Origin of the sequence: Rathayibacter sp. Leaf248 (genome assembly GCF_920939495.1) — a bacterium.
Taxonomy (GTDB): Bacteria; Actinomycetota; Actinomycetes; order Actinomycetales; family Microbacteriaceae; genus Rathayibacter; species Rathayibacter caricis.
Map to the genome: position 1 here is coordinate 733,691 of NZ_CAKLAV010000002.1, position 112,408 is coordinate 846,098.

Here is a 112,408-nt window from a genome sequence, read left to right on the forward strand (position 1 = left end):
ATCTCCTGGATGCGGCCGAGAGCGCCGAGCGCCGAGTTGACCGAGGTGATCGCGCCGATGAAGTTGCCCAGCGGCATCACCATCATGAAGAGGAACAGGATGAACGAGACCAGCTGCGCGATGTCGATCGATCCGGAGGCGACGCGGTAGCCGCCGACGCCGAGGACCGCGAGGAACGCGACCTGCATGGCGATCCCGGCGACGGGCACCACCAGAGCGGAGACGTGGGCGACGCGGATGCCGAGGCGGTAGGCCTCGGTCGCGTGGCCCTCGACCACGGCGATCTCGCGCTCGGTCGCACCGGCCGCGCGGATGGTCCGGACGGCGCTGATCGCGCGCTCGACGGCCGCGGCGAGGTCGCCCACCTTCTCCTGCGCCTTGCGGCTCGCGACGCGGATGCCGCGGCCGAGGGTCAGTGCGAGGCCGAGGGCGGCGGCGACGACCACCACGATGATGACGAGCAGCACCCAGTCGATGATCGCCATCGCGATGATCGCGCCGACGAAGACGAGCGAGCCCGCGATCGAGTCGACGAGGCCCTGGGTGAGCACGGCGCGCAGCAGGGTGGAGTCGGAGCCGACGCGTGAGACGAGGTCGCCGGTGCGGCGCGCGTCGAACTCGCGGATGGGGAGGCGCAGGAGGCGTGCGACCAGGCGGCGGCGGCTCGAGAGCACGATGCCCTCTCCGGTGCGCTGGAGCAGGTAGTGGGCGAAGCCCGAGATGAGTCCGGACGCGACCACGAGGGCGACGAGAGCCCACACGAGCGGGCCGAGGTCGAGTCCCTCCTGCACACGGGTGATGACCTGGCCGACGACGAGAGGCTGCGCGAGGCTGGCGGCCGCGCCGAACAGGCTCAGCACGACGACGACCGAGAGGATCCCGCGGTGCTCGAGGAGGTAGGGGACGAGCTGCGAGAAGGAGGCGCGGGGCCCGTCGTCAGCTGCGCGACCGCCGCGTCGTCCTCGTGCGCTCCGGGTGCTGCTGCTCATCGATCGTCCGTTCCCGCTCATGCCCTGCCGTACTTCTTGTGGACCGCCTGACGGCTCACCTCCAGGCACAGCGCGATCAGCTGCCACGACGCACCTGCGTTGCGCGCCCGCCGGACGGCGATCGCCTCGGTCCGGTCGAGCTCACCGCGGAGGCGGTGGATCGCCCGGAGTGCCGTGAGCGGATCGTCCGCGGCCGCGTCGCCCGCGAGGGTCGCGATCGTGCCGTCGTCCATTGTGCCTCCTCGTCGCTGCGAGCCCGCCGTCGGTCCGGAGAGCGGTGCGTCAACCTCGATTGACGACGCTACGCGCGAGGCGGCGGTGGTGTCAACATCCGTTGACGAGGGGAAGTGCCGGAAACACCTTCGGCCCGCCGGAGAACCGACGGGCCGAAGGTGTGTGCGCTGCCGCCGACTACGAGACGTTGTCGGTGTACGAGAGGTGCTGGGTCTCCTTGGACAGGATCAGCGCGATGAGCGTCAGGACGCCCGCGGCGCTGAGGTAGAGGCCCACGAGCACCGGGCTGCCGCCGGCCGCCTGCCAGAGCGCGACCGCGATGATCGGCGCCACGGCCGCTCCGAGGATCGACGCGAGGTTGTACGACATCGCCGAGCCGGTGTAGCGGACGTTGGTCGGGAACAGCTCGGGCAGGACCGCGCCCATCGGACCGAAGGTCAGACCCATCAGGGTGAAGCCGAGGATCAGGACGGCCATCACGCCGACGAAGCCGCCGCCGAAGAGGGGCACGAAGAGCAGGCCGAACACGATGATCGCCGAGGTGACCGTGATGAGCAGCTTCCGGCGGCCGAACTTCTCGGCCAGCGGGCCGGAGACGAGCGTGAAGATCCCGAAGAAGACGACGCCGACGATCAGCATGATCAGGAAGTCGTTGCGGGTGTAGCCGAGGCCGGCGACCGGTCCGTCGGTCGCGGCGGTGCCGTAGGTCAGCGTGAACGTGGTCATCAGGTAGAAGAGCACGTAGGTCGCGAGCATGATGAACGTGCCCAGGATCAGCGGACGCCAGCTGGTCACGAAGACGCGCGCGAGGGGGAGCTTCGCGACCTCGCCCTTCTCGACGACCTTCTGGAACGCGGGGGTCTCGACGAGCTTGAAGCGCACGTAGAGGCCGATGATCACGAGGACCGCGCTCGCCAGGAACGGCACGCGCCAGCCCCAGGCGGCGAACGTCTCGTCGTCCATGGACGTGGCGAGCACGAGGAACAGGACGTTCGCGACGATGAAGCCGATCGGGGCGCCGAGCTGCGGGAAGGTGCCGTAGATGGCGCGCTTGTTCGCGGGGGCGTTCTCGGTCGCGAGCAGAGCCGCTCCGGACCACTCGCCGCCGAGGCCGAGGCCCTGGCAGAAGCGCATCACGACGAGCAGGAACGGCGCGAGGAACTCCCAGCCGGGCGTGAGCGCGGTGGGGAGGCAGCCGATCAGGAAGGTCGCGATGCCCATGGTGAGCAGGGAGGCGACGAGGGTGCCCTTGCGGCCGACGCGGTCGCCGAAGTGGCCGAAGATGATCGAGCCGATCGGGCGCGCGATGAACGCGACCCCGAAGACGGCGAAGGAGGCGAGCAGCGCGGTCGCCGGGTCCTCGTTCACGAAGAAGAGCGTGGGGAAGACCAGGACGGCGGCGGTCGCGTAGGCGTAGAAGTCGTAGAACTCGATCGACGTGCCGATGAGGCTCGCGAGGATGACGCGGCCGCGGGAGTTCTGCGGGGCGGAGGGAGCGTCGGCGGTGGCGGGTGCGTGAGACATGGGAGGGGAGTTGCTCCGGTAGGCGGGGTTCCCCGTGCCGGCGGGCGAGGCGTCGATCGGGCGTCGCGGACCTGGGGGCGGTGGGGGTGGAGGAGTCGGGCCGCTCGTGACGGCCCGACCACTTTACTCCGTGTTCACCCAGCTTCGTGCTGTAGCGCCCCGCAGACGGGGGACCAGCTGGAGGTCGTGGCTGGGCTCAGCCGCGCAGCTCGCGCAGCAGCAGCGCGGTCGCGACCGCCGCCTCCGCCGCCTCGCGGCCCTTGTCCTCCTTCGAGCCGGGCAGGCCGGCGCGGTCGATGCCCTGCTGCTCGGTGTCGAGGGTGAGCACGCCGAAGCCGACGGGCTTGCCGGTCTGGATGCTGACGGTCGTCAGGCCCGAGGTGGCGGCGTCCGAGACGTACTCGAAGTGCGGGGTGCCGCCGCGGATGATCACGCCGAGCGCGACGACGGCGTCGGCTCCCGCGTCGAGCGCGACCTTGGCGGCGACGGGCAGCTCGAACGAGCCGGGGACGCGCACGAGCGACCACGAGGCGCCGGACTCGTCGAGGGCGGCGCGCGCTCCGGCGATGAGGCCGTCCGAGATCTGCGTGTGCCACGTCCCGGCGACGACGACGACGCGCAGTCCCGATCCGTCGAGCGGGGTGGAGGTGGTGGGGGCGCCGGAACCGGCCATGCTGTTACTCCTTCGTCGTCGCGCCGGCGATCCCGGCGTCGAGGTGTCCGAGATCGGCGAGGTCGCCGAGGTTCTCGATGTCGTGGCCCATGCGGTCGCGCTTGGTCTCGAGGTAGCCCTCGTTGAACGCGCCGACGCCGACCACGAGCGGCACGCGCTCCGAGACGGTGATGCCGCGGTCGGTCAGCTGGCGGACCTTCTCGGGGTTGTTGGTCAGCAGGCGCACGTCGCGGACGCCGAGGTCCTCGAGGATCCCGACGGCGGCGCCGTAGTCGCGGGCGTCGGCGGGCAGGCCGAGCGCGAGGTTCGCGTCGAGCGTGTCGAGGCCGTCCTCCTGCAGGCGGTAGGCGCGCAGCTTGTTGATCAGGCCGATGCCGCGGCCCTCGTGCCCGCGGAGGTAGACGACCACTCCGCCGTCGCGCTGGATCGTGTCGAGCGCCGCGTCGAGCTGCGGGCCGCACTCGCACTTCAGCGAGCCGAAGGCCTCACCGGTCAGGCACTCCGAGTGCACGCGGACCAGCGGCGGCCGTGACGTGGACCCACCGATCGTGCCGGCGACGATCGCGACGTGGTCGGCTCCCGTCTGGCGGTCGCGGTAGGCGCGGACCCGGAACGGGCCGTGGGTGGTGGGGACCGTGGTCTCGACCTCGAAGCTGACCCGGGAGCTCTCGGGAACCGGGACCGACTGGGGCACCTCGGCGTCGCAGTGGAACTCCTGCAGGTACTCGATCAGCGCGGCGACGGTGGTGACGGGGACGCCGTCGCGCTCGCCGAGCGCGATCAGGCCGGGCAGGCGCATCATCTCGCCGTCCTCCGCAACGATCTCGGAGATCGCGGCGACGGGGTAGAGACCGGCGAGCTTCATCAGGTCGACCGCCGCCTCGGTGTGGCCGTCGCGCTCGCGCACGCCGCCCTCCACCGCGCGCAGCGGCAGGATGTGGCCCGGGCGGTGCAGCCGCGACGGAGTCGCCTCGGGATCGGCGAGGACGCGGAGGGTGTGCGCGCGGTCGGAGGCGCTGATGCCGGTGGAGAGACGGTCGGCCGCGTCGACCGAGAGCGTGTAGGCCGTGCCGCGCGGGTCCTCGTTGTCGACGACCATGAGCGGGAGCTCGAGCCGGTCGGCGATCTCGTTCGTCATCGGTGCGCAGATGAAGCCGGAGGAGTTGCGCACCAGCCAGGCGATCGTCTCCTGGGTGGCGAGCTGAGCGGCGACGATGACGTCGCCCTCGTTCTCGCGGCCCTCGTCGTCGGCGACGATGATCGGGCGGCCCTCGCGCAGTGCGGCGACGACCTCGGGGATGCTGGAGAGGCTCATGCCCCACCTCCGGGAAGGGTGACGTGAAGGGCGTGCGCGGGGGTCGCGACGGCCTGCAGGGCGAGCATCCGCTCGACGTGACGGGCGAGGATGTCGGTCTCGATGTTGACCCGCTCGCCGACGGCGCGGGCGCCGAGCGTGGTGGCGGCGAGGGTCTCGGGGATGAGCGAGACCTCGAACCACTGCTCCGGCTCGGCGGCGGGGCTGATGGCCGAGACGGTCAGCGAGACTCCGTCGACCGCGATCGAGCCCTTGTCGGTCACCAGCGGAGCGGCCTGGGGCGGGAGGGAGAAGCGCAGCACGCGCCACGCGTCGCCCGGCGTGATCGACAGCAGCGTCGCCGTGCCGTCGATGTGGCCCTGCACGATGTGGCCGCCGAGCCGGTCGCCCACGAGGGCGGCGCGCTCGAGGTTCACCGGATCGCCGACCGCGACGCCGTCGAGGGTCGACATGCGGAGCGTCTGCGCCATCACGTCGGCGGTGAAGCCGTCGGCCGTCTGGTCGACGACGGTCAGGCACACACCGGAGACCGCGATGGAGTCGCCGTGGCGGGCCCCCTCGACCGCGAGCGGACCGCGCACCGTGAGGCGGATCGCATCCGCGCCCGTCTCGATCGCCGTGACGACGCCGATCTCCTCGATGATTCCGGTGAACATCAGTGGGTCTCCATCTGCAGGGCGTGGGGGAGGCGGGCCGGTTCGCCGGCGCCGCCCGCGGGGTGCGCGACGGGGCGCGCGGTCACGAGGAGGTCGTCGCCGAGGACCTCGACGGAGTGGAGGCGGAGGCGGCGTGCGTCGGCGATGCCCGCGACTCCGATGTCGCCGAGCGCCAGGCGGGGGCCGCCGAGCAGCGCGGGCGCGAGGTAGACCAGGTACTCGTCGACCAGGCCGGCGGCGACCAGGGCGGAGGCGAGGGTCGGCCCGCCCTCGACGTAGACGTGCCGGATCTCGGCGCGGTAGAGGCGGTCGAGCACGGCCTCGAGGTCGTGGTGGCGCTCGAGGACGGCCGGATGCGGGTGGTGGAGCACGTGCGCGTCCTCCGGGACGGGACGCTCGCCGACGACCACGGGGATCGGCTGGTGCTCGAGGAGCTCGCCCCCGTCGCCGCGGGCGGTGAGGCTCGGATCGTCGGCGAGGACGGTGCCGGTGCCGACCAGGATCGCGTCGCTGTCGGCGCGCTGCTCGTGGACGCGCTGCCGGGCGGCGGCTCCGGTGATCCAGCGGCTGCTGCCGTCGGCGGCGGCGGTGCGGCCGTCGAGGGTCGAGGCCCATTTGAGGGTGACGAACGGACGGTGGAGGCGGGCGGCGGTGAGCCACACGTGCAGGAACTCCTCGCCCTCGTCGGCGAGGACGCCCTCGATCACCTCGATGCCGGCGGCTCGGAGGGTGTCGCCACCGCCTCCCGAGCGGGATCCCGGGTCGTTGACCGCGTAGACCACGCGCGCGACGCCGGCCCGGATGAGGGCCTGGCTGCAGGGACCGGTGCGGCCGGTGTGATCGCACGGCTCGAGGCTGACGATCGCCGTTGCGCCGGTGGCGGCGCCCGGGGCGAGCTTCGAGAGCGCATCGACCTCGGCGTGCGCGGTTCCTGCTCCGTGGTGCCAGCCCTCGGAGAGGACGGTGCCGTCGGGCGCCAGCAGGAGGCAGCCCACGCGCGGATTCACTCCGCGGGCGGGACCGCGCTCCGCGATCGCGAGCGCTCTGCGCATCGCGTGCTCGAAATCGATCGTCATTCCCGGTCTTCCGTTCGTCGCCGAACTCCGGGGTCTCGATCGCCGGTGCGAGGGCACCGTCGTTCGACGCCGCGCTTGCGCGCGACGCTCGTGCGCCTCCCATCCGGACTTTCACCGTCGGTCCCGGAATTCCACCGGATCAACAGCTCCCCACCGAAGTGGTCGGCCGCTCGCGGACTGTCACCGCCGGTTCGGACTCTCACCGACCCCGGAGCACGTGCTATCTCGTTCAGCCTAGGACAACGCGGGTGGGGGTGCGGTATTCCCACGTCACACTCGGAGGCGGGGGGGCGTCGGTGGGATCTGGCCGGCCGTGCTGTGGCTCCGCAACGTCAGGAGTGGGAGTCGTCTCGGTCGCCGTCGAGCCGATGTGCATCCTCAAGGTCTCGCGCGCGAGTCGCTGCATGGTCGCCCGTTGTGCACGCGGCCGGTGCTCGGCACCGCGGGCGTTGGCGAACCCGGTTTCCCGCAGTGCCCGCGCGGGTGGCAGTCGTGCGACGCGAGCGGCGGGCGGAGAGGCGTCACAAGCGCGGGCTGTTTGACGCGCCCATGTGTGCTCAATCTTCTCGCTATGAAGGCGCTGTCAGCAGATGGGATTTAATACCTTAGTGGAACGCCCGACATCAGTAAGTCGGTGTGGTGTCCATATCCCCTCGACTTGAGATACAGCGCAATTGATTCCATTGCGAGTTGCGGATGCGCACTCGGACCGACTCTGACGCTGGTGATCGGTAAACGTCCATGAAATACTCCAGCGCGATCTGGAATGACCATATTGACGTAGGGAATAAGCCCAAGCGCAGATCGCCGAAAGCTGATCTCCACACCTTCCGTTCTGAAAGGTGGAGTTACTGAAGGCAGGCCGGGAAACTCGATTCCATACTGCCCGAGCACGACGCCGATCTCGGCGATACTTGCGTTCGTTCTTTGGGCTTCAAGCCGACTCACTTCCGCGACGGTGTCTATCGACTTGATGAGGCGCCATTCATTTTCCTCTCGAAATGTTGGGTGTTTGAATGAAAGGCGGCTTGTTCTCAGGGCGGACTGAAGCGCTATAACTGCAGGATTACTGAAGAGCGCGGCTAACTCGGCGCCTTCGTCGAGCAAGGCCATCGTGGTCTGTAACCACGTGCTTACGATTGACTCTAGCTCTGCGCGCTGTTGACCCTCGTCGTAAACTACTTTTCGAAGCACGGTGTTCGGAGGTAGATCGCCTAACAGGGCGGTCATTTGGAAGTTAAAACCGAGCGAAACGCCTACGTCCTGCGAGCTGTAGCCTCGCCATTGTGACAGGAGATCGTCCGTCTCGCAGAAGCAAGTGATGTACGGCTTGGATTCGTAGGAGAAATCTGTGGCGAAGTCTTCATACTTCTCAAGTATCTGAGCTAGGTCATTGTTTTCGACTGCCGAGAACTTGGAGTGAACTACTTCTTGGATCAATTCGTGAGCATAAACCAGTTCCGACGAGTCGTTCATGTAGCGAACATCCGAAGCCCATAAGCCACCGGTCTCAACGATGCCTTGAAGTCCAGCGAGCGTCGTGTAATGGTATAGATGATTTGGAACTGCAACTGACTCGGTTTCCCGATCGGAGCGCCGCCGCCTCTCGTCGTCTTGGTATCTGGCTCTCATGACCCACTTCTTTTCCTCGGCCTGCTGGTGCGCGTCGTCGTTCATGTGGCGAGTCTGCCGTATGTAGTGAGTCATCGGGAACCCTGCCATTGAACAGGTCATCGGCAGCCCGAATCGATGCGGAGTTCATGGCCGGGGTCTTCGAGCACGAGGTCGCTCGCGCCATCAGTCGGCCGCTAACCCAGGTCTCGCGCAGGATCACTCCGTTGGGGCGGTCGCCTGGTGAATAATGCTGTCGCGGCGAAGTGACTCAATGACTTAATTGCCCCCTTTGAGGATCGAAAGCGGGTCTGAAATATGGGCCTGCTTGCCAAGGACGTACCGATGCGCCTTAGCCCGCCGAGCAACTACTAAAACGGCGGTGGATCCTCACTAGGGGCGCGCAAGCACGCATCGAGTTGCGACGAGAAGTAGTCCCGCGGTGCTGGCGTAGTGGTGTGGTGTCGTCCGGTGGGGCTGGTCCAGTCGAGGACGCCGCCTGGTCTGTGTCGGACCTGCCAGGTGGTGGTGTGGCGGAGTCGGTGGTGGTGGCGGCAGAGGTGGGCGAGGTTGTCGGCGTCGGTGGGTCCGTCGTGCTGCCATTCGACCGTGTGGTCGACGTCGCTGTCGCGGGCGGACCGGGTGCAGCCGGGGAACCGGCATGTGATGTCGCGGTGTGCGAGGGCGCGGCGGAGGTCGGCGGGGACGCGGTAGGTGGTGCGCCCGACGGAGAGGATCGCTCCGGTCTCGGGTTGGGTGAGGATGCGGGTGAAGGACGGCGCGTCGGCGGCCAGGCGCCGGGCGGTGGCGGGGTCGATGGGGCCGTAGCCGTCGAGGATGCCGGGTTCGTCGGAGTGTCCGAGGAGGGTGAGGACGGGAACGGTGACGGAGACCTGCGGGCGGATGCCGTGCGGGACTGCGGTGGCCGACCGCGGGCTATCGGGGCGGTCGATGGTCTCGCCGTCGAGGAGGAGGGAGGCGGCGACGTCGGCGCGCAGCTGTCCGAGAGGCCGAACCTCCTCCGGAAGATCCTGCAGGCTGCGCGCGGCGTGGTCGATCCGGTCGAACGCTCCGTGTGCTTCGGAGGCGGGTAGGTGCAGGTGGAGGGTGGCCATGCCGTCGAGGTCGCCGTCGAGCCACACGCCGCGGCGGGCAGCGCACCGCGGGTGGCGGTCAGTGAGGGACTCCGGATGCATCCGCTCGCGCAGCGACCGCAGGCGACGTCGGAGCTGGGGAGGGGTGCACTCGCGGGCGATGACCGCTGCGGCCTCGTCGAATCGGCCGCGCACCTCCGCTGGGAGGTCCAGTGCGGCCCGGATGATCACCCGGGCGTGCTCGGGTGCGATCGCGGCCTCCCGCAGAGCCGTCAGCGTCCCGGGCAGCTCATTGACGAGCATCCGGCTCTCCTCGACGAGGACGCCGGCGAGGGACTCGGAGACTCGCATGCCCGTGGCGAGCTCGGCGATCAGGGCGCGCATCGCGGCCTCTTCGCGTTCGACGTGCGCTTGCACGCTCGGATCGACGAGCGCGTTCGGGAGTGTCATCGCGGTGCGGCGGGCGAGCTCGATCAGCTCCGCCCGCTCGGCTTCGGCTCGGGCCCGGAACGCGTCGACCGCGCAGGCGGCTCCGACGGCGGCGACGAGCGCGTCGTCGAAGCACTCGCGCACGCTCGGACCACCGCCCGCGGGCCTCGCCTCGACATCCAGAAGAACCATACGAGGATGACACCAACGACCACCGACATCTCAGTCGCGATCGCGCCACGAGGCGGCGGAACGCGCCAGGGAAGGGTCGGAGGTGGGGCTGCTGGTGGACGTGGATCTCGATACGCCCGCTGCGCGGGCTACTCGATCAGCAAGAAGTGGGGGCTGCGCGGGCTACTCGATCAGCAGAGACGGGGGCTGCGCGGGCTGCCCGATCAGCGTGAGGTCAGTAGACCCCGTCCTCCTGCTGGTCGAGTAGCCCCGAAGGGGCGTATCGAGACCGACGTCCCCCAGAAGACCGGCACGAGGCGTTCGGCTCTGGGGTGGTGCTCCGCCGTCGCTGCTCCGGCCCGGCGCGGCGGCGCGCGCGGGAGGCGGCAGGTACCCTCGGTCGGATGGACGACAGGTACGGGCAGGACGTGCTCGCCGGGGACTGGCGGGCGAAGCACAAGGTCGAGGTGGCGGTCGTCGAGGCCGTGCGCGACCTCGTGGTCGAGGAGGTCGCCTCCGGGTTCGTGGGCGCGGTGCTCGGCGTCGAGATGCGGATGGTGCGGCTCGAGGACCGGTTCGGGAAGGTGCGCGTGTTCCCGATCGGACCCGGGTTCCTGATCGACGGCAAGCCGGTGTCGCTGAAGGCGCCCGGTCTCAAGCGCGACGCGAACGTCGGCCGGGCGCGCTCCGCCTCCGGGTCCTTCCACGTCGCCGATGCGAAGGCGCGCGTCGCGCTGCCCAGCCGCATCTACGTCGAGGGGCGGCACGACGCCGAGCTCGTCGAGAAGGTGTGGGGGCACGATCTGCGGATCGAGGGCGTCGTCGTCGAGTACATCGAGGGCGTGGACCACCTCGACGAGCTGGTCCGCGCGTTCCGTCCGGGCCCGGGACGCCGCATCGGGGTGCTCGTCGACCACCTCGTCCGCGGGTCGAAGGAGTCGCGCATCGCCGACACCGTCGCCGCCGGCCCGCACGGCGAGCACGTCCTGGTCGTCGGCCACCCCTACATCGACATCTGGCAGGCGGTGAAGCCGGACCGCGTCGGGCTCGAGCGCTGGCCCGAGATCCCGCGCTCGATCGAGTGGAAGCACGGAATCTGCGAGGCGCTCGGCTGGCCGCACGAGGAGCAGGCCGACATCGCCCGCGCGTGGCAGCGGATCCTGGCGAAGGTGACGACGTTCCGCGACCTGGAGCCGGCGCTGCTGGGACGGGTGGAGCAGCTGATCGACTTCGTGACGGAACCCGCGTGAGAGCCGCGGTCGCCCTCGCGTTCGACGTCGTCCTCGTCGCGGTGTTCGTCCTGATCGGACGTCGCAGCCACGAGGAGGGAGGCGAGCTGCTCGGGCTCCTGACCACGTTCTGGCCGTTCCTCGCGGGACTGCTCGCCGGCTGGGCGCTCGCGCGCTCGTGGCGTGCTCCCGACCGGATCGTGCCGACCGGGCTGATCGTCTGGGCGGGCACGGTCGTCGTGGGGCTGCTGCTCCGGATCGTCTCGCAGCAGGGCGTGCAGTGGAGCTTCGTGATCGTCACCGCGCTCGTGCTGGGCGCGTTCCTCCTCGGGCGGAGGGCCCTCACGAGGCTCGCGCGGCGCTGACCCTCAGCCCAGCACCTGCACGCCGAAGTGCTGCGCGAACAGCGGCAGCATCAGGCTCAGCTGCAGCTCCGTCAGCGCCGCTCCGCGCAGGCCGTCGAGCCCGCCGAGCACGTGCAGCTCGGCGCCGCGCAGATCGAGGTGCTCGAGGCGGGCGCCGCCGAGCTCGAGGGAGCGGACGTCGCAGTCGACGAGGCGGACCCGGGCTCCGGTGGCGCCGCCCAGGTCGAGTTCGTCGATCGTGCAGCGCTCGAGCAGGACGTCGCGGAGCGCGGCCCCGCGCAGGTTCACGTAGCCGAGCTTGCAGTCGGCGATCCGCACCTGCTCGAGGGTGCTCTCGTAGAGCTCCGCCGAACCCAGCCGGGAGCCGAGGAGCTCGACCGACCGCCATCGGCTGCGGGCCGCGGAGAGGCCGGGCACGTCGATCCGCTCGACGCGCGACTCGACGACGGAGGCGGCGCGCAGCTGAGCCCCGGAGAGGACGACGGCGGAGAGCAGGCACTCGCTGATCGAGACGGCGGTGAGGTCGGCCCCTGTGAGGTCGACCCCGTCGAAGCGCAGGCCCTCGGCGTGCTCGCGGGCACCGAGATCACCGGCGAACCCCTCGGCGAGGGAGTCGAGGCGGAGGGGATCGAGTCGGGGAGCGGGGATCGCGGCGCGCATCCGGGGAGCCTAGCCCGCACCGCCGACGCGGATCCCGCTCCGGCACCCCTCTCACCCCCGGCGTCGGTGCGGCCTGGGAGGATGGACGGATGAACCCGACGCTGCTCGAACGGATGCCGACGCCCGACGCCGACGGGCGCGTGGACGACGACGCCGTCTACCTGGCGTTCACGGAGTGGGCCGAGGCGCGCGGACTGCCGCTCTACCCGGCGCAGGACGAGTCGATGCTCGAGATCGCCTCCGGAGCGAACCTGATCCTCTCGACGCCGACCGGCACCGGCAAGTCGCTCGTCGCGATCGGCGCGCATGCCGCTGCCCTCGCCGCCGGGAAGCGCAGCTACTACACGGCGCCGATCAAGGCGCTCGTGTCCGAGAAGTTCTTCGCCCTCGTCGACGTGTTCGGGGCGGCGAACGTCGGGATGGTGACGGGCGACTCCTCCGTCAACGCCGACGCCCCGATCATCTGCTGCACGGCCGAGATCCTGGCGAACCTGGCGCTGCGCCACGGGGCCGGGACCGCCGTCGACCAGGTGGTGATGGACGAGTTCCACTTCTACGCGGACCCCTCGCGCGGCTGGGCCTGGCAGGTGCCGCTGCTGACGCTGCCCCACGTGCAGTTCGTCCTGATGTCGGCGACGCTGGGCGACGTGACGGCGCTCGCCGCCGACCTCACCCGCCGCACGGGACGCGAGACGGCCCGCGTGACGGGCGTGGAGCGTCCGGTGCCGCTGCACTACTTCTACGAGATCGCGCCGATCCACGACTCGATCGAGGAACTGCTCGCGACGAACCAGTCGCCCGTCTACGTCGTGCACTTCTCGCAGGCTGCGGCTCTCGAGCGCGCGCAGGCGCTCACGAGCGCCAACATCGCCAGCCGCGAGCACCGCGACCGCATCGCCGAGGTGATCGGCGGTTTCCGCTTCACCACGGCCTTCGGCAAGACCCTCTCGCGGCTGCTGCGGCTGGGCATCGGCGTGCACCACGCCGGCATGCTGCCGAAGTACCGACGGCTCGTCGAGCAGCTCGCCCAGCAGGGAATGCTGCGGGTCATCTGCGGCACCGACACCCTGGGCGTCGGGATCAACGTGCCCATCCGCACGGTGCTGCTCACGGCGCTGACGAAGTACGACGGCACGAAGATGCGCCAGCTCTCGGCGCGCGAGTTCCACCAGATCGCCGGCCGCGCCGGTCGCGCCGGCTACGACACCGCGGGCACCGTGGTCGTACAGGCGCCCGAGCACGAGTCCGAGAACCGCAAGGCGCTCGACAAGATGGGCGACGATCCGAAGAAGCGGAGGAAGTGGGTCGCCAAGCGCGCGCCGCAGGGCTTCGTCAGCTGGGGCGAGCCGAGCTTCCGCAAACTCGTCGACGCGGAGCCCGAGACGCTCACCTCGCACATGACCATCACCTCGGCGATGCTCCTCAACGTGATCGCGCGCGGCGGCGACGCCTTCGCGAACGTGCACGCGCTGATCTTCGACAACCACGAGCCGTGGAAGCGGCAGCTGCAGCTCGCCCGTCGGGCGCTGGGCATCTACCGGACGCTGCGCGAGGCGGGCGTGGTCGAGCAGAGCGTCGGCGCCGACGGCGTGGTGCGCATCCGCCTGACCGTCGACCTGCAGCCCAACTTCGCGCTCAACCAGCCGCTCTCGCCGTTCGCGCTCGCGGTGTTCGACGTGCTCGACCCCGAGTCGCCGACCTTCGCGCTCGACGTGATCTCGGTGCTCGAGTCGACGCTGGACGACCCGCGGCAGATCCTCGGCGCCCAGCAGTTCCAGGCGCGCGGCGACGCGGTGGCGGCGATGAAGGCCGACGGGATCGAGTACGAGGAGCGGATGGAGCTGCTCGAGTCGGTCACCCACCCCAAGCCGCTCGAGGAGCTGCTCGAGGCGACGTTCGCGACCTACACGGCCGCCCAGCCGTGGGTGCGCGACTTCGAGCTGTCGCCGAAGTCGGTCGTGCGCGACATGTACGAGCGGGCGATGTCGTTCGGCGAGTACACCGCGTTCTACAAGCTGTCGCGGTCGGAGGGACTCGTCCTGCGCTACCTGTCCGACGCGTTCCGCGCGGCCCGGCAGACGATCCCCGACGAGATCAAGAACGAGGAGCTGCACGACCTGATCGAGTGGCTCGGCGAGCTCGTGCGCCAGGTCGACTCGTCGCTCGTCGACGAGTGGGAGGAGCTGGTCAACCCGGCCCTGCACGACGCCGACCAGGCGATCGTGCCGCCCGCTCCGCGCCGGCTCACGGCGAACCAGCGGGCGTTCCGCGTGCTCGTGCGCAACGAGATGTTCCGCCGGGTGTCGCTGGCGGCGCTCGACGACCACGAGGCGCTGGGCGAGCTCGACGCAGCGGCCGGCTTCGACGCGGACGCGTGGGGGGAGGCGCTGGACGACTACTACGACGAGCACGACACGATCGGCACGGGCCCCGACGCCCGCGGGCCGGCGATGCTGCTCGTCGAGCAGACGCCGACGCAGTGGCGGGTGCGGCAGATCCTCGACGACCCGGCCGGCGACCACGACTGGGGCATCTCGGCGACCGTCGATCTCGCCGAATCGGACGAGGCGGGAGCCGCCGTGGTGCGGGTCACGGGCGTGGGGCGGCTCGACGGCGGGAACTGAGTCGGAGGGTCGTTCCCGCCCCGCCGCGCCGTCCGTCAGCGTCGGCGCTGCTCGCGCTTGCGCATCTCGGCGGCGATGTCGTCCTCGGTGATCTCCTTCTTCACCGGGCCCCAGATCGAGGCGGCCTGGCCGATGACGCCGATCCCGATGCCGAGCATCGGCCAGATCGGCCAGAAGTAGCCGTCGCCGCCCGAGGCGAACCAGACGGTCGTGGTGATCGCGGAGACGCTCGCCCAGCCGCCGACGGAGCCGAAGAAGTCGCGCTTGCGCTTGAGCTCGCGGACCGCGATCGCCCGGTCGGCGTCCTCGACCCGCTCGAGCGCCGACGGCTCGGCTCCCGTCGCGGGCTCGACGGCCTTCGCGTCCCGTCGTGCTGCGGGATCCGGGGACCCCCACTGGTCGCTCATCCGGCCCCCTCCGTGTCGCTCGCTCCAGACTACGCAGGGGTCGCGGCGACCGCACCGCCGTCAGGACCGGGCGTGCACGTGGGTGCGCTCCATGATGGCGCTGGTCAGCGCCTCGACCGGCTCACGGGCGGCGGTGCTGCTCTCGAGCAGGCGGAAGTCGATGTCCTCGAGCTCGGGCAGGCCGGCGCGGTCGCCGACGGTGACGAGATCCTCCGGGATCAGGGAGCGCGGGAAGACGGCGACGCCGATGCCGGCGCGGACCGCCGCGAGCACGCCGTTCACCTCGCGGGTGTTGCAGGTGATCCGCCAGGTGCGTCCGGCCGCCTCGAGGGCGTCGATCGCGATCTGCCGCGAGACGCTGGGGCCGCGGTAGGCGATCAGCGGCACCGTCTCGTCGCGCTCGACGACCGTCTTCTCGTGCGCGACCCAGACCATCGTGTCGCGCCGCACGAGCCGCCCGTCCGTGGATCCGGGAGCGGTCTTGACGAAGATGAGGTCGAGCTGGCCGGCCTCGAGTCGTCGCCGCAGCGGCGCGCTCTGGTCGACGGTCAGCTCGAGCTTGATCTGCGGATGCAGCTGCCGGAAGTGCCGGAGGATGCGGGGGAGCTGCGTGATCGCGAGGTCGTCGGCCGAGCCGAAGCGGAGCCGGCCCTTCATCGCGGTGCCGCTGAAGTAGTCCTCGGCGGCGGCGTGCGCGGCGAGGATCGTCCGGGCGAAGCCGGCCATGGCGACTCCGTTGTCGGTGATCTCGACCTCGCGGGTGTCGCGGACGACGAGGATGCGGTCGGCCGCCTGCTCGAGTCTGCGGACGTGCTGGCTGACGGTCGGCTGGCTGATGCCGAGCTGCGCCGCCGCCCGGGTGAAGCCGCGCGTCTCGGCGACCGCGAGGAAGGTCCGGAGGAGGACGGGGTCGTACACGGAGGCCTCCCGGAGGTCGCGGTCATTGCGAGGGGTGATGCGGGCTCCCTCCCGAATTTACGGGCTCGATGCGCGGAAGGGGGAGTCCCTGGGCCTCAGGACGGCTCGGGCTGGCAGTGCGGGCACCACCACGTGCGGCGCCGCTCGGGGTCGTCGGGGACCTCGGCCCGCACGAGCACGACGGTGCCGCAGCGGCGGCACGGACGACCGGCCCGGCCGACCACCCAGTGGCGCTCGCCGGCGCGGGTGTCGCCGGTGGTGGTCTGGAACATGCCGGGGATCGTGACCGAGGCGCGCAGGGCCCTCGCCGAGGTGGCGACGAGTGCGCGGACGTCGAGGGAGCCGACGGGGCGCCAGGGGAACGCCCCGCGGAGGAAGCAGACCTCGTTCGCCCAGAGGTTGCCGAGCCCCGCGAGCATCCGCTGGTCGAGCAGCGCCGCGATCACCGGCCGCTCCGGCGCGCGGAGGAGGCGGGCGACGGCCTCGTCGGCGCTCCAGTCGTCGCGGAGCGGGTCGGGACCGAGGTGCCCGATCGCGGTGGGGAGGTCCCGCTCGTGCAGCAGCTCGACGACCGGGAGCTCGAGGCCCCACAGCGTCGTGCCGTCGTCGAGGCGGAGTCGGACGCGCACGTCGGGGAGGACCCGGCGCGGGACCGCGCGGCCCGGCGCGGTGACGGTCCACGAGCCCTGCATCCGCAGGTGCGTGTGCAGGACCAGCTGCTGGTCGAAGTGCGTCAGCAGGTGCTTGCCGTGCGTCTCGTGGCGGAGGACCTGCAGGCCGGTGAGCGCGGTGCCCGCGGCGTTCCCGGAGCGGAGCTCGCCCTCCACGACGAACCGCCCGTCGGCCGCGGAGCGGAGACGGGCGGCGAGTCGGTGGACGCTGTCTCCCTCGGGCACGGGCCGCACTCTAGAGTGCGCGGCCCGTGCCTTCCTGGGGAGTCGGCCCGCCTCAGCGGGCGGGGTACGCCTCCTGGACGGTGCGCTCGGAACCGTCGGGCGCGGTGACCACGATGGTCGCGACGCCCGCGGTGAGTGCGCGCTCGTGCGTGTTGAAGGTCACGCTGAACTCGCGGCCCGGCTTGAGCTTCTTGGTCGACTTGGTCCCGTAGTCGGTCGAGACGACGACCGAGACGGGCTCCGGTCCGTTGTTCACGGCCGTGACCGTGATCGTCGTGAACGGGCCGCGGGCTCCGGTCTCGGCGCTCGTGGCGACGTCGATGGAGGTGACGGGCGCCTCGGGCAGGTCGAGACCGACGACCACGGGGTCGTGGTCGCTGGAGCGGAACGCGGAGGTGTCGTAGAAGATCGTCGCGTTGTAGTCGTAGCGGCTGTACTCCAGCGCCACGGACTCGCCGCTGTTGATGTTCCAGGTGTCGACTCCGGTGACGATCGCATCGGCGGCGGGGGAGGCGAAGACGTGGTCGAGCGAGCCGACCGCGCCGTCGAACGAGTAGGAGTACTCGCCGCCGTCCTTCGCGCCCTGGTCGAGGTAGCCCGCGTCGGTGATGACCTTCACCGGGTCCTCCTGCGAGTAGGCGTTGAAGTCGCCGAGCAGGTAGACGAGCTCGGTCGCCTTCTCGGTCTTCAGGCGGTCGGCGAAGGCGACGAGCGCGGTGGCCTGGGCGACGCGCGAGGCGTTGGAGGCGCCCTGACCGTCTCCCTGGTCGGCGTCGGCGCCGGATCCGGAGCCCTTCGACTTGAAGTGGTTGACGATCGCGACGAACTCGCTCTCGGCGACGCCGATCAGGCGGAACTCCTGGGCGAGCGGCTTGCGTGCGTTCGAGAACGCGGTGGTGTCGTTCAGGATGACCGACTCGCCGACGGGCTCGATCACGGCCTTCTTGTAGATGAAGGCGGTGCGGATGACGTCCTCGTCGGCCAGCGCGGGGAGCGCGGCGGGCGAGGCGACGTACGCCCACACCTCCGAACCGGCGGCGGCGTTGAGGGCGGCGGTCAGCGTGGCGAGGGCCTCGTCGCGCGGCTTGCCGAACTTGGCGGAGTTCTCGATCTCCTCCAGCGACACGACGCCGGCACCGAGGGCGTTGATCGCGGTGACGATCTTGGCCTGCTGGCGCTCGAGGTCGTCGGCGTTCGCGGCGCCTCGGGCGTCGCAGCCGCTGTTGACGGTGACGGGGTCGCCGTCGCGGTCGGTGTAGAACGTGCAGCCGGCCACCGAGTCGCCGGTGGTCGAGAAGTAGTTGAGCACGTTGAAGGACGCGATCGCCACGTCGCCGCCGACGGCCTCGGGAGCCGCGGTGCGGGTGTCGGCGAACTCGGCCGGCTGCACCGTCTCGGCGTTCTCGACGGTCAGCTGCGTGACGGGCTGGAAGGCCCAGCCGTTGTTGCGGTAGTCGAGCACGACCGGCCCGGTGAAGGTCGTCGGGGCTCCGACGCGGATCGGCTCGGTCGGCGTGAGGTAGGGCAGCGGGATCGCCTTGTTGGCGGCCGACCCGAGGAAGTTGATCGAGGCTCCGTCGTCGAGCACGACGGCGCGGGCCGCGTTGTCGGCGACGACCGCGGCGAGCTCGGGCGATCCCGGGCGGGCGACCTCGGTCGGGGTGAGCAGCGGAGAGGTCCCCGCGGCGAGCCCGATCGAGCCGAAGCTGTTGAGATCGAAGGTGTCGGTCACGGTGAAGGCGCCCTGCGGGGCGATCAGCATGCTCTCGAGCAGTTCGCGCTCCTCGGCCGTGCGGGGCAGCTCGACGGCGGCCGGGACGACCGGGGCGGCGGGGGCCTCGAGGCGGACGACGGTCGAGGCCGAGGTCGGGGTGAGCTCGGTGAGCCCGTTGAACTCGCTCACCGTGCCGGTGATCTCGAGGTGGTCGCCGATCGCGACGGAGCCGACCGAGGCGGAGGAGTAGACGAAGACCGCGTCGGAGGCGGTGCGGCCGGTGGTGCTGCCGCCCGTGCCGGGCGTCTGGATCACGTAGCCGTTGTAGCCGCCGGAGGGGTAGCGGGCAGTGACGACTCCCGTCGTGGTGACGGTGCGGCCGACGAGCGGCGACGCGGCTCCGCTGCCCTGGATCTCGGCGATGGTCGCCTTCTCGGCGGGCGCGGGAGGAGTGACGGGCGGCGTCGTGGGGCCGGGGGTGGGCTCCGGCTCGGCGTCGGTGCCGCTCGAGCGGGGCGTCGGCGCTCCGACGGAGAAGTCGGCGCTGTTGACGTCGGTGTCGCTGGCGGTGCCGTCGGCGCGCGAGATCGACTCGGTGTTCGTCGGGACGGCGGCGGCGGTCGTCTCGAAGGTGTTCGAGGTGCCGTAGCCGAGGAGGTCGAGGACCGTGTCGGGCTGCGGGGCGGTGCCGGTCGGCGGGGCGACGAGCGGAGCGGTGCCGTCGACGAGGAAGAGGGTGCCGCCACCCGCCGCGATGTTCAGGCCGTTCGCGACCTGGTCGGGATCGGGCAGCGCCGCGCCGTTCGTGCCGTTGCTCGCGCCCTGCACGAGGAAGTGGCCGCCGGCCGGGACGACGCCCTGGAGTGCGACGGTCGTCGAGGGGTTCGCCGTGCCGGTCGCGGAGCGGTACTGCAGGCTCGTGCCGGCCAGGGCGATGTCGGAGCCGGTGGGGTTGTGGAGCTCGACGTAGCGGTTGCTGTAGACCGCTCCGCTCGAGCCGCCGCGGGTGAAGATCTCGCTGATGACGAGCTCGTCGCCGGCCGGGGCGGCCGAGGCGGACTGGGCGACGAGCGGGGCGGCGACCAGCGCGAGGCCCGCGAGCCCGGCGCCGGCGAGTGCGCGCCTGCGTCGGCGGAAGGGGATGGCGGTGTCGTGCACCGGGGTGTCGGGCATGGGTGTCCTCTCGATCGCCGTCCCGGTGGGGACGGTCTGTCGCGCGTGCGTCGGCGCTGATGGAGCGCGGCCGGTGGTGCTCGCGCCCCTGAAAGGGGCACGAGTAGCCACGCTATGCAGTCCAGATGCCCGCTCCGTGAACCGGGTGTTTCATGAGTGTGAACTCAGCCACCGACATCGCGTCGCGACGGACACGATGGCGCGCGCCACTACGGTCGAGCCATGAGCGATCCCCACGATCTGCGCCGCCGTCTGGTCCGCGCGCACGGCGACTCCCGGGATCGGACGGACGGGTACGCCTCGGCCGACGTCACCGGCTGGTGGCGGGATCCGGGCCTGCTCGCGGCCCTCGGCCCCGGCCTCTCCGCCCTGTTCGCCGACGAGGAGGTGACGGTCGTCCTCGGTCCGCAGACGCGGGGCACTCCGCTGGCCGCCCTGGTCGCCCTGCACCGCGGTGCCGGGCTCGTCGAGGCGCGGAAGGCGTCGGCGCCCGTCGAGGACGGCGTCGACTGATGGGAGTCGGCGCTCCCGCGCGATTACCGCGACGACCCGATCCACTTCCGGGTGCGCCGCGCCGTCCTGGCTCAGGGGGACCGCGTGCTGCTCGTCGACGACTGGATCGAGACCGGGACGCAGGCTGCCGCCTGCCGTCGCCTGGTCGCCCTCGCCGGGGCGGAGTGGGTGGGCGCGGCCGTCGTGGTCGACGGCCTGGAGGACGACGCGCGGCGCTCCGATCTGCGCGTGCGCTCGCTCCTGCGCGACGCCGAGCTCTGAGCGCTCGCGGCGGACGTCCGGGAACGGCGGCCATGATCGGGGGATGATCTCCTTCGAGCTGGCCCGAGCGCTGCGCACCGCGGGCGTGCGCTGGTCACCGGTCACCGGCGACCGCTTCCGCATCGAGCGGGAGGGGTTCGACGGCGACGTCTTCACCGTCAGCGACATGACGATCGAGGCGCACGAGTACCCCAGCGGCACCGTGCTGGGCTTCAACGGCACCACCGAGTGGGCGCTGGACTCGGTCTCGCTCGAGGACTCGCTCTGGATGCCGCGCGAGGACCAGCTGCGCGAGCTGCTGCGCGGCACGTTCCGCTCGCTGCGCCGCGAGGAGGGCGAGCCCGCGCGCCACGTCGTCGAGATCGTCCTCGGCGGCATCGCGCGCACCTTCGAGGACGCGGCGCCCGAGAACGCCTACGGCGAGGCGCTCCTGGCGCTGGTGAGCTCGGCCTCGGTCGATCTCGACGACGTCGACGAGCTCGTCTGAGCCGACGAAGCGCCGGAGTCGCCGGCCTTCCGCCTCAGGACGCGGCCTTCTCCTCGTCGCTCTTCGCGGCCGTCCGCTTCGCCGCGGGCTTCTTGGCGGCCGGCTTCTTCGCCGGAGCCTTCTTCGCCGCCGGCTTCGATCCCGCCGCGCCGGACGCGTCGTCCTCGGCCGCCTTCGACGAGCCCTTGGCGGTGCTCTTCTTCGCGGGCGCCTTCTTCGCAGGAGCCTTCTCCGGAGCGTCGCCCGTCGCCCCGCCCTTCGCCCCGCGGCTGCGCTCGACCGAGCGCTTGAGCGCCTCCATCAGGTCGAGCACCTCGCCGCCGCCCTCCTCCTCCGGCTTCTCGCCGAAGGTCGCGGCGGTGTCGAGCGCGTCGCCCTGCTCGATCTTCGCGTCGATCAGGGTGCGCAGCTCCTCCTGGTACGCGTCGGTGAACTTCGACGCGTCGAAGTCCTCGGAGTAGGAGTCGACGAGGTGCGAGGACATCTCGAGCTCGCGCGCCGCGATCCGCGTCGTGCCCTCGAGCGAGGGGAACTCGACCTCGCGGACCTCGTCGGCCCAGAGCAGGGTCTGCAGCATCAGCAGCTTGCCGCGCACGCGCAGCGCCGCCAATCGCGTCTTCTGCCGCAGGGCGAACTCGACGATCGCCGTGCGGTCGGTCTGCTCGAGGGTGCGCCGCAGCAGCACGTACGCCTTGGGGGAGGAGGAGTCGGGCTCGAGGATGTACGCGCGGTCGAACATGATCGGGTCGACCTGGTCGCTGGGCACGAACTGCACCACGTCGATCTCGCGGTCGCGCTCCTCGGGCAGCGCCTTCAGCTCGTCCTTGGTGAGCACGACCGTGTGCTCGCCGTCGTCGTAGGCCTTGTCGATGTGGTCGAACGAGACGACCTCGCCGCAGACCTCGCACTTGCGCTGGTACCGGATCCGCCCGCCGTCGCGGTCGTGCACCTGGTGCAGCGCGATGTCGTGGTCCTCGGTCGCGCTGTAGATCTTGACCGGCACGTTGACCAGGCCGAAGGTGATCGCGCCCTTCCAGATGGCTCGCATGGGTTCAGTGAACACCGTGCGCACCGGCGGCGGGAAGCCCTCCCGGCACTCGACGTCCTCCCGGCCCGCTGGTGTGGAATGGACGGATGACGAGCGAGGACACGACCGCGAGCGACGAGGACCGGCCGTCGGACCGGCTCCGAGCGGCGCTCCACGCGCCGAACGCGTCGTCGAGGCTGCAGGCGGCGATGAGCGCGGGGACGAGGCCGGCCGACGAGTACGTCCCGGTGCTGGTCGCGCGCTGCGCCGTCGAGCCCGACTTCGGCGTGCGCGAGATGCTCACCTGGGCGCTGGTGCGGCACGACGCCGCGGTCACCGTCGATCCGCTGATCGCCGAGCTGGTCTCGGAGTCGCCGCAGGCCCGCGCGCAGGCCCTGCACACCCTGTCCAAGGTGGGCGATCCCCGGGCGTGGGCCGCGATCACGCCCGCGCTGCTGCACGACGAGCACCTCGAGGTCGCGAAGGCCGCCTGGCGCACCGCCGCCCGCCTCGCACCCCCGAAGGAGCGTCCCGCGCTCGCCCGGCAGCTCGCCGAGCACCTCGGCGAGGGCGACCGTCCCGAGCAGCGGAGTCTCACCCGCGCGCTCCTGATGCTCGAGGAGGCCGCGGCGCCCGCCCTCGAGGCCGCCGCGCAGTCGGAGGAGCAGCCGCGGCGGATCCACGCGCTCGCGACCCTCCGCCTCCTCGCCGACCCGGACGAGGACGTCGAGGACGCCTTCGATCGCGCCCGCCGCGCCTGACGGGCCCGCACGCGGAGCCCCGGGCGTCGAGGGAGCCTGCAGCAGCAGGCGGCCTCGACGGCCCGGGGCTCCCCGGTCACGTCGCGCGTGGACTACACGCCGACGCCCGTCGGCAGCTCGCGGTCGGCGAGGTACTCGCGCACCAGGCGCTCGACCGTCGCGCGGTCGAGGCCGAGACTGCCCAGACCTGCGTCGAGGTACTGCTCGGCGTTCTCGGCGGTGATGCCGATCTCGGCGATGATCTCGCGGTAGGTCATGCCCGAGGCGAGCAGTCGCAGGATCTCGGCCCTCGTCGGCAGCGTGACCGGCGTGGGCTCCGGCGTCGGCGGGGTCGGGTTCTTCTCCCCGTCGATCGCCGAGGTGTCGTCGGCGAACGAGGCGGTGACGAACGCGATCGCCTTCGAGGTGATGCCGAGCGCCTCCTGGTTGATGTTCGCCAGGTCGTCACCGGCCGAGTGGTAGTTCGGGTCGTGCGGGATTCCGGCGGTGCCGCCGAAGAGCGCGACCTCCTCCTCCGTCTTGATGTCGTCGGCTCCGGTGAAGACGCCCGACGAGGGGATCCCGACCGAGATGAAGCCGTCGTAGTCGCTGCGTCCGTCGAACGCGGTGTCGATCCACGGCTGGCCGATGGAGTCGAAGTAGTCCGTGAACGCCTTCTCGGTGGCGATGGAGCCCGCGGGCACCTCGACCGGGGCCTCGTAGGTGGACTCGTTCGCGTCGTAGACCGACACGACGTAGTTGGGCGAGGCGACCATGTCGAAGTTCATGTACGTCGCGATCTTCGCAGCGTCCTCCTCCGTCAGCGAGTCGACGTAGGTGTAGGAGCCGACCAGGCCGACCTCCTCGGCGCCCCACCAGGCGAAGCGGACCGCGTTCGTGGTCTCGCCGGCCTCGGCCAGCTCGACCGCCGTCTCGAGCAGCGTCGCCGATCCGGAGCCGTTGTCGTTGATGCCGGGGCCCTCGGGCACGCCGTCGAGGTGCGCGCCGAGCATGACCACGTTGTCGTGGTCGCCGCCCGCGGTCTCGGCGAGGATGTTGAAGGTGTCGGTGTCGGTGGTCGTCTGCTCGAGGACGAGCGTCGCGCTCGTGGGCAGCGCCGCGAGCAGCGCCTGACCCTCCTCGAGGGTGACGCCGACCGACGGGACGTAGGCCTCGTCGGGAGCGCCGAGCGTGCCGTTCAGCGGCTCGGCGGGGGCGTTGTTGTAGATGATGACCGCGGAGGCGCCCGCCGCTCCCGCGGCCGCGCTCTTCTCCGCGAAGGAGCAGGTGCCGCGGCTGACCAGGGCGACCTTGCCCGTGGCGTCGAGGCCGGCCCAGGCGTCGGCCGTGCAGCCGAGCGGGTCGACGGGAGCGATGAGCTCGCCGGTGACGCCCCCCTCGGGCGTGGACGGCGTGAACGACATCGGGATGCCCTCGACGGCCGGGGTCGTGGTGAGCGAGAAGGCGTCGATCGTCTGCGTCGTGGTCGTGAAGTCCTGGCGCTCGGTCTCGTAGCCGGCGGCCGCGAGGACGGATTCGACGTACTGTCCGCTGAGCTCGTAGCCGGGCGTGCCGATGGCCCGGTTGCCGCCGTTCGCGTCGGCGATGGCCTGGAACGCCTCCAGGTGCTCCATGATGCCGTCGACCGTGACGGCGTCGGCGAGGTCGGCGGCCTCGACCGCGCTCGCGCTCGGGGCGAAGACGAAGCCGGCGACGAGGGCGCCCGCTCCGATCATCGCGCTGGTGCCGAGGAGTGAGCGCCGGCGTCGTGCGCCTGGTGCTCGGGGTGTGCTGTTCGCCACAGGGGTGTCCCTTCGTCGATGACAGGGGCCGCCGGGTGGGCGGCCGACGCGCCCGAATCCTGCGAACGGGGTGCGCTGTGGGCGAGGCTATTCTCAGGTCGACCGAAAAGACACCCTTCCGGGGCTGATTTCACGCCGGCGAAACACGGCGGGCTCGTCACGGCGGGTGCCGTCCGCAGAGCTCAGACGGTCGCCGGGCTCTCCGCCCACTCCCTCAGCATCGCGACGGTCTCGGCCGGCCGGTCGCGGTGCGGGCTGTGCCCCGCTCCCGCCACGACCGCGTACCGCACCCGCGGATTCGCCCGCAGGACCTCGGCCGCAAGGCGCGGTCCGAAGAACGTGAAGACCTGCGGGTCGCCCGCGAGCACCAGCACCGGCGCCGTCAGCGCGGGCACGTCGGCCAGCAGGTCCCACGGGTCGTTGTCGTCGACGACCGCGGCGACGGAGGCGGGGTCCGCGGCCTTCGCCGCCCGCAGCTTCTCGGCGCGGTCGCGCGCGTCCCAGCCGGGCACCGCCTCGGCGAGCTGCTCCTCCGTCGCGGTGAGGGCGTCGAGCTCGTCGGCCCGCACCTCGGCCCGCATCTCCTCGGGCAGACGCAGGACCGGATCGATCAGCGCGAGCCGCGCAGCCCACTCCGGATCCCGCGCCGCGGCCCGCACGGCCACCGCTCCGCCGAGCGAGTGGCCGACCACCAGCCCCCACGGTCCCGCGCCGTCCGGCCGCAGCGCGAGGACGTCGTCGGCGAAGTCGTCGTGCCGCGAGGAGCCGCCGCGCGGCCCGTCGCCGTGGCCGCGCAGGTCGGGCGCGCTCACCGTCCAGCCCGCGGCTCGGAGCGCCTCGGCCACCCGCCACCAGGTCCCCCCGGCTCCGCCGAGTCCGTGCAGGAGGAGTGCCGTCCGTGTCGTCATGGGGGAAGGCTAAGGGGACGTCAGTCGAAGCGCGGGTCCCTTCCGGTGCGCTCGCCGGTCGCGAGGGAGGCGATTCCTGCCAGATCCTCGGCGTCCAGCTCGAAGCCGAAGACGTCGATGTTCGCGCGGATGCGCTCGGGAGTGACGGACTTGGGGATCACGACGACCCCGTTCTGCACGTGCCAGCGCAGCACGATCTGCGCGGGCGAGACTCCGTGGCGCGCGGCGAGCCGGGCCAACAGGGGCTCCTCCAGCAGGCGACCCCGGGCCAGCGGCGACCACGCCTCGGTCACGATGCCGCGGGCTGAGTCGAACGCGCGCAGCTCCTCCTGCGGCAGGCGCGGGTGCAGCTCGACCTGGTTGACCGCGGGGACGACGCCGGTCTCGGCGCCCAGGCGCTCGAGGTGCTCGATCGCGAAGTTCGACACGCCGATCGAGCGGGCCCGGCCCTCCTGCTGCAGCCGCTCGAGCGCGCGGTAGGTGTCCACGTAGCGGTCGCGGGAGGGGATCGGCCAGTGCACGAGGTAGAGGTCGATGTAGTCGGTGCCGAGGAGCTCCAGGCTCCTGTCGAACGCCTCGAGGGTCTCGTCGTAACCGTGGTCGTCGTTCCACACCTTCGTGGTCACGAAGACCTGCTCGCGCGGGATCCCGCTCGCGCGGATGCCCTCGCCGACGCCGCGCTCGTTGGCGTAGAGGGTGGCGGTGTCGATGTGCCGGTAGCCCGCCTCCAGCGCGGTGCCGACGGCGCGGGCGGCCTCGGCGTCGCCGATCTTGTACACGCCGAGTCCGATCTGCGGGATCGCGCGGCCGTCGTTCAGAGGGATCAGGGGGACGCTCATGCCCTCCATGCTGGCACGCGGCCCGGCGCCGTCCCTGGGCGCGGGAGGAGCTCAGAGCTCCCAGTCGAGCTCCCCGTGCGGCCCGACCCGCACCGCGTCCTCGATCAGCGCGGCGAGCCCGGCGACTCCGAACAGCAGTCGCCGCTCGGCCGCTGCGGCCTCGTCGCCCGCGCCGAAGCGGCGGACCGCGAAGTAGTGGTCGTGCCCGGGCTGCAGCCCCTCGACGCTCTCGGTGTCGGCGAGGGCGAGCAGCCCCCGGTGTGGTCGGCGACCGGGGCCGAGACCCAGCCAGAGCGAGCCCGTCTCGAGCACGACCGCCGTGCTCGGCACCAGCGCGCCGTCGCGCATCGACCGCGCCGTGATCATCCAGCCGAAGCCGAGGTGGTGCAGCTGCACCGTGTGCGGCCCCCGCCACGCGTGCGACGGGTCCTCGGCCCGGTAGTAGACGGGGGAGGGGCGGAACGCGCCCTGCCAGAGCGCCGCGGCCAGCTCGCCGCACCACTCCGGCGCCTCGGGATCGGCCCAGGGCTCGACCGCCTGCGCCTGCTCCACCGCGCGTCGATGCGCGCGGACGAGCTCCTCGGCGTCCTCCCACAGTCCCATCGTCGCCTCACCTCCGGCCGCCGCGTGGGGACCACTTTAGGGGGCGGGCTCCGGAAGGCTCCGAGCGGGCCGACGATCAGGTCGGCAGCTCGACCGGCTCCGTGTCGGGGAGCGGGCTCGAGTCGCGGCCGCGCAGATCCGGGTGGTAGCGGCGGCCGACCGCCGGCACCACGAACCCGACGAACGCGAAGACGGCGGCGACGACGATCGCCGCGGTCGGGCCGTTGCTGTCGATCTGCACGCCGGCGATCGCCGAGCCCAGCGCGGCTCCGATCAGCTGACCGGTGCCGACCCAGCCGTACGCCTCCGCGGTGTCCGAGAACTTCACGCTCGCGGCGGTGATCGTGAAGAGGGCGGCGAGGGCCGGAGCGATGCCGACGCCGGCGAGGAAAAGCGTGATCGAGAGCCACCAGAAGTCGGTCGAGAAGGCGGCGAGCCCCATGCCTACCGTCACGATCAGCATGCGGCGGGCGGTGGCCCAGCGGCTGATCGGGATGTGCCCCAGCGTCAGACCGCCCACGAGCGAGCCGGCCGCGAAGACCGCGAGCACCACTCCCGACTCCACCCCGCCCTCGCCGAACACGGCGACGACGCCCGCCTCGACCGCCGCGCACGCGCCGACCAGGAGGAACCCGACCACGGTCGCCAGCAGCACCGGCGGCTTGGTCAGCACCACGCCGATCCGGCGCTTGGAGCGCGGGATGCGCACCCGCCCGACCTCGGGCGACGCGATGAACCAGATGCCGCCGCCGATCAGGAACACCGCCGCGGTGAGGATGCCCGCCACCGTCGAGATCTGGATCGACACGAAGGTCGTCAGCACCGGCCCGAGCACCCAGATGATCTCCTGCGCCGAGGCGTCCAGCGAGAAGAGAGGGGTGAGCATCGAACTCGGCACCATCTTGGGGTAGATCGTGCGGACGGCGGGCTGCACCGGGGGCATGCTGAGCCCCGCGAGGAAGCCGATCGCGACGAACTGCCAGACCTCGAGCGGCAGCACCGCCATGGCGATGATCGCGGCGGCGCAGACGATCAGGGTCAGCGTGAGCACCCGGCGCATGCCGAGGCGGCCCATCAGCCGGCTGGTCAGCGGGCCGGCGATCGCCTGCCCGATCGACATCGAGCCGAGCACGAGGCCCGCCGCCGCGTACGAGTCGTGCACGTGCTCGACGTGCAGGAGGAAGGCGAGCGAGAGCATCCCGAACGGGAAGCGCGCCGTGAGCTGCGCGGCGATGATGCGCCCCACCCCGGGGGTTCTGAGGAGTTCGGTGTAGCTGCCCACCGGACGACACTAGCCGCCCACGGGGGCCATCGGGGACACGGCCCCGAGGCCGCCGATCAGCCCGCGAGGACCTTCCGGATCCGCTGCAGGGACACGCTCTCGGCGGTGCCCAGCGACTGCGCGAAGAAGCTCACGCGCAGCTCCTCGATCATCCAGCGCGCGCGCTGCAGGTTCTCGGGGGAGTGCGGCGGCAGCGGCAGCACACCGCCGGCCGAGCGGTAGAGCTCGAGTGCCGCCTGCACCTCGTTCAGCCAGACGCGGTCGCGGCCGACGTTCTCCGAGATCTTGCCGAACCGCTCGGTGATCGCCGCGAGGTAGCGCGGCAGGTGCCGCAGCCGCTCGAGGCCGGTGGCCGACACGAAACCCGGATGCACGAGGGCCGACAGCTGCTCGCGCGCGTCGGTCAGTGCCGGCAGCAGGGCCATGCTGGTCGAGTTCTTGAGCGCCTTCTCGGCGGCCCGCGCGGTCGTGAGCACCGTGGTGACCGTCTTCACGGTCTCGAACATCGAGTCCATGACGCTCGCCGAGACCCGGTCGCGCACCGCGTCGAACTCGGCACGGAGGAACAGCATGCCGTCGGGCTTCATCCGCCAGAGCACGGAGTCGACGCAGGCGAGCAGGCAGTCCGTGAAGAGCGCCGTCGTGTTCTGGTACGGGCTCTGCGCGAGCACGAGCTTCTCGTTCGAGCTCAGGTGCTGCTGCACGTAGGCCACCGGGCTCGGCGTCGCGAGCAGGAGCAGGCGCCGCACGCCGCGGGGGTGCTCGCGGGCCTGGTCCTCGGGCGTCGCCATCAGGCGGATCGACACGGAGTCGCCGTCGTCGATGAGCGCCGGGTACGCGCGGATCGTGTTGCCGCCCTGACGGGTGTCGGTGGTGCGCGGCAGCTCGGGCATGTCCCAGGTCTTCAGACCCCGGCGCTCGAGCGCATCGGGCACGCGCGCCTCGACCACGCGGGCGACCTCGTCGCGCACGCGTCCGCGCAGGCGCTCGGCCAGCGGGGCCAGCTCCTTGCCCGCCGCGATCGTCCGGCCGCGCTCGTCGGCGATCGCGAACGTGACCCGGAGGTGCGCCGGGATCCGCTCGAGATCGAAGTCGGAGGCGTCGATCACCACGCCCGCCTCGCGGCGGATCGCTCCGGCGAGCGTCGCGGCGAACGACTCCGTCGGCGGGTTCGGCACGTCCTGCGGCAGCGAGGCGGTGAGCCGCTTCGCCCAGTCGTTCGCGGGGACCACGTTCCGGCGCAGGTGCTTGGGCAGCGCCTTGATCATCGCGGTGACCAGCTCGGCGCGCAGCCCCGGCACGAGCCAGTCGAAGCCCAGCGGAGTGACGCGCGGCAGGAGCGCGAGCGGCACGTGCACGGTCACGCCGTCCTCCTCCGTGCCCGGCTCGAACCGGTAGGAGAGACGGAAGCGCTGGTCGCCCTGGCGCCACTGGGTGGGGAACGCGGTCTCGTCGATCTCCTCTGCGTCCTCGGGCAGCAGAGTCTGCTGCGTCATGGTCAGCAGGTCGGGCTCGTCGTGCTGCTTCGTCTTCCACCAGGAGTCGAAGGAGCGGACGGAGGTGACGTCGCGCGGGATCCGGCGGTCGTAGAAGTCGAAGACGGCCTCGTCGTCGACGAGCAGGTCGCGGCGGCGGGTGCGCTCCTCGAGGCGCTCGAGCTCGGCGCGCAGGGCGCGGTTCTTGCGGTCGAACGCGTGCCGCGACTCCCACTCGCCCTCGACGAGAGCGTGGCGGAGGAACAGCTCGCGGGCGTAGGAGGGGTCGATCCGCGAGAACTGCACGCGGCGGCGCGCGACGAGCGGCACTCCGTAGAGCGTGACGCGCTCGTAGGCGACGGCCGCGCCCTGCGACTTCTCCCAGTGCGGCTCGCTGAACTGCCGCTTCACGAGGTCGCCGGCGATCGCCTCGGCCCAGGCCGGGTCGATGGCGGCGTTCGAGCGGGCGAACAGGCGGCTCGTCTCGACGAGCTCGGCGCTCATCACCGCGTCCGGCAGCTTCTTCGCGAGCGCGCTGCCCGGGAAGATCGAGAACTTGGCGTTGCGGGCGCCGACGTACTGCACGTTCTGGCGCTCGCGGCTCTTCGCCGCTCGCTGCGCCTGCTGCGAGGTCGTGTCCTTGACGCCGATGTGCGAGAGCAGCCCGGCCAGGACCGAGCGGTGGATGCCGTCCGGATCCACGCGCGGCTCGCCGAGCTCGAGGCGCAGCGGCTTCGCGAGCTGGCGGAGCTGGCGGAACACGTCCTGCCACTCCCGCACCCGCAGGTAGTTGAGGTACTCGGCCTTGCAGAGCCGGCGGAAGGCGCTGGAGGAGAGCTCCTGCTGCTTCTCCTCGACGTAGTTCCAGAGGTTGAGCAGCGTGAGGAAGTCGCTCGTCGGGTCGACGAAGCGGGCGTGCTGCTGGTCGGCCTGCGCGCGGCGCTCGAGCGGGCGCTCGCGGACGTCCTGGATCGTGAGCCCGGCGACGATCGCCATGACCTCGCGGCTGGTGTGGTGCGTCCGCGACTCGATCACCATGCGGGCGAACCGCGGATCGATGGGCAGGCGCGCGAGGTCGCGGCCGATGCGGGTGAGCTGCGGGCCCTGCTCCTTCCGCGAGCTGCCACTCCGGCTCGCCTTCTGCGGCGTGTCGCGTACTGGAGTGGCATCTCGCGAGGGAGAGCCGGAGGAGGACGCGCCGGGCGTGCGGATCGCGCCGAGCTCGGTGAGGAGGTCGAGGCCGTCCTTGATGCCGCGCGAGTCGGGCGGCGTGAGGAACGGGAACTCGGCGATGTCGCCGAGGCCGAGCGAGATCATCTGCAGGATGACCGCCGCGAGACCCGTGCGCAGGATCTCGGGATCGGTGAACTCCGGGCGGCGGAGGTAGTCCTCCTCGGAGTAGAGGCGGATCGCGATGCCGTCGCTGGTGCGGCCCGAGCGGCCGGAGCGCTGGTTCGCCGACGCCTGCGACACGGCCTCGATCGGGAGGCGCTGCACCTTCGACCGCGCGCTGTAGCGCGAGATGCGGGCCGTTCCTCCGTCGATCACGTAGCGGATGCCCGGCACGGTGAGGCTCGTCTCGGCGACGTTCGTCGCGAGAACGACGCGGCGGCGCACGCCCGGAGTGCGCGAGCGCTCGAAGACGCGGTGCTGGTCGGCGGCCGACAGCCGCCCGTAGAGCGGCAGCACCTCGGTGCCCGGCAGGGCGAGCCCGCGGATCGCGTCCTCCGCGTCGCGGATCTCGTTCTCGCCCGAGAGGAACACCAGCACGTCGCCCGGATCCTCGCGCGCGAGCTCGGCGAGCGCGTCGGCGATGCCGGTCATCAGGTCCCGGCTGCCGGCGGTGGCGTCCGGGGTGTCGGAGTCGTCCTCCTCCTCGGGCTCCTCGGCGACCAGCGGGCGGTAGCGGACCTCGACCGGGAACGTGCGCCCCGAGACCTCGATGATCGGGGCGGGCGTGCCCTCGGCGTCGGCGAAGTGCGCGGCGAAGCTGAGCGGATCGATGGTCGCCGACGTGATGATGAGCTTGAGATCCGGCCGCTGCGGCAGGAGCCGGTGCAGGTAGCCGAGCAGGAAGTCGATGTTGAGGCTGCGCTCGTGCGCCTCGTCGATGATGATCGTGTCGTAGCGGCTGAGCAGCCGGTCGTGGTTCATCTCGTTCAGCAGGATGCCGTCGGTCATCAGCTTGATCCGCGTCGACGCGCTCGCCTTGTCGGTGAAGCGCACCTGGTAGCCGACGACGCCGCCGACCTCGTCGTCGAGCTCCTCCGCGATGCGCTCGGCGATCGTGCGCGCCGCGATGCGCCGCGGCTGCGTGTGGGCGATGCTCTCGCGCCCCAGCTCGAGGCAGATCTTGGGGAGCTGCGTCGTCTTGCCCGATCCGGTCGCTCCGGCGACGATGACGACCTGGTGATCGCGGATCGCGGCGGCGATGTCGTCGCGCCGCGCCGAGACGGGGAGCTCGGGCGGATAGCGGATGCTGAGGACGTCTGACATGAGCCCTCCATCCTACGGCGCCGTGGCAGAATGCCCACGTCCCTCCGCGAGATCCGCCGAGGGCTGCAGACCCTCGAGCGGAGAGCACGGCGTGAATCCGCAGTCCCTGCTCGTCGTCGTGAACATCGTCCTGCTGCTCTTCGCGATCCAGGGCGTGCTGGCGAATCCGCGCCTGGGCCGGGTGGGCAAGGTCGGCTGGGTCGCGTTCATCGTGATCGCCCCGTTCCTCGGCAGCATCGCGTACCTGGTGCTCGGCCGCCGGGGCGGACGGACCGGAGGCGGTGCCTCGCCGAGCGGACCGCAGCGGCCCAGCGGCTGGTTCTTCGAGCGCTGACACGGAGCGCTGACACGGAGCGACGCCCGTCCCCGTCCCGCCTCCCGGCACCGGTAGCCTCCTGGGCACCGTCCCGCTCGCGACCCTGGAGCACCGTGCCCCGCACTCCCCGCCCCTGGCTGATGCTCGCGATCGGAGTGGCCGCGCAGGCCGCGACGACCGTGTTCGTGTCCGTCCCGCCGTTCCTGATCCCCCTCCTGCACACGCAGTACGGCTACTCCCTCGCCGAGGCGGGCCTGCTCGCCGCCGCGCCGAACGTCGGGCTCGTGCTCACCCTCGTCGCGTGGGGAGCCCTCGCCGACCGGTACGGCGAGCGGATCGTGCTCGCGACCGGAGTGGCGGCAACGGCGCTCGCGGGGGTCGGCGCGATGCTCACCGGCGATCTCGTGCTCCTCGGCGTCTTCCTCCTGCTGGGCGGCATGGCGTCCGGCAGCGTCAACGCCGCGAGTGGCCGCGTCGTGATCGGCTGGTTCCCGCGCAACCGCCGCGGGCTCGCCATGGGCATCCGGCAGATGAGCCAGCCGCTCGGAGTCGCGGTCGCGTCGCTCACGGTGCCGCCGCTCGCGAGCGCCGCCGGGGTGCCCGCCGCGCTCGCCCTGCCCGTCGTGCTGCTCGTCGTGCTCGCCGTCGCGTGCACGATCGGCATCGTCGATCCGCCCCGTCCGCCGCGGACCGAGGCCTCGGCTCAGGTGCGGAACCCCTACCGCTCCGGCGCCGCGCTCTGGCGCATCCACGGCGTCTCGGCGCTGCTGGTCGTGCCGCAGTTCACCCTCTCGACCTTCGGACTGGTCTGGCTGATCGCCGACCAGGCCTGGGAGCCGTGGGCGGCCGGCGTGCTGGTCGCCGTCGCGCAGTTCGCCGGCGCGTTCGGGCGCATCGGAGTCGGGGTGCTGAGCGACCGCGTCGGGTCGCGGCTGCGTCCGCTGCGCTGGGTCGCGGTGGCCGGAGTGGCGGCGCTGCTGCTGCTCGCCGCCACGAGCGCGATCGACGGGGCGGTGGCCGTCGCCGCGGTCCTGTTCGTCGCGGCGACGACGATCTCGGTGGCCGACAACGGACTCGCCTTCACCTCGGTCGCCGAGATCGCCGGGCCGTTCTGGTCGGGCCGCGCACTCGGAGCGCAGAACACCGGCCAGTTCGCCGCGGCGGCGATCGCGGCGCCGGCGGTGGGAGCGCTGATCGGCCTGGTCGGCTATCCGTTCGCCTTCGCGATCGTGGCGCTGACGCCCGCGCTGGCGCTGCCGCTCGTGCCGTCGCCGCAGGTGGAGGAGCAGGACCGGAGCTGAGAGGCCCGGACACCGCCCCTTCTGCAACCCCGTGACCGTCCGCGGCGCCGTGTCTAGCCTGTAGCCATGGCCGAACGACTGCGCTCGAGTGTCAGCCCCTATCTCCGCTCGCACGCGGACAACCCCGTCGACTGGTTCCCCTGGGGCGAGGAGGCGTTCGCCGAGGCCGAGCGGCGCGACGTGCCCGTGCTCGTCTCGATCGGCTACGCGACCTGCCACTGGTGCCACGTCATGGCGCGCGAGTCGTTCTCGGATCCGGTCCTCGCCGAGCGGCTGAACGGCGGCTTCGTCGCGGTGAAGGTCGACCGCGAGGAGCACCCCGACGTCGACACCGCCTACCTCACCGCCGCCAGCGCCTTCACGCGCAACCTCGGCTGGCCGCTCACGGTCTTCACCACCCCCGGCGGCGAGCCCTTCTACGCCGGCACCTACTTCCCGCCGCGGGCCGTGGGCGGCGTGCCCGCCTTCTCGGACGTCCTCGACGCGGTCGGCGAGGCGTGGCGGCTGCGGCGCGACGAGGTGCACGCCACCGCCGGCTCGCTCGCGAACGCCCTCCGCGAGGCGACCGCCGCCCTCCCCGCGTCGACGGCGCTTCCCGGTGCGGCCGACCTCGACGCGGCCGTCGAGCGCCTCGCCGCCGAGGAGGACCGCGTGCACGGCGGCTTCGGCACGGCGCCGAAGTTCCCGGTGGCGCCCGTGCTCGGCTTCCTCGCCTCCCGGGCGGGCGGCGCCGAGCTCGCCGAGCGCACCCTCCTGACCCTCGCCGCCTCGCCCCTGCGCGACCGCGACGGCGGCTTCTTCCGCTACGCGACCCAGGAGGACTGGAGCGAGCCGCACTACGAGCGGATGCTCTACGACAACGCCCAGCTGCTCGACGTCGCCGCCCTGCTCCTGGGCCGCACCGGCACCTCCGACCGCGCCGCCGTCACCGGGATCGCGGAGGGGATCGCGTCGTTCCTCATCAGCACTCTGCAGCGGCCGGGCGGCGGCTTCGCCAGCGCCCAGGACTCCGAGAGCATCGTCGACGGCCGGCGCTCCGAGGGCGGCTACTACCTCGCCGCGGACCGCTCCGGCCTGGAGCCGCCCGCCCTCGACGAGAAGGTCGTCACGGGCTGGAACGGTCTCGCGATCCAGGCGCTCGCACGCGCCGGGCGTCTCCTCGGGCGATCGGAGTGGCTCGACGCCGCCCGACGCGCCGCCGACTTCCTGCTCTGCCGCCACGTCGTCGACGGCGTGCTCGTCGTGCGCGCCTCGCTCGACGAGCGCGTCTCGGCGGCCCGGCCCGCGCTCGAGGACCTCGGGATGCTCGCCGGCGGGCTCGTGCAGCTGGCGCTCGCCGACGGAGCACCGCGCTACGCCCTCGCCGCCCGCTCGCTGATCGACGGCGCGCTCGACGCCGCCGAGGCGTGGCCGCCGTTCGCCCTGCCCGGCGGCGGCGACCCGGCGCTCGTCGCGCGCGGGCTGCTGCTGGCGGCCGATCCGTCCGAGGGTGCGTACCCCTCCGGCCTGTCGGCGACAGCCGGGGCAGCGCACGAGCTCTTCCTGCTCACGGGGGAGCGGCGCTACCGCGACGCGGCCGACGCGGTCGTCGCCGCGGTGGCTCCCGGAGCCCTGCAGCAGCCGATGGGCTTCGGTGCGGTGCTCGCGCTCGCGTCGTCGCTGGCCGAGCCCGTGACGCAGCTGGTCGTGGTCGCTCCGGAGGCGGCACCGCTGGCCGATCTCGCGCGGGGCGCCCTGGCGACAGAGGTGGGCGTGCTCGCCCTGGTCACCGACCGCGCCGCCGCCGAGTGGTCGGACGCGGGCTTCGAGCTCTTCGAGGGCCGGACCTCCCGCGAGGGTCTGCCGACCGCCTACTCCTGCGAGGCGTTCGTCTGCGCACTGCCGACGACAGACCTGCCGGAGCTCGTCAGGCGGCCGTGACCACCAGGGGCGCGTCCGGGTCGGCCGCCCACTCGTTCAGCGACCCGTCGTAGATGGCCACCTCGCTGACGCCGAGCAGCGTGAGGGCGAGCGCGTCCGCCGCCGCCGCGACGCCTCCTCCGCAGTACAGCACCACCCGCTCGGCGTCGAGCACGTCGCCGAAGAGCGTGCGCAACCGGTCGTGCGGCAGGAGGGTGTTCGTCTCGCGATCCACCAGACGGGCGGCCGGCACGCTCCGGGAGCCGGGGATGTGGCCGCGGCGCGGGCGCTGGCCGGCCTCGCCCGTGAACTCCTTGGGCGGCACCGCGCAGACGAGAGCGCCCGGAGCCTCTCCGCGGACCACCCGCTCGACCTCGGCCTTGTCGACCCAGAGCGGGCGCTCCTCGCGCACGGTGAGTCCGTCGCGCGGTGTCGGAGCGACGTGCCCTGTCTCGAGCGGGCGCGCCTCCTGCCGCCATGCCGTCAGGCCGCCGTCGAGCACCGCGACGGAGTCGAGACCGGCGGTGCGCAGCAGCCACCAGAGCCGCGAGGCCCACTGGCCGACCGCGGAGTCGTAGACGACGACCACCGAGTCGTCGTCGATCCCCAGCGCGCCGACCGCCGCGGCGAACCGCTCGGGGTCGAGCCTCGTGAACGGATGCGGCGCCTCGGCGTCCGAGAGGTGCTCGAGCAGATCCGCGAAGACCGCTCCGGGCACGTGCCCCTCGACGAGGTACTGGTCCTCGCCGGTGAGGTAGCGGTAGCGGCCGTCGAACGCGGGCACGAAGAGCACGCTCGCGTCGATGACGACGAGTCCGTCGCGGCCGAGCTGGTCGGCCAGCCACTGCGTCGAGACGATCGGCCGGGCGAGGTAGGGGGAGCTGCTCACCCGGCCCACGGTAGGCGCCGGCCGTCGCGGCCGCACTCCCGCGCGTAACCCGGGTTCACCTCAGCACTCGATGACGTTGACCGCGAGGCCGCCCTCGCTCGTCTCCTTGTACTTCGAGGACATGTCGATGCCCGTCTGCCGCATCGTCTCGATCACCGTGTCGAGCGAGACCCGGTGCGTCCCGTCCCCGTGCAGGGCGAGCCGCGCGGCGCTGACCGCGGTCGACGCCGCGATGGCGTTCCGCTCGATGCAGGGGATCTGCACCAGTCCGCCGACCGGGTCGCAGGTGAGCCCGAGGTGGTGCTCCATCGCGATCTCGGCGGCGTTCTCGACCTGACGGGGGCTGCCGCCCAGCACGGCGCAGAGGGCGCCGGCCGCCATCGCGCAGGCCGAGCCGACCTCGCCCTGGCAGCCCGCCTCCGCTCCCGAGATCGAGGCGTTGGTCTTGCAGAGCGAGCCGATCGCGGTGGCGGTGAGGAGGAACTCCCGCAGCCCCGCGCGACCGGCCCCGGGCACGAAGCGCAGGTAGTAGTGGCCGACGGCGGGGATGATGCCCGCCGCTCCGTTGGTCGGTGCCGTGACCACGCGCCCGCCCGCCGCGTTCTCCTCGTTGACGGCCAGCGCGAAGGCGTGCAGCCACTCCACGGATGTCGCCCGGGCGCGGTCGAGCGGGTCCTCCTCCAGCGCCTCGAGGCGCTCGCGCATCAGCGACGCGCGGCGTTGCACGGCGAGGCCGCCGGGGAGGACGCCCTCGGTGGCGAGGCCGTGCTCGACGCAGGCGGCCATGGCGTCCCAGATCGCGTCGAGCCGGGCGTCGACGTCGAGGTCCGGATGCAGCGCCGCCTCGTTCGCCGCGGCGATCCCGGCGATGCGCGACCCTGTCCGCTCGCAGATCGCCAGCAGGTCCGAGCCCGAGACGAAGGGGTGCGGATGCGCCGCCAGCGCCGCCAGGTCGGCCCGCTCTCCCGCGCGCCGGATGAAGCCGCCGCCGATCGAGTAGTACGTCTCCTCCCACTCCGGCAGCGCCTCCTCGCCGAGCCAGACGCTGAACGTGAGCGCGTTGGGGTGCTCGGGCAGGCGGGTCCGCGGCTCGAACGCGATGTCGTCGCTCGACATCGGCAGCGGCTGCTCGCCCGCCAGGAGGATCGACCCGTCGACGTCGAGGCGGCGCCAGGCCCCGCGCACCTCCTCGGGATCGCAGGTCTCGGGGTCGAGCCCCGCCAGGCCCGCGACCACCGCGTCGGGGGTGCCGTGGCCGATCCCGGTGGAGCCGAGGGACCCGTACAGGGTGCAGCCGATCCGGCTCACCCGGGGGAGGAGTCCCGCCGACCGCAGGCGCTCGGCGAGGGCAAGGGCGGCGCGCATCGGGCCGACGGTGTGCGAGCTCGACGGACCGATCCCCACGCTGAACAGGTCGAGGACGGAGACGTAGGCGCTCATGACGGGAGACTACGCCCGGTGCGTGCGGAAGGGGCGGGCGCCGATCGGCACCCGCCCCTCGAGTGGTCCTGCGCCTCAGAAGGAGCAGTGCACGTGATCGGCGTGACCGGCGTCACCGGGGCCGAGCGAGCTGCCGGCTCCCATCGCGTCGCAGGCGGCCTGCACCGGCAGGTGGTCGGCGCCGCCCGAGACGGTGACCCCGTCGATCATGTCGATGTCGAACGCGCGCCCGGTGTAGTGCAGCGAGCCCGCGCTGTGCTCCTCGCCCGCGATCGAGGTGACGCGGACCGAGAAGCCGTGCTCGGTGCTCAGTCGCAGGAGGGCGTCGAGCATCACCGGGTCCAGCTGCACGGGACCGGACCCGGCGTGACCCTCGGGACTCGTCATCGCCGGCCGGCCGGCCGCCGTGTCGGTGACGTTCTGCAGGGCTGTGGAGGCGGGATCCGGGGTGAGCGCCACGAACTCGATGCCCGGGTCGTCGAGGATCGCCTGCGCGGTCGCCGCCGCGTCGCCGCTCGGCGGGGGAGTCGTGCCTCCGCCGCCGCCGGCGATCAGCGCCTTCCAGGTGGCCGGTCCGACGATGCCGTCGGCGGTCAGTCCGGCGCCGCTCTGGAAGCTCTTCACGGCCGCATCGGTGCCGGAGCCGAACGCCCCGTCGACCGCGATCGAGGCGCCGTTCGCGGTGAGCTGGGTCTGCGCCGCGCTCACGGCGTCACCGGAGTCGCCACTCCGGACGGTCGTGGCCAGTGCGCCCCACGTCTCCGCGCCGATGACGCCGTCGGCCGCCAGGCCCTTCGCCGACTGGAACGCGGTGGTGGCGCTCGCCGTGCCCGCGCCGAACTCCCCGTCGACGGCGAGCGACTGACCGGAGCCGCGCAGCAGGTACTGCGCGGTGGTCACGTCCTCGCCGCTGGAGCCGGAGGAGAGGACCGGCCAGTCGGCCGCCTGCGCGCTCGTGGCGCCGCCGACGACGACGCCGACGGCGAGGAGCAGGGCTGTGAGGACGGCCAGGGCGCGGGCGCCCAGGCTCCGCGGCCGCTCCTCGACGATCGGGGTGGTGGTGGTCTCGGTCGTGATGCTCATGATCCTCATCCCTCGCTCTCGACGGCCTCGCGGGCCAGGGTCTCCCACTGCGCGTAGGCGTCCGGGTAGTCCGAGACCTGCACCGTCTGCGCCGCCTCGGTCACGCTCATCGACTCCCAGCCCGGCACGTCGGTGAGGCCTGTGTTCTTGGTCGGGCTGTTCGCGGCTCCGTAGAAGGCCCGCGAGGCGAACACCGGGTCGACGAGGTCGGCCGCGTCGCCCCAGCCGGTCGACGGCCGCTGCTGGAAGAGGCCGACCGAGTCGCGGTCGCCGCCCTCGAGGTTCCGCAGCCGCGACTCCTGCATGGCCGTCGCGATCGCGATGACCCAGCCGTACTCGGGCACGCCGGCGGTCTTCCCCTCGGCGATGATCGTGCGAACGTTCGCGAGCTGCTCCTCGCTGAGGGAGGCGAACGTCTCGCCGGGCTGACCCGGATCGGGGGTCGTGCCCGAGCCCGAGCCGATGAGCGACTGCCAGGTCTGCGGACCGGCGACGCCGTCGACCGAGAGCCCGGCCTCCGACTGGAAGGCCTCCACCGCCGAGGCGGTCGCCGGCCCGAACGAGCCGTCGACGGTGAGCCCGGCACCGGTCTTGTTCAGCTGCACCTGCAGTGCGGTGACGGCCTCGCCGCTGTCACCGGAGGAGAGGGTCGTGATCAGCGCGGACCAGGTCTGCTCGCCCACGATCCCGTCGGACGAGAGGCCGCGCTCGCTCTGGAACGCCCGCACCGCCGCGGCCGTCGCGGGGCCGAAGACGCCGTCGGCGTCGACCGGGTGCCCGGCCGCGGTGAGCAGGTGCTGCACCGTCCGCGCATTGGCGCTGTTCTCGCCCTCGGCCACGACGCTCCAGGCGGCGGCCGCGACCTGCGCCGCGCTGGTCGCGGCCGCCGGAGCGGCGACGGCGGGGGTGGCGGCGATCGGCCCGAGTGCGAGGGCGCCGCAGGCGACGGCGGCGATCAGGAGGCGCCTGCCGCGGTGCGGGGGCCTCGGCCGCGACGCTGCGCTCGCCGCCGATCCGGTGGTGCTGGGTGTGAAGGTCGTGTTCCTCATCGTCCGTCCAGTTCCTCGAGGCCGCGAGCGGCTCGATCGTTGTCCGATCCCGGAGAGTCCGTTCTCCCGTGCACCTCCTGCCTACTCGCCTCGTCGCCCCCGCGCGGGGGATCGGAGGGGCCGTCCAGAGACCGTCCACGCGATGCGGAGGCGAATCCGTCGCGCGGGGGAGGCGGCGCGCCGACGCGGAGGAGGACCCTCCTCCTGCCCGCGGATAGCGCGACACGCCCGGGTTGCAGAGATCTCGCCCGCGCTGCTACGGTCGCCGAGCGCGCCACCGGAGCGCGCACCCCCGACGCCTGGAAGGAGCAGTCGCATGACCACGAGACTGCTCGTCGCCGACCGCACGGTCGCCGCGTCCCGCGAACACGCGCTGTCCCTCTCGGGCGAGCGCCTCTCCGCGAAGAACCTCCAGCCCGGCGTCCTCCGGCTCTCCTAGGCAGCTGCCCAGGCCCCGGACGACTCCGGTTCGGGGCCCCACCGCTCCCGCACTCCTCTGCAGGGGAGGCGGCGCATGCACGGCTCGCGGCATCCCGCCGTTCCGAACGCGTCTCCAACTCGATCCCGGCGACCGCCGGGCCTTCACGAGAGGAAGGACCATGCAGAAGACCAGCACCATGCAGAAGATCACCGACCGCCTCGTCTCCTGGGCGAGCATCCTCGACGACAATGCGCGGGAGCAGGCGCTCACCGCCTCGCGGATGCCGTTCGTGTTCCCGCACCTGGCGCTCATGCCCGACGCGCACCTCGGGCGCGGCGCGACCGTGGGGTCGGTCATCCCGACCCTCGGCGCGATCATCCCCGCGGCCGTCGGAGTCGACATCGGCTGCGGCATGATCGCCGTGCGCACGGGGTTCACGCGCGACGACCTGACCGGCCGCGACCTCGCGGCACTCCGCGAGCAGATCGAGCGCGCCGTGCCGCTCTCGGCGGGCGCCGCGAACCGCAAGGTCGTGGCGACCGCCGAGCCGCGCGTCGCGGAGCTCGCCGCGCTCGCCGAGGCGGCGGGCTTCGACCCGGCGCGCTACTCGAAGCACTGGAGGCTGCAGCTGGGCACGCTCGGCAGCGGCAACCACTTCATCGAGGTCAGCAGCGACGAGACCGGAGCCGTCTGGCTGTTCCTGCACTCCGGCTCCCGCGGTGTGGGCAACCGGATCGCCGGCGAGCACATCCGGATCGCCCGCGACTACTGCGCACGCCACTGGATCACGCTGCCCGACCCCGACCTCGCCTACCTCGTGGAGGGCACGGCGGAGTTCGACCGGTACATCGCCGAGCTCCGCTGGGCGCAGACGTACGCGCTGCTGAACCGCGAGGAGATGATGGACCGGGTCGTCCGGCAGTTCTCCGAGTGGATCGGCGCGCCGGTCGAGGACGTGGAGCGGATCAACTGCCACCACAACTTCACCGAGCAGGAGCGCCACTTCGGCCGCGACGTCTGGGTGAGCCGGAAGGGCGCGATCCAGGCCGACGCCGGGCGTCCGGGGCTCATCCCCGGCTCGATGGGCACTGCGTCGTACGTGGTGGTCGGTCGCGGGAACGCGATGTCGCTCGACTCGTCCCCGCACGGAGCCGGACGCGAGTACTCGCGGGCAGCGGCGCGCCGGACCTTCACGCACGACCAGCTGCGCGAGGCCATGACGGGGATCGAGTACCGCGACACGGACGCGTTCCTCGACGAGATCCCGGCGGCCTACAAGCCGATCGACCGGGTGATGGCCGACGCCGCCGACCTCGTCGAGGTGCGGCACACGCTGCGCCAGCTGGTGAACGTCAAGGGCGACTGAACGAACGGGCCGGTCGGGGACTCCCCGGCCGGCCCGTCGTCTCAGCGGATCGTCTTGCGTGCGGTGATCTGCCCGGTGTCGAAACCGAGCAGGTGCAGTCCGCCGTGGAAGCGGGCGTGCTCGACCTTGATGCAGCGGTCCATGACCACCGTCAGGCCCTTGGACTCGCCGTACTCGGCCGCCTCCTGGTTCCAGATGCCCAGCTGCACCCAGACGGTCGGCGCGCCGATCGCGACGACGTCGTCGATGACGGAGGGGATGTCGCTCGCCTTGCGGAAGACGTCGACGATGTCGGGCACGACGGGGAGGTCGGCGAGGCTCTTGTACACGGGCTGCCCGAGGATCTCCGTGGCGTTGGGGTTCACGAAGAACAGCTCGTAGTCGCTCGACTGCTGCAGGTACGTCGAGACGAAGTACGACGAGCGCGCCGGGTTCGGCGAGGCGCCCACGATCGCGACCGTCTTGGCGCGGCGGAGGATGTCGAGGCGCTGCTTCGCGTCCGGGCCCACCCAGGTGCGCTGCGAGCGCAGCATCTTCGCCAGCGGCGAGTTGGTCGGGACGGAGCAGCTGAGTCCGTTGGACAGCTGGACGACGGTGCCGGTGTCGCTCATCGGTCAGACCTCCACGGTGGGGGAGAGGAGGGTCGCCGAGGCGTCCTCCGGGAGCTCGGTCGGCGCGTCCGGTGTGCCGTGCTTCTCGACGGCCGCGGTGAGCGCCTGGTCGAGATCGTAGATGATGTCGTCGGCGTCCTCGATGCCCACCGACAGGCGGACGAGGCCGGGCAGGACGCCCGCGTCGAGCAGCTGCCGCTCGGTGAGCTGGGCGTGCGTCGTCGAGGCCGGGTGGATCACCAGCGTCTTCGCGTCGCCGATGTTGGCGAGGTGGCTGGCGAGGTCGACCGACTCGATGAAGGTCTGGCCGACCGCGCGGCCACCCTTCACGACGAAGCTGAACACCGACCCCGGTCCCTTCGGCAGGTACTTCTGCGCGCGCTCGTGGTGCGGGTGCGCGGGCAGGCCGGCCCAGTAGACGGCCTCGATGCGCGGGTCGGCGTCGAGCCACTCGGCGACGCGGCGGGCGTTGTCGACGTGCGCCTGGATCCGGTACGGCAGCGTCTCGACGCCCTGGGCGAGCAGGAACGCGGAGTGGGGAGCGAGGACCGGGCCGATGTCGCGCAGCTGCTCGGCGCGCAGGCGGGTGAGGAACCCGTACTCTCCGAAGTTGCCGTCCCAGGAGAGGTCGCCGTAGGAGGCGACGGAGTCGTGCAGCAGCGGGAACTTCTCGTGCGAGTAGTGGAAGCGGCCCGACTCGACGACGACGCCGCCCAGCGTGGTGCCGTGGCCGCCGAGGAACTTGGTGGCCGAGTGGATGACGATGTCGGCGCCCCACTCGATCGGGCGCACCAGATAAGGAGTCGCCACGGTCGAGTCGATGACGAGCGGGATGCCCGCGGCGTGCGCGACGGCCGCGAGGCCCTCGATGTCGGCGATCTCGCCGGAGGGGTTCGCGATGGTCTCGGCGTAGAGGACCTTGGTCCTCTCGGTGATGGCCGCCGCGTAGTCGGCCGGATCGCTCGACTGCACGAAGGTCGTCTCGACCCCGAAGCGGCGCAGCGTCACGTCGAGCTGCGTGATCGATCCGCCGTAGAGGTTGGCGGAGGAGACGACGTGATCACCCGAGCCGACGAGGGCCGCGAAGACGATGAACTGCGCCGAGAGGCCCGACGCGGTCGCCACGGCGCCGAGGCCGCCCTCGAGGCTCGCGACGCGCTCCTCGAAGGAGGCGACGGTGGGGTTGGAGAGGCGCGAGTAGACGTTGCCGTACTTCTGCAGGGCGAAGCGCGCCGCGGCGTCGGCGGTGTCGTCGAAGACGAACGCGCTGGTCTGGTAGATCGGCAGCGCGCGCGCACCGGTCACCCGGTCGGGGATGTTGCCCGCGTGGATTGCACGCGTCTTGAAGCCGTACTCGCGATCTGCCATGCGATCGACGTTACCGTCGCCCTCCGACAGCGGGGCGCGAGAGCTGTCGCAGTCCGTAACAGTCCCAGGATCAGACCGTCGCGTGCACCGCCGCCAGCGCCATCGCGGCGATCGCGAACCACGAGCCGAGCGCCACGACGAGCGCCCGCCAGCCGGTCGTCACGAGCGCGCGCAGCCGCACGCCGGTGCCGAGGGCGAACAGCGCCGCCGCGAGCAGCCAGGTCTGGGCGGTGTCGGCACCCGCGAGCAGCCCCTCCGGCAGCGGCACCCAGGTGCGCACGAGCACGGCCGCGAGGAAGCCCACCACGAACAGCGGCACGATCGCGGGACGCGGTCCGACCGCCTCGCCGCCGCGCCGCGTCGCCGCCGCGGCGATCGCGACCATCGGCGCGAGCATGACCACGCGAGTGAGCTTGACGACCACCGCTACCGCGAGGGCCGACGCCCCCGCGACCTGCGCCGTCGCGACGACCTGGCCGACGTCGTGCACCGACGCTCCCACCCAGTGCCCGAACTGGTCCGCCGAGAGGCCCAGCGGATGCTGCAGCGCCGGCAGCACCGCGATCGCGAGTGTCCCGCAGAGGGTCACCAGCGCGACCGGCACGGCCTGCTCCGACTCCTTCGCCCGCGTCGCCCCGGCCATCGCGCCGATGGCGGAGGCGCCGCAGATCGAGAAGCCGGCGGCCAGCAGCAGGGGCTCGCGGCCGGGCAGTCCGAGCGCCCGCCCGAGCGCCCAGGTGAGCGCGAACGTCGCCAGCACGATGCCCACCACCACGAGGATCGCCGCCCAGCCCAGCGCCGCGATGTCCACGAGCGAGAGCTTCAGCCCCAGCAGCACGATCCCGGTGCGCATGAGGGTCCGCGACGAGAACTTCAGACCCGGCGACAGCGCACCGCCCAGCGCCGGACGGGCCGCCCGCACCTGCGCCACCACGATCCCGAGCGCGACGGCGGCCGTCAGCATCGGCACCGCCGGCACGAGGGCGGCGAGCACCGCGGCGGCCGCGCAGACCGCGACTCCGGGTCCGAGACGCCCGATCAGACCCACGACGGGAGCCACATGTGCGCCTGCCAGAAGGCGAACGAGGCCTGCTGCCCGGTCCAGACGGGGTAGAAGAAGGCGGTGAGCGCGACGGCGAGCACGACGAATCCGAGCACGAGGACGATCCCGCGGGTCCGCTTGCGGACGGGGTCCTGCGGCGAGCCCATCACGATCCCCGCCGTCATCGCGAGCGCGAGCATCATGTACGGCTGGAACACGACGCAGTAGAACTGGAAGACCGTGCGGTCCAGGTACAGCATCCACGGCAGGTAGCCCGCGACGATGCCCATCAGCACGAAGCCCGCGCGCCACTCCCGGTACCGCGCGAGGCGGTAGAGCAGGTAGAGCAGCGCCGCGACTCCGGCGTACCAGATCAGCGGATTCGCGACCGAGGTGATCGCCTCGGCGCAGCGCACCGCGGTGCAGCCGTCGACGCCCTCGGCGCTGTCGACGAAGTACATGCTCGTCGGCCGCGTCATCAGCAGCCAGGTCAGCGGGTTCGCCTCGTAGGGGTGCGTGGCGCGCAGGTTGATCGAGTAGTCGTACATCTGCACGTGGTAGTGCCAGAGGCTCTGCGCCCAGTCGGGCACCCACGCCAGCGCACCGGTCCAGGCGTTGCCCGGGGCCTCCGTCGCCCACTGCCGGGCCCAGCCGCCGGAAGTCCGGAGCCAGCCGGTCCAGGTGAGGAGGTAGGCGACGAGCGCGATGGGCACGACCAGGAGGAAGGACACCGGGCCCTGCTTGAGCACGGCTCCGCTGCCCCAGAAGGGGACGCCCGCGCGGCGGCGCATCAGCGCGTCGACCACGACGAGGTAGACGCCGTAGGCCGCCAGGAAGTAGATCCCGGTCCACTTCACGCCGGCCGCGAGACCGAAGACGAAGCCCGCCACCAGGAGCCACGGCCGCCACCAGAGCACGGGACCCCAGCTGGGCAGCGCCCCCGCGGCGACCTTCTCGGCGAGCCGCAGCTCCGCCCAGCGGCGGTCCAGCAGCACGGCCGTCACGCCGCACAGCGCGACGAACATGAGGATCCCGTCCAGCAGCGAGACGCGCGACATGACGATCGCGTGGCCGTCGAGCGCGAGGAAGAGGCCAGCGAGCGAGGCGATCAGCGTCGAGCGGAAGAGCAGCCGGCCGACGACGATGACGAGCGCGACCGCGAGGATCCCGACGACCGCCGTCGAGATCCGCCAGCCCACGCTGTCGTCGGCGCCGAACGCGCCCATCCCGAGCCCGATGATCCACTTGCCCAGCGGCGGGTGCACGACGAACGACGGCGCTCCCGTGAACGTGTTCACGTCGCCCGCCGCGAAGCCCGGGTCGGGATCCTCCGGCCACGCGCCCTCGAAGCCGAGGTTCCAGAGCGTCCAGGCGTCCTTCACGTAGAAGGTCTCGTCGAACACGAGGGAGCGCGGGTGCCCGAGGTTCCACAGCCGCAGCACGGCGGCGAGCACGACCACGGCGATCGGCAGACCGAGATCCCACAGCCGTCGCCGGAGCGGGGTGAGGGTCAAGCGTGCGAAGACGTCGTCGAACCAGGAGCCCCGCGGCACGTCGGGCTGCGGCTCGCGCACCCGGGGTGCCGCGGCGACGTCCTCCACGGGCTCGACGGGAACCGACCGGGTCGCTCCGGCGGAGTCGAGGAGCAGGTCGTCGAAGTCGCGCTGCGGTCGGTCCGTCACCCGGCCATGCTAACGGGGCGTCACGGCACCACGACCGCCCGCCCGCGCACCTTCCCGTCGTGCAGACCGCGGTACGCCTCCGGTGCCTCGTCGAGCGAGAAGCGCTCGGTGTGTACGCCTGGTCCATCCTGCGCATGTCCACTCGACCAGCACGCGTCTGCCGCAGCACGACCTCGAGTCACCGCCCTCGTCGCGGCGGCGGGGACCGCGCCAGGCGTCAGCTCGCGAGGGGCGCGGCGAGCTCGACGGGCGCTGGGAAGAGACACCCGCCTTCTTGCTGATCGACTAGCCCCGAAGGGGCGTATCGAGACCCACGTCTCCCGGAGGGGCTGTCTCTTCCCCGCCCTGCGCTGGTGCCAAAGGGGCCCGTCCGCTCGATGCAGGTCGCATCACCGAGATCATCCAGCGTCGAACTCGCCTACGAGGGTGATCCCGTTCGAGTCGTCGACGGGGACGGTGCGCGTGACGCCCTTGTTCTGCTCCTGCCGTTCGAGGGCGTGCTCGGGGCAGTTCTTGTCGGGTCACCGCACCTCCGTCACGGTCGGAGCGAGAAGAGCTCCTGGGGTGACGTGCCGAGCGCATCGCAGACCAGGGTGAGCGTGGTGAAGCGGATCGCCTTGGCGCGGTTGTTCTTGAGGATCGACAGGTTCGCCATGGTGATCCCGGTCCGCGCCGACAGCTCGGTCAGCGTCACTCCGCGCTCGGCCAGGACGGCGTCGAGATGGCAGACGACGCGGTGGGCGCCTCCGACCTCGTCCCGGGGGTCAGACGACACCATCGACGTCGTCCTCCAGGCGAGCGCCTGCGCGGAAAGCGGCGGTGAGGGCGGCGGCGACGAGCCCGGCGACGATGACGGAGACCGGCCACTGCGGCAGATTCGTGCCGATGCTCTGGTAGTCCCCGCCCAGGAACGCGTCCTGCTGCTCCGGCGTCACCCGTCCGGCTCCGAACAGCAGCCCGATGCGCGTGTTGAGGTAGGTGGTCGCGATCGTGTCGGCGAGCGCCTGGGTGACGCCTCCGGCCAGGAGAGCGATGCTGAGCCGACGCCAACTCGTGAGCACGAACAGGTCGAACGGCCGCGCGAGCGCGATGCCGCGGAGTGCCCGCAGGAGGAAGACCGTCGCAAGCACGATCGTGACCGCGTGCAGCACCGACGGCAGGGCGCAGAGCAGCCGGAGGGAGAGGTCGGCGTCGGCGAGCGTTCCCGACGCGCCGTCGCGCAGATCGGCCTGCAAGAGTTGCGGCAGAGAGCTCAGCGGCAGACGATCGTCGACGCCACCGGTGGCGATCAGCACTCGGCCGGTCGCGATCGTCACTGCCCGGGTCGCCTCGGAGACGACCGTGAATGCGGCAACGATCAGCAGCACGGCCCGTACGACACGCAGGAAGAACGGCCGGTCCCGTACGCGTCCGCTGGCGATCGCCGTCGAGTTCCCCATGGCATCTCCTTATCGATTATCAATGTTATTGAGCAACGATATGCACGGGGTGGCTTCCCTGCAAGGCAGTCGCCGTCCGGCTTGTGCGCATCAGACCTCCCGAACGAGCGGGCCGACTCCTGCTCCTGGGTCCCCGCAGGGGGCTTGCGCTGGTTCGGGGCTGGGAGACTGGCCGCATGATCATCCTCGCGGGCACGCCCATCGGAAACCTCGGCGACGCCTCCCGGCGGCTCGTGGAGGCGCTCTCGACCGCGCAGCACGTCGCCGCCGAGGACACCCGCGTCACGATCCAGCTGCTGCGGGCGCTCGGCATCGAGAACAGGCCGACCCTCTACGCGCTGCACGACCACAACGAGCGCCAGCGGGCGGCCGAGCTGGTCGAGCTCGCCCGCGACCAGGACCTGCTCGTGCTCAGCGACGCCGGCATGCCCACCGTGTCCGATCCGGGCTACCACCTGGTCGAGACCGCGGTGGCCGCCGGAGTCGCGGTCACGGCGCTCCCCGGACCCTCGGCCGTGCTCATGGCGCTCGCCGTCTCGGGGCTGCCGACCGACCGGTTCAGCTTCGAGGGCTTCCTGCCGCGCAAGCACGGCGAGCGGGTCTCGACCTTCCGCTCTCTCGTCGACGAGCGCCGCACCATGGTGTTCTTCGAGTCGCCGCACCGCATCGGCGACGCCCTCGCCGACCTGGTCGAGGCGATGGGGCCCGAGCGCCGGGTCGTGGTGTGCCGCGAGCTGACGAAGATGTTCGAGGAGGTGCGCCGGGGCACGGCGGCCGAGCTCGCCGAGTGGGCGGCCGGCGGGCTCCGCGGCGAGATCTGCCTGGTCGTGCAGGGCGCTCCGGAGCGGGAGGCGTCGCAGGAGGACGCGCTCGCCGACGTCCTCGCGCGGGTCGCCGCCGGGGCGCGGCTCAAGGAGGCCTCGGCCGAGGTCGCCGAGCGCACCGGCCTCTCGCGACGCGAGCTCTACGAGGCGGCGCTGGCGTCGCGCCGCGGCTGAGCTCCTCCGCTCGTCACACGGCAGAGCCGGGGCCTCGTCACACAGGAGGAGCGGCACCGCGCGGTGAATAGGATGGTCGCCATGTCCGACGGCGCCTCCTTCTATCTCACGACCCCGATCTTCTACGTCAACGACGTCCCCCACATCGGGCACGCGTACACGGAGGTCGCGGCGGACGTGCTGACCCGCTGGCACCGTCAGGCCGGCGACGACACCTGGCTGCTCACCGGCACCGACGAGCACGGCCAGAAGATCCTGCGCACCGCGACGGCGAACGGCACCACTCCCCAGGAGTGGGCGGACCGCCTCGTCGAGACCGCGTGGCAGCCCCTCCTGAGCACCATCGACATCGCCAACGACGACTTCATCCGCACCACGGACGAGCGGCACGAGGTCAACGTGCAGAAGTTCCTCCAGAAGCTCTACGACGGCGGCGCGATCTACACCGGCGAGTACGAGGGCTACTACTGCGTCGGCTGCGAGGAGTACAAGCAGCTCTCGGACCTCGACGAGGGCACCGGCGACTACGAGGGCCAGTACGTCTGCAAGATCCACTCCAAGCCGGTCGAGCTGCTCAGCGAGAAGAACTACTTCTTCAGGATGAGCGAGTACACCGAGCGCCTGCTCGCGCTCTACGAGGAGCGCCCCGACTTCGTGCAGCCGGAGTCGGCCCGCAACGAGGTCGTCAGCTTCGTGCGCCAGGGGCTCGCCGATCTCTCGATCTCGCGCTCGAGCTTCGACTGGGGCGTGAAGGTCCCGTGGGACGACTCGCACGTCGTCTACGTCTGGTTCGACGCCCTGCTCAACTACGTCACCGCCGTCGGCTACGGCCAGGACGACGAGGAGTTCGCCCGCCGCTGGCCGGCGACCCACATCGTCGGCAAGGACATCCTCCGCTTCCACGCGGTGATCTGGCCCGCGATGCTGATGGCCGCAGGGCTCGACGTGCCCAAGCAGGTCTTCGGCCACGGCTGGCTGCTCGTCGGCGGCGAGAAGATGTCGAAGTCGAAGCTCACCGGCATCGCGCCCGAGCAGATCACCGACACCTTCGGCTCCGACGCGTTCCGCTACTACTTCATGCGCGCGATCACGTTCGGCCAGGACGGCTCGTTCTCATGGGAGGACCTCTCGGCGCGCTACCAGGCCGAGCTGGCGAACGGCTTCGGCAACCTCGCCTCGCGCGTCATCGCCATGCTCAACCGCTACTACGAGGGTGTCGTGCCCGGGCCCGGAGTCGCCACCGAGGCGGAGGAGCGCGTGCAGCGCACCGTCGCCGCGGCGGCGGCCACGGCCGACGCGGCGATCGACGCCCTCGCGATCCACGACGCGATCACGGCGGTGTGGACCATCGTCGACGAGCTGAACGGCTACATCACCGAGCAGGAGCCGTGGGCCCTGGCCAAGAACGACGCCGACCGCGAGCGGCTCGGCACGGTCCTCTACACGGCGACGGAGGGGCTGCGCGCCCTGGCCGTGCTGCTCTCGCCGGTCGTGCCCCGCGCGACCGCGAAGCTGTGGACGGCGCTCGGCGTCGAGGAGTCCCTCGGCTCCCTCGCGGCCCAGCCGATCCGCGAGGCCGGCGACTGGGGCCGCCTGCCCGTCGGCACGACGGTCGGCACCCTCGAGGCCCTCTTCCCCCGCATCGAGACCCCGGCGAGCTGACCGCCCGGCCCCTCCCTCTGCTGATCGAGTAGCCCGCGGAGCGGGCGTACCGAGATCCCCGATGTCCGGAGTCGGTGGGCCTCGACACGCCCCTGCGGGGCTGCTCGACCAGCAGCGGGCTCGGGATCCCCGCCGCCCCGGACGCGGGCCGTCCGGACCCTCCCGGTAGCCTGGAGCGCATGACCGACAGCCAGCACGTCCGCGCCCGCGAGAACACCTCCGGCCGCGACCTGACGTACCCTCCGCTGCCCGAGGCCCTCGTGGTCCCCGTCTACGACAACCACACGCACCTCGAGATCGCCGACGGCCTCGAGCCGCTCGACTACCGGGAGCAGCTCGACCGCGCCTCCACGGTCGGCGTCCGCGGCGTCGTCCAGGTCGGCACCGATGTGGCGACCAGCCGCTGGTCGGCCGAGATGGCCGCCTCCGAGCCGCGCATGCTCGCCGCCGTCGCGATCCACCCGAACGAGGCCCCCGAGCTCGACGCGCGGGGCGAGCTCGACGACGCCCTCGCCGTGATCGCCGAGCTCGCGACCCAGCCCCGCGTGCGCGCCGTCGGCGAGACGGGTCTCGACTACTTCCGCACGGGCGAGAGCGGCCGCGGGGCTCAGCAGCGCTCGTTCGAGGAGCACATCCGCATCGCGAAGGAGGCGGGCATCGCGCTGCAGATCCACGACCGCGACGCCCACCGCGAGGTGATGGAGACGCTCCGCCGGGTCGGCGCCCCCGAGCGCACCGTCTTCCACTGCTTCTCCGGCGACGCCGAGATGGCCCGGATGTGCGCGGAGGAGGGCTGGTACCTCTCGTTCGCCGGCAACGTGACCTTCAAGAACGCGGAGCCGCTCCGCGAGGCGCTCGCCGTCACTCCGCGGCACCTGATCCTCGTCGAGACGGACGCGCCGTTCCTCACTCCGATGCCGCTGCGCGGGCGCCCCAACGCCCCCTACCTGCTCCCGCACACCCTGCGCGCCATGGCCGCGCACCTCGAGACCGACGTGGGGCACCTCGCCGCGACGATCGCGTCGAACACCGAGCAGGTGTACGGCGAGTGGGGCGGCGAGGTCGGGTCGGAGCCGACGGAGCCGGTGGGGCAGCTCGCATGAGCGGCCGTCACGCGGCCGAGGTGGAGGCGGCGTCCGTCCCGCGCCTGCTCGGCCCCGCCGAGATCCGCGATCTCGCGCAGCTGCTCGACGTCACTCCGACCAAGAAGCTCGGCCAGAACTTCGTGCACGACGCCAACACCGTGCGCCGCATCGTCAAGCTCGCCGGAGTGCGGGCGGGCGAGACGGTCGTCGAGATCGGCCCGGGCCTGGGCTCGTTGACGCTGGGCCTGCTCGAGGCGGGCGCTCAGGTCGTCGCCGTCGAGATCGACGGGCGCCTCGCCGAGCAGCTGCCGCGCACGGTGGAGCTGATGGCCCCGCGCGCCGAGCTGCACATCGTGCACGCCGACGCGATGCGGGTGCTCGAGCTGCCGGGCGAGCCCGTGCGGCTCGTCGCGAACCTCCCGTACAACATCTCCGTGCCGGTGCTGCTGCACTTCCTCGAGCACTTCCCGAGCATCCGCTCGGGCGTCGTGATGGTGCAGTCCGAGGTCGGCCTCCGCCTCGCCGCGGGTCCCGGCTCGAAGGTCTACGGCGGGCCGAGCGTCAAGGCGGCGTGGTTCGGCTCGTTCTCGACCGGCGGCACCGTCTCGCGGCAGATCTTCTGGCCCGTCCCGAACGTCGACAGCGTGCTCGTGTCGTTCCAGCGCGGCGAGGAGCCGGGCGACGAGGCCCTGCGCCGAGCCGTCTTCGCCGTCGTCGACGCGGCGTTCGCCCAGCGGAGGAAGATGCTGCGGCAGTCGCTCGCCACGCTCTTCGGCGACAGTGCTGCGGCGATCACCGCCCTCGAGTCCGCGGGCGTCCCGCAGACCGCGCGGGGCGAGGAGCTGACCGTGGAGTCGTTCGTCGCGCTGGGCCGGACCCTGGACCCGGCACTCGTGCCGACCCGGGGCGGGGTGCTGCCCGACTCGGGGTCGGACGACCCCGACGAGGACGGCTCGGACCGGGACGAGGGCTCCTCCACCACCCTGTAGCTTGGAGGCATGGCTGCTCGCGCGACGTCGACCGTGGTCCACGCGCGGGCTCCCGGCAAGATCAACGTCTTCCTCAAGGTGGGGGCGGTCCGCGACGACGGCTACCACGAGCTCGCCACGGCGTTCCAGTCTCTGTCGCTCTACGAGGACGTGCGCGCCAGCGCGGCTCCGGACTTCTCGGTCGCCTTCTCCGGCTCGATCGACACGTCCGGCCTCGCGGTCGACGGCAGCAACCTCGCCATCAAGGCCGCGAGAGCGCTCGCTCGGGCCACGGGATACCGCCGGGGCGTGCATCTCGAGATCGAGAAGAACGTCCCGATCGCGGGCGGCATGGGCGGCGGATCGGCCGACGCCGCCGCCACGCTCCTCGCCTGCGACGCGCTCTGGGGCACGGCGTGCACCCGTGAGCAGCTGCTGGGCATCGCCGCGAGCCTGGGCGCCGACGTGCCCTTCGCCTTCACCGGCGGCACGGCGATCGGAGTGGGCCGCGGCGACGAGCTGAGCCCGGCCCTGGCCAAGGGCCGGTTCGAGTGGGTCCTCGTGTTCTCGGAGCAGGGGCTGTCGACCCCCGAGGTCTACAGCGAGCTCGACCGGCACCGCGAGCGCCACCTGCACGACTTCCGCCCGATCTCGGCGTCGCCGTCCGTCGACCCGAACGTGCTGCAGGCGCTCCGGGCGGGCGACGCGGCGATGCTCGCCGACGCGATGCACAACGACCTGCAGGCGCCGGCGCTGCACCTGCAGCCGGGACTCGCGCGCATCCTCGAGCGCGGCGAGCAGAGCGGCGCGCTCGGCGGCCTCGTGTCGGGCTCCGGCCCCACCGTCGCGTTCCTCGCCGCCGACGCGGATGCGGCGCTCGAGCTCCAGCTGGAGCTGACGACGGCGCGCTACAAGGCGGTCCGCGTGACCGGACCGGTCCACGGGGCGCGACTGCTCTCGATCTGACGATCGACGCCTCAGCCCGCACTCCGGGCGGTGGCTTAGAGTGCGGCCATGCCCCCCAGAAGAGCCGCACTGCTCGCGATCCTCACGGGGATCGTCGCCGCCGCCGTCGCCCTCGCGAGCGCCGAGCTCGTGGCCGTGTTCACCGGCGCGGGAGGCGGTCCGCTCGTCGCGGTCGGCGGCTTCGTGATCGACATCGTGCCCGCCGGAGTGAAGGACGCGACCATCGCGCTGTTCGGCACCGGCGACAAGCTCGTCCTCCTCCTCTCGCTGGCCTTCGCCGTCGCGCTGCTCGCGATCGCCGCGGGACTGCTGGAGTTCCGCCGTCCGCCGTTCGGGGCGCTGCTGCTGGTCGTGGTCGCGGGCCTGGGGGCTCTGGCAGCGGTGACGCGGGAGGGGGCGACCGGCCTGGCCGCAGCTCCGAGCATCGTCGGGATGGTGGCGGGCGTCCTCGTCCTCCGCACCGCCGCGGCACGGCTACGCGGCTGGGAGCAGGAGCCCGCGCGGGGCGGGACCGACCGCCGCTCGTTCCTCCGCCTCGTGGGCGTCGCGGGTGCCGCGGCCGTCGTCGTGGGCGTCGGGGCGCGGATGGCGACCGCCGCGTCGGCCGCCGTCACCGCGGTGCGCGAGGCCGTGGCGCTGCCGCGCGCCGCCTCGCCCGCTCCGGCCGTCCCTCCGACGGCCGTGCTCGACGACGTCGAGGGGATCAGCTCCTTCGTCACGCCCAACGCCGAGTTCTACCGCATCGACACCGCGCTCTCGGTGCCGTCCGTCGACCCGGCCGAGTGGTCGCTCCGGATCCACGGCATGGTGGAGGAGGAGGTCGTGCTGACCTGGGACGAGCTGCTCGCACTGCCGCTCGAGGAGCACCTGGTCACGCTGTCGTGCGTGTCGAACGAGGTCGGCGGCGACCTGATCGGCACGGCGCTCTGGCTCGGCTACCCGATCCGCGAGCTGCTGGCCCGGGCCCGCCCGACGGCGGGCGCCGACATGGTGCTCTCGCGCAGCATCGACGGCTTCACCGCGTCCAGCCCGCTGGACGTGCTGCAGGACGAGGGCCGCGCGAGCATCCTCGCCGTGGGCATGAACGGCGAGCCGCTGCCGCTCGAGCACGGCTTCCCGGTGCGGATGGTCGTGCCCGGCCTCTACGGCTACGTCTCGGCGACGAAGTGGGTCACCGAGCTCGAGGTCACGACCTTCGCCGACGACCTCGCCTACTGGTCGACGCGCGGCTGGAGCGAGCGCGGGCCGATCAAGGTCGAGTCGCGGATCGACGTGCCCCGACAGGGCCAGGCCGTCTCGGCGGGCACCGTCGCCGTCGCCGGAGTCGCCTGGGCGCCGCACACGGGCATCTCGAAGGTCGAGGTCCAGGTCGACGGAGGGGAGTGGCGGCAGGCCCGCCTCGCCGAGGCGGTCACGGCCGACACCTGGATCCAGTGGGTGCTCGAGTGGGAGGCGACGCCCGGCGACCACGTGCTGAGCGTCCGTGCCACCGACTCCGAGGGGCTGGTGCAGACCGCCGACGAGGCGCGGCCGGCGCCCGACGGAGCCACCGGCCACCACCGGCGCACCATCGCCGTGGCGTAGCCGCATCTCCGGAGAAGTCCTCGGTGACGGGGCGGTCGAACCGGGCAGAGCGGAGCCCCGTAAAATCGATCCCTATGGCACATCTCCTGGGCGCTGAGGCGCTGCGACTCGAGTACCCCACGCGGGTCATCTTCGACGACGTCTCGCTCGGCATCGAGGAGGGCGACCGCATCGGGATCGTCGGCCGCAACGGCGACGGCAAGTCGACGCTCCTGCGCCTGCTCGCGCAGCGCATCGAGCCGGACTCCGGCCGCGTCACCCACCGCCGCGGCGTCACCCTCGGCATGCTCGACCAGGCCGACACGGTGGACGAGGACCTGACGGTCGCGCAGGCGGTCGTCGGCGGTCTCGAGGAGCACGAGTGGGCGGGCGACGCGCGCACCCGCGACGTGATCGCCGGGCTGCTCCGCGACGTGCCGTGGGACGGCTTCGTCGGCTCCCTCTCGGGCGGACAGCGCCGCCGCGTCGCGCTCGCGAAGCTCCTGGTCGGCGACTGGGACGTCGTGTTCCTCGACGAGCCCACCAACCACCTCGACGTCGAGGGCATCGCCTGGCTCGCCGAGCACCTCAAGCGCCGCTGGGCCACCGCCTCCGGCGGACTCGCCGTCGTGACCCACGACCGCTGGTTCCTCGACGAGATCTGCACCGCCACCTGGGAGGTGCACGACCGCCTCGTCGAGCCCTTCGAGGGCGGCTACGCGGCGTACATCCTGCAGCGCGTCGAGCGCGATCGGATGGCGACCACGATGGAGGCCAAGCGGCAGAACCTGATGAAGAAGGAGCTCGCGTGGCTGCGGCGCGGAGCCCCCGCCCGCACCGCGAAGCCCAAGTTCCGCATCGACGCGGCCAACCAGCTGATCGAGGACGAGCCGCCCGTGCGCGACTCCGTCTCGCTGTCGCAGCTCGCGGTCTCGCGGCTGGGCAAGGACGTCGTCGACCTGCTCGACGTGACGGTGCGCTATGGCGAGCGGACGGTGCTGAACCGCATCGAGTGGCGCATCGCCCCGGGCGAGCGCACAGGCATCCTCGGCGTGAACGGCGCCGGCAAGTCGACCCTCCTGGGCCTGGTCGCCGGCAGCGTGCAGCCCACGAGCGGGAAGGTGAAGCGCGGCACGACGGTGCGCGTCGCGATCCTCGACCAGCAGCTGCGGGAGCTGACCGAGGTGCAGGACCAGCCGGTCCGCGAGATCATCGCGCAGCAGCGCACCAGCTACTCCATCGGCGGCAAGGACATGACGCCCGGGCAGCTGCTCGAGCGGCTCGGCTTCTCGAGCGCTCAGCTGTCGACGCCGGTGAAGGACCTCTCGGGAGGCCAGCGTCGGCGCCTGCAGCTCCTGCTGATCCTGCTGAGCGAGCCGAACGTGCTGATCCTCGATGAGCCGACCAACGACCTCGACACCGACATGCTCGCCGCGATCGAGGACCTGCTCGACTCCTGGCCCGGCACGCTGCTGGTCGTCTCGCACGACCGGTACCTGCTCGAGCGGGTCACCGACCAGCAGTACGCGGTGCTCGAGGGCGCGTTCCGGCACCTGCCCGGAGGCGTGGAGCAGTACCTGGAGCTGCGCAAGGCGCTCGAGAAGGCGGGCCCGGCCGCGCTGTCGGCGACCGCCTCCGCTGCGCCCTCCGGACTCGGCGGCGCCGAACGGCGCACCGCCGAGAAGGAGGTATCGGCGATCGACCGGCGCCTGCACAAGCTGACCCAGCTGACGAAGACCGTCCACGAGAAGATGGCGACGCACGACCAGGACGACTACGACGGCATCCTGGCGCTGAACGCGACGCTCCGCGGCTACGAGGACGAGACCGCCGAGCTCGAGCTGCGCTGGCTGGAGCTCTCGGAGCAGCTGGAGGGCTAGGGCCCTAGCCGAAGTCGAGCGAGAGCTTGCGGAGCAGCTGCGCGAGCCGCTCCTGCTGCGCGTGCGTCAGCGCGCCCAGCAGCTCCTGCTCGGCGTCGACGAGCCGCGTGATGGCGGCGTCGACGCGAGCGAGCCCGGACGGCGTCATCTGCACGAGGACTCCGCGACCGTCGTTGGGGTCGTCGAGGCGCTCGACCAGGTCGCGCTCGACGAGGCGGTCGATGCGGTTGGTCATGGTGCCGCTGGTGACCATGGTCGCCTGCAGCAGCTGCTTGGGGGAGAGGCGGTAGGGGGCGCCCGCGCGGCGCAGCGCCGACAGTACGTCGAACTCCCACGTCTCGAGCTCCGAGCGGCCGAACGCCGTGCCGCGGGCGCGCTCGAGCTGCTTGGCCAGCCGCCGCATGCGGGAGAAGACCTGCAGCGGCGTGAAGTCCAGGTCGGGTCGTTCCCTCACCCAGGCGTCGACGATGCCGTCGACCTCGTCGTTCGCGCTCACCCCTCCATTGTGGCGGGTGCGGGCCGGTGAGGTTCCCTGGAGGAGACGCCAAGGGGCGGACTCCGGGTTCTCTGCGGGTCCCGGCCGGATGGCAGGATGGACGACGCGCGCGAGCGCGGTCCGCCATGGTGTAACGGCAGCACGGCAGCCTTTGGAGCTGTCCGGTCCAGGTTCGAATCCTGGTGGCGGAGCGGGGATGACGAGCGCGCACCGACCCGGGTGCGCCCGCCGAAGAGGAGACGCGATCATAGACAGCACTCTCGCGGTCGTGATCCTGGCCGCAGGCCAGGGCACCCGCATGAAGTCCAGGACGCCCAAGGTGCTGCACCGGCTGGCGGGACGGCCGCTGCTCGGCCACGTCCTCGACACCGCCGCCTCGCTCCAGGCGCAGCACGTCGTCACGGTCGTCCGGCACGAGCGCGAGCGGGTCGCTCAGGCGGTGCTCGAGCACACGCCCGCAGCCCTCGTGGTCGATCAGGACGAGGTGCCGGGCACCGGCCGCGCGGTCGAGCTCGGGCTCGGCGCCCTGCCCGCCGACTTCGAAGGGACCGTCGTGGTGCTCAGCGCCGACGTGCCCCTCCTGGACGCCCCGACGCTCCGGCGCCTCGTCGACGCGCACCTCGCCGAGGCGAACGCGCTGACCATGCTCTCCTGCGTCCTCGAGGACCCGACGGGCTTCGGGCGCATCGTGCGCGGCTCCGACGGCGGCTTCGCCTCGATCGTCGAGCAGAAGGACGCCGACGACGACCAGCTCGCCATCGCCGAGATCAACGCGGGCGTCTACGCCTTCGACGCCAGCGCCCTGCGCGCCGTCATCGGCGGCATCGGCACCGACAACGCGCAGAAGGAGATGTACCTCACCGACGCCGCCGCGGCACTCAAGGCCGCCGGCCGCGCGATCGAGGCCGTCCCGGTGCAGGACCGCTGGCTCGTCGCCGGCATCAACGACCGTGTGCAGCTGGCCGACGCGGCGCTCGAGCTCAACGCGCGCATCGTCCGCCGCTGGCAGCTCGAGGGCGTCACGATCCAGGACCCGGCGACGACCTGGATCGACGTCGACGCGGTCCTCGCGCCCGACGTCGAGATCCTCCCCGGCACGCAGATCAAGGGACCGACCGTCATCGCGACGGGCGCGGTCATCGGCCCGGACACCACGCTCGACTCGTGCGAGATCGGCGAGGACGCGGTCGTCAAGCGCTCCGACGCGACGCTCGCCGTGATCGGCGCGGGCGCGCAGGTCGGCCCCTTCTCGTTTCTCCGCCCGGGCACGGTGCTCGGCGCGAAGGGCAAGATCGGCACCTACGTCGAGACCAAGAACGCGACCATCGGCGCGGGATCGAAGGTCCCGCACCTGTCCTACGTGGGCGACGCGACCATCGGCGAGGAGTCGAACATCGGCGCCGGCTCGATCTTCGCCAACTACGACGGAGTGACCAAGGCGTCCTCCGTGGTCGGCTCCCACGTGCGGGCCGGGTCGCACAACGTCTTCGTCGCCCCCGTTAGAATCGGGGACGGAGCGTACACGGGCGCCGGCACGGTCATCCGCAAGGACATCCCCGCCGGAGCCCTCGGCATCACCGTCGCTCCGCAGCGCAACATGGCCGGTTGGGTGCAGACCCACCGTCCCGGGACCGCGGCGGCGACCGCCGCCGAGGCGGCCGGGGTGCCCGAGCCCGAGGGCTCGGACCGGCCGACCGGAGGAAGCGGAGAACAGTGACGGGCATCACCGCCAGCAACAAGAAGAGCCTGGTCCTGGTCTCGGGGAGGGCGCATCCGGCACTGGCGGAGGCCGTCGCCTCCGAGCTCGGGACCGAGCTGGTCACCACCGAGGGGCGCACCTTCGCGAACGGCGAGCTCTACGTGCGCTACGGCGAGTCCGTGCGCGGCGGCGACGTGTTCGTGCTGCAGTCGCACACCTCGCCGATCAACGAGTGGCTCATGGAGCAGCTGATCATGGTCGACGCGCTCAAGCGCGCCTCGGCCAAGCGGATCACCGTCGTCGCTCCCTTTTACCCCTACGCCCGCCAGGACAAGAAGGGCCGCGGCCGCGAGCCGATCTCGGCCCGCCTGGTCGCCGACCTCTTCAAGGCCGCCGGCGCGGACCGCATCATGTCGGTCGACCTGCACGCCGCGCAGATCCAGGGCTTCTTCGACGGACCCGTCGACCACCTCTTCGCGATGCCGGTGCTGCTCGAGCACTTCCGCGAGAAGCTCGACCCGTCGACCCTCACGGTCGTCTCGCCCGACATGGGCCGCGTGCGCGTCGCGGACATCTGGAGCGACAAGCTCGGGGTGCCGCTGGCGATCATCCACAAGCGCCGCGACCCGAAGGTCGCCAACCAGGTCTCGGTCCACGAGATCGTCGGAGAGGTGAAGGGGCGCGTCTGCCTGCTCGTCGACGACCTCATCGACACCGGGCGCACGATCGCGAAGGCCGCCGAGGCGCTGAAGAACGCCGGAGCGATCGGCGTCGTCGTCGCCGCGACCCACGCGGTCTTCTCGGATCCGGCGCGCGAGCTCCTCAGCTCCGAGTTCATCGACTCGGTCGTGGTCACCGACACCCTGCCGCTCCCGGAGGAGAAGAAGTGGGACCGTCTGACGATCCTGCCGATCGCGCCGCTGCTGGCGCGCGCGATCCACGAGGTGTTCGACGACGGCTCCGTCACCTCGATGTTCGACGGCGACGCCTGATCGACCGGGCCTGAGTTCCGCGCGTGCCCGGGCGAGTGAGCGCTGATCGCGCTCGGGCGCGCCCCGCGGAGCCGACCGGGGCGATCGCGCTCGCCGGTCTCTTCCTCGTCTACTCGCCCGCCGCGCTCGAGGCCGGCTGGTGGCTGCTGCTCGGGATCGGCGTCGCCGCGGTGCTGACCGCGATCAGTGCGCTCGCCGACTCCGGCCGAGAGCAGCACGACGGTCCGACGGCGGAGTGGCTGGCGCTCGCCGGCCGGGCGCTCGGCGCCTCCGCGCTCGCGCTGACCGCCGCGGACTCGGTGCTCGGAGCGTCCGCGCGGCCCGTCGCGGTGCTGATGCTCGTCGCGGTCACGGTGTTCGTCCTGCGGGGCGGAGTCGTGCGCGCGGGTCTCGCGTGCGGACTCGGCGCCCTGGTGCTCCTCCTGCTGGTGGCCGCCGCCGTGATCGTCGCCGTGGTGCCGCCGGCGCTCCCGGAGTCGGACGTGCGTCCGGGCGGAGTGGAGGGCACCGCGTCCGCCGCGGCGCTCGCGCTGCTCCTGTTCGCTCCGCCGACGTCGGGTGCCCTCGTGCGGCTCCGGCCCGCGCTCGTCTCGACGGGCGTCGTCGCCCTCGTGGCCGGTGCGCTCGGGGCGGGACTGCTGCTGCTGGTCGGACCGGCCGTGCTCGCCGGCACCGCCACTCCGCTCCGCGCCGCCGCACTCGGCACCGCTGCCGAGGTGCCCGTCGCGGTCGCCGCCGTGCTCGCGGGGCTGCTCGCGCTCGTCGTGCTCCAGCGACGCGATGCGGGAGCCCTCGTCCGCCTCGCCGACGCAGGCGAGATCCTGGCCGTGCTCGCGCAGCCTTCGCGGCGGACCGGGGTCCCGGTCGTCGCTCAGCTCGTCGTGTGCCTCGTCTCCGTGGTCGCGGTCGTCGTGCTCGACGCGGACGCGCTGCTCGCCTTCGCGGTCGCCGCCCAGCTGGTCGCGCTGATCGTCCGCCGCGTGGAGTGGGGAGCGGCGGCGTTGCGCCTGCCGGCGCTGGTCTCAGCGGTGGGTGCGCTGGTCCTGCTGCTCGCCCTGCCCGCGGCGACCGCGGCCGCGGTGGCGGTGCTGCTCGGGCTCCTGCTGATCGTGCGGGCGTTCCGGCGCTGAGCCGGGCCCTCAGCCTCCGGTCGCCGCCGTCGCGGAGGCGCCGCCGCTCAGGCGCAGGGCGAGCGGATCCGCCCGGACGCGGTCCAGACCCGCTCGGACCGCTCCGAGCGCGACCGCGCGGTCGCCGAGGGTCGAGGGCACGATCCGCGGTGCCGGCGCGTGCACGAGGGCGGCGACCCGCTCCGACACGTCGGCGAGCAGCGGTCCGGCCGAGGCGGCGAGCGCGCCGCCGACGACGAGGAGCGAGACGTCGAGGAGGTTCGCGAGGGTGGCCGCGACGGCCGTCAGCCGGGCGGCCAGGCGGTCGACGACCTCCCGGGCGAGCGGATCGCCCGCCGCGGCGGCGGCCAGCACCTGCTCGGCGCCCGGGTGCTCGACGGAGTCCAGGAGCGACGGGGCGCGACCCGGAGCGGCGAGGGACTCCTGCGCCCACGATCGGGCGAGTGCGGCGACGCCCTCGGCGGATCCGACTCCCTCGACGAGGTCCAGGTAGCGCATCTCGCCGGTGAGTCCGCGCGCGCCCCGGAGCAGCGTGCCGCCCAGGACCACACCGCCGCCCAGGCGCTCGCCCGAGAGCAGCGCGACGTAGTCCGAGCAGCCGACGGCGGCGCCGCGCCAGCCCTCGGCGAGGGCGGCGAGATTGGCGTCGTTGTCGACGACGGCCGACCAGCCGCGCGCGGCGAAGCGGTCGCCGAGGCCGGGGTTCATCGCGCTCCAGAAGCCGTTGTCGCCGACGGGGGAGCGGCCGTCGGCGTCGACGGGCGCCGGGACCCCGAAGGTGACGGCGAGGACCTCGTCGTCCGGGACTCCGGCCCGGCGCAGTGTGCGGTCCAGGATCCGCTCGATGTCCGCGAGGCGGCGCTCGCGCGGCAGCTCCTCGACCGGCTCGTGGTCGACCGGCTCGACGTGGTGCGCGATCGTGTCGCCCAGGAGGTCGGCGACGTCGACTCCGACGCTGTGCTGCCCGGCGTCGACTCCGACGATCACACCGGCCGTCCGCCGCAGCGCGTAGCGGCGCGCGGGGCGGCCCTTCACGTAGTCGCCCGCCGCGCGCTGATTCGCGAGCTCCTCGATCCAGCCGAGCTCGATGAGGTCGTCGCAGACGGCGATGACGGTCGAGCGGGTGAGGCCGGTGCGCTCGATCAGATCGGAGGCGGTCAGCGGCTCCCCGCTCCACGCGCCCTGCAGGATCTCGAGGGCGTTGCGGCGTCGCTGGAACGAGAACGTGTTCTCGGACATCGGTTCCGCCTCCCCTCTTGACCCGGAGCGGATCGGCTGCAACAGTACATCGCGTACTAGATTTTCTACCTAGATTTAGTCGATGAAGCAACTTTTCCACACATACGGGAGACGACGACGTGCCCCTCACCACCCCACCCCTCGGCGGCCTGAGCCGCCGATCCCTCCTCGCCGCGGCGGGAGCGGGCGCCGCCGCGCTCGGCCTCGCCGCCTGCGCCTCGCCCTCCGGCTCCGGCCGCCCCGTCGAGATCGTGTTCCACCAGTCCAAGCCCGAGGTCATCGGCTACTTCGACGAGGTGATCGAGAAGTTCCACGCGGCGCAGTCCCGCGTCCGCGTCGTGCACGACTTCTCCTCCAACCTCTCGGCCGGCTTCGTGCGGTCCAACCCGCCGGACCTCGGCTGCCTGAACTACAACTTCGAGGTCGCGCGCTTCGTCGAGCGGGGCGCGTTCAGCGACCTGTCCGACCTGCCGGAGGCGCAGCGCATCAATCCCGCGCTGCAGCCGCTGATCGAGCAGACCGCGTCCTACCCCGACCGCACCAGCGTCCTGCCCTACTCGCTGATGATGTCGGCGGTGCTCTACAACCGCGAGATCTTCGCCCAGCAGGGGCTCGAGGTGCCGACCACCTGGACCGAGTTCGTCGCGGTCTGCGAGGCGCTGAAGGCCGCGGGCATCACTCCGCTCTACAGCACCTACAAGGACCCGTGGACGGTCTCGCAGGGGCTGTTCGACTACTCCGTCGGCGGCACCGTCGACCTCGAGTCGTTCTTCTCGCAGCTGAAGGAGCAGGGCCCGGATGTGGGCCCCGGGTCGCCGGTCTCCTTCGAGAAGGACTTCGCCGCTCCGGTCGACCAGATGCTGCAGATCGCCGCGTACTCGAACCCGGATGCGGCCAGCCGGGCGTACGGCGACGGCAACCTCGCGTTCTCGAACGGCGAGGCCGCGATGTACTTCCAGGGGCCGTGGGCGCTGAGCGAGATCGCGAAGACCGCCCCCGACCTCTCGATCGGCGCGTTCCCGCTCCCGATGACGGACGACCCCGCGGAGCGCCGGGTACGGGTCAACGTCGACCTCGCGCTCTGGATCCCCGAGGCGTCCACCAAGAAGGAGGCCGCGCGCGAGTTCCTCGCGTTCCTGATGCAGCCCGAGATCATCGACGCCTACAACGCCGACAACAACGCGTTCGGAGTGACGACCGACGCGCCCGCGGTCACCCAGGCCACGCTCGTCGAGCTCCAGGACTTCTACGACCGGGCCGCCTTCAGCCTCGGCGCCTCGCAGCTCGTGCCGCAGAACATCCCGCTGCAGAACTACCTGCAGGGCATGGTCCTCGGCTCCGATCCGGCCCGCACGCTGCGCACGATCGACGCCGACTGGGCGCGCATCGCGTTCCGCTCCTGACCCCCCCTCCCGCCGACCACTCTCCCCGCCGACCACTCTCAGAGACGAGACACCATGGCCACCACCCTCCCCGCGCGGACGGAGGAGCGGCGCCCCGCCGCCGCCCGCCCCGTCGCGCGCACCACGCCGAAGCGGCGCCGTGACCTCACGTTCCCGCTGTTCCTCCTCCCGGCGCTGATCCTCTTCACGCTCGCGATCACCCTGCCGGCGGTGATGGGCATCTTCTTCAGCTTCACCGACTCCATCGGCTTCGGCGAGTGGAGCTTCATCGGGCTCACCAACTACGTCGCCCTGTTCTCGGACCCGGCGATCCTCGCGTCCTACGGTTTCACCGTCGGGCTCGCGCTGGTCACGGTGCTGCTGGTGAACGTGATCGCGTTCCTGCTCGCCATCGCCCTCACGACGCAGATCCGGGGCAAGGTCGCCCTGCGGGCCGTCTTCGTGCTGCCGATGGTCGTCTCGGGCATCATCATCGCGTTCGTCTTCAACTTCCTCTTCTCGAACTCGCTGCCCGGCTTCGCCGCGTCGATCGGAGCGACTCCGCTGGCGAGCAGCATGCTCGCGAACCCGGATCTGGCGTGGCTCGCGATCGTGATCGTCACCGCCTGGCAGGCGGTCCCCTCCGCCCTGCTGATCTACATCGCCGGGGTGCTCTCGATCCCGGGCGACGTCTACGAGGCAGCCTCGCTGGACGGCGCGTCCAGCTGGGGGCAGCTGCGCTCGATCACGCTGCCGCTGGTCGCGGGCTACGTGGTGATCAACCTCGTCATCGGCTTCAAGAACTTCCTCAACTCGTACGACATCATCGTCGGCCTCACCAACGGCGGACCGGGCACCTCGACCCGCAGCGTCGCGATGACGATCTTCTCGGGCTTCACCAGCGGCGACTACGCCTACCAGATGGCCAACGCCACGATCTTCTTCCTCATCGCGCTCGTGATCGCGCTCGTGCAACTGCGCGTCTCGCGCGGAAAGGCGGCCTTCTGATGACCAGCCAGGTTCCCCTCTCGCCGGCGCTGCCCGGCACCCGCCCCGCGGCGAACGCCGACGCCCGCCGCGGCGGACGCCGGAACCGCTCGAACCTGCTGCTGACCCTCGTGCTCGCGGTCTGCGCACTGACCGTCATCGCTCCGCTCTGGGTCACGGTGACCATGGCGTTCAAGACGACCGCGCAGGCGGTGGACGGCAACGCCTTCTCGATCCCGGCTCCGATCTCGATCGACGGCTTCGTGCAGGCCTGGAACCTCACCGACTTCCCCCGCGGCTTCGCGATCTCGCTGCTCGTCACCGCGATCACCGTCGCCGGGACCATCGTGCTCAGCGCCCTCGCGGCCTACGCCATCTCGCGCAACTGGGAGAAGAAGTTCTACCGCTACTCGTTCTTCTACCTGCTCGCCGCGATGTTCCTGCCGTTCCCCGTGCTCGCCCTCTCGCAGGTCTCGCTCACCGGACTCGTCGGCCTCGACAACCCGATCGGCGTCGCGATCCTGCACGTGATGTTCCAGCTCTCCTTCAGCGTGATGCTGTTCACCGCGTTCCTCCGCTCGCTCCCCGAGGAGCTCGAGGAGAGCGCGCGGCTCGACGGAGCGACCACCAACCAGGTCTTCTGGCGACTGGTGTTCCCGCTGCTCGCCCCCATGAGCGCGACCGTCGGCATCTTCGCCTTCCTCGCCTCCTGGAACGACTTCATGATGCCCTCGCTCATCACCTCCGACCCGTCACTGCAGACCCTGCCGGTGCTCCAGAGCATCTTCCAGACCCAGTTCAGCAACGACTACAACGTCGCCTTCGCCTCCTACCTGATGGCGATGGCGCCGGCGATCCTCGTCTACCTCTTCACCCAACGCTGGGTCATGTCCGGCGTGACTCAGGGGGCGATCAAGTAAGTCTCGCGGGCCTCGGCGCGGCGATCTGCGGCGTTGTCGTCGGTCGTCGTAGCTCCGCTACGCCTTCCCTCCTCCGCCTTGCAGCTCACCACCCCGAGACCCGCGACCTCTGCTGGAGGCGCATCCGGCCGTGCTGCGCACGAGCAGACGGGGGAGGGGCCGTGCTGCGCACGAGCCGGGGTAGGAGGGGCCGTGCTGCGCACGAGCAGCCGCTCAGGGGAGGGGCCCCCTCTGCTGATCGAGTAGCCCGCGGAGCGGGCGTATCGAGCTCCACGTCCGCCAGAAGGCGGGCGCAACCGACACGACACAACGAACGGAAGGAACGGCATGACCGAGACCCTGCTCACCAGGAGCGGCACCGCGGAGGACGCGCTGTGGTGGCGCCAGGCGGCGGTGTACCAGATCTACCCGCGGAGCTTCGCGGACGCGGACGGGGACGGGATCGGCGACCTGCGAGGGATCATCGCGCGCATCCCCTACCTCCGCGAGCTCGGGATCGACGCCGTGTGGCTGAGCCCGTTCTACCCGTCGGCGCTGGCCGACGGCGGGTACGACGTGGCCGACTACCGCGACGTGGACCCGCGGATCGGGACGCTCGCCGAGTTCGACGAGACGACGCGGCTGCTGCACGACGCAGGCATCCGCGTGATCGTCGACATCGTGCCGAACCACTCCTCCGATCTGCACCCCTGGTTCCAGGAGGCGCTCGCGGCACCGAAGGGCTCGCTCGAGCGCGAGCGCTACGTCTTCCGCGACGGCCGCGGCACCGACGGCTCCCTCCCGCCCAGCGACTGGGAGTCGGTGTTCGGCGGCCCCGCGTGGGAGCCGGTCGGCGACGGCCAGTGGTACCTGCACCTCTTCGCCAAGGAGCAGCCCGACTGGAACTGGGCGAACCGCGAGATCCGCGACGACTTCCTCGACACCCTCCGCTTCTGGTCCGACCGCGGTGTCGACGGCTTCCGGATCGACGTGGCCCACTCGCTCGTGAAGGACCTCAGCGAGCCGCTGCCCGCGGCCGCCGAGATCGAGGCCCAACGGATCGACGGATCGCACCCGTTCTGGGACCGCGACGAGGTGCACGAGGTCTACGCCGAGTGGCGCGCCCTGTTCGACTCCTACGACCCGCCGCGCACCGCCGTGGCCGAGGCCTGGGTCGACGCCTCCCGCCGCGCCCGGTACGCGAGCCCCGAGGGCCTGGGCCAGGCGTTCAACTTCGACCTGCTCGAGGCCGACTTCGACGCGGAGGAGTTCCGCCGCCTGATCTCGTTCAACCTCGAGCTCGCCGCCGAGTCGGGCTCCTCGACGACATGGGTGCTGTCGAACCACGACGTCGTCCGCCACCCGACGCGCTACGGACTGCCGGCCCGCGGCGAGGCTCCGGTCGCGCCGGCGAAGCAGTGGCTGCTCAGCGGGGGAGTGGAGCCCGAGCTGGACGCCGAGCGGGGCCTGCGCCGAGCGCGCGCCGCGACGCTCCTCCTGCTCGCTCTGCCCGGCTCCGCCTACCTCTACCAGGGCGAGGAGCTGGGCCTGCACGAGGTGCCGGCGATCCCGGATGCGCAGCGCCAGGACCCGACCTTCTTCCGCAGCGGCGGCACGGACGTGGGCCGCGACGGCTGCCGGGTGCCCCTGCCCTGGACGGTCGCCGGCGACTCCTTCGGCTTCGGACCGGGACCCGCGCACTTGCCGCAGCCGGGCTGGTTCGCGGATTCCTCCGTCGAGGCCGAGGAGCGCGACGAGGAGTCGACGCTCGCGCTCTACCGCCGCGCGCTGGCCCTGCGGCACGAGCTGCAGTCCGGAGAGCAGCTCGAGTGGCTCGACTCCGAGCCCGACGTGCTGCACTTCGCGCGCCCGAACGGCTGGCGCTCGGCGACGAACCTGGGCGCGACCCCGGTCGCGCTGCCTGCCGGCGAGGTGCTGCTCGCGAGCGGTCCGCTGGGCGACGGAGTGCTGCCTCCCGAGACCGCGGTCTGGCTGCGCTGAGCCGCTGAACGCGAGAGCGCCCCCGCACCCGATCCGAGGATCGAGGTGCGGGGGCGCTCCGGCGTGTCAGGCGGTCAGTGCGTCGACGGGTCCTGCTCGACCTCGGAGCGGTCGCCCGACCACAGTGTGTGGAAGGTGCCCTCCTTGTCGACGCGCTGGTAGGTGTGCGCACCGAAGAAGTCGCGCTGCCCCTGCACGAGGGCGGCGGGGAGGCGCTTCGAGGCGAGCGAGTCGTAGTAGGACAGCGCGGCTCCGAAGCCGGGGATCGGCACGCCCGAGAGCGCGGCGGTCGAGACGATGCGGCGCCAGGCGGCCTCGCCGTTCGCGACGGCCTCGGCGAAGTACGGGTCCTCGAGGAGGGTCGAGATGCCCGCGTTCTCGGCGTACGCGTCGACGATGCGGTTGAGGAACTGCGCGCGGATGATGCAGCCCGCGCGCCAGATCTTCGCGACGGCGCCCTTGTCGATCTCCCAGCCGTACTTCTCGGCTCCGGCGATGATCGCGTCGAAGCCCTGCGAGTAGGCGACGACCTTGGAGGCGTAGAGGGCGGCGCGGACGTCGTCCTCGAAGCCGTCGTAGAGGGCGACGGGGGTCGGACGCGAGGTGACGCGGTTCTGCACCGCGGCGCGCTGCTCCGGCTTCGACGAGACGGCGCGCGCGAAGACGGCCTCGGCGATGCCGCCGACGGGCACGCCCAGGTCGAGCGCGTTCTGCACGGTCCAGACGCCGGTGCCCTTGGAGCCGGCCTGGTCGAGGACGACGTCGATGAACGGCGAGCCGGTCTCGGCGTCGACCTGGCGCAGCACCTCGGCGGTGATCTCGATCAGGTACGACTCGAGGTCGCCCTTGTTCCACGCGTCGAAGACCTCGGCGATGGCGGCGGGCTCGTGGCCGCCGACGGTGCGGAGGAGGTCGTAGGCCTCGGCGATGAGCTGCATGTCGGCGTACTCGATGCCGTTGTGGATCATCTTGACGAAGTGGCCGGCGCCGTCGGTGCCGATGTGCGTGACGCAGGGCTCGCCCTCGGCGACCGCGGCGATCGAGGAGAGGATCGGGCCGAGGGTCTTGTACGACTCGACCGAGCCGCCGGGCATGATCGAGGGGCCCTTGAGCGCGCCCTCCTCGCCGCCCGAGATGCCGGTGCCGACGAAGTGGATGCCGGTCTCGCGGACCGCCTTCTCGCGGCGGATCGTGTCGGTGAAGAGCGCGTTGCCTCCGTCGACGATGATGTCGCCGGGCTCGAAGACCCTCGTCAGCTGGTCGATGACGGCGTCGGTGCCGCGGCCGGCCTGGACCATGATGATCGCCGTGCGCGGCGTCGCGAGCGAGGCGGCGAAGTCCTCGATGGTCTCCGAGGCGACGAAGCCGGCCTCGGGGTGCTCGGTGATCAGCGTCTCGGTGCGCCCGTAGGAGCGGTTGAAGACGGCGACGGTGTTGCCCTCGCGGCTGGCGAGGTTGCGGGCCAGGTTCGAGCCCATCACCGCCAGACCGACGACTCCGATGTTGGCTGTGGCGGTGGGCTTGTCAGACACGGTTCTCCTCGACGTACGCGTTCAGGGACGCGCCCAGGCTACCGAAGCGGCCCGGCGGCGGCCCGGTCCCGAGCGTGCACATCGGTCGCGGCGGCGATTCACGGCCGTGCGGAGGAGCTCACACGGTGTGGTCGGCCGGCACCCGCTCCGTGGGGATCGGGGGAGGCGGAGGAGTGCCGTCGCCGAAGGGCCGCCCGCCCAGCTCCTCGCGGTGCGACGGGACCCGCCAGCCCGACAGGTCCGGGCCCTTGGGGACCACTCCGGTCGGATTGATGTCGCGCTGCACCTCGTAGTAGTGCGACTTGATGTGCGTGAAGTCGATGGTGTCGCCGAATCCCGGAGTCGCGAACAGGTCGCGCGCGTAGCCCCAGAGCGCGGGCATCGCCGAGAGCAGGTTCCGGTTCGCCTTGAAGTGGCTGTAGTAGACGGCGTCGAAGCGGGCGAGCGTCGTGAACAGGCGCACATCCGCCTCGGTGATCGTGTCGCCGACGAGGTAGCGCTGCGTGCTGAGGCGCTCCTCGAGCCAGTCGAGACGGGCCCAGAGCGCGTCGTAGGCACGCTCGTACGACTTCTGCGAACCGGCGAACCCGCACTTGTAGACGCCGTTGTTCACGTCGTGGAAGACCAGCTCGGCGACCTCGTCGATCTCGTCGCGGAGGTGGTCGGGGTAGAGCTCGGGGGCCCCGTCGCGGTGGAACGCGGTCCACTCGGTCGAGAAGTCGAGCGTCATCCGCGGGTAGTCGTTGGTGACCACCTCGCCGGAGGGGACGTCGACGATCGCGGGCACCGTGATGCCGCGCGGGTAGTCGGGGAAGCGCTTCAGGAACGCGTCCTGCAGGCGCGGGATGCCGAGGACCGGATCGACGCCGCCGGGATCGAGGTCGAACGTCCAGCTGCGCTTGTCGTGGGTCGGGCCGCAGATGCCCATCGACAGGGCGTCCTCGAGTCCGAGCAGGCGCCGGACGATCACGGCGCGGTTCGCCCACGGGCAGGCCCGCGAGACCACGAGCCGGTAGCGGCCGGCCTCGACGGGGAAGCCGTCGCTCCCGTCCGCGGTGATCCGCGTGGGGATGTAGTTCGTGTCGCGGTGGAACCCGTTCTTCTCCACGTAGGAGCCGAAGTCGTCGTCAGTCATGGTCCGCACGCTAACGAGTGCTCCTGACCGCCTCCCGGCAGGGCATCGCGGGTGGCGGAGGAGGGGATCGGCCGGTAGGGTGGGCAGCTGAACTTCGGCGAGGGATGCACCACGCATCCGTGATCGACGCGGTGGAAGCAGGCGAGGCCCCGAGAGGGGCGCCGCGGACTTTTCCTCACGCTGACATGCGTTCGAGTCGAAACCCCGTCCGTGGCCCCGGCCACGACCCCGATCCGGTGGCGTGCGCGCCGCCCAAGGAGAACATCATGGCTGAACTCACCAACAAGGTCGTCGCGGAGCTCCGCACCTCGTTCGGCAAGGGAGCGGCGCGCAAGATCCGCGCCCAGGACAAGATCCCCGCGGTCCTCTACGGCCACGGCACCGAGCCCCAGCACGTCACGCTGCCGGGCCACCAGGTCCTGCTGCTGACCCGCAAGGCGAACGCGATCCTCGAGCTCGACATCGACGGCACCCCCCAGACCACCCTGGTCAAGGACATCCAGCGCGACCCGGTGCGCCAGATCATCGAGCACATCGACCTCGTGGTCATCCAGCTCGGCGAGAAGGTCTCGGTCGACATCCCCGTGCACGTCGAGGGCGAGGCTGCTCCCGGCACCCTCGTGTCGATCGACGCCAACACGCTCTCGCTCGAGGTCGACGCGACCAAGATCCCGCAGAGCATCGTCATCTCGGTCGAGGGCCTCGAGGCCGGCACCCAGATCGCCGCCGGCGACGTCGTGCTGCCCGACGGCGCGACCCTCGTCACCGAGGCCGACGTGCTGGTCGTCAACGTCACCGCCGAGGTCGAGCAGGACCTGGGCGACGAGGACGAGACCCCGGCCTCGGGCGACGTCGTCGCCGAGACCGCCGAGTAGTCTCCCCACCTGCACCACCGGACGGGCCCGCCGCGATCGCGAGCGGGCCCGTTCCGCATCCGGCACGTCCGCATCCGGCACGTCCGCATCCGGCACGAGAGAAGGACCACCATGGGCGACACCTGGCTCGTCGTCGGGCTCGGCAACCCGGGCGCGCAGTACGCGCGCAACCGGCACAACGTGGGCCAGATGGTGCTCGACGAGCTCGCGTCGCGGATCGGCGGCTCGTTCCGTCGGCACACGCGCGCGAACGCGACGGTGGCCGAGGGGTTCCTCCGCCCCGGCGGCCCCAAGCTCGTGCTCGGCAAGCCGAACAGCTTCATGAACCTCTCGGGCGGCCCGACCTCGCAGCTGCTCGACTTCTACTCCCTGGCTCCCGAGCGTCTGATCGTCGTGCACGACGAGCTCGACATCCCGTTCGACACCCTGCGCTTGAAGCAGGGCGGTGGCCACGGCGGCCACAACGGCATCCGCGACATCCTCGCCGCGACCGACGGAGCCGACTTCCTCCGCGTGCGCATGGGCATCGGCCGCCCGCCCGGTCGCCAGCCCGCCGCCGACTTCGTCCTCAAGGACTTCGCCGGCCCCGAGCGCGAGACCCTGCCGATCCTTCTGCAGGACGCCGCCGACGCCGTCGAGCTGATCGCCGACTCCGGCCTCGCCGCCGCCCAGCTGAAGTTCCACACGAGCGCCTAGCCCTTTCCTCCCCTGCTGATCGAGTAGCCCGCATCGCGGGCGTATCGAGATCCCCGTCACCAGCTCCGTGTCGGGGGTCCGCAGTAAACTCGGACAGTGCCACTCAACGAGATCATCTCGGCGCTTTCGCGCGCCTCCACGTTCGACGACGCACTGGCGTACGCGGTGCGCGACGCCGACTTCTCCGTCACCGACGGCCTGCGGGTTCCGCTGCTCGCGGGGCTGCTCGAGCGCCGAGCGGAGGCGGGCCGGCCGCAGGCCGCACTCGTCGTGACCGCGACGGGTCGCGACTCCGAGAACGTCCGCGCCTCGCTCAGCTGCGTGATGCCCGACGCCGACGTCGTCGAGTTCCCCGCGTGGGAGACGCTGCCGCACGAACGGCTGAGCCCGAGCGCCGAGATCGTCGGCCGCCGCCTCGACGCGCTGCGGCGCATGAAGACCTGGACGGCCGAGAAGCCGCTGGTCGTCGTCGCCTCCGTCCGGGCCGCCCTGCAGCCGGTCGCCGACAACCTCGCCGACATCGCGCCGATCCGCCTGGTGAAGGGCACACGCGGCTACAACCTCGGCCGCATCTCGGCCGAGCTGGTCGACCTCGCCTACGCGCGCGTCGACATGGTCACGCGGCGCGGCGAGTTCGCCGTCCGCGGCGGCATCCTCGACGTCTTCCCCGCCGTGGCCGAGCACCCGAGCCGCATCGACTTCTTCGGCGACGAGGTCGACTCGATCCGCGCCTTCTCGGTGGCCGACCAGCGCTCGCTGCCCGGCGAGTCCGACTCCGTCGTGCTGCCGCCCAGCCGCGAGCTGCTGCTCGTCCCGGCGGTCCGCCAGCGTGCGCGCGAGATGCTGCACGAGTTCCCGAGCCTCTCGGCCATGCTCGCGAAGATCGCCGAGGGCATCCCCGTGGAGGGCATGGAGTCGCTCGCGCCGGCGCTGCTCGAGCGCCTCGTGCCGATCTCGCACTACCTCCCTGAGGGCGCGGCGGTGGCCGTGCTGGCCCCCGAGCGCGTCGCCACCCGCGCCATCAGCCTCGCCGAGACGAACCGCGAGTTCCTCCAGGCCGCCTGGAGCGCCGCGACCGCCGGAGCCGAGGCGCCGATCGACCTCGCCTCGGGCGAGTTCATCCCGCTGGGCGCCCTGCGCGACTCGGTGAAGTTCAGCGCCCCCGGCGCCGCCGCTCCCGACCACCCGTGGTGGACCATGAGCACCTTCCGCCAGGGCCCCGCCGCGGGCGAGGCCGAGGTTCTCCCGGAGGACCTGGGCATCGACGAGATCCTCGCCGTCCGCGTCGAGGGCGAGCCCGTGCCCGGCTTCGGCGCCAACGTCGAGGGAGCGCTCGCGCACGTCCGCTCGCGCCTCGCCGACGGCTGGACCGTCGTGCTGACCGCGCCCGGCACGGGCACCGTCGAGCGCACCGATCAGGTGCTCGCCGAGCACGAGGTCGCGGCACGCATCGTCGCCGATCTGCCCGGCGAGGTCGAGGCCGGTCTCGCCTACGTGCTCCAGGCCTCCGTCGACCACGGCTTCGAGGTCCCGGAGGCGAGGCTCGCGCTGCTCACCGACACCGAGTTCTACGGACGCACCGTCGGCTACGACTCCCGCGCGGTCAAGAAGCTCGCGTCGCGCCGCAAGAACGTCGTCGATCCGCTGCAGCTCACCCCCGGCGACCACGTCGTGCACGCCACGCACGGCATCGGGCGCTTCGTCGAGCTCTCGCAGCGCGAGGTCTCGAGCGGCGGACGCAACGCGGTGAAGACCAAGCGCGAGTACCTCGTGCTCGAGTACGCGCCCAGCAAGCGCGGCTTCCCCGGCGACAAACTCCTGGTGCCCACCGATCAGCTCGACCTGCTCTCGCGCTACGTCGGCGGAGAGGCGCCGGCGCTGAGCAAGATGGGCGGCAGCGACTGGGCCCAGGCCAAGAGCAAGGCGCGCCGCGCCGTCCGCGACATCGCCGTCGAGCTCGTGAAGCTCTACTCCGCCCGCATGGCATCGCCCGGCCACGCGTTCCCGCCGGACACCCCGTGGCAGCGTGAGCTCGAAGAGGCGTTCCCCTTCGCCGAGACGCCCGACCAGCTGACCGTGATCGACGAGGTGAAGGCCGACATGGAGCGGCCGATCCCGATGGACCGCCTGCTCTCGGGCGACGTGGGCTTCGGCAAGACCGAGGTCGCCGTGCGCGCCGCGTTCAAGGCGATCCAGGACGGCAAGCAGGTCGCGATGCTCGTGCCGACGACGCTGCTCGTGCGCCAGCACCTCGAGACCTTCCAGGAGCGCTTCGCCGGCTTCCCGGTGCACCTGCGCGCCCTGAGCCGCTTCCAGAGCGCGAAGGAGTCGAAGGAGACGATCGACGGACTGGCCGACGGCACCGTCGACATGGTCATCGCGACCCACCGCCTCCTCTCGGACAACATCGTCTTCAAAGACCTCGGCCTCCTCGTGATCGACGAGGAGCAGCGCTTCGGCGTCGAGCACAAGGAGAAGCTGAAGGCGCTGAAGAAGAACGTCGACATCCTCTCGATGAGCGCGACCCCCATCCCGCGCACCCTCGAGATGGCCGTCACGGGCATCCGCGAGATGTCGACGCTGGCGACCCCGCCCGAGGAGCGGCACCCGATCCTCACCTTCGTCGGCCCCTACTCCGAGAAGCAGGTCGGCGCCGCGATCCGCCGCGAGCTGCTCCGCGAGGGCCAGGTGTTCTTCGTGCACAACCGCGTCTCGACGATCAACCGAGTGGCCTCCCAGCTCGCCGAGCTGGTTCCGGAGGCGCGCATCGCGGTCGCGCACGGCAAGCTGAGCGAGGCGCAGCTCGAGCGCATCATCGTCGACTTCTGGGAGCGCAAGTTCGACGTCCTCGTCTCGACGACCATCGTCGAGACCGGCCTCGACATCCCCAACGCCAACACCCTCATCGTCGACCGAGCCGACAAGTACGGGCTCTCGCAGCTCCACCAGCTGCGCGGACGCGTGGGCCGCGGGCGCGAGCGCGCCTACGCCTACCTGCTCTACGACGAGACGAAGCCGCTCAGCGAGACGGCGCACGACCGTCTGCAGACCCTCGCCGCCAACACCGATCTCGGCGGCGGCATGCAGATCGCGCTGAAAGACCTCGAGATCCGCGGAGCGGGCAACCTGCTCGGCGGCGAGCAGTCCGGCCACATCCAGGGCGTCGGCTTCGACCTCTACCTGCGGATGATCGGCGAGGCCGTCGACACCTTCCGCGGCGACGTCGCCGAGGGCCAGACCGAGCTGCGGCTCGAGCTGCCCGTCGACGCGCGGATCCCGGAGGAGTACGTCGACAGCGAGCGGCTGCGCCTCGAGGCGTACCAGAAGCTCTCGGCCGCGTCCTCGCCCACCGCGAAGGAGGGCAGCGTCGAGCTGGTCGTCGAGGAGCTCACCGACCGCTACGGCGAGCTGCCCGAGGCGGTCGAGAACCTGATCCTCGTGTCACGCCTGCGGATGCGCGCCCAGAAGGCCGGGCTCAGCGACGTCGTCGCGATGGGTTCGAACGTCCGGGTCGCCCCGGCGCATCTCGCCGACTCGATCCAGGTCCGGCTGCGCCGGATGTACCCGAGCGCCAAGTACCTGCAGCAGGCGAACGCCGTGGTCGTGCCGATGCCCGTCATCGATGGCGTCCCGCTCAACGACCGCGCGCTCATCGACTGGGTCGCGAACCTGCTCGAGGCGCTCTTCCCCGAGCCGGCCGCGGTCGCGAGCTGACCGACCCCGAACGAAGGATCCACGATGACCGCACCCGCCGACCACTCCGTTCCGCCGCGCGTCCCCGCGCCCGACGAGCCGAGCATCCCCGAGCTCGAGGACGACGAGACGATCGCCCCGCGCCCCGAGGAGGAGGTCGCCGACCTCGGCCGCGCCGAGCCCGACCTCGACGACCACTCCTAGCCCGACGACTCTCCGTGAGAGGCCACTTCAGCACGCGACGCGTACCGGAGTGGCCTCTCGCGGCGGTCGTCAGTGCCCGAAGTGCGCCCGGACCTCCGCCTTCCAGCGGTCGCGGTCCTCGGCCGAGATGAACGCGGCGTCGAACGAGTTCAGTGCGAGCTGCTCGAGCTGCTCGTCGTCCATGCCGAGTTCCTCGACCAGCGCGCGGTAGTTCGCGTCGACGTAGCCGCCGAAGTAGGGCGGGTCGTCGCTCGACACCGTCGCGACGAGTCCCTGGCGCAGCATCTCGGGCAGCGGGTGGTCCTTCATCGTGTCCACCGCGCGCAGCGCCACGTTCGACAGCGGGCACACGGTGACCGGCACCTTCTGCACCCGCAGCATCGTCACGACGGCGGGGTCCTCCATCGCGCGGATCCCGTGGTCGATCCGCTCGACCTTCAGGAGCTCGAGGGTCGCGGCCACGGTCTCGGGCCCGCCCTCCTCACCGGCGTGGGCGACGAGGTGCAGCCCCTCGGCCGCGGCCCGCGCGTAGACGTCGACGAACAGCTCCGGTCCGAAGCCGACCTCGTTCGAGTCGAGCCCGACTCCGATGATGTGCTCGCGGTAGGGGAGGATCGCCGTCAGCATCTCGTCGGCCGCCTCGGCGCCCAGATCGCGCAGGAAGCACATGATGAGGTCGGTCGAGATCCCGTGCGTCTCCAGGCTCGCCCCGAGCGCGCGCGTGAGTCCGGCCATGACCGTCTCGAGCGCCACTCCGTTGCCCAGGTGCGTCTGCGGGTCGAAGAAGATCTCGGCGCGCCGCACGTTCGCGAGCTTCGCGCGGTCGAGGTAGCCGGTGGCCAGCTCGAAGAAGTCGCGCTCGGTCTTCAGCACGGTGAGGTTCGAGTAGTGCAGGTCGAGGAACGAGCCGAGGTCCGTGAACGCGTACCGGGCGCGGAGGGCGTCGATGTCCTCCGTCGGCAGCGCGACCCCGTTGCGGCGCGCCATCTCGACGATGTGCTCGGGCTCGATGGTGCCCTCGATGTGGATGTGCAGCTCGGCGCTCGGCGGCGCTCCTCGATCGAGGGGAGTGGTGTCGGGCACGGTGATCCTGTTCCGGGTCGCCGGATGCGCCCCGCGGTGACCCTAGCCGCATCGTGTTACGTCCCGATGACCGGCGGGTCTGGACTCCGCTGGCCGACGGATGCGGCGTGCGCAGTCCGCCGACAGGATGGGGGCATGCCGCTGCTCGCCCGCCGCCGCCGACCCGCGCCCGCGCCCTCCGACGCTCCGCTCGTCCGGCTCCGAGAAGTCGCCGTGCGGACGGCCGAGGCCGAGCTGCTCGCGCCGCTCTCGCTGGGGGTCGAGCCGGGCGAGGTCGTCGCCGTCACGGGCCCCAACGGCAGCGGGAAGACGACCCTGCTCCGCGTGATCGCCGGGCTCACCGCTCCCACCGCCGGCACCGCCGAGGTCGCGGGCGCTCCGGTCGACGAGCGCTCCCGCGAGCACCGCCGCCGCGTCGCCGCTCTCGTCGGCACCCCGCCGTTCGAGCGCGATCTCACCCTCGAGGAGCACCTCGCGATGGTCGCGCTGTCGTGGGGTGCGACGCTCGACGCAGCCCGCGAGGGTGCCGTCCAGGGCCTCGACTCCCTCGGACTCCTGGCCCTCGCCCGCCGCTTCCCGCACGAGCTCTCCTCGGGCCAGAGCCAGCTCGTCTCCCTCGCGCTCGTGCTCGCCCGACCGAGCGAGGTGCTCCTTCTCGACGAGCCGGAGCAGCGTCTCGACGTCGACCGCGTGCCGCTCGCGGTCGAGGTGCTGCGCGAGGCGGCACGCGATCGCGCGGTGCTCATCGCCACGCACAGCCTACTGGTGACCGACGGCCTCGCCACGCGCGAACTCCGGCTGGGTCGCCGATGAAACGGATCCGCGCGGTCCGCGCCCTGCATCGCTCCCGGTCCGATCATCGAGACCACGCCTACTCCGGCTACCTCGCCGCCCTCACCGTGCTGGTCGTCGTGCTGCCCGTGCTGCGCGCCCTCGCGCTGCTCGCCGGCGATCCGGCTCCGGCGCTCGCGGGCCTCGAGCTGCCGGTGGTCGTCGGAGTCGTCGCCGGGCTGCTCCTGCCCGCCGCGGTCCTCTTAGGCCGGGTCCGCGGCCCGGCGGTCGACGAGCCGCACCCCACCGCCGTGCTCCTCGACACCGACCTGCCCCGGCGCCTCGTCCTCCGCCGCCCCGTCGCGCTGTCGAGCGCGTCCGTCGTGCTCGCCGGCACCGGTGGCGCCGTCCTGATCGCGGTCGCGACGGAGTCGTCCCTGCCGCTCGCCGCCGTTGCGGGAGCCGCGGGCGCGGCGGTCCTCGCGGTCGCGTGGCTCGCCGGCGAGTGCCTCCCGCCGCGCTGGTCCGCCGGGCTGGCCGTGGCGACGGCCCTCGCTGTGCTGCTGCCCGTCGGGCCGGGAGTCGTCGTCTCGGCCGCGCTCACCGGGTCGGACCTCTCCGCCGCGATCGCCCTCGCCCTGTCCGCCTCCCTCGCGTTGGCCATGGTGCCGCGTCTGCTCGACGCCGTGCGCGGGCCGCTCGTGCTCGCTCAGTCCCGGCAGTGGCGTGCGACGCGCGACCGCGGTGCGATCGGCGAGGTCGCCGACGCGCTCGGGGGCTACCGGGCCCGCCCGCGCCGCCTCCGCGGGCTCTCCGCCGTGCGGATCGCACCGTTCGTCCTCGCCGTGCCGGTCCGCGATGCCGTGGGCGCGCTGCGCACGCCGGGCCGCTCTCTCGCGGGGGCCGCGGCCCTCGCCGCCTCCGGAGTCGCGCTCGCCGCGGCCGCCGTGGCGCCCCCGTCTCAGCTCGCCCTGCCCGCGGTGCTCGCCGGCGTCCTCGCGTACTGCGGAGCAGGTGTCTGGAGCGACGGCTTCCGGCACGCCGCCGCGACCGCCGGACAGCCCGCGCTCCTCGCCCCCGCCCCGCTCGACCTGCTCCTCCTGCACGGGATCCTGCCGCTCGTGCTGGCAGTCGGCCTGGTCGTGCTCGCCGCCGTCCTCTCCTCCGGCCCGTGGGCACCCGCCGCGGCCGTGGCCGTCGTCGCGGTCGCGGCGCGCGCGATGGACGCGACACGAGGCCCGCTGCCCCCGACCCTGCTCGGCCCGGTCCCGCTCCCGATCGGCGACGGCGCCGGTGCCGTCGTGCTGCTCTGGAACCTGGCCGGTGTGCTCGTGACGGGCGCCGCGGCCGTCGGAGTCGCGGCCGCCCCGGGTCTCGTCGCCGCCGTGCCGCCCGTGGTGCTCGCCTGCCTGCTCACTGCGCGGCGCCGCCTCGCCCGAGCCTGAGGAGCGCCGTCGGCCGCGGATGCGAGGATGGCCGGGTGACCGCGCATCCCCGGCTCGACGAGCTCATCCGCACCGTCCACGTCCTCCGCGCTCCGGGCGGCTGCCCGTGGGACGCCGAGCAGACCCACGAGTCGCTCGTGCGCTACCTGATCGAGGAGTCGCACGAACTCGTCGACGCCATCGAGGCGGGCGACCGGGACGACCTCATCGAGGAGCTGGGCGACGTGCTCTACCAGGTGTTCTTCCACGCCGATCTCGCCGCCGACGGAGCCGAGCCCTTCACGATCGAGGACGTCGCGGCGCACATGAACGCCAAGATGATCGGCCGCCACCCGCACGTCTTCGGCGACGCGACCGCCGAGACCGCCGACGACGTGATCGCGGTCTGGGACGAGCTGAAGCGGACCGAGAAGCCGCACCGCACCAGTGTCCTCGACGGCGTTCCGCAGGGCATGCCCGCGCTCGCCCTCGCCGACAAGGTGATCGGCAAGGCGACGACCCTCGGCATCGTCGACGCGGGGGAGGGGCCGCTGCCGATCGAGTCCGAGGACGACTTAGGCCCCCTGCTGCTCGCGATCGTCGCCTCCGCTCGGGCGCAGGGCCTGGACGCCGAGCGGGCCCTCCGCACCGCGACCCGCGACCTGCAGGACGAGATCCGGGCCGTCGAGCGCGAGCGCGCCGCCGACTAGCCGCGGTCAGGCGACGCGGCGCCCCTTCGGCAGCCGCGCCGCCGGCGTGGCCGTCCGCCGGATCGCTCCGAGCACCAGTCCGACCGCGAGCACCAGTTGCAGAGCGAGGCCGACGAACCACGACGGCACCGTCTCGGCGAACGTCTCCGCGGGCCCGCGGTACCCCTGCTCCGACGCCCCGGTGCAGTCGATCTCGACCTCCAGCTCCGGCGGGATCTGCGCCTGGCGGACCCCGAGCGCGATGCTCCCGAACAGGTCGGAGGGCTGCCCGTAGGCATCGAGCTGCGGAGGCACCGCGTCGGCGAGGACGACGAACGGATTGAGCGCCAGCAGCCCCCAGTAGTGGTCGTAGCGCGGAATGACGCTGTCGTACGCCGAGCCGCACGAGGGATCGGGGTTCCCCTCGCCGTCGACGAAGACGGTGCGGGTCTCGGACGTCGTCACCGTCGTGAGGAGGCCGAACGCGATCAGCGATCCGACGCTCAGCGCCGCGACCACGAGGTAGGTGGTGACCACCGACATCAGCGGCCGATCGAGGATCCCGCTGAGCCCCACTCCGATCGCCGCCACCACCCCGAGCTGCACGGCCAGCACGAGCACCGAGACGAGCGCCGAGACCGCCGAGACGCCCCCCACCAGCACCGCCACGAGCAGGAACGGCAGCGTGCTGACGAGGAACGCGAGGGCGACCAGCCAGGCCGAGGCGAGCTTGCCGAGCACGAGCTGCGGAGTGGTCAGGAGCGTCACCTGCATCGTCGCCAGCGTTCCCGCATCGCGCTCGCCGTTGATCGCGGCGCCGGACAGCGCGGGCGTGACCAGGCTGCCCAGCAGCAGCACGAAGTAGACGAGGACGGAGTAGATCCAGCCGCCGACCTGGGCGCCGCTGCCCGACAGGACGCCGCTCGCGACGACGAGGAGACCGGTGACGGCTCCGACCAGAAGGAAGAACAGTCCGAGCAGCACGAAGGACGAGACACCGCGGACGCGCTGGGCGAGCTCGAGCCGGACGACGAGGCCCGCGCCCCGGAGGAACGGGAGCGCGCGGAGGGGCTCGGGAGCGGTCGTCGTGGTCATCGTGTCGACTCCTCGGTGCTGGATCGCCGCAGGTCGGCGAAGGTGTGCTCGAGCTCCCCGACGGCCGGGGCGAAGCGGCTGACCGCGACCCCCGCGCCGACGAGCGCGGCGAGGAGGGCCGCCGCGGCCGCGTCGTCGGCGACGGGCACGAGCACCGCGTCGCGATCCTCCCGGGCGGTGGCGCCCGTCACCCGCGCGACGAGACCGGCGAGCTCGCGCCCCCCGATCGACACCGCCTCGATGCGCCAGGTGCGGAGCGATCCGGCCGCGTGCGAGACCGCCTCCTGCGACGCCGTGGTGCCGGAGTCGAGGAACACGGCCGCATCGGCCATCTCGTCGAGCTCGGCGAGCACGTGGCTGGAGACGAGCACCGTCCGTCCCTCGTCCGCGAGCCGCAGGACGAGGTCGCGCAGAGCGATCCGCGCGCCGGGCTCCAGGCCCGACGCCGGCTCGTCGAGCACGAGGACGGCGGGGTCGTGCACGAGCGCCCGCGCGAGGCTCAGGCGCTGCTTCTGCCCGCGAGACAGCACGCGCGTGGGCCGGTCGGCGAGCTCGACCAGATCGACCAGGCCGAGCAGCTCGTCGGCGCGCGCCTCGGCGTCGGCGCGGGGCAGTCCGTAGAGCATGCCGGTGGTGCGCAGCGTCGCCCGCGAGGTCAGAGCCGCCCAGGAGCCGAGCACGTCGGGCATCCAGCCGAGCGACGCGCGCACGGCGGCCGGTTCGGCGACCGGGTCGTGCCCGGCCACGAGCAGTCGCCCCGCGTCGGGCCGGAGGAGCGTGGCGAGCAGGAGCATGAGCGTGGTCTTGCCCGCTCCGTTGGGGCCGACCAGCGCGGTCACCTCGCCGGGGCGCGCTTCGAAGGTCGCGTTCCGCACGGCGTGCACGGACCCGAAGGAGCGCGAGACGCCCTCGGCGACGATGCCGCCGATCCCGGATCCGGCGCGGAAACCGCGGCGCACCGCGTCGGGCACGTCGTCGTAGCGGGCGAACCCGTCCTGGTCGAAGTCGTGCTGGTCCGCGTGCATCCGGTCCCCGTCCGTCGCCGCCCGGAGGTCCCCTCGACCGTCCGGGCGCGGCGAGCCTAGCCGACGCCCGTGTCGGACGGCTCGGCGGCGCCGGGCGCGCGTCCGGTGGTCTGGGAGAATCGTCCCCATGGCCTCCTCGATCACCCCGCCCCGCGGCATGCGCGACTTCCTCCCGGCCGACAAGGCGAAGCGCGAGCACGCGCTCTCGGTCATCCGCCGCGTCTACGCGTCGCACGGCTTCGACGAGATCGAGACGCCGGTCGTCGAGGACTTCGAGCGCCTGCACTCGGGGCTCGGCGGCGACAACGAGAAGCTCGCCTTCAGCGTGCTGCGCCGCGGCCTCTCGCACGAGGACCTCGCGGCGGCCGCCGACTCCGACGACCCGTCGGCGCTCGCCGACTTGGGGCTCCGCTTCGACCTCACGGTTCCGCTCGCCCGCTTCTACGCGACGCACCGCGCCGAGCTCCCCACCGTGTTCCGCTCGGTGCAGATCGCTCCGGTCTGGCGCGCCGAGCGCCCGCAGAAGGGCCGCTACCGCCAGTTCGTGCAGTGCGACATCGACATCATCGGAGAGCCCGGCCAGCTGGCCGAGGTCGAGCTGATCACGGCGACCGCCTCGGCACTCGACACGCTGGGCCTGCGCGACTGCACCATCCGCATCAACGACCGCCGGCTCCTCCTGGGCATCCTCGAGCACTGCGGATTCGCTCCCGAGCGCTTCCCGCAGGCCCTCATCTCGATCGACAAGCTCGACAAGATCGGCGCCGCGGGCGTCGTCGCCGAGCTCGACGCCGACGGTCCCGACGCCGCGGCCGTGCTCGGCGGCTACCTCGCGCGCATCGAGGACGCCGTCGCCGCAGGGGGAGTGCCGATGGAGGAGTCCGCGATCCTCGCGATCCTGCCCGAGGGCGTGGACCCCGAGGCGGTGCTGGCCCTCGAGACCCTGGCCCGCGCGCTGCGCTCCCTGCCGGACGGCGTCTCCCTCCGCTTCGACCCCACGCTCGTGCGGGGCATGGGCTACTACACCGGCACGATCTTCGAGATCGCGCACCCGTCCTCCGGCTCCTCGGTCGGCGGAGGCGGCCGCTACGACGGCATGATCGGCCGGTTCCTGGGCCAGGACGTCCCCGCATGCGGCTTCTCGATCGGCTTCGAGCGCATCGTCGAGCTGATCGACGTGCCCGTCGCCGAGCGCCCCGACGCGGTGGTGCTCGTCCACGAGCGCGACGCCGCACCGGAGGCGCTGCTCGCGCTGAAGCAGGCGCTGATCGCCCAGGGCTCCCGGGTCCGGCTGGAGCGCCGCAGCAAGAACCTCACTCCGCTGCTCGACCGCGCGACGGCCGCGGGCTTCACCCGCTTCGCCCTCGTGCCCCGGGAAGCGGCCGGGCTCGACTCCCTGTCGTTCAAGCCCCTGGGCTGAGCGCGCGGGGCCTGAGAGTCGTCTCACCCGATCCGCCGGGGTCGACGCGTTCCGTGGCGCGATCCTTGGCGGATCCGTGAGAGCCTTAATACCCGCGAAATCTGCGGACACACCCGAGAAATCTCCCGAGGATAGCGTCGAGGCACCCGATCGGCGCGACTTGGCGCGCCTGGACGGGTACCACGCCGCCACCCGCGCACCACAGCAGCAGCATCACCGCGGCCGCGTCCTGCAGCCCGACGATCTCGACCCGAGGAGTCCCCCTTGACCCTGTCGCCCTTCCGCACCCCGGCCTTCGACCGCCGCAGCCTCCTCCGCATGGCGGGGGTCGCCGGCCTCGCGATCGGCGGCGCGTCCGTCCTCGCCTCCTGCGCCTCCGACTCCTCGGCCTCCACCGGCGGGTCCGGTGAGGGCGGGGACCTCGGCACCTTGAAGGTCCAGCTCTCCTGGATCAAGAACGAGGAGTTCTCGGGCGAGTTCTTCGCCGACTCCAAGGGCTACTACACCGACGCCGGCCTCTCGGGAGTGACCCTGACCGCGGGCCCCTCGACCGGCACCGCCGAGCTGCTCTCCGGCTCCGCCGATGTCGCGCTGAGCGACGCCGTCTCGGTCGGCACCGTGATCGCCCAGCAGGAGGCGCCGCTGAAGATCATCGGCGCGACCTTCCAGAAGAACCCCTTCACGGTCCTCTCCATCGCGACCGCGGGCAACATCGCGACCCCGGCCGACATGGCCGGCAAGAAGATCGGCGTCCAGGCGTCGAACACCTCGCTGTTCCAGGCGCTCCTCGCCGCCAACGGGCTCTCGGAGTCGGACCTCACCGTCGTCCCCGTCGAGTACGACCCCTCGGTCCTCATCAACGGCACGGTCGACGGCTTCATCGCCTACCTGACCAACGAGTCGATCACCGTCGCGAACGAGGGCTACGAGGTCGTCAACCTGCCCTTCGCCGACAACGGGCTCCCGTTCGTCGCCGAGACCTTCACGGTCACCGACCAGACGATCGCGGAGAAGCGCGACGCGATCAAGGCGTTCCTCGTCGCGGAGATCAAGGGCTGGTCCGACGCGGTCAAGGACCCGGAGGCGGGCGCGATGCTCGCCATCGAGGACTACGGCAAGGACCTCGGCCTCGACGAGGCCTCCTCGAAGGAGGGCGCCACGATCCAGGCCGAGCAGCTCGTCGTCTCGGACGACACCGTCGCCAACGGCCTCTTCACGATCTCGGACGAGCTGCAGAGCGAGACCATCGCGTCCCTCGCCGGCGCCGGCATCGACATCTCGGCGGACGACCTCTTCGACATGACCCTCCTCGCCGAGGTCTACGAGGAGAACCCCGAGCTCGTCGACTACACCGCCTGATCCGGCACTGATCCACCTCCACGAAGGGCACCACCCGTGACCGACACGACCGACGCCGGCATCCTGCGCGAGCAGGATGCCGGCGGCACCGGTATCCAGATCCACGGCCTGTCGAAGACGTTCCGGATGGGCGCCCGCAGCGTCACGGCGCTGCAGGACACCGATCTGCACACCGATCAGGGCAGCTTCCTCGCACTGCTGGGCCCCTCGGGATGCGGCAAGTCGACGATCCTCCGCATCCTCGCGGGGCTGGAGGAGCCGACGTCCGGCTCCATCCGCGTCGACGGCCGCACCCCGAAGGAGTTGCGCCGCGACAACAAGCTCGGCATCGCCTTCCAGGACCACGCGCTCCTCCCGTGGCGCAGCGTCATGTCGAACATCCGCCTCCCGTTCGAGATCGCGGGCAAGTCGGTCGACCAGTCCTACATCGACGAGCTCATCGACCTCGTCGGCCTCCGCGGGTTCGAGAAGGCCAAGCCCGCGCAGCTCTCGGGAGGCATGCGCCAGCGCGTCTCGATCGCGCGCTGCCTCATCCTCAAGCCCGAGGTGCTCCTGCTCGACGAGCCGTTCGGCGCGCTCGACGACATGACGCGGCAGAAGCTCAACCTCGAGCTGCTGCGCATCTGGACCGAGAAGCCCGCCACCACGCTGCTCGTCACGCACGGCATCTCGGAGGCGATCTTCCTGTCCGACCGCGTCGCCGTGATGAGCCCGCGGCCGGGTCGGGTGAAGGAGATCATCGACATCGACCTCCCGCGCCCGCGCACCCCCGAGATGCAGCGCACGCCCGAGTTCCACGCGTACGTCGACCAGGCGTCCGAGCTCCTGTTCGGCGACGGCGGCGCGGCCGCCGACGACCACTAGGAGGGCCGCATGGCCACGGCTTCCCCCGCTCCCGCCGTCGAGCGGCGCTCCTTCTCGCTCCCGCCCTGGGCCGCCGGGCTCCTCGGCGTGCTGGGCATCGTCGCCGTCTGGTGGGTGATCGCGCTCGTCAGCGCGCCGACCGGCTCCTCGACCTACGCCGTGGTGCCCACTCCGGTGCAGGTCGTGCAGGTGGCGATCGACGACGGATTCGGCTTCTACTGGCGCAACTTCTCCGTCACGATCGGCGAGGCGGCGGTCGGCTACTTCTGGGGCAACCTCCTCGCCCTGGTGCTCTCGGCTCTCGTCCTCGTCGTGCCGTGGCTGGAGGGGGTCGTGTCGCAGCTCGCGGTCGTCACCTACTGCGTCCCGATCGTCGCCATCGGCACGCTCGTCCTCCTCATCATGGGCGGCGCCGAGGCTCCCGGTCTGCCCAGCGCGACCGCGGTGTTCCTCGCCGGCCTCTCCGTCTTCTTCACCACCGTGGTCGGCAGCCTCCTCGGGCTGAAAGCCGCCGACAAGGCGTCGCTCGACGTGGTCACGGTCTACGGAGGCACGAAGTTCACGCAGCTGCGCAAGGTGCGGATCATCGCGGCGCTCCCCAACATCCTGTCGGCGCTGCAGATCGCGGTCCCCGCGGCGTTCCTCGGCGCGATCCTGGGGGAGTACTTCGGCAAGATCGAGACCGGCGTCGGGCCGATCCTGGTCGCCGCGCAGGTCTCGCTCAACTCGCCCCGCGTCTGGGCGCTCTTCCTGCTCTGCGCGGGCGTCGCGCTCCTGGGCTACGGCATCGTCGGACTGATCGGCCGCCTCGTCGCGCCCTGGTCCTCCGGAAAGCAGGCGTGATCATGACCCTCACCCGAGGCAGGACCGAGCAGTCCACCGAGACGTCGATCCTCGCGGTCGACGAGCTCCGCCGTCAGCTGCGCTCCGCCGCACTCGGAGCGACCCTCAAGAGCCTGCGCAAGAGCGCGCTGATCGCGCTGTCGACGATCGTGATCGTCCTCGCGATCTGGATCGGCGTGATCCTCTTCAGCGGGGTCTCTCCCTACGTGATCAAGGGCCCGTGGGACGTCTGGGACCACCTGGTGGCCGGCGAGGGCGCGGCCGAGCACCGCGCCGAGCTGGGTGCGCTCTTCGCGGTCACCCTCTGGGACTCCTTCATCGGCTTCGCCGCGGGACTCGTGGTGGCGATCCTCATCGCGATCCTCTTCCGGCTGTCCAAGGGCGTCGAGCACGCCCTCATGCCGTTCGCTCTCCTGCTGCGCTCGGTGCCGCTCATCGCGATGGCGCCGCTGATCATCCTGGTCTTCGGCCAGGGCACGATCGCCTCCGTGGCCGTCGTCGGCGGCATCGTGGTGCTGTTCCCCGCGCTGGTCACGATCGCGTTCGGCCTGAACAACGCGTCGCCGCAGATGCTCGACGTGGTCTCGGTCTACGGAGGATCCACCCTCACCGCGATCCGCAAGGTCGCGATCCCCGGTGCCCTCCCGTCGCTGTTCGCCGCGATCCGGGTCTCGGTGCCCGGCGCCATCACGGGCGCCCTGCTGGCCGAGTGGCTGTCGACCGGCAACGGCATCGGCGGCTCGATCTCGGCCTGGTCGGCGCAGGCCCGCTTCGACGACGTCTGGTCTGCGGTCGTGCTCGTCACCGGCGTCTCGCTGGTGCTCTACATGGTCGTGCAGGTCGTCGAGACCTTCGTGCTCTCGCGGATGTCGCTCTCGCTGAACTGAGGCGGCGCGCGGAGTCAGACGGTGACGAGCGCGTCCACCCGGCTGCCCGCGAGCAGCTCGCGGCCGCCGAGGCCGTCGAGCTCCATCACCACGGCGATGCCCTCGAGGCTCCAGCCGGCCCGCGCGATGAGGCGGCGGCTCGCATCGAGGGTGCCGCCGGTCGCGAGCACGTCGTCGACGAGCAGGAGGCGCGCGCCCTTCGGCGCCGCGTCCTCGTGCACCTCGAGCGTGGTCGTGCCGTACTCGAGTGTCGCGTCCTCGCGCAGGAGGGCGCGGGGGAGCTTGCCGGGCTTGCGGATGGTGACGACGCCGAGGCCGGCCGAGTAGGCGGCCGCCGCCGCGAGCAGGAAGCCGCGGGCCTCCACTCCGGCGATCGCGTCGATCCGGCCGCGGTAGGGCTCGAGCAGGGCGTCGGCGACCGCCCGCAGCGCCTCGCCGTCGCCGAAGACCGGAGTGAGATCGCGGAACAGGATGCCGGGCTCGGGGAAGTCCGGGACGACCTCCGTGAGGCGCTCGACGAGGGCGGCGGCGGTGCTGGTCACGGGATCCTCCGGGGGGCTCGGGCGGCGCGGTGCGCCGACGTGGGCGCCGTCGCCGCCGGCTCGGGTGCAGGGCCCTGGAAGTCTACGCACGCCCGGCGTTCCCCTCCCGTTCGAAGGCGGTCAGTAGACTCCTTCCCGACCGCTCCCACCCTCCGGGAGCGCACCCGTCAAGAGGAGATAGTTGTGGCCCTTATCGAGGCAGTCGTCGCCCGAGAAATTCTGGACTCCCGTGGCAACCCCACGGTCGAGGTCGAGGTCCTGCTCGAGGACGGCGCGTCCTCGCGTGCGGCCGTGCCGTCGGGCGCGTCCACCGGGGCCTTCGAGGCCTACGAGCTGCGCGACGGCGACTCCGAGCGCTACCTCGGCAAGGGCGTGCAGAAGGCCGTCGACGCCGTCATCGACGAGATCGGCCCGGCCATCGAGGGCTTCGACGCCACCGACCAGCGCCTCGTCGACGCCGAGCTGATCGAGCTCGACGGCACCGAGAACAAGTCGCGCCTGGGCGCGAACGCGATCCTGGGCGTCAGCCTCGCCGTCGCGAAGGCCGCCGCGCAGTCGGCCGACCTCGACCTCTTCCGCTACGTCGGCGGCCCGAACGCGCACACGCTGCCCGTGCCGCTGATGAACATCATCAACGGAGGCGCGCACGCCGACACCGGCGTCGACATCCAGGAGTTCATGGCGGTGCCGCTCGGCGCCGAGTCCTTCTCGGAGGGCCTGCGCTGGGGCGTCGAGATCTACCACGCCCTCAAGGCGCAGCTGAAGAAGGCCGGCTTCGCCACGGGCCTGGGCGACGAGGGCGGCTTCGCCCCCGACCTGCCCACCAACCGCGAGGCGCTCGACTTCATCCTCAAGGCCGTCGAGGCGGCCGGCTTCACGCCCGGCAAGGACATCGGACTCGCGCTCGACGTGGCCTCCTCCGAGTTCTACAACGACGGCGCCTACACGTTCGAGGGCAAGAAGCTCACCGCGGAGGAGCTCTCGGCGTACTACGCGGACCTCGTCGCGAACTACCCGCTGGTCTCCATCGAGGACCCGCTGGACGAGGACGACTGGGCCGGCTGGACCCACCTCACCGCCGAGATCGGCGACAAGGTGCAGCTCGTCGGAGACGACCTCTACGTCACGAACCCCGTGCGCCTGGCCCGCGGCATCGCCGAGAAGGCCGGCAACTCGATCCTCGTGAAGGTCAACCAGATCGGCACGCTCACCGAGACGCTCGACGCCGTGGCGCTCGCCCAGCGCAGCGGCATGACCGCGATCCTCTCGCACCGCTCCGGCGAGACCGAGGACACCACCATCGCCGACCTCGCGGTCGCGGTGGACGGCGGCCAGATCAAGACGGGCGCCCCGGCCCGCTCGGACCGCGTCGCGAAGTACAACCAGCTGCTGCGCATCGAGGAGATCCTGGGAGGTGCGGCGACCTACGCGGGTCGCTCCGCCTTCCCGCGCTTCTCGGCGTAGCCTCGGCCGACGGCCCCGGTCGTCCCGCACCTCGGTGCGGGCGCCGGGGCCGCTCCCGTTCCCCGTCCGTCCCGCCCACCGCGATCGAGGAGGCACCGCCATGGCCCGCCCGCCCCGCCGACCCTCCGCGCCCGGCTCCGCGCCCCGGCGTCCCGAGCCGGAGACGACCGCGGCCCCGGTGAAGCCCGGCGGGAAGAAGCCTTCCCCGTCCTCCGGTCCGGCGGCCGGCTCCTCCACCGGGGCGAAGCGCAGCGGCTCCTCGAGCCGCACCGGATCCCGCCCCGGCACCCCCCGCGCGGGCGGCTCCCGCCCCGCTCGGCCGAAGCAGCCTCCGGCGCCGCCCTCGTCGGCGTGGGTCGCCGGCGTCCGCGGCTCCGGGTTCACGCTCCTGATCATGGGCATCCTGATCCTGGCGGTCGTCGTGCTCGCGCCGAGCATCAAGACCTTCGTCGAGCAGCGTGCCGAGATCGCCGAGCTCCAGCGCACCGTCGACGAGGCGAAGACGCAGTCGCAGAACCTCGACGAGCAGCGCACGCGCTGGTCCGACCCCGCCTTCATCCGTGCGCAGGCCCGCGAGCGGCTCTACTTCGTCATGCCGGGCGAGGTCAGCTACCTGGTGCTCGACGACATCGCCGTCGCCCAGCAGGCGGAGCAGCCGGCGAGCGACTCCGTGCAGCAGACGCCGACCGACTGGGCGGGCGCGCTGCTGTCCTCGATCGCGGTCGCCGGCCTGGGCGAGCCGACGATCGACGAGCTCGCGCCGGCCGAGGAGCCCGCCCCGGCTCCCGCGGCCACCCCCGCACCCTGACCGCCCCGGCGTAGACTGGACCGTTCCGTCCGGTCCGACGTCCCCTGGAGCCCCCGTGACCACGCCCCCCTTCGACCCGCCCACCGAGCGCGACGTCGCCGTCGTCTCCGCCCAGCTGGGGCGTCCCGCCCGCGACGTGGTCGGCATCAGCGCGCGCTGCGTGTGCGGCAACCCGACGGTCGTCTCGACGAGTCCGCGGCTCGCCGACGGCACGCCGTTCCCGACCTTCTACTACCTCACCCACCCCGCCGCGACGGCCGCGATCTCGCAGCTCGAGGCGACCCAGGTGATGGCCGAGTACAACGAGCTCCTCGCCGAGGACGAGCAGGTGCGCGAGGCGTACGCCGCCGCGCACCGCGCGTTCCTGGCCGACCGCGAGAGCGTCGGCTCCGTGCCCGAGATCGCGGGCATCTCCTCCGGCGGCATGCCCGCCCGGGTCAAGTGCCTGCACGCGCTGGCGGCGCACTCGCTCGCGGCCGGTCCCGGAGTGAACCCGATCGGCGATCTCGCGCTCGCGCGGGCCGACTGGTCGCCCGAGCGCTGCGTCTGCCGCCCGTTCGAGCCCGACGGGGCCTGAGCGCTCGATCCCGCCGCCCGGGAACGCCCCGGTCGGCCCGCACTTCGCTAGACTTCCGATTCGTCGGGGTCAGTGCTGCCACCCGCCGTCGAGAGCGGGCACTTCGCGAGTAGTAGGGTGTTCGCACAGTCCATCCCTCTGGAGAGTTCACCGTGCCCAAAATCCTCATCGTCGGTGGCGGCTACGCCGGTTTCTACACCGCGTGGAAGCTCGAGAAGTACCTGCGCGCCGGCGAGGCCGAGGTGACGATCGTCGACCCGCTGCCGTACATGGCCTACCTGCCCTTCCTCCCGGAGGTGGCCGCCGGCTCGATCGAGCCGCGTCACGCCATCGTGTCGCTCCGCCGTCACCTGAAGAAGACCGCGATCCTCGCCGCGAAGGTCACGAAGATCGACCACGCCGCGAAGACCGCCGTGATCACTCCGACCGTGGGCGAGCCCTACGACTTCGAGTACGACCAGATCGTCATCACCGCCGGATCCGTCTCGCGCACCTTCCCGATCCCGGGCGTCGCCGACAACGCGATCGGCCTCAAGACGATCGAGGAGGCGACCGCGATCCGCGACCGCATCCTCACCAACTTCGACAAGGCGGCCACGCTCCCCGCCGGCCCCGAGCGCTCGCGCCTGCTGACCGTCACGGTCGTCGGCGGCGGCTTCGCCGGCATCGAGGTCTTCGCCGAGCTCCGCTCCTTCGCGAGCGCCCTGCTCAAGCGCTACCCCGAGATCGACTTCGAGGAGACGCAGTTCCACCTCGTCGAGGCGATGGGCCGCATCATGCCCGAGGTCGCCCTCGAGACGAGCCACTGGGTCCTGAAGAACCTCGACCAGCGCGGAGCGACGGTCCACCTCGACACGCAGCTCAAGTCGGCCGAGGGCGGCGTCATCGAGCTCTCGACCGGCCAGACCTTCGAGTCCGACCTGATCATCTGGACCGCCGGCGTCATGGCGAACCCGTCGATCAAGAACTCCGACCTCCCGATCGAGGAGCGCGGACGCCTGCGCGTGCGCCCCGACCTCCGCGTCGGCCACGACGACGTCCTCGTCGAGGGCGCCTGGGGCGCGGGCGACGCGACCGCGGTGCCCGACCTCACCGGAGGCGGCGTCGGCGGCTACTGCGTGCCGAACGCCCAGCACGCGGTGCGCCAGGGCAAGCTCATGGCCAAGAACATCGTGGCGGTCCTCCGCGGCGAGAAGCCGAAGGACTACTTCCACAAGAACGTCGGAGCGGTCGCCGGTCTCGGCATCGGCGTCGGCGTCTTCCAGTCCGGCAAGATCGCGATCAAGGGCTTCCCGGCCTGGGTCATGCACCGCGGCTACCACGGCCTGGCGATGCCCTCGTGGGAGCGCAAGTTCCGCGTGGTGTGGGGCTGGTGGAACAACCTCTGGCTCGGCCGCGACATCGCCTCGATCGAGGCCCGCGAGTACCCGCGCGGCTCCTTCGAGACCTACGCGTCGCGCCCGAAGCCGGCTCCGGCCGCCGCCGCTCCCGCCGCAGGCACCCCCGGCCCCGCCGGAGCGCCCGTCACGGTCGGCGGAGAGCCCGCGAAGTCCTGACCCCGCTCTCGCGGGGCGCGTGATCGCGCCCCGCGGAAGCCGCCCCCATAGCCCAATCGGCAGAGGCAGACGACTTAAAATCGTCTCAGTCTGGGTTCGAGTCCCAGTGGGGGCACCTCGCGAGCTCGTCGCGCGTGCCCGATCGACGCGTTCTGATCCGGATGCATGCTGCGCCGCTCGACCGGTCGGCGATGCGCGCCTCTTCGGAAGGCTCGGGACGGGCCCTCACCCGCCGGTTCGCGTCGTTCCGCCGAGGCTCGCCCGCGCGAGATGCCCCTGAACGGGGCATGACCCAGCCTCGGGCCCCGGTTCGCGTCGTTTCGAGGAGGCCCACCCGCGCGAGAAGCCCCGGAACGGGGCGTGATCAGCCCTCGGGCCCCGGTTCGCGTCGTATGAGGATGTTCCGGCCGAGCGAACGGGCTCGGGACGAGCCCTGCCGCCCCGGCCCGGAGGGGAATCGCTCCGCGGTCGAATCCGCCCGGTAGCGAGGCGAGCACGCTGCAGCGACGGGCCGGTCGAGTGCCCTCGGTCGAGCGCTCAGGCTGCTCGGGCGTGCGCGCTCCGCAGTCCGGTCGGGTCGGCCAGGAACCTGGCGGCGAGCACCTCGGTGATCTCGCCGGGGGTGCAGTCGGCGCAGAGGACCATCAGGTCCTCCGGGAAGGCCTCGTCCGCTCCGGAGCGATCGAGGACGACGGCATCGGTTCCACAGCTGCTGCATTCGATCATGCGGGTACCGTACGTCCGACCTCCGACATCCGGACCGAGTGGCCCGGCGGGTCCCGCGATCCGCAGGAGGAGTACGGCCGCGGCTACCGGTCGGTGCGGACCCCGTCAATCCCCGATCCGGCGCCGGCGGCTCGAATAGAGTCGTGGCCAGGCGGTTCCTCTGCCGGGATCGCGCGTGCGCCGTCCCAGCGGGAGCCGGAACCGTCCGTATCATCGGAGGGCGAGGTCGTACGGCCCCGTCCTCTTCTCGTGCCGCAGGGCACCGTACCGCACCGCCCGGAGACGGGTGGCAGGAGACCTCCATGGGGAAGCTGCTCTACGGCGCCTCGGGCGTCGAGATCGAATTCGACGACCGCACGCTCACGCACGTCCAGATCGTCATCGCGAACAAGCTGCGCCGTCGCGAGAGCTTCTTCTTCTCCTGGCGCGACGACCCGGCCGTGGGCGACGGCCGCTCGAGCATCTGGCTCGATCCCTCCGTGCCCCTCTACTTCAAGTACTTCGGCGGCCGCGTGCCCTCGATCAACCGCACCTGGATCGACCTCCTCACGGCGTCGGCCAACTCCTCCGGCGGACTGCAGCTCGTGCAGGAGCCGGACGCCGCGCCCACGCCGCCCCCGAAGGGCGAGCAGGGCCCGTAAGGGGTCTGCGCGCCCGCCGTCCTGCACCTCCCCGCACCCGTCAGGAAGAGCGACCATGAAGCGCGACGTCTCCGCCCACCTCACCCTCGACGTGGCGCGCCCCGCGTTCCTCGTGCTCTCGCTCGCGGTCGCGGCGGACTACGCGGCCGAGGAGTCGCTCACCGTGACCCTCGGCGGCGAGGCCGTCCGGCCCCGCGAGGTGCTCGACCAGCACGGTACGAGGCTGCACGTCCTCGAACCCGGGGTCGGCGAGCTGGTGATCGACTACTCCGCCCGCATCGAGGGCCGCCTCGCCCCGCTCGAGGGGGAGGAGGTCGACCGCCTGCGCTACCTGCGGCCGAGCCGGTACGCCGAGTCGGACATCCTGTGGGCGACCGCCCGGGCCGAGTTCGCCGGTCTCGCGGGCTCTGATCTGCTCGCCGCGGTGAGCTCCTGGGTGGGCACCCGACTCGCCTACGTCCCCGGCTCGAGTCTGCCCACCGACGGCGCCGAGCGGACGCTGCTCGCGCGGCAGGGGGTCTGCCGCGACTTCGCGCACCTCGTCGTGGCGCTGCTCCGGGCCCTGGACGTGCCGGCGCGCCTGGTCGCGGTGTACGCACCGGGCCTGCAGCCGATGGACTTCCACGCGGTCGCCGAGGCCTGGGTGGACGGGCAGTGGCGCGTCGTCGACGCGACCACCCTCGCTCCGCGGGGGAGCCTCGTGCGGATCGCCACGGGACGCGATGCCGCCGACACGGCGTTCCTCAGCGTCTACGACGGCGTGGCGACGTTGGGGGAGTTCACCGTGGGCGCGGTCGTGGACGTCCTGCCGGACGACGACGTGCGCGAGCCCGCGTCGATCGGCTGACGCCGCGCACGCGGAGCCGCTCCCGGCGCTACTGCTCCGGTTCGACGAACCGGCGCCACGCCCAGACGGACGTGCAGACGACGGTGAAGGCGACGACGGCGAAGACGACCGGTCCGGCGCCGCCCTCGGTCGCCCAGGCCGCGATCGTGGGCGTGAGCAGCAGGAACAGCACCGTCGTCGCTAGCAGCGTCAGTCCGAGCCACAGCGCGGGCGACCAGCGCAGGATGCTCTGCCCCGCCGGACGGCCCACGGGGAACAGGAGCACGACGCTCGAGCCGACCGCGAGCAGCGTCGTCGCGCTGAGGACCTCGGCGGTGAGGGCGCCGACGAAGGAGCCTCCAGCGGGGACGACGGCCGAGAGGCCCCACGCGAGACCCGCCAGACCCAGGAGGGAGACCACGCGCACCACCGCGAGCTTCGCTCGGTCGACCGCGGTCGCTCCGTCGGGCAGCATCAGGCCGATCACCACGCCGAACAGGAAGGCGGGATCGAGTCCGGCGAAGCGGGAGAGCAGCGCCGCGCCGGCCACGAGCAGCAGTGCGCGCGGGGACGCCACGACGCCGATGCCGGGCAGGCCCAGGCGCCGGCCGACGAGCGCGGGCACGCCGGCCGCCACCGCGTTCACCACGGCCGTGGCGAGGATCACGGCGATCAGCAGGCGGAGGTAGGCGGGCTCGCTGTCCACGCGGCCCGAGAGCAGGGCGAGGCCGGCTGCGCAGCCGATCATCCCGACCACCATCGTGCGGGTCGAGGCGGGCGCGCGGTCCGGCTTGTCGTCGTACTCCACTCGGGCGCGGTTGCGGCCCGTCAGCTGGAAAGCCCGCTCCTGCCGCGGTCCGCGCCCGGCGACGGCCAGACGGGCGGGGACGACCACGAGCGCCAGCGAGGCGACGGCCAGGGCGAGCGACCGCATCCAATCGGCTGCGGTGCCCAGCGGGGCTCCGGAGGAGAGGGCGGTCGTCATGCCGGTCGCCGCACTCCAGCTGCCCGGCTTCGGCGCGCCGCCGACGCCGGGGTCGGGGGCCGGCGCCGCTTCCGGGGTCGTCGGCTCGGGCAGCGGCACGGCGGTGGCGCCGCCGGTCGACTCCGGGGCGGGAGCGGCGGTCGGGGTGCTCGGCCGCACGGGCGCCGGAGTCCGGGTGGGCCGGGGCGACGCGGTGCTCGGCGCGGGGGACGGTGAGCCGGGGACGGCCGACGGCGCGGCGCCCGGCGTGGTGGCTCCGGGCGTCGCGGCGGGGGTCGGAGCGGTCGCCGAGGGTGTCGGCGTCGAGGCCGCGAACGTCGCGTCGATCCACGGGCTCGGGGAGCCGTAGTTGCCGGCGGCGTCGCCCAGGATCGCCGAGACGCGGTGCGGGCCCGCGGTGACGGTGCCGCCGGTGCAGGTCCAGACGCCTCCGCTCACCGCCGCATCGCAGGTGTTGACCCGGTCCACGTAGACGTAGGCGCGCGTGCCGTCGACGCCGGTGCCCGCGTAGACGGCCCCGGTGATCGGGAGGGAGGCGCCGGCACCGGGGGAGGTGATCCGGGGTGCGGGTGGTGCGGCGGTGTCGACCACGAGCCGGACGGCGGCGCTCGGCTCGGAGACCGTGCGCCCGGCGAACGAGGCGCTCTGCGTCGCGGTCACGCGGTAGCTGCCGGGGGTCGGAGTGGGCGCGAGCTGGCAGAACCACGCGCCGGAGCGATCCGCGGTCGCCAGGCACGCCGCTCCGCCGTCGCTCGTCACGGCCACGGCGGCGCCCGGGTAGGCGGTGCCGCGGACGGAGCCCGCCGACGTCGCGGAGCCGTCGACTGACTGGATGACCGGGGGGCTGAGGACGGCGACCTGCACGGTCGCGGTGGTCGTGCCTCCGGAGGCGAGGAGCTCGACCGCGTTCAGCACGAGGGGGCCGTCGTCGAGGTCGGCGCGGCAGCTCCAGGTGTCATCGGAGGCGACCGTCGTGATGCAGAAGGGATCGCCGCCGCCGCGCACACCGACCTGGATCTCGTTCCCCGCCGTTCCCGTCCCGGTGACGGTCGTCGGGCCGCCCGAGATCACGGACCGTGCCGCGGGGGAGGTGATCGAGAGCGGGGCTGCGGCGATGGCGCTCGGCGCCAGCACGGCCGCGGCGAACGCGAGGAGGGCGAGGAGGACGGCGGGTCGCCGTGATGCGCGTGCGGCCCGACGGCTCGGCGTCCTCGCGTCCGGACCCCGGCCCGCGAGGGCTCGACGGCGCAGGGTCATCGGGACGCCCGATGAACCCCCCGGTACTGCTGCGTCGACTCTCGGTGGCACTGTGCGTCCATTGCACGGGCGCCCGCGGGCACTGTCAAGCGGGCACGCCCGTCGTCACCGGATGGACACCGAACCGGTCCTGTGCGGGGGAGCGCGCACCCGGTGGGAGAGCGCTTCCGCGAGAATACCTCCATCGACCCTTTCGGAGGAAGCATGAGCGAGGACGCGGCGCGCGGACGCGACAGGCGGCAGGTGCGCGCCGAGGCCGCGCGCTTCGACGACCCGCGCGAGCTGGGACGGCTCCTGCCCTCCGGGCTGCGGATCGGCCTGGCGCAGAGCGCCTTCCAGACCGAGGGATCGCTCGAGACCGGCGGCCGCGGCCGATCCGTGTGGGACGACTTCGCGCTGCGGCGCGGCACCATCGCCGAGGAGGCGACGCCCGAGGTCGCGACCGACTTCCTCCTGCGCTGGCGCGAGGATCTCGCCCTGCTCGTCGATCTCGGCGCGGACGAGCTGAGGCTCTCGCTCTCGTGGCCGCGCGTGCAGCCCGACGGCAGGGGGCCGCTGGACCGCGGCGGGATCGGCTTCTACGACCGCCTGCTCGACGCGCTCGCCGAGGCAGGGATCCGCGTGGTGCTGACGCTGCACCACCGCGACACCCCCTCCGCCCTCGGCGCCGGCTGGATGGACCGCGACACCGCGTTCCGCTTCGGCGACCTGGCGTTCGACGTCGGCGCGAAGCTGGGCGACCGCGTCGACGACTGGGTCACGCTCGACCAGCCGTCCACCGTGATGCTCGAGGGGTACGCGCTCACCCGGCAGGCGCCGGCGGCGGGGCGCCTCCTGAACGCCCTGCCCGCGCTGCACCACCAGCTGCTCGGCCACGGCGTCGCCGTCGAGGCGCTGCGGGCGGCGGAGGTGCGGGGCAGGATCGGTCTCGTCGACGCTCTGGCGCCGGTCGAGCCCGCGAGCGGCTCCGAGGCCGACATCGCGTGGGCCGGGCTCGCCGACGTCCTCCGCAACCGGCTCGTGGCCGACGCGGTGCTCACCGGCGCGTACCCGCAGGGTCCCGAGGAGCTGCCGCCGTTCCTCGAGCGCCTGGCCCGGGTCGATCCCCGGGACCTCGAGCGGCTGTCGGCCCCGCTCGACTTCTACGCCGTGGCTCCGCTGCCGCCGCAGCGCATCGCGGCGGGACGCGATCCGCACGCGCCGACCGGCGTCGGTGCGCCTCCGGTGCTGCCGTTCCACGAGCGGCCCTGGCCGGAGCTGGACCGGACGGGCGACGGCTCGCCCTCGGCCCCGTGGGCGCCGGTGTCGGTCCTCCGGGCGCTGGTCGAGCGGTACGGCGAGGCGCTGCCTCCGCTGGTCGTCACCGCCCTCGGCGCGAGCTTCCCCGACGTGCTCGACCAGGACGGCGCGATCGTCGACACCGAGCGGATCCGCTGGCTCGGCTCGCACCTCGGTGCGCTCGCCGAGGCGGTGCACGAGGGCCTCCCGGTCGAGTCGGTGCAGCTCTGGACTCTCGTGGACGCGTTCGAGTGGCAGCACGGCTACACCCGCCCGCACGGGCTCGTCGCCCTGGACGCGCGCGGCGGCGACCGGGTGCCCAAGGCGTCGTTCGACTGGCTGCGACGGGTGCTCGACGCGCGCTCCTGACCGCTCGTCCGGCCGTGCGTGCGAGACTTCCGCGGTGCGCAGCCTCCTCGCCCTCGCCTCGATCCTCCACGCCGAGCCCGCTCCGGCGCTCGCCGCCCTCGCCGACGTGCTCGCCGTCGACGACGGCTTCGCCCGCACGGCGGACGGGTTCGAGCGGCGCCTGCCGGTAGCGGGCCTCGAGCAGTGGCGGGTCCTCGCCGACGAGGAGGGAGCCCGCGTCGAGTGCGAGTTCGTCGCGCCGGCGGCCTCCTCCGCTCTCGCGGGCGTCCTCGGGCGGCGACGCCTCCGCGAGGCGCCGGAGCGGTTCCGCGCCGTCGTCACGGCGGTCGCGGATCGCGTCGAGCCGCGCTGAGCGTCGCGCATCCGCCCTGGTCGCGACGCCGATCGGGGAATGCCCGAGCACTACTCGGTGTTGTCTAGGGATGACGGGGCGGGGCTCGGAGCCCGGCCCACCGGACCGCTCGGAGGAGCACGACGCAGATGGCAGGAACAGGCATGAACAAGGGACGTGGGACGCGCGGCGGCGACGAGGAGATCGTCTACCGCCGCCACGCGAACGGACGCGGCATGGTCGCACCCGGCTCGCGCGTCTCGGCGTCCGCGTACGTCGAGACGGGCGCCTACGTGGAGCCCGGCGCGACGGTCGGCGAGCGCGCCTGGATCGGCGCCGGGAGCTGGGTCGACCGGGACGCGATGATCGGGCACAGCGCCTTCATCGGCGCGAACGTGCACGTCGGGCCCGAGGCGATCATCGGGCCGGGAGCCCGCATCGGCAGCTACACCCGCATCGGCGGCTCGGCCGTCGTCGCGACGGGTGCACGGGTCGACCGCGACACCGTCGTGCCGGCCGGCGGCCGCTACGGCGCCGAGGAGAGCACCCGCGAGGCGGGCAGGCGCGCCGCCTGAGCCCTCCCACCAGGACGACCCTGTTCCGCCGCCGCCCGGTCTCAGGTGGCCCGGAATAGGGTCGTTCCCATGTTCGAACTCCACCACCTCAGCGCCCAGGAGCAGTGGGACTGGCTGCAGCGCGGCGAGGTCTCGCCGCTCGAGCTGGTCGACCACTACCTCGCCCGGATCGAGCGCTGGAACGGCGAGCTGGGCGCCTTCACGACCGTGACGCCCGACGCGGCCCGGGAGCGCGCCGTGGACCTCGCCCACGGATCCGTCCCGCGCACGGCCGCCCTCTGGGGCCTGGCGAGCGGGGACAAGGACCTGTGGCGCCGCCGCGGCGTCCGGACCACGTCCGGATCGCGACTGCGCGAGTCCTTCGTGCCCGACGCCTCCGACGAGATCGTCGAGGTGCTCGACGCGGCGGGGGCGATCAGCGTGGGCAAGACCGCGGCTCCCGAGTTCGGCATGCCCTCCTACACCGAGAGCCGGGTCGGACCGCCCACGGTGACGCCGTGGGACACGCGCCTGGGTGCCGGGGGGTCGAGCGGAGGAGCGGCGGCGGCCGTGGCCGCGGGGCTCCTGCCGTTCGCGCCGGCGTCCGACGGCGGCGGCTCGATCCGCATCCCGGCCGCCGCGTGCGGACTGGTGGGGCTCAAGCCCTCGCGCGGGCGCGTGCCGGCGATGTCGGGGGTGGGAGGAGTCGGCGGGCTCGTCGTGGCGGGTCCGATCGCGCGCTCGGTCGCCGACGCGGGGCTCCTGCTCGAGGGGCTGCTTGAACGCCGCAACGGCCGAATCCCGCATCCCTACTCGGTGGCCGCTCCGGAGGATCGCGAGGGCTCGTTCCTGGGCGCCGCGATCCGAGGGGAGGGGCGCTTCCAGATCGGCGTGCTCACCGCCTCGCCGTGGGACGACGTGCAGGACATCCGCCTCGAGCCCGAGGCGCAGGCCGCTTTCGACGAGGGGATCGCCGCCCTCTCGGCACTGGGCCACGGACTCGACGACGCCTTCCTGCCGCCGAGCAGCGCCTACCCGGCCGCGTTCAGGACCCTGTGGCAGAGCGGCGCGTCGACCCTGCCGGTCGAGGCGCCCGCGGACCTCGAGCTCCTCGAGCCGCTGACCCGCTGGCTCGTCGTCGAGGGCCGACGTCTCGGCGCCCGCGACGTCGTGGAGGCGGTGTCGGTCCTGACGGCCTTCGAGCGCGCGCTGATCGCCGCCTTCTCGAGCTTCGACGCCGTGCTAGCGCCCGCGATGACGATGACCCCGCGCCCGGTCGGCTGGTACGACGCCGAGGACCCGGAGCGGAACTTCGCGCAGCAGGTGCAGTACACGCCGTTCACCTCGTTCGTGAACGTCGCCGGGCTCCCGGCGATCACTCTGCCCCTCTCGATGACGGACAGCGGCCTGCCGATGGGGATCCAGCTGATCGGACGGCCCGGCGGAGAGGCGGTGCTCCTGTCGATCGGCGCGCAGCTGGAGCGCCGCGCGCGCTGGCAGCGGCGGCATCCCCCGCAGTGGTGACCCGTCACTCCGGCAGATCCTCAGCCGGAGCACTATCCGCTTAGGTAAGGCATGCCTATACTTGCCTCGATGTGCATGTTCGAGGGACGAGACGGCTCGGAGCCGGTCGACGTCAAGCAGTACCTGATCGCGGGCGACGAGACCGTCGTGCCGTGGATCCAGAGCGTGCTCGACTCCCTCCCCGCGAACGCCCGGGGCCAGGTGTTCGTCGAGGTCGACGACGCGCGAGGACTGCCCCCGCTCTCGGCTCCCGGCCGCGTCACCGTCACCTGGCTCGGCCGCTCGACGCGCTCCGGCGCCCCGGGCACGGGCTCCCTGTGCCGCCGCGGAATGGCCCTGGAGCGCGCTGTGCGGGCCTGGGTGGGCGAGATGTCCGTCGTCGACGGCGACTACCCGTGGTCGGACGAGCGTCACGACTTCTGCGCGTGGGTCGGGGGAGCGGGGCCGCTCATCGCCGAGCTCGCTGCCGATGTCGAGGCGCGACTGCGCGTCTCGGCCGAGCACGCCGCCCGCTGAACTGTCCGCGGGGTTAGGTGAGGCTCACCTCACCGTGCGATACTGAGCCGATGCCTCCGACGACCGCCGCCCCCGCCCGCCCGGCCTACCGGCCGTACCTCGCGACCGTCTCCCGGGCGACGAGGATCGCTCCGCACTTCATCCGGGTGACCCTCACGGGCGACGACCTCGACTCCGTCGGCTGCACCGGGCCCGACCAGCGGATCAAGCTCGTGGTCCCGACCGCGACCTCCAGCGCCCGCGACTTCCTGGCGTCCGTCGCCGATGCCGACGGCCCGGACGGAGTCGCCGCAGACTGGTACGGCCGCTGGCGCACCCTGCCCGACGAGCAGCGGAACCCCCTGCGCACCTACACGATCCGCGCCGTCCGACCGGACGCCTCCGAGATCGACGTCGACTTCGTCGCGCACGGCGACTCCGGCCCCGCCTCGGCCTGGGTCGGCACCGCCGCGCCCGGCTCCGAGGTCGTCATCATCGCCCCCGACACCCGCTCCGAGCTGCCCGGCGGCGGCGTCGAGTGGCACCCCGGAGCGGCGACGTCGCTCCTGCTCGCCGGCGACGAGACCGCCGTCCCCGCGATCGGCGCGATCCTCGAGAGCCTCCCGGCCGACGCCTCCGGAGCCGCGTTCCTCGAGGTGCCCACCGCCGAGGATCGCCTGACGCTGCGCCACCCGGCCGGTGTGCAGGTCACCTGGCTCGTCCGCGAGAGCGGAGCCGACTGCGGAGCGGCGCTCGACGCCTCCGTCCGCGCCTGGTCGACCCGCTTCCTCACGGCGCACCACCGCGGCGTCGAGGTGTCGGACGTCGACATCGACAGCGGGATCCTCTGGGAGGTGCCCGAGGAGAGCACCGACCCCGGCCTCTACGCCTGGATCGCGGGCGAGGCCGGAGCGGTCAAGCGCATCCGCCGCTGCCTCGTGACCGAGCTCGGCGTCGACCGCAAGCGCGTCGCCTTCATGGGGTACTGGCGCCTCGGCCGCTCCGAAGCCAACTAGCCGAGCGGGCCGCGGGAACGCCGTCTGCAGCGTTGTCGTCGCTCCGCGTGGTTCCACCACGCGGAGCTCATCCGCCTTGCAGCCGACGCCCCCGCGACCCGCTCGGGGGCGTCTCGATCAGAGCGTCGGAGGTAGCCCCACCAGGCGGCTCGAGAGGTCCCAGAGGTCGGTCCCGAGCACGCGGTCCCGGGCCTGCTTGGCGACGCCGCCGTGGGGCTTGAGGCCGTCGAAGTAGGTGCCGCTCGCGGCGCCGACGTCGGGCTCCGAGCAGAGCGTGATCAACGGCACGGCGCCGGCCTCGGCGGTCATGCCGTAGGAGCCGGACGTGAGCGTCTGCATCGCCTTCATGACGCGGGAGTCGGCTCCGAAGCCGGTGGCGACGAAGCCGGGGTGGAACGAGTAGGCGTCGACGGCGGTCGGCAGCAGGCGCTCGGCGAGCTCGCGGATGAAGAGGATCGTGGCGAGCTTGGAGGTGCCGTAGGCGCTCCAGCCGCCCAGCCACGGGCCCTTCCTGCGATCGAGGTCCTCGAGCGACAGGCGGCCGAACCGGTTGGCGACGCTCGCCGTCGAGACGACGCGGGCGCCGGGACGCGACGCTCCCGTTTCGATCAGGCGCGGCAGCAGGAGCCGGGTGAGGAGGAACGGCGCCAGATGGTTGCTCTGGATGGTCCGCTCGTGGCCGTCGGCCGTCGTGCCGCGCTCCGAGACGAGGCCTCCGGCGTTGTTGGCGAGCACGTCGATCCCGTCGAAGCGCTCGAGGAGCGACGCGGCGAGGGCCCGCACGTCGTTGAGGCGGTCGAAGTCGGCGACGAACGGCAGGCCTCCCACGTCCTCGGCGACGGAGCGGGTCCGCTCGGGGTTGCGGCCGACGACCGCGACGGTCGCCCCCGCCTGGGCCAGCTCGCCCGCGGCGACCTTCCCGATCCCGGAGCTCGCTCCGGTGAGCACGACGACGCGCCCCTTCATGTCAGCGACCACGGAGGTATCCGCCCTTCTCGAGACCGGCTTCGATCTCGAATCGATTGCGCAGCGGATCGCGACCCGCCACGAGGTACGCGAACGGGAACCACATCCCGTAGCGCTTCCACTGCTGCACGTGCACGGCCTCGTGCTCGAGGACGCGGTCCGACGCGTTGGCACCCGTCAGATAGCTGATGCCCACGCACGACCCGCCGCGCCCGTAGGCCCAGTCGGGCAGTCCGCGGAAGACGACGAGGCCGTTCCGGCGCTCGATCCGCCCGGTGCTCCAGACGAACCCCCACACGAGGCCCACCGCGCAGCCGAAGAGGTAGCCGGGGCGGGTGACCGCGGGGTCGAGGGCGACGACGGCGACCGCCCGGCGCAGGGCGCTCACGCGCTGTCGCGCCCGTAGGTCTCGAGCAGGCGCAGCCACACCTCGCTGATGGTCGGGTAGGAGGGCACGGCGTGCCAGAGGCGCGAGAGCGGCACCTCGCCGACGACGGCGATCGTCGCGGAGTGGATCAGCTCGCCGACCTCCTTGCCGACGAAGGTGACTCCGAGCACGACCCGGCGCTCCTCGTCCACGACCATGCGGGCGGTGCCGGTGTAGCCGACCGCGGCCAGCGAGGCTCCGGCGACCGAGCCGATCTCGTAGTCGACGACGCGCGTGCGGTAGCCCGCCTCCTCGGCGGCGGCCGCCGTCAGTCCGACCGAGGCGACCTCCGGGTCGGTGAAGACGACCTGGGGAACGGCCTCGTGGTCGGCGGTCGCCACGTGCGCACCCCACGGGGCGTCGAGCACGGCGGCGCCAGTGGCACGAGCCACGATCACGTCGCCCGCGGCGCGCGCCTGGTACTTGCCCTGGTGGGTGAGGAGCGCCCGGTGGTTCACGTCGCCGACTCCGTAGAGCCACGGCGAGGAGCCGCCGATCGGTGCGCCGTCGGCGCCGAGCACGAGCATCGTGTCGTCGACGGTGAGCGAGGTCCCGGGCTCGAGGCCCACGCTCTCGAGCCCGATGTCGCGCGTGTGCGGGGCGCGGCCCGTCGCCGCCAGGATCTCGTCGGCCTCGATCACGTCGCCGCCCTCGAGGGTGACCGCGACGCCGCCGTCGGAGCGGCGCTCGACCGCGGCGGGCGAGGCGCCGAGCCGGACGTCGACGCCGAGCTCGCGGAGGGAGTCGCCGACCAGCGCCCCGGCGAACGGCTCGAACGGAGCGAGGAGCCCGCTGCGCGCGAGCAGGGTGACGGAGGAGCCCATACCGGCGTAGGCGGTCGCCATCTCGACCGCGACGACTCCGCCTCCGACGATCACGAGGCGCGGCGGAACGGTCTCGGCGCTCGTCGCCTCGCGGCTCGTCCAGGGAGCGGCGTCGCGGAGCCCCGGCACGTCGGGCACGAGGGCGGTCGTGCCGGTCGCCACTGCTACGGCCGCGCGCGCGCGGAGCACCCGCTCCGTGCCGTCGGGGGCCGTCACGGTCACCTCGCGCTCACCGCTCAGGCGGCCGTGGCCGCGGACGAGCTCGATGCCCGCTCCCTCGAGCCACTGCACCTGGCCGTGGTCGTCGAAGCCGCTCGTGACGGAGTCGCGGTGCGCGAGGAGCGCGGCGACGTCCACTCCGCCCGAGACCGCCTGGGCCGCCCCGGGGAGGTCGCGTGCGGCGCGCAGTGCCATCGGCGCCCGCAGCAGCGCCTTTGACGGCATGCACGCCCAGTAGGAGCACTCGCCGCCCACGAGCTCGCTCTCGACGATCGCGGCGGTGAGGCCGCCCTGCACGGCCCGGTCGGCGATGTTCTCGCCCACGGGGCCGGCTCCGATGACGATCAGGTCGAATTCGTCGGCCGTGCTGCTGTCGGTGCTCATGGTGTCCAGATCCTTCTCGGGCGGCGGCCCGTGACTGCTGACCCGGGACGGTGCGTCCCGGAGGGGGCCGGCGTGCGCCGGCGGGGCTCAGTGGGCGGGCACGATCTCGGCGCGCCAGCCGTCGTAGCGGCCGCCCTCGCTCTCGACGGTCTCGACCACCTGGCGGAGGAAGGCGGTCGTCGCCTCCTCGTCGACGGCCGCGTGGTGGCTCGCGACCAGCACGTGCCGCAGGCGCAGGCGGGAGATCGCGATCTCGTAGCCGGAGGCGACCAGCGCGCGACCGGCGCGGCGGGCGCGGCTCGCGCGGGTGAAGACGGCGAAGTGGTCGACCTCGCGCAGCTCCCAGACCTGGTCGCCGTAGCGCAGCCGGATCTCGAGCTGACGGGCGGCGCGCTCGCGCTGCGCCTCGAGGGCGGAGCCGGTGGTCTCGGCGGGGCGGGCGGAGTCGAGGATCTCGTCGCTCATCGGCCGGTGAACTCCGCCGTCGTGCGGGCGAGGAACGCCTGCAGGCCGATCGCGGCGTCCTCGGAGGAGGCGAGCCGGGCGAGCTCCGCGGGTAGCGCGGCGGCGGCGGCGTCGGGCGAGGCGACCGCGAGGCGCGCGTTGGCGAGGGCCGCCTGCACGGCGAGCGGTGCCTGCGCGGCGATCCGCTCGGCGAGGGCCGCGGCGGCCTCGGCGACCGTGCCGTCGGGCACGACCTGCTGCACGAGTCCGATGCGGTGCGCCTCGGCGGCGTCGAACAGGTCGCCCGTGAGGATCCAGCGCATCGCGTCGCCCCAGCCGGTCGCCCGCGGGAAGCGCAGCGTGGCTCCGCCGAACGGGAGGATGCCGCGCGCGACCTCGATCTGCCCGAAGCTCGTCGACTCCTCGGCCAGCACCACGTCGCTCGCGAGGGCGAGCTCGATGCCGAGGGTGAGGCAGGTGCCCTGCAGGCCGATCACGACGGGCTTGGAGACCGAACGGGTCCGCAGCCCCCACGGGTCGAGTCCGCCCTCGGGCACGAAGTCCAGCCCGCCGGAGGCGAGCCGCGGACCGATGTCGGCCAGGTCGAGGCCGGCGGTGAAGTGGAGGCCCGAGGCCAGGACGACCCCGACGCGCAGGTCGGGATCGCGGTCGAGTTCTCCGTACGCGGCGGCGAGGGCCGACAGCAGGGCGAGATCGGCGGCGTTGCGCTTCTCGGGCCGGTCGAGGACGATCTCGAGCACGTGACCGCGGCGCGCGGCGCGCACGCGTGGGTTCTCGCTCATCGGTCCTCCGCTCGGTCGCGTCCGTCCATCTTGCCCGGTGCACCCGACACTCCCCGGCTCCCGGTCGCGGATTCGGGGTGCTCGCTCAGGCCCCGCGGGCGAGGGCGCCGACGAGGCGGAGGATCGTGGGCAGGTCGTCGACGGCAGCGGCGGGGGAGGAGGGGGCGAAGGAGGTGAGTCCGGCGCCCGCGAGCGGGAACCGCGTTCGCAGCGCCTCGAGGCTCGCCACGAGGCGTCCGGCCGGAACGCCGAACGGGACGGGGTCGAACAGCCCCGCGAGATCGGCCGGATCGAGCACGTCGAGGTCGATGTGCACGTACACCGCGACCGCCCCGGTGGCCTCGACGGCGGCGACGAGCGCCTCCGGATCGAGTTCGTCGGCCGTCAGGCTGCGGGCACCGCGCTCGAGCAGGCCCTCGAGCTCTCCCGGATCGGTCGCCCGCACTCCGGCGAGCACCACGCGGGCGTCGTCGACCCGCTCGTCCGCGCCCGCGCTCAGGAGGCCGACGCCGCGGCCGAGGACGGCCGAGAGGACCATGCCCGAGAAGGCGCCGCTGGGCGAGGTGGCGGGGGTGTTCCCATCCGGATGCGCGTCGAGCCAGACGAGCGCGACCGGGCCGTCGGTCGTGCGGACCGCGTGGCCGACGGCGGCGAACTCGACGCCGCAGTCGCCTCCGATCGTGATCACGGGGCCGGGACGGCCGGCCAGTGCCTCGCGGACGCGCTCCGCGGTCGTCGCGACGGAGGCGTAGCGGCGGATCCCGGTGTCCTGCGCGTCACCCGCCTCGGCGGGGACCTCGACGATGACGGTGGCGGAGGAGGGGAGGTCGCCGCGGATCGCCTCGGCCCCGTCGACGAGGCGCATGGCCCGCGTCGACGCCGAGCCCTGCCACTGCGGGACCACGAGGAAGGACGCCATGCGTCTCAGTCTGGCACGGGGCGGCGCTCGTCCTCAGACCGCGGGCAGCACGCCGAGCGCGGGGTCGGCGCTGGCCGCCGCGGGCGCCTCGGCGGCGGGCGCGTCGGGCCCGTCCAGGTCGACGATCGCCTCGTCGAGAGCGGAGCGCGAGCGCTCGACCGCCCGCCGGGCCTCCTCCAGTGCACCCGCGGGGTCGGCGGCGGCGAGCCGGACCGCGGCGTCGAGCTGCGCGAGCGTCTCCTCCGCGAGGATGCGCGGCGCCGAGGTGATCCGGTCGCCGTGCACGAGCACCAGCAGGCCGACCGCGTCCGCGCCCAGACGGGCGGCCGTGCGGGCGGCCTCGACGAGCAGGAGCTGGCGCTCGGCCTGCGCGTGCGGGTCCCGGTACCCGGCGACGACCGCGTCCAGCGCGGCGTCGGCGTCGAGGAGGAGCGCGAGCACCGCGGCGGGGTCGTGCCCGGTCGACGCCGCGCGCGCCTCGTCGGCGTCGAGCAGGAGCGCCCTGGCGGCGGCTCCGGCGGTCGCGACGTCGGCCGCGGAGGCGACCTGCGCGGTCGTCCGCACGCCGGAGAGGGTGTCGGCCCGGTCGAGGTCGTCCCGCACCGAGCGCTCGAGGCCGCTCAGCTGGGCCTCGGCGCGGGCGAGGAGCGCGGTCATCGCCCCGACGCCGTCGAGAAGGGCCTCGGCGTGCTCCTCCGGGGCGTCGGCGGCGCGGTCCGCGGCCTCGCGCAGCGGGCGCACCTGCCGCTCGGAGGCGAGGCCGGCGAGGACCGAGACGTCGGCACGGGCGCGCTGCAGCCGCTCCGGGAGGGGCGGGGGAGCGGAGGTCACTCCGCGATCGTACGGCCCGCGTGTTACGGACCGTGTCGCCTCCGCTCGACCGTGCTCGCCGGGGTGCGCAGGATGGACGGCATGACCCGCTCGCTCGCCATCGTGGAGGTCGCCCGGACACGGCCCGGACGCGACGAGTACCACGCGTACGTGCAGATCCTGAACGGACGCCTCCTGACCCTCGCCCGCGAGCTGGGCTGGGACGCGCAGCGGTACGCGGCCGAGGACCTCGGCGCCGCCCGGCTGCTCGCCGAGACCGACGGTGCCGACGCGGTCGTGCTGGCCGGCGGCGAGGACATCGCGCCCGAGCGCTACGGAGCCGCCCGCGGCTATCCCGGCGAGGGCCCGCACGCCGAGCGCGCCGACGACGCGCAGATCGCCCTCGTGCACCGCGCTCTCGCCCGCCGCACGCCCCTGCTCGGCATCTGCCGCGGCCTGCAGGTCGTCAACGTCGCCCTCGGCGGCACGCTCGTCCCGGACCTCGGCCCAGACGCCGCGCACGTGAACGCCGCCGCCCCCGCGCACGAGCGGATGCACAGCCACCCGGTGGAGCTCGCCGCGTCCTCGACCCTGGCCGGGCTCTTCGGCGCGGAGGTCCTGGCGGTGCAGAGCGCGCACCACCAGGCAGTCGACCGCCTCGCGCCCGGGCTCGAGATCGTCGCGCGCGCCGACGACGGGGTCGTCGAGGCGATCGAGCACCGTAGCGCCCCGATCGTGGCCGTGCAGTGGCACCCGGAGGATCCGAAGGCCCCCGCGGGCCAGCTCGCGGTGCTCCTCGAGGGCCTCGCACTCGCGACCGCTCAGGGCGCGTTCGCGGCTCCGGCGCTCGCCGCCTGAGCGGCGCGGCGCCTCAGCGGGCCAGCCGCGCCATCCAGGCCTCGATCTCGTCGGCCGAGCGCGGGATGCCGGCCGACAGGTTCTCGACGCCGTCCTCGGTGACCAGCACGTCGTCCTCGATCCGCACGCCGATGCCGCGCAGCTCCTCGGGCACCGTGAGGTCGTCGGGCTGGAAGTACAGGCCGGGCTCGATCGTGAAGACCATGCCGGCCTCGATCACTCCGTCGAGGTACATCTCGCGCCGGGCCTTCGCGCAGTCGTGCACGTCGAGGCCGAGGTGGTGGCTCGTGCCGTGCACCATGTAGCGGCGGTGCTGCTGGTTGTCGGCCTCGAGCGCCTCCTCGGCGCTGACGGGGAGGAGCCCCCACTCCGCCGTGCGGCGGGCGATCACGGCCATGGCGGCGGCGTGCACCTCGCGGAAGCGGATGCCGGGGCGGACGATCGCGAACGCGGCGTCGGCCGCCTCCCGCACCGTCTCGTGCACCCGGCGCTGCGCCTCGGTGTAGACGCCGTCGACCGGGAAGGTGCGGGTGATGTCGGCGGTGTAGTAGCTCTCCTGCTCGACGCCCGCATCCAGAAGGACGAGCTCGCCGGCGCGCACGGGTCCGTCGTTGCGGGTCCAGTGCAGGATGCAGGCGTGCGGACCGGCGGCGGCGATCGTGTCGTAGCCGACCGCGTTGCCGTCGGCGCGGGCGCGGCCGTTGAACACGCCCTCGATCAGGCGCTCGCCGCGCTCGTGGGCGACGATGCGCGGCAGGTCGGCGAGCACGTCCTCGAAGCCCCTGGCGGTCGCGTCGACGGCGGCACGCAGCTCGGCGATCTCGTAGGAGTCCTTCACCAGGCGCAGCTCGCTGAGGTCGCGCTCGAGGGCGGCGTCGGAGTCGTCCGACGTGCGACCGGCGAGGCGCTCGGCGACCAGCGGGTCGGCCTCGCGCAGCACGGCCACGGACACGTCGTCCTGCGCGTCCAGGACCGCGTCCAGCTCGTCGATGCCGCGGGCCTCGAGCCCGAGGTCGGCCGAGACCTGGGCGAGGGAGGGCCGCGGCCCGATCCAGAACTCGCCGATCTCGGGGTTCGCGTAGAACTCGTCGGAGTCGCGGCCGGCGCGCTCGCGGAAGTACAGCACCGCGCTGTGCCCCGACTCGCCGGGCTCGAGCACCAGGACGGCGCCCGGCTCGGAGTCGGCGCCCCAGCCGGTCAGCCAGGTGAAGGCGGAGTGCGCGCGGAACGGGTAGTCGGTGTCGTTCGCCCGCTGCTTGAGCCGGCCCGCGGGGATCACGACGCGCTCGCCGGTGTGCAGCGCCGAGAGGCGCTCGCGCCGGGCGGCGGCGAAGGAGGCCTGCTCGCGCGCGGCGGGCAGCGGCTCGTCCCGCTCGGCCCAGCCGGAGGCGATGAAGTCGCGGAAGCGATCGGAGGCGGGGGTCGTCGAGCGGTTCGCGGTCGCGCGCGGGGTGGGCGCGGCGGCGGGGTCGGGCGTCGGGGTGGTCTGCTCGTCCGTGTTCGTCATGCCCCCATTCTCCTCCTCGTCCGGGGGAGGGGTCAGGACGTCTCCTTGACCAGACCGCGCACCGAGAGCTGGGCGAGGACCGGTCGGTGGTCGCTCCCCGCGTCGTCCCGGTCGTCGACGACGACGTAGCCCGAGACGTCCCAGCGCCCGGAGAAGAGGACGTGGTCGATGGGAGCGCCCAGCGGCGTCGGGAGCGACGCGGGCCAGGTCCCGAGGGCGGCGCCGCGGGCGAGCGACCCGGCGTCGGTGCAGCCGCCGAGGTCCGCCGTGCCGGGCAGGCCGGCCCAGTGGTCGAGGGTCGAGTTGAGATCGCCGACCACGACCACGTCCTCCTCCGTGCTGCAGAGCGCGGCGAGGCGGGAGAGGTCACTGCGCCAGTCGGCCATCAGCGAGGGGATCGGCGGAGCGGCGTGCACGGCGGCGATCACCGGGCGCTCAGGGGTGTCCGGTCGGACGACGAGTGAGGCGAGGGTGCCGGTGGGGGTGCTCTCGGGGTCGACGGAGTAGGCGCCGAGCGACGGCGCGAGCAGCAGCGCCGTGCCGGCCGTGCTCTCGCTCCCCGCCGCGTAGTGCAGGGTCATCGGGCGGCCGGCGGCGCCGAGCGCGGCGGCGATCTCCTGCGCGGGAGCCTCCGACACCTCCACGAGGCTCAGGGCGTCGACCGCGTTCTCGGTCGCGAGTGCGACGACCGTGTCGACGGGCACGGAGTCGAGCGTGTTCCAGGTCAGGATCCGCAGGTCCGCGAGGCGGTGGGCTCGGGGCGGCGAGGAGTCGTCGCCCCGGACGGCCTGCAGACCGGCGAGGACCACCGCGAACGCGACTCCGAGCCCCGCGATCACGAGCGCGAGCCGGCGCACCGGGCGCACCAGCACCGCCACGACGACGAGGACGACGGCCACCGCCACGGCGCCGAGCGCCGTGGCGAGCCGGAACGAGACGAGCTGGGCGAAGGGCGCCTCGCGAGCGAGACCGAAGAACCCCGGCGCGGTCGCCACGAGCAGGACGATCGCCACCGCCGCGGCCACCGCGGTCTTCACCAGTCTCGTCCCCATCCCGGTCAGGGTAGGGCATCCTCCCGGCCTCGGGCGCAGGACGCGCGTCTACGATGGGGGGCATGCATGTCGCGGGAGGCGGGTTCGACCTCCACACCCACTCCCTCGTCTCCGACGGCACGGAACCGCCCGAGGTGCTCGTGCGCGCGGCGGCCGACGCGGGCCTGGCCGGAGTGGCTCTCACCGATCACGACTCCACCGGCGGCTGGGCCGCCGCGATCGACGCGGCCCGCGACTGCGGCATCGAGCTGGTCCCGGGCATGGAGCTCTCGTCGCGCGTCGGCTGGGCGAGCGTGCACGTGCTCGCGTACCTCGTCGATCCGGAGGATCCGGGTCTCGTCGCCGAGACCGCGCGCATCCGCTCGGAGCGGAGGCACCGCGCCGAGGCGATCGTGACCGCGATCTCGGCCGACTACGACCTCACCTGGGACGACGTCCTCGCGCAGACCCGCCCCGGATCCACGATCGGACGCCCGCACATCGCCGACGCCCTCGTCGCCCGCGGCCTCGCCACCGACCGCTCGGCGGCCTTCGCCGGGATCCTCGACTGGCGGGGCGGCTACTACCGCCCGCACTACGCCCCCGACCCGGTCGACGCGGTCCGCCT

General features: G+C 72.5%; 102 protein-coding genes, 2 tRNA genes and 1 riboswitch (2 of these 105 cut by a window edge). Of the genes, 54 read left to right on the forward strand and 50 right to left on the reverse strand.

The window, feature by feature from the left end:
• The 9 genes from LRG51_RS16460 to LRG51_RS16500 form a co-directional block, all read right to left on the reverse strand.
• Window positions 1-989: the 5' portion of an ABC transporter ATP-binding protein gene (locus tag LRG51_RS16460; RefSeq protein ID WP_107575590.1), read on the reverse strand. It extends 844 nt beyond the left edge of the window; the window shows 989 of its 1,833 coding nt (coding positions 1-989); it begins with the start codon at window positions 987-989; its stop codon lies beyond the left edge, outside the window.
• A gap of 17 nt (window positions 990-1,006) precedes the next feature.
• The gene (locus LRG51_RS16465) at window positions 1,007-1,222 is read right to left on the reverse strand and encodes a hypothetical protein (RefSeq protein WP_107575589.1); all 216 of its coding nucleotides are present in this window, start codon (window positions 1,220-1,222) and stop codon (window positions 1,007-1,009) included.
• Between the two features lie 178 nt (window positions 1,223-1,400).
• On the reverse strand, window positions 1,401-2,747 hold the full coding sequence (locus LRG51_RS16470; RefSeq protein WP_107575588.1) for an MFS transporter: 1,347 nt from the start codon (window positions 2,745-2,747) through the stop codon (window positions 1,401-1,403).
• Between the two features lie 196 nt (window positions 2,748-2,943).
• Entirely contained in the window at window positions 2,944-3,420 is a 477-nt protein-coding gene (gene ribH, locus LRG51_RS16475; protein ID WP_055791321.1) for a 6,7-dimethyl-8-ribityllumazine synthase, read from the reverse strand.
• A 4-nt stretch (window positions 3,421-3,424) separates the two neighbouring features.
• On the reverse strand, window positions 3,425-4,735 hold the full coding sequence (ribA, locus tag LRG51_RS16480) for a GTP cyclohydrolase II (protein WP_230673717.1): 1,311 nt from the start codon (window positions 4,733-4,735) through the stop codon (window positions 3,425-3,427).
• Window positions 4,732-5,391 (reverse strand): riboflavin synthase, encoded by a 660-nt coding sequence (locus tag LRG51_RS16485; RefSeq protein ID WP_230673720.1) that lies wholly within the window; start codon window positions 5,389-5,391, stop codon window positions 4,732-4,734. Before LRG51_RS16485 ends, ribA begins: the two co-directional genes overlap by 4 nt.
• The gene (gene ribD / locus LRG51_RS16490) at window positions 5,391-6,467 is read right to left on the reverse strand and encodes a bifunctional diaminohydroxyphosphoribosylaminopyrimidine deaminase/5-amino-6-(5-phosphoribosylamino)uracil reductase RibD (protein WP_055791329.1); all 1,077 of its coding nucleotides are present in this window, start codon (window positions 6,465-6,467) and stop codon (window positions 5,391-5,393) included. The genes LRG51_RS16485 and ribD overlap by 1 nt, the downstream gene beginning before the upstream one ends.
• A gap of 87 nt (window positions 6,468-6,554) precedes the next feature.
• A riboswitch (FMN riboswitch) is annotated at window positions 6,555-6,687 on the reverse strand.
• Window positions 6,688-7,064: 377 nt separating this feature from the next.
• Window positions 7,065-8,144, reverse strand: a complete 1,080-nt coding sequence (locus LRG51_RS16495; RefSeq protein ID WP_230673723.1) for a DUF2971 domain-containing protein — start codon at window positions 8,142-8,144, stop codon at window positions 7,065-7,067.
• Between the two features lie 305 nt (window positions 8,145-8,449).
• Entirely contained in the window at window positions 8,450-9,793 is a 1,344-nt protein-coding gene (locus LRG51_RS16500) for an HNH endonuclease signature motif containing protein (RefSeq protein WP_230673726.1), read from the reverse strand.
• A 383-nt stretch (window positions 9,794-10,176) separates the two neighbouring features.
• Between LRG51_RS16500 and LRG51_RS16505 the strand changes: the two genes are divergently transcribed.
• Both LRG51_RS16505 and LRG51_RS16510 read left to right on the forward strand, forming a co-directional pair.
• Window positions 10,177-11,022: a DUF3097 domain-containing protein gene (locus tag LRG51_RS16505; RefSeq protein WP_230673729.1), complete on the forward strand. Its 846-nt coding sequence runs from the start codon at window positions 10,177-10,179 to the stop codon at window positions 11,020-11,022.
• Window positions 11,019-11,366: a DUF3054 domain-containing protein gene (locus LRG51_RS16510; protein WP_230673732.1), complete on the forward strand. Its 348-nt coding sequence runs from the start codon at window positions 11,019-11,021 to the stop codon at window positions 11,364-11,366. Before LRG51_RS16505 ends, LRG51_RS16510 begins: the two co-directional genes overlap by 4 nt.
• 3 nt (window positions 11,367-11,369) lie before the next feature.
• On the opposite strand, the gene LRG51_RS16515 is transcribed toward LRG51_RS16510, so the two are convergent.
• On the reverse strand, window positions 11,370-12,026 hold the full coding sequence (locus LRG51_RS16515) for a pentapeptide repeat-containing protein (RefSeq protein WP_230673735.1): 657 nt from the start codon (window positions 12,024-12,026) through the stop codon (window positions 11,370-11,372).
• Window positions 12,027-12,115: 89 nt separating this feature from the next.
• On the opposite strand from LRG51_RS16515, the gene LRG51_RS16520 reads away from it, so the two are divergent.
• Window positions 12,116-14,650, forward strand: a complete 2,535-nt coding sequence (locus LRG51_RS16520) for a DEAD/DEAH box helicase (protein ID WP_230673738.1) — start codon at window positions 12,116-12,118, stop codon at window positions 14,648-14,650.
• A 35-nt stretch (window positions 14,651-14,685) separates the two neighbouring features.
• On the opposite strand, the gene LRG51_RS16525 is transcribed toward LRG51_RS16520, so the two are convergent.
• The 4 genes from LRG51_RS16525 to LRG51_RS16540 form a co-directional block, all read right to left on the reverse strand.
• Entirely contained in the window at window positions 14,686-15,057 is a 372-nt protein-coding gene (locus LRG51_RS16525; RefSeq protein WP_107575581.1) for a 2TM domain-containing protein, read from the reverse strand.
• 60 nt (window positions 15,058-15,117) lie between these two features.
• Window positions 15,118-15,975 (reverse strand): LysR substrate-binding domain-containing protein, encoded by an 858-nt coding sequence (locus tag LRG51_RS16530; RefSeq protein WP_107575580.1) that lies wholly within the window; start codon window positions 15,973-15,975, stop codon window positions 15,118-15,120.
• 95 nt (window positions 15,976-16,070) lie between these two features.
• The gene (locus LRG51_RS16535) at window positions 16,071-16,871 is read right to left on the reverse strand and encodes a DNA-formamidopyrimidine glycosylase family protein (protein ID WP_107575579.1); all 801 of its coding nucleotides are present in this window, start codon (window positions 16,869-16,871) and stop codon (window positions 16,071-16,073) included.
• Between the two features lie 52 nt (window positions 16,872-16,923).
• A complete protein-coding gene (locus tag LRG51_RS16540; protein WP_230673741.1) occupies window positions 16,924-19,758 on the reverse strand; it encodes an ExeM/NucH family extracellular endonuclease in 2,835 nt (944 codons plus the stop codon).
• A 222-nt stretch (window positions 19,759-19,980) separates the two neighbouring features.
• On the opposite strand from LRG51_RS16540, the gene LRG51_RS16545 reads away from it, so the two are divergent.
• Genes LRG51_RS16545 through LRG51_RS16555 form a run of 3 tightly spaced genes read left to right on the forward strand, consistent with a single transcriptional unit; the run spans window position 19,981 to window position 21,019 of the window.
• On the forward strand, window positions 19,981-20,271 hold the full coding sequence (locus LRG51_RS16545; RefSeq protein WP_230673744.1) for a hypothetical protein: 291 nt from the start codon (window positions 19,981-19,983) through the stop codon (window positions 20,269-20,271).
• A gap of 51 nt (window positions 20,272-20,322) precedes the next feature.
• A complete protein-coding gene (locus LRG51_RS16550; RefSeq protein WP_230673747.1) occupies window positions 20,323-20,532 on the forward strand; it encodes a hypothetical protein in 210 nt (69 codons plus the stop codon).
• Between the two features lie 43 nt (window positions 20,533-20,575).
• Entirely contained in the window at window positions 20,576-21,019 is a 444-nt protein-coding gene (locus LRG51_RS16555) for a pilus assembly protein CpaE (RefSeq protein ID WP_230673751.1), read from the forward strand.
• A 34-nt stretch (window positions 21,020-21,053) separates the two neighbouring features.
• Here the strand turns inward: LRG51_RS16555 and ku are convergent, their stop codons facing one another.
• Complete coding sequence (gene ku / locus LRG51_RS16560; RefSeq protein WP_230673754.1) at window positions 21,054-22,067, reverse strand: non-homologous end joining protein Ku; 1,014 nt, start codon at window positions 22,065-22,067, stop codon at window positions 21,054-21,056.
• Window positions 22,068-22,153: 86 nt separating this feature from the next.
• Here ku and LRG51_RS16565 point away from each other — a divergent pair, with 86 nt between their 5' ends.
• Window positions 22,154-22,807: a HEAT repeat domain-containing protein gene (locus LRG51_RS16565; RefSeq protein ID WP_230673757.1), complete on the forward strand. Its 654-nt coding sequence runs from the start codon at window positions 22,154-22,156 to the stop codon at window positions 22,805-22,807.
• Between the two features lie 92 nt (window positions 22,808-22,899).
• On the opposite strand, the gene LRG51_RS16570 is transcribed toward LRG51_RS16565, so the two are convergent.
• The 6 genes from LRG51_RS16570 to hrpA form a co-directional block, all read right to left on the reverse strand.
• Window positions 22,900-24,588: a M28 family peptidase gene (locus tag LRG51_RS16570; protein WP_230673760.1), complete on the reverse strand. Its 1,689-nt coding sequence runs from the start codon at window positions 24,586-24,588 to the stop codon at window positions 22,900-22,902.
• Window positions 24,589-24,770: 182 nt separating this feature from the next.
• Window positions 24,771-25,496 (reverse strand): alpha/beta fold hydrolase, encoded by a 726-nt coding sequence (locus LRG51_RS16575; RefSeq protein ID WP_230673763.1) that lies wholly within the window; start codon window positions 25,494-25,496, stop codon window positions 24,771-24,773.
• 20 nt (window positions 25,497-25,516) lie between these two features.
• Window positions 25,517-26,335, reverse strand: a complete 819-nt coding sequence (locus LRG51_RS16580) for an aldo/keto reductase (RefSeq protein WP_230673766.1) — start codon at window positions 26,333-26,335, stop codon at window positions 25,517-25,519.
• A 51-nt stretch (window positions 26,336-26,386) separates the two neighbouring features.
• On the reverse strand, window positions 26,387-26,938 hold the full coding sequence (locus tag LRG51_RS16585) for a hypothetical protein (protein WP_230673769.1): 552 nt from the start codon (window positions 26,936-26,938) through the stop codon (window positions 26,387-26,389).
• 76 nt (window positions 26,939-27,014) lie between these two features.
• Window positions 27,015-28,220, reverse strand: coding sequence for an MFS transporter (locus LRG51_RS16590; RefSeq protein WP_055793836.1), 1,206 nt, complete (start codon window positions 28,218-28,220; stop codon window positions 27,015-27,017).
• Window positions 28,221-28,276: 56 nt separating this feature from the next.
• Window positions 28,277-32,191 carry an ATP-dependent RNA helicase HrpA gene (gene hrpA, locus LRG51_RS16595; RefSeq protein WP_230673772.1) on the reverse strand — a complete coding sequence of 1,305 codons (3,915 nt, stop codon included), beginning with the start codon at window positions 32,189-32,191 and terminating at the stop codon, window positions 28,277-28,279.
• Between the two features lie 91 nt (window positions 32,192-32,282).
• Here hrpA and LRG51_RS16600 point away from each other — a divergent pair, with 91 nt between their 5' ends.
• The 3 genes from LRG51_RS16600 to LRG51_RS16610 all read left to right on the forward strand — a co-directional run bounded on the left by LRG51_RS16600 (window position 32,283) and on the right by LRG51_RS16610 (window position 35,728).
• Window positions 32,283-32,525: a PLDc N-terminal domain-containing protein gene (locus LRG51_RS16600; protein ID WP_055793825.1), complete on the forward strand. Its 243-nt coding sequence runs from the start codon at window positions 32,283-32,285 to the stop codon at window positions 32,523-32,525.
• A gap of 122 nt (window positions 32,526-32,647) precedes the next feature.
• A complete protein-coding gene (locus tag LRG51_RS16605) occupies window positions 32,648-33,808 on the forward strand; it encodes an MFS transporter (RefSeq protein WP_055793817.1) in 1,161 nt (386 codons plus the stop codon).
• Window positions 33,809-33,874: 66 nt separating this feature from the next.
• On the forward strand, window positions 33,875-35,728 hold the full coding sequence (locus LRG51_RS16610) for a thioredoxin domain-containing protein (RefSeq protein WP_230673775.1): 1,854 nt from the start codon (window positions 33,875-33,877) through the stop codon (window positions 35,726-35,728).
• Here LRG51_RS16610 and LRG51_RS16615 read toward each other — a convergent pair.
• The 4 genes from LRG51_RS16615 to LRG51_RS16630 all read right to left on the reverse strand — a co-directional run bounded on the left by LRG51_RS16615 (window position 35,715) and on the right by LRG51_RS16630 (window position 40,168).
• Window positions 35,715-36,596, reverse strand: a complete 882-nt coding sequence (locus LRG51_RS16615; RefSeq protein WP_200931027.1) for a sulfurtransferase — start codon at window positions 36,594-36,596, stop codon at window positions 35,715-35,717. The genes LRG51_RS16610 and LRG51_RS16615 overlap by 14 nt on opposite strands.
• A 60-nt stretch (window positions 36,597-36,656) precedes the next feature.
• The gene (locus LRG51_RS16620; RefSeq protein WP_055793808.1) at window positions 36,657-38,036 is read right to left on the reverse strand and encodes an L-serine ammonia-lyase; all 1,380 of its coding nucleotides are present in this window, start codon (window positions 38,034-38,036) and stop codon (window positions 36,657-36,659) included.
• Between the two features lie 75 nt (window positions 38,037-38,111).
• A complete protein-coding gene (locus LRG51_RS16625) occupies window positions 38,112-39,119 on the reverse strand; it encodes a peptidoglycan-binding domain-containing protein (protein WP_230673778.1) in 1,008 nt (335 codons plus the stop codon).
• Between the two features lie 5 nt (window positions 39,120-39,124).
• Entirely contained in the window at window positions 39,125-40,168 is a 1,044-nt protein-coding gene (locus LRG51_RS16630) for a peptidoglycan-binding domain-containing protein (protein ID WP_230673782.1), read from the reverse strand.
• A 316-nt stretch (window positions 40,169-40,484) separates the two neighbouring features.
• On the opposite strand from LRG51_RS16630, the gene LRG51_RS19550 reads away from it, so the two are divergent.
• Window positions 40,485-40,607, forward strand: a complete 123-nt coding sequence (locus tag LRG51_RS19550; RefSeq protein ID WP_268966615.1) for a hypothetical protein — start codon at window positions 40,485-40,487, stop codon at window positions 40,605-40,607.
• Between the two features lie 178 nt (window positions 40,608-40,785).
• Complete coding sequence (locus LRG51_RS16635) at window positions 40,786-41,955, forward strand: RtcB family protein (protein WP_230674085.1); 1,170 nt, start codon at window positions 40,786-40,788, stop codon at window positions 41,953-41,955.
• 41 nt (window positions 41,956-41,996) lie between these two features.
• Here the strand turns inward: LRG51_RS16635 and LRG51_RS16640 are convergent, their stop codons facing one another.
• From LRG51_RS16640 to LRG51_RS16665, 6 genes are all read right to left on the reverse strand, one after another.
• Window positions 41,997-42,566: a CoA-binding protein gene (locus LRG51_RS16640; RefSeq protein WP_055793796.1), complete on the reverse strand. Its 570-nt coding sequence runs from the start codon at window positions 42,564-42,566 to the stop codon at window positions 41,997-41,999.
• A 3-nt stretch (window positions 42,567-42,569) separates the two neighbouring features.
• On the reverse strand, window positions 42,570-43,934 hold the full coding sequence (locus LRG51_RS16645) for an O-acetylhomoserine aminocarboxypropyltransferase/cysteine synthase family protein (protein ID WP_230673785.1): 1,365 nt from the start codon (window positions 43,932-43,934) through the stop codon (window positions 42,570-42,572).
• Between the two features lie 70 nt (window positions 43,935-44,004).
• Complete coding sequence (locus LRG51_RS16650) at window positions 44,005-44,994, reverse strand: YeiH family protein (RefSeq protein WP_230673788.1); 990 nt, start codon at window positions 44,992-44,994, stop codon at window positions 44,005-44,007.
• Window positions 44,973-46,658 carry a dolichyl-phosphate-mannose--protein mannosyltransferase gene (locus tag LRG51_RS16655; protein ID WP_230673790.1) on the reverse strand — a complete coding sequence of 562 codons (1,686 nt, stop codon included), beginning with the start codon at window positions 46,656-46,658 and terminating at the stop codon, window positions 44,973-44,975. The genes LRG51_RS16650 and LRG51_RS16655 overlap by 22 nt, the downstream gene beginning before the upstream one ends.
• Before the next feature lie 535 nt (window positions 46,659-47,193).
• Window positions 47,194-47,436, reverse strand: a complete 243-nt coding sequence (locus LRG51_RS16660) for a helix-turn-helix domain-containing protein (protein ID WP_055793785.1) — start codon at window positions 47,434-47,436, stop codon at window positions 47,194-47,196.
• A complete protein-coding gene (locus LRG51_RS16665; protein ID WP_055793784.1) occupies window positions 47,423-48,097 on the reverse strand; it encodes a hypothetical protein in 675 nt (224 codons plus the stop codon). Before LRG51_RS16665 ends, LRG51_RS16660 begins: the two co-directional genes overlap by 14 nt.
• 176 nt (window positions 48,098-48,273) lie before the next feature.
• Here LRG51_RS16665 and rsmI point away from each other — a divergent pair, with 176 nt between their 5' ends.
• The 7 genes from rsmI to LRG51_RS16700 all read left to right on the forward strand — a co-directional run bounded on the left by rsmI (window position 48,274) and on the right by LRG51_RS16700 (window position 57,219).
• Window positions 48,274-49,095: a 16S rRNA (cytidine(1402)-2'-O)-methyltransferase gene (gene rsmI, locus LRG51_RS16670; protein WP_107575561.1), complete on the forward strand. Its 822-nt coding sequence runs from the start codon at window positions 48,274-48,276 to the stop codon at window positions 49,093-49,095.
• 81 nt (window positions 49,096-49,176) lie between these two features.
• Entirely contained in the window at window positions 49,177-50,757 is a 1,581-nt protein-coding gene (metG, locus tag LRG51_RS16675; RefSeq protein ID WP_230673793.1) for a methionine--tRNA ligase, read from the forward strand.
• A gap of 179 nt (window positions 50,758-50,936) precedes the next feature.
• Complete coding sequence (locus LRG51_RS16680) at window positions 50,937-51,860, forward strand: TatD family hydrolase (protein ID WP_055793780.1); 924 nt, start codon at window positions 50,937-50,939, stop codon at window positions 51,858-51,860.
• Complete coding sequence (gene rsmA / locus LRG51_RS16685; protein WP_230673796.1) at window positions 51,857-52,831, forward strand: 16S rRNA (adenine(1518)-N(6)/adenine(1519)-N(6))-dimethyltransferase RsmA; 975 nt, start codon at window positions 51,857-51,859, stop codon at window positions 52,829-52,831. Before LRG51_RS16680 ends, rsmA begins: the two co-directional genes overlap by 4 nt.
• A 9-nt stretch (window positions 52,832-52,840) precedes the next feature.
• Complete coding sequence (locus LRG51_RS16690; RefSeq protein ID WP_055793778.1) at window positions 52,841-53,776, forward strand: 4-(cytidine 5'-diphospho)-2-C-methyl-D-erythritol kinase; 936 nt, start codon at window positions 52,841-52,843, stop codon at window positions 53,774-53,776.
• Between the two features lie 48 nt (window positions 53,777-53,824).
• Window positions 53,825-55,360 carry a molybdopterin-dependent oxidoreductase gene (locus LRG51_RS16695; RefSeq protein ID WP_230673799.1) on the forward strand — a complete coding sequence of 512 codons (1,536 nt, stop codon included), beginning with the start codon at window positions 53,825-53,827 and terminating at the stop codon, window positions 55,358-55,360.
• Between the two features lie 74 nt (window positions 55,361-55,434).
• Window positions 55,435-57,219 (forward strand): ABC-F family ATP-binding cassette domain-containing protein, encoded by a 1,785-nt coding sequence (locus LRG51_RS16700; protein ID WP_230673801.1) that lies wholly within the window; start codon window positions 55,435-55,437, stop codon window positions 57,217-57,219.
• Window positions 57,220-57,223: 4 nt separating this feature from the next.
• On the opposite strand, the gene LRG51_RS16705 is transcribed toward LRG51_RS16700, so the two are convergent.
• Complete coding sequence (locus LRG51_RS16705) at window positions 57,224-57,715, reverse strand: MarR family winged helix-turn-helix transcriptional regulator (protein WP_055793772.1); 492 nt, start codon at window positions 57,713-57,715, stop codon at window positions 57,224-57,226.
• Window positions 57,716-57,834: 119 nt separating this feature from the next.
• Between LRG51_RS16705 and LRG51_RS16710 the strand changes: the two genes are divergently transcribed.
• The 4 genes from LRG51_RS16710 (at window position 57,835) to LRG51_RS16725 (ending at window position 61,536) form a co-directional block, all read left to right on the forward strand.
• Window positions 57,835-57,906 (forward strand) — tRNA-Gln (locus LRG51_RS16710).
• Window positions 57,907-57,911: 5 nt separating this feature from the next.
• Complete coding sequence (glmU, locus tag LRG51_RS16715; protein ID WP_230673804.1) at window positions 57,912-59,432, forward strand: bifunctional UDP-N-acetylglucosamine diphosphorylase/glucosamine-1-phosphate N-acetyltransferase GlmU; 1,521 nt, start codon at window positions 57,912-57,914, stop codon at window positions 59,430-59,432.
• On the forward strand, window positions 59,429-60,406 hold the full coding sequence (locus tag LRG51_RS16720) for a ribose-phosphate diphosphokinase (protein WP_055793762.1): 978 nt from the start codon (window positions 59,429-59,431) through the stop codon (window positions 60,404-60,406). The genes glmU and LRG51_RS16720 overlap by 4 nt, the downstream gene beginning before the upstream one ends.
• A 35-nt stretch (window positions 60,407-60,441) precedes the next feature.
• The gene (locus LRG51_RS16725) at window positions 60,442-61,536 is read left to right on the forward strand and encodes a hypothetical protein (protein WP_230673808.1); all 1,095 of its coding nucleotides are present in this window, start codon (window positions 60,442-60,444) and stop codon (window positions 61,534-61,536) included.
• 9 nt (window positions 61,537-61,545) lie between these two features.
• Here LRG51_RS16725 and LRG51_RS16730 read toward each other — a convergent pair whose 3' ends face one another.
• On the reverse strand, window positions 61,546-62,775 hold the full coding sequence (locus tag LRG51_RS16730; RefSeq protein ID WP_230673811.1) for an ROK family transcriptional regulator: 1,230 nt from the start codon (window positions 62,773-62,775) through the stop codon (window positions 61,546-61,548).
• A 119-nt stretch (window positions 62,776-62,894) separates the two neighbouring features.
• Here LRG51_RS16730 and LRG51_RS16735 point away from each other — a divergent pair, with 119 nt between their 5' ends.
• The 4 genes from LRG51_RS16735 (at window position 62,895) to LRG51_RS16750 (ending at window position 68,044) form a co-directional block, all read left to right on the forward strand.
• A complete protein-coding gene (locus tag LRG51_RS16735) occupies window positions 62,895-64,178 on the forward strand; it encodes an ABC transporter substrate-binding protein (RefSeq protein WP_230673812.1) in 1,284 nt (427 codons plus the stop codon).
• A 54-nt stretch (window positions 64,179-64,232) separates the two neighbouring features.
• Window positions 64,233-65,165 carry a carbohydrate ABC transporter permease gene (locus LRG51_RS16740; protein WP_055793747.1) on the forward strand — a complete coding sequence of 311 codons (933 nt, stop codon included), beginning with the start codon at window positions 64,233-64,235 and terminating at the stop codon, window positions 65,163-65,165.
• On the forward strand, window positions 65,165-66,064 hold the full coding sequence (locus LRG51_RS16745; RefSeq protein WP_230673814.1) for a carbohydrate ABC transporter permease: 900 nt from the start codon (window positions 65,165-65,167) through the stop codon (window positions 66,062-66,064). Before LRG51_RS16740 ends, LRG51_RS16745 begins: the two co-directional genes overlap by 1 nt.
• A 327-nt stretch (window positions 66,065-66,391) precedes the next feature.
• On the forward strand, window positions 66,392-68,044 hold the full coding sequence (locus LRG51_RS16750) for a glycoside hydrolase family 13 protein (protein WP_230673817.1): 1,653 nt from the start codon (window positions 66,392-66,394) through the stop codon (window positions 68,042-68,044).
• 74 nt (window positions 68,045-68,118) lie between these two features.
• On the opposite strand, the gene gndA is transcribed toward LRG51_RS16750, so the two are convergent.
• The gene (gene gndA / locus LRG51_RS16755; RefSeq protein ID WP_230674086.1) at window positions 68,119-69,522 is read right to left on the reverse strand and encodes an NADP-dependent phosphogluconate dehydrogenase; all 1,404 of its coding nucleotides are present in this window, start codon (window positions 69,520-69,522) and stop codon (window positions 68,119-68,121) included.
• Between the two features lie 172 nt (window positions 69,523-69,694).
• Window positions 69,695-70,711 carry a glutathione S-transferase family protein gene (locus LRG51_RS16760; protein WP_230673820.1) on the reverse strand — a complete coding sequence of 339 codons (1,017 nt, stop codon included), beginning with the start codon at window positions 70,709-70,711 and terminating at the stop codon, window positions 69,695-69,697.
• A gap of 266 nt (window positions 70,712-70,977) precedes the next feature.
• On the opposite strand from LRG51_RS16760, the gene LRG51_RS16765 reads away from it, so the two are divergent.
• From LRG51_RS16765 to LRG51_RS16780, 4 genes are all read left to right on the forward strand, one after another.
• Window positions 70,978-71,586, forward strand: coding sequence for a 50S ribosomal protein L25/general stress protein Ctc (locus LRG51_RS16765; RefSeq protein ID WP_107575548.1), 609 nt, complete (start codon window positions 70,978-70,980; stop codon window positions 71,584-71,586).
• A gap of 111 nt (window positions 71,587-71,697) precedes the next feature.
• On the forward strand, window positions 71,698-72,282 hold the full coding sequence (pth, locus tag LRG51_RS16770) for an aminoacyl-tRNA hydrolase (RefSeq protein WP_230673822.1): 585 nt from the start codon (window positions 71,698-71,700) through the stop codon (window positions 72,280-72,282).
• Window positions 72,283-72,378: 96 nt separating this feature from the next.
• The gene (mfd, locus tag LRG51_RS16775; RefSeq protein WP_230673825.1) at window positions 72,379-75,996 is read left to right on the forward strand and encodes a transcription-repair coupling factor; all 3,618 of its coding nucleotides are present in this window, start codon (window positions 72,379-72,381) and stop codon (window positions 75,994-75,996) included.
• Between the two features lie 24 nt (window positions 75,997-76,020).
• Entirely contained in the window at window positions 76,021-76,179 is a 159-nt protein-coding gene (locus LRG51_RS16780) for a hypothetical protein (RefSeq protein ID WP_157603191.1), read from the forward strand.
• A gap of 69 nt (window positions 76,180-76,248) precedes the next feature.
• Here the strand turns inward: LRG51_RS16780 and LRG51_RS16785 are convergent, their stop codons facing one another.
• Window positions 76,249-77,262: an adenosine deaminase gene (locus LRG51_RS16785; RefSeq protein WP_107575547.1), complete on the reverse strand. Its 1,014-nt coding sequence runs from the start codon at window positions 77,260-77,262 to the stop codon at window positions 76,249-76,251.
• 135 nt (window positions 77,263-77,397) lie between these two features.
• Between LRG51_RS16785 and LRG51_RS16790 the strand changes: the two genes are divergently transcribed.
• From LRG51_RS16790 to LRG51_RS16800, 3 genes are read left to right on the forward strand one after another with little or no spacing between them, the layout of a single operon-like run.
• Entirely contained in the window at window positions 77,398-78,075 is a 678-nt protein-coding gene (locus LRG51_RS16790; protein ID WP_230673827.1) for an ABC transporter ATP-binding protein, read from the forward strand.
• Window positions 78,072-79,478: a hypothetical protein gene (locus tag LRG51_RS16795; protein WP_230673830.1), complete on the forward strand. Its 1,407-nt coding sequence runs from the start codon at window positions 78,072-78,074 to the stop codon at window positions 79,476-79,478. Before LRG51_RS16790 ends, LRG51_RS16795 begins: the two co-directional genes overlap by 4 nt.
• 35 nt (window positions 79,479-79,513) lie before the next feature.
• Window positions 79,514-80,167: a MazG family protein gene (locus tag LRG51_RS16800; protein WP_230673833.1), complete on the forward strand. Its 654-nt coding sequence runs from the start codon at window positions 79,514-79,516 to the stop codon at window positions 80,165-80,167.
• A gap of 6 nt (window positions 80,168-80,173) precedes the next feature.
• Here LRG51_RS16800 and LRG51_RS16805 read toward each other — a convergent pair whose 3' ends face one another.
• A complete protein-coding gene (locus LRG51_RS16805; protein ID WP_230673836.1) occupies window positions 80,174-81,241 on the reverse strand; it encodes an ABC transporter permease in 1,068 nt (355 codons plus the stop codon).
• Window positions 81,238-82,266, reverse strand: a complete 1,029-nt coding sequence (locus LRG51_RS16810; RefSeq protein ID WP_230673839.1) for an ABC transporter ATP-binding protein — start codon at window positions 82,264-82,266, stop codon at window positions 81,238-81,240. The genes LRG51_RS16805 and LRG51_RS16810 overlap by 4 nt, the downstream gene beginning before the upstream one ends.
• Before the next feature lie 127 nt (window positions 82,267-82,393).
• Between LRG51_RS16810 and hisS the strand changes: the two genes are divergently transcribed.
• The 5 genes from hisS (at window position 82,394) to LRG51_RS16835 (ending at window position 87,639) form a co-directional block, all read left to right on the forward strand.
• On the forward strand, window positions 82,394-83,686 hold the full coding sequence (gene hisS / locus LRG51_RS16815) for a histidine--tRNA ligase (protein ID WP_230673842.1): 1,293 nt from the start codon (window positions 82,394-82,396) through the stop codon (window positions 83,684-83,686).
• 264 nt (window positions 83,687-83,950) lie between these two features.
• Window positions 83,951-85,045 carry an ABC transporter substrate-binding protein gene (locus tag LRG51_RS16820; protein ID WP_230673845.1) on the forward strand — a complete coding sequence of 365 codons (1,095 nt, stop codon included), beginning with the start codon at window positions 83,951-83,953 and terminating at the stop codon, window positions 85,043-85,045.
• Between the two features lie 126 nt (window positions 85,046-85,171).
• Complete coding sequence (locus LRG51_RS16825) at window positions 85,172-85,909, forward strand: ABC transporter ATP-binding protein (RefSeq protein WP_082481620.1); 738 nt, start codon at window positions 85,172-85,174, stop codon at window positions 85,907-85,909.
• Between the two features lie 9 nt (window positions 85,910-85,918).
• Entirely contained in the window at window positions 85,919-86,752 is an 834-nt protein-coding gene (locus LRG51_RS16830) for an ABC transporter permease (protein ID WP_055793724.1), read from the forward strand.
• A 2-nt stretch (window positions 86,753-86,754) separates the two neighbouring features.
• Window positions 86,755-87,639, forward strand: a complete 885-nt coding sequence (locus tag LRG51_RS16835; RefSeq protein ID WP_230673847.1) for an ABC transporter permease — start codon at window positions 86,755-86,757, stop codon at window positions 87,637-87,639.
• Window positions 87,640-87,653: 14 nt separating this feature from the next.
• Here LRG51_RS16835 and LRG51_RS16840 read toward each other — a convergent pair whose 3' ends face one another.
• Window positions 87,654-88,181, reverse strand: a complete 528-nt coding sequence (locus LRG51_RS16840) for an adenine phosphoribosyltransferase (RefSeq protein WP_230673850.1) — start codon at window positions 88,179-88,181, stop codon at window positions 87,654-87,656.
• 183 nt (window positions 88,182-88,364) lie between these two features.
• Here LRG51_RS16840 and eno point away from each other — a divergent pair, with 183 nt between their 5' ends.
• From eno to LRG51_RS16865, 5 genes are all read left to right on the forward strand, one after another.
• Complete coding sequence (eno, locus tag LRG51_RS16845) at window positions 88,365-89,645, forward strand: phosphopyruvate hydratase (RefSeq protein ID WP_055793720.1); 1,281 nt, start codon at window positions 88,365-88,367, stop codon at window positions 89,643-89,645.
• 100 nt (window positions 89,646-89,745) lie between these two features.
• Window positions 89,746-90,453: an FtsB family cell division protein gene (locus LRG51_RS16850; protein WP_055793718.1), complete on the forward strand. Its 708-nt coding sequence runs from the start codon at window positions 89,746-89,748 to the stop codon at window positions 90,451-90,453.
• Between the two features lie 55 nt (window positions 90,454-90,508).
• Window positions 90,509-91,030, forward strand: a complete 522-nt coding sequence (locus LRG51_RS16855; protein ID WP_055793716.1) for a DUF501 domain-containing protein — start codon at window positions 90,509-90,511, stop codon at window positions 91,028-91,030.
• A 152-nt stretch (window positions 91,031-91,182) separates the two neighbouring features.
• Window positions 91,183-92,586, forward strand: coding sequence for an NAD(P)/FAD-dependent oxidoreductase (locus LRG51_RS16860; RefSeq protein WP_107575542.1), 1,404 nt, complete (start codon window positions 91,183-91,185; stop codon window positions 92,584-92,586).
• A gap of 41 nt (window positions 92,587-92,627) precedes the next feature.
• Window positions 92,628-92,701, forward strand: a tRNA-Leu gene (locus LRG51_RS16865).
• 422 nt (window positions 92,702-93,123) lie between these two features.
• Here the strand turns inward: LRG51_RS16865 and LRG51_RS16870 are convergent.
• Complete coding sequence (locus tag LRG51_RS16870) at window positions 93,124-93,312, reverse strand: hypothetical protein (protein ID WP_230673853.1); 189 nt, start codon at window positions 93,310-93,312, stop codon at window positions 93,124-93,126.
• A gap of 302 nt (window positions 93,313-93,614) precedes the next feature.
• Here LRG51_RS16870 and LRG51_RS16875 point away from each other — a divergent pair, with 302 nt between their 5' ends.
• Both LRG51_RS16875 and LRG51_RS16880 read left to right on the forward strand, forming a co-directional pair.
• A complete protein-coding gene (locus LRG51_RS16875; protein ID WP_055793712.1) occupies window positions 93,615-93,953 on the forward strand; it encodes a DUF7882 family protein in 339 nt (112 codons plus the stop codon).
• A 55-nt stretch (window positions 93,954-94,008) separates the two neighbouring features.
• Window positions 94,009-94,800 (forward strand): transglutaminase-like domain-containing protein, encoded by a 792-nt coding sequence (locus tag LRG51_RS16880; protein WP_055793711.1) that lies wholly within the window; start codon window positions 94,009-94,011, stop codon window positions 94,798-94,800.
• 28 nt (window positions 94,801-94,828) lie between these two features.
• On the opposite strand, the gene LRG51_RS16885 is transcribed toward LRG51_RS16880, so the two are convergent.
• Complete coding sequence (locus LRG51_RS16885; protein ID WP_055793709.1) at window positions 94,829-97,021, reverse strand: hypothetical protein; 2,193 nt, start codon at window positions 97,019-97,021, stop codon at window positions 94,829-94,831.
• A gap of 204 nt (window positions 97,022-97,225) precedes the next feature.
• Here LRG51_RS16885 and LRG51_RS16890 point away from each other — a divergent pair, with 204 nt between their 5' ends.
• From LRG51_RS16890 to LRG51_RS16915, 6 genes are all read left to right on the forward strand, one after another.
• Entirely contained in the window at window positions 97,226-98,668 is a 1,443-nt protein-coding gene (locus LRG51_RS16890) for a glycoside hydrolase family 1 protein (RefSeq protein ID WP_230673855.1), read from the forward strand.
• A gap of 34 nt (window positions 98,669-98,702) precedes the next feature.
• Window positions 98,703-99,020, forward strand: a complete 318-nt coding sequence (locus LRG51_RS16895; RefSeq protein WP_055793705.1) for a hypothetical protein — start codon at window positions 98,703-98,705, stop codon at window positions 99,018-99,020.
• 143 nt (window positions 99,021-99,163) lie between these two features.
• Window positions 99,164-99,574, forward strand: coding sequence for a hypothetical protein (locus tag LRG51_RS16900; RefSeq protein WP_055793703.1), 411 nt, complete (start codon window positions 99,164-99,166; stop codon window positions 99,572-99,574).
• A 69-nt stretch (window positions 99,575-99,643) separates the two neighbouring features.
• A complete protein-coding gene (locus LRG51_RS16905; protein ID WP_055793702.1) occupies window positions 99,644-101,077 on the forward strand; it encodes an amidase in 1,434 nt (477 codons plus the stop codon).
• 75 nt (window positions 101,078-101,152) lie between these two features.
• Entirely contained in the window at window positions 101,153-101,593 is a 441-nt protein-coding gene (locus LRG51_RS16910; RefSeq protein WP_230673857.1) for an SIP domain-containing protein, read from the forward strand.
• 50 nt (window positions 101,594-101,643) lie between these two features.
• The gene (locus LRG51_RS16915; protein ID WP_055793698.1) at window positions 101,644-102,588 is read left to right on the forward strand and encodes a siderophore-interacting protein; all 945 of its coding nucleotides are present in this window, start codon (window positions 101,644-101,646) and stop codon (window positions 102,586-102,588) included.
• 117 nt (window positions 102,589-102,705) lie between these two features.
• Here the strand turns inward: LRG51_RS16915 and LRG51_RS16920 are convergent, their stop codons facing one another.
• The 7 genes from LRG51_RS16920 to LRG51_RS16950 form a co-directional block, all read right to left on the reverse strand.
• Window positions 102,706-103,566 (reverse strand): SDR family NAD(P)-dependent oxidoreductase, encoded by an 861-nt coding sequence (locus LRG51_RS16920; protein WP_230673858.1) that lies wholly within the window; start codon window positions 103,564-103,566, stop codon window positions 102,706-102,708.
• Window positions 103,556-103,942: a Fe-S oxidoreductase gene (locus tag LRG51_RS16925; RefSeq protein ID WP_230673862.1), complete on the reverse strand. Its 387-nt coding sequence runs from the start codon at window positions 103,940-103,942 to the stop codon at window positions 103,556-103,558. Before LRG51_RS16925 ends, LRG51_RS16920 begins: the two co-directional genes overlap by 11 nt.
• Window positions 103,939-105,408: a dihydrolipoyl dehydrogenase family protein gene (locus LRG51_RS16930; protein WP_230673865.1), complete on the reverse strand. Its 1,470-nt coding sequence runs from the start codon at window positions 105,406-105,408 to the stop codon at window positions 103,939-103,941. The genes LRG51_RS16925 and LRG51_RS16930 overlap by 4 nt, the downstream gene beginning before the upstream one ends.
• 87 nt (window positions 105,409-105,495) lie before the next feature.
• Window positions 105,496-105,873, reverse strand: coding sequence for a ribonuclease E inhibitor RraB (locus LRG51_RS16935; RefSeq protein WP_230673868.1), 378 nt, complete (start codon window positions 105,871-105,873; stop codon window positions 105,496-105,498).
• Window positions 105,870-106,655, reverse strand: coding sequence for a crotonase/enoyl-CoA hydratase family protein (locus LRG51_RS16940; RefSeq protein WP_230673872.1), 786 nt, complete (start codon window positions 106,653-106,655; stop codon window positions 105,870-105,872). Before LRG51_RS16940 ends, LRG51_RS16935 begins: the two co-directional genes overlap by 4 nt.
• An 85-nt stretch (window positions 106,656-106,740) precedes the next feature.
• The gene (locus LRG51_RS16945) at window positions 106,741-107,574 is read right to left on the reverse strand and encodes an arginase family protein (protein ID WP_230673874.1); all 834 of its coding nucleotides are present in this window, start codon (window positions 107,572-107,574) and stop codon (window positions 106,741-106,743) included.
• Between the two features lie 33 nt (window positions 107,575-107,607).
• A complete protein-coding gene (locus LRG51_RS16950; protein WP_230673877.1) occupies window positions 107,608-108,405 on the reverse strand; it encodes a hypothetical protein in 798 nt (265 codons plus the stop codon).
• Window positions 108,406-108,486: 81 nt separating this feature from the next.
• Here LRG51_RS16950 and LRG51_RS16955 point away from each other — a divergent pair, with 81 nt between their 5' ends.
• Window positions 108,487-109,242 carry a gamma-glutamyl-gamma-aminobutyrate hydrolase family protein gene (locus LRG51_RS16955; RefSeq protein ID WP_107575933.1) on the forward strand — a complete coding sequence of 252 codons (756 nt, stop codon included), beginning with the start codon at window positions 108,487-108,489 and terminating at the stop codon, window positions 109,240-109,242.
• Window positions 109,243-109,255: 13 nt separating this feature from the next.
• On the opposite strand, the gene LRG51_RS16960 is transcribed toward LRG51_RS16955, so the two are convergent.
• On the reverse strand, window positions 109,256-110,749 hold the full coding sequence (locus LRG51_RS16960) for an aminopeptidase P family protein (RefSeq protein WP_230673880.1): 1,494 nt from the start codon (window positions 110,747-110,749) through the stop codon (window positions 109,256-109,258).
• A 32-nt stretch (window positions 110,750-110,781) separates the two neighbouring features.
• The gene (locus LRG51_RS16965; RefSeq protein ID WP_230673883.1) at window positions 110,782-111,801 is read right to left on the reverse strand and encodes an endonuclease/exonuclease/phosphatase family protein; all 1,020 of its coding nucleotides are present in this window, start codon (window positions 111,799-111,801) and stop codon (window positions 110,782-110,784) included.
• A gap of 62 nt (window positions 111,802-111,863) precedes the next feature.
• Here LRG51_RS16965 and LRG51_RS16970 point away from each other — a divergent pair, with 62 nt between their 5' ends.
• On the forward strand, window positions 111,864-112,408 hold the 5' portion of the coding sequence (locus LRG51_RS16970; protein ID WP_230673886.1) for a PHP domain-containing protein. It continues 295 nt past the right edge of the window; the window shows 545 of its 840 coding nt (coding positions 1-545); the start codon lies at window positions 111,864-111,866; its stop codon lies off the right edge, out of view.

What these genes read in the sequence shown, in the direction of transcription:
- LRG51_RS16485 (WP_230673720.1), bottom strand. Translation starts at nt 5,391, where the DNA reads ATGTTCACCGGAATCATCGAGGAGATCGGCGTCGTCACGGCGATCGAG.
- LRG51_RS16850 (WP_055793718.1), top strand. Translation starts at nt 89,746, where the DNA reads ATGGCCCGCCCGCCCCGCCGACCCTCCGCGCCCGGCTCCGCGCCCCGG.
- LRG51_RS16500 (WP_230673726.1), bottom strand. Translation starts at nt 9,793, where the DNA reads ATGGTTCTTCTGGATGTCGAGGCGAGGCCCGCGGGCGGTGGTCCGAGC.
- ku (WP_230673754.1), bottom strand. Translation starts at nt 22,067, where the DNA reads ATGCGAGCCATCTGGAAGGGCGCGATCACCTTCGGCCTGGTCAACGTG.
- LRG51_RS16700 (WP_230673801.1), top strand. Translation starts at nt 55,435, where the DNA reads ATGGCACATCTCCTGGGCGCTGAGGCGCTGCGACTCGAGTACCCCACG.
- LRG51_RS16945 (WP_230673874.1), bottom strand. Translation starts at nt 107,574, where the DNA reads ATGGCGTCCTTCCTCGTGGTCCCGCAGTGGCAGGGCTCGGCGTCGACG.
- glmU (WP_230673804.1), top strand. Translation starts at nt 57,912, where the DNA reads ATGACGAGCGCGCACCGACCCGGGTGCGCCCGCCGAAGAGGAGACGCG.
- LRG51_RS16635 (WP_230674085.1), top strand. Translation starts at nt 40,786, where the DNA reads ATGCAGAAGATCACCGACCGCCTCGTCTCCTGGGCGAGCATCCTCGAC.
- LRG51_RS16545 (WP_230673744.1), top strand. Translation starts at nt 19,981, where the DNA reads ATGAGCGATCCCCACGATCTGCGCCGCCGTCTGGTCCGCGCGCACGGC.
- LRG51_RS16565 (WP_230673757.1), top strand. Translation starts at nt 22,154, where the DNA reads ATGACGAGCGAGGACACGACCGCGAGCGACGAGGACCGGCCGTCGGAC.
- rsmI (WP_107575561.1), top strand. Translation starts at nt 48,274, where the DNA reads ATGATCATCCTCGCGGGCACGCCCATCGGAAACCTCGGCGACGCCTCC.
- LRG51_RS16640 (WP_055793796.1), bottom strand. Translation starts at nt 42,566, where the DNA reads ATGAGCGACACCGGCACCGTCGTCCAGCTGTCCAACGGACTCAGCTGC.
- LRG51_RS16660 (WP_055793785.1), bottom strand. Translation starts at nt 47,436, where the DNA reads ATGGTGTCGTCTGACCCCCGGGACGAGGTCGGAGGCGCCCACCGCGTC.
- rsmA (WP_230673796.1), top strand. Translation starts at nt 51,857, where the DNA reads ATGAGCGGCCGTCACGCGGCCGAGGTGGAGGCGGCGTCCGTCCCGCGC.
- metG (WP_230673793.1), top strand. Translation starts at nt 49,177, where the DNA reads ATGTCCGACGGCGCCTCCTTCTATCTCACGACCCCGATCTTCTACGTC.
- LRG51_RS16805 (WP_230673836.1), bottom strand. Translation starts at nt 81,241, where the DNA reads ATGACCACGACGACCGCTCCCGAGCCCCTCCGCGCGCTCCCGTTCCTC.
- LRG51_RS16900 (WP_055793703.1), top strand. Translation starts at nt 99,164, where the DNA reads ATGAACAAGGGACGTGGGACGCGCGGCGGCGACGAGGAGATCGTCTAC.
- LRG51_RS16780 (WP_157603191.1), top strand. Translation starts at nt 76,021, where the DNA reads ATGACCGCACCCGCCGACCACTCCGTTCCGCCGCGCGTCCCCGCGCCC.
- LRG51_RS16495 (WP_230673723.1), bottom strand. Translation starts at nt 8,144, where the DNA reads ATGAACGACGACGCGCACCAGCAGGCCGAGGAAAAGAAGTGGGTCATG.
- LRG51_RS16965 (WP_230673883.1), bottom strand. Translation starts at nt 111,801, where the DNA reads ATGGGGACGAGACTGGTGAAGACCGCGGTGGCCGCGGCGGTGGCGATC.
- LRG51_RS16790 (WP_230673827.1), top strand. Translation starts at nt 77,398, where the DNA reads ATGCCGCTGCTCGCCCGCCGCCGCCGACCCGCGCCCGCGCCCTCCGAC.
- LRG51_RS16575 (WP_230673763.1), bottom strand. Translation starts at nt 25,496, where the DNA reads ATGACGACACGGACGGCACTCCTCCTGCACGGACTCGGCGGAGCCGGG.
- LRG51_RS16890 (WP_230673855.1), top strand. Translation starts at nt 97,226, where the DNA reads ATGAGCGAGGACGCGGCGCGCGGACGCGACAGGCGGCAGGTGCGCGCC.
- LRG51_RS16625 (WP_230673778.1), bottom strand. Translation starts at nt 39,119, where the DNA reads ATGAGCATCACGACCGAGACCACCACCACCCCGATCGTCGAGGAGCGG.
- LRG51_RS16520 (WP_230673738.1), top strand. Translation starts at nt 12,116, where the DNA reads ATGAACCCGACGCTGCTCGAACGGATGCCGACGCCCGACGCCGACGGG.
- LRG51_RS16630 (WP_230673782.1), bottom strand. Translation starts at nt 40,168, where the DNA reads ATGAGGAACACGACCTTCACACCCAGCACCACCGGATCGGCGGCGAGC.
- LRG51_RS16810 (WP_230673839.1), bottom strand. Translation starts at nt 82,266, where the DNA reads ATGCACGCGGACCAGCACGACTTCGACCAGGACGGGTTCGCCCGCTAC.
- LRG51_RS16505 (WP_230673729.1), top strand. Translation starts at nt 10,177, where the DNA reads ATGGACGACAGGTACGGGCAGGACGTGCTCGCCGGGGACTGGCGGGCG.
- LRG51_RS16690 (WP_055793778.1), top strand. Translation starts at nt 52,841, where the DNA reads ATGGCTGCTCGCGCGACGTCGACCGTGGTCCACGCGCGGGCTCCCGGC.
- LRG51_RS16835 (WP_230673847.1), top strand. Translation starts at nt 86,755, where the DNA reads ATGACCCTCACCCGAGGCAGGACCGAGCAGTCCACCGAGACGTCGATC.
- LRG51_RS16935 (WP_230673868.1), bottom strand. Translation starts at nt 105,873, where the DNA reads ATGAGCGACGAGATCCTCGACTCCGCCCGCCCCGCCGAGACCACCGGC.
- LRG51_RS16825 (WP_082481620.1), top strand. Translation starts at nt 85,172, where the DNA reads ATGGGCGCCCGCAGCGTCACGGCGCTGCAGGACACCGATCTGCACACC.
- LRG51_RS16645 (WP_230673785.1), bottom strand. Translation starts at nt 43,934, where the DNA reads ATGGCAGATCGCGAGTACGGCTTCAAGACGCGTGCAATCCACGCGGGC.
- LRG51_RS16940 (WP_230673872.1), bottom strand. Translation starts at nt 106,655, where the DNA reads ATGAGCGAGAACCCACGCGTGCGCGCCGCGCGCCGCGGTCACGTGCTC.
- LRG51_RS16760 (WP_230673820.1), bottom strand. Translation starts at nt 70,711, where the DNA reads ATGACTGACGACGACTTCGGCTCCTACGTGGAGAAGAACGGGTTCCAC.
- LRG51_RS16470 (WP_107575588.1), bottom strand. Translation starts at nt 2,747, where the DNA reads ATGTCTCACGCACCCGCCACCGCCGACGCTCCCTCCGCCCCGCAGAAC.
- LRG51_RS16610 (WP_230673775.1), top strand. Translation starts at nt 33,875, where the DNA reads ATGGCCGAACGACTGCGCTCGAGTGTCAGCCCCTATCTCCGCTCGCAC.
- LRG51_RS16730 (WP_230673811.1), bottom strand. Translation starts at nt 62,775, where the DNA reads ATGTCCGAGAACACGTTCTCGTTCCAGCGACGCCGCAACGCCCTCGAG.
- LRG51_RS16930 (WP_230673865.1), bottom strand. Translation starts at nt 105,408, where the DNA reads ATGAGCACCGACAGCAGCACGGCCGACGAATTCGACCTGATCGTCATC.
- LRG51_RS16955 (WP_107575933.1), top strand. Translation starts at nt 108,487, where the DNA reads ATGACCCGCTCGCTCGCCATCGTGGAGGTCGCCCGGACACGGCCCGGA.
- LRG51_RS16540 (WP_230673741.1), bottom strand. Translation starts at nt 19,758, where the DNA reads ATGCCCGACACCCCGGTGCACGACACCGCCATCCCCTTCCGCCGACGC.
- LRG51_RS19550 (WP_268966615.1), top strand. Translation starts at nt 40,485, where the DNA reads ATGACCACGAGACTGCTCGTCGCCGACCGCACGGTCGCCGCGTCCCGC.
- hrpA (WP_230673772.1), bottom strand. Translation starts at nt 32,191, where the DNA reads ATGTCAGACGTCCTCAGCATCCGCTATCCGCCCGAGCTCCCCGTCTCG.
- hisS (WP_230673842.1), top strand. Translation starts at nt 82,394, where the DNA reads ATGGCCTCCTCGATCACCCCGCCCCGCGGCATGCGCGACTTCCTCCCG.
- LRG51_RS16915 (WP_055793698.1), top strand. Translation starts at nt 101,644, where the DNA reads ATGCCTCCGACGACCGCCGCCCCCGCCCGCCCGGCCTACCGGCCGTAC.
- LRG51_RS16465 (WP_107575589.1), bottom strand. Translation starts at nt 1,222, where the DNA reads ATGGACGACGGCACGATCGCGACCCTCGCGGGCGACGCGGCCGCGGAC.
- gndA (WP_230674086.1), bottom strand. Translation starts at nt 69,522, where the DNA reads ATGGGCTCGAACCTGGCCCGCAACCTCGCCAGCCGCGAGGGCAACACC.
- LRG51_RS16525 (WP_107575581.1), bottom strand. Translation starts at nt 15,057, where the DNA reads ATGAGCGACCAGTGGGGGTCCCCGGATCCCGCAGCACGACGGGACGCG.
- LRG51_RS16515 (WP_230673735.1), bottom strand. Translation starts at nt 12,026, where the DNA reads ATGCGCGCCGCGATCCCCGCTCCCCGACTCGATCCCCTCCGCCTCGAC.
- LRG51_RS16880 (WP_055793711.1), top strand. Translation starts at nt 94,009, where the DNA reads ATGAAGCGCGACGTCTCCGCCCACCTCACCCTCGACGTGGCGCGCCCC.
- pth (WP_230673822.1), top strand. Translation starts at nt 71,698, where the DNA reads ATGGGCGACACCTGGCTCGTCGTCGGGCTCGGCAACCCGGGCGCGCAG.
- LRG51_RS16795 (WP_230673830.1), top strand. Translation starts at nt 78,072, where the DNA reads ATGAAACGGATCCGCGCGGTCCGCGCCCTGCATCGCTCCCGGTCCGAT.
- LRG51_RS16960 (WP_230673880.1), bottom strand. Translation starts at nt 110,749, where the DNA reads ATGACGAACACGGACGAGCAGACCACCCCGACGCCCGACCCCGCCGCC.
- LRG51_RS16750 (WP_230673817.1), top strand. Translation starts at nt 66,392, where the DNA reads ATGACCGAGACCCTGCTCACCAGGAGCGGCACCGCGGAGGACGCGCTG.
- LRG51_RS16555 (WP_230673751.1), top strand. Translation starts at nt 20,576, where the DNA reads ATGATCTCCTTCGAGCTGGCCCGAGCGCTGCGCACCGCGGGCGTGCGC.
- LRG51_RS16605 (WP_055793817.1), top strand. Translation starts at nt 32,648, where the DNA reads ATGCTCGCGATCGGAGTGGCCGCGCAGGCCGCGACGACCGTGTTCGTG.
- LRG51_RS16765 (WP_107575548.1), top strand. Translation starts at nt 70,978, where the DNA reads ATGGCTGAACTCACCAACAAGGTCGTCGCGGAGCTCCGCACCTCGTTC.
- LRG51_RS16830 (WP_055793724.1), top strand. Translation starts at nt 85,919, where the DNA reads ATGGCCACGGCTTCCCCCGCTCCCGCCGTCGAGCGGCGCTCCTTCTCG.
- ribH (WP_055791321.1), bottom strand. Translation starts at nt 3,420, where the DNA reads ATGGCCGGTTCCGGCGCCCCCACCACCTCCACCCCGCTCGACGGATCG.
- LRG51_RS16585 (WP_230673769.1), bottom strand. Translation starts at nt 26,938, where the DNA reads ATGGGACTGTGGGAGGACGCCGAGGAGCTCGTCCGCGCGCATCGACGC.
- ribD (WP_055791329.1), bottom strand. Translation starts at nt 6,467, where the DNA reads ATGACGATCGATTTCGAGCACGCGATGCGCAGAGCGCTCGCGATCGCG.
- LRG51_RS16870 (WP_230673853.1), bottom strand. Translation starts at nt 93,312, where the DNA reads ATGATCGAATGCAGCAGCTGTGGAACCGATGCCGTCGTCCTCGATCGC.
- LRG51_RS16885 (WP_055793709.1), bottom strand. Translation starts at nt 97,021, where the DNA reads ATGACCCTGCGCCGTCGAGCCCTCGCGGGCCGGGGTCCGGACGCGAGG.
- LRG51_RS16745 (WP_230673814.1), top strand. Translation starts at nt 65,165, where the DNA reads ATGACCAGCCAGGTTCCCCTCTCGCCGGCGCTGCCCGGCACCCGCCCC.
- LRG51_RS16905 (WP_055793702.1), top strand. Translation starts at nt 99,644, where the DNA reads ATGTTCGAACTCCACCACCTCAGCGCCCAGGAGCAGTGGGACTGGCTG.
- LRG51_RS16875 (WP_055793712.1), top strand. Translation starts at nt 93,615, where the DNA reads ATGGGGAAGCTGCTCTACGGCGCCTCGGGCGTCGAGATCGAATTCGAC.
- LRG51_RS16580 (WP_230673766.1), bottom strand. Translation starts at nt 26,335, where the DNA reads ATGAGCGTCCCCCTGATCCCTCTGAACGACGGCCGCGCGATCCCGCAG.
- LRG51_RS16910 (WP_230673857.1), top strand. Translation starts at nt 101,153, where the DNA reads ATGTTCGAGGGACGAGACGGCTCGGAGCCGGTCGACGTCAAGCAGTAC.
- LRG51_RS16680 (WP_055793780.1), top strand. Translation starts at nt 50,937, where the DNA reads ATGACCGACAGCCAGCACGTCCGCGCCCGCGAGAACACCTCCGGCCGC.
- LRG51_RS16695 (WP_230673799.1), top strand. Translation starts at nt 53,825, where the DNA reads ATGCCCCCCAGAAGAGCCGCACTGCTCGCGATCCTCACGGGGATCGTC.
- LRG51_RS16620 (WP_055793808.1), bottom strand. Translation starts at nt 38,036, where the DNA reads ATGAGCGCCTACGTCTCCGTCCTCGACCTGTTCAGCGTGGGGATCGGT.
- LRG51_RS16740 (WP_055793747.1), top strand. Translation starts at nt 64,233, where the DNA reads ATGGCCACCACCCTCCCCGCGCGGACGGAGGAGCGGCGCCCCGCCGCC.
- ribA (WP_230673717.1), bottom strand. Translation starts at nt 4,735, where the DNA reads ATGAGCCTCTCCAGCATCCCCGAGGTCGTCGCCGCACTGCGCGAGGGC.
- LRG51_RS16665 (WP_055793784.1), bottom strand. Translation starts at nt 48,097, where the DNA reads ATGGGGAACTCGACGGCGATCGCCAGCGGACGCGTACGGGACCGGCCG.